102 protein-coding genes, 5 tRNA genes and 1 pseudogene (2 of these 108 cut by a window edge) are annotated in these 115,343 nt (G+C 33.8%); 58 read left to right on the forward strand and 50 right to left on the reverse strand.

Going from position 1 to position 115,343, the window contains the following annotated elements; all coding sequences use genetic code 11:
• Positions 1 to 606: the 5' portion of a signal peptide peptidase SppA gene (gene sppA, locus L0669_RS08900; RefSeq protein WP_173970749.1), read on the reverse strand. 1,152 nt of this gene lie to the left of the window's left edge; only the first 606 of its 1,758 coding nucleotides appear in the window; the start codon lies at positions 604 to 606; the stop codon falls past the left edge of the window.
• Positions 607 to 876: 270 nt separating this feature from the next.
• Here sppA and folK point away from each other — a divergent pair, with 270 nt between their 5' ends.
• Positions 877 to 2,010: a 2-amino-4-hydroxy-6-hydroxymethyldihydropteridine diphosphokinase gene (folK, locus tag L0669_RS08905; protein ID WP_263762862.1), complete on the forward strand. Its 1,134-nt coding sequence runs from the start codon at positions 877 to 879 to the stop codon at positions 2,008 to 2,010.
• Positions 2,011 to 2,182: 172 nt separating this feature from the next.
• On the opposite strand, the gene L0669_RS08910 is transcribed toward folK, so the two are convergent.
• From L0669_RS08910 to L0669_RS08920, 3 genes are all read right to left on the reverse strand, one after another.
• On the reverse strand, positions 2,183 to 4,267 hold the full coding sequence (locus L0669_RS08910; RefSeq protein WP_263762864.1) for a T9SS type B sorting domain-containing protein: 2,085 nt from the start codon (positions 4,265 to 4,267) through the stop codon (positions 2,183 to 2,185).
• 210 nt (positions 4,268 to 4,477) lie between these two features.
• The gene (locus L0669_RS08915; protein ID WP_194618096.1) at positions 4,478 to 5,020 is read right to left on the reverse strand and encodes an RNA methyltransferase; all 543 of its coding nucleotides are present in this window, start codon (positions 5,018 to 5,020) and stop codon (positions 4,478 to 4,480) included.
• A gap of 78 nt (positions 5,021 to 5,098) precedes the next feature.
• Positions 5,099 to 5,533 carry a DUF1573 domain-containing protein gene (locus L0669_RS08920; protein ID WP_263762867.1) on the reverse strand — a complete coding sequence of 145 codons (435 nt, stop codon included), beginning with the start codon at positions 5,531 to 5,533 and terminating at the stop codon, positions 5,099 to 5,101.
• Positions 5,534 to 5,691: 158 nt separating this feature from the next.
• On the opposite strand from L0669_RS08920, the gene mutS reads away from it, so the two are divergent.
• From mutS to L0669_RS08940, 4 genes are all read left to right on the forward strand, one after another.
• The gene (gene mutS, locus L0669_RS08925; protein WP_263762869.1) at positions 5,692 to 8,298 is read left to right on the forward strand and encodes a DNA mismatch repair protein MutS; all 2,607 of its coding nucleotides are present in this window, start codon (positions 5,692 to 5,694) and stop codon (positions 8,296 to 8,298) included.
• Between the two features lie 149 nt (positions 8,299 to 8,447).
• Positions 8,448 to 8,520: transfer RNA gene (locus tag L0669_RS08930), tRNA-Gly, on the forward strand.
• A gap of 14 nt (positions 8,521 to 8,534) precedes the next feature.
• Positions 8,535 to 8,620: transfer RNA gene (locus L0669_RS08935), tRNA-Leu, on the forward strand.
• 361 nt (positions 8,621 to 8,981) lie between these two features.
• On the forward strand, positions 8,982 to 9,356 hold the full coding sequence (locus L0669_RS08940; RefSeq protein WP_173973298.1) for a DUF1508 domain-containing protein: 375 nt from the start codon (positions 8,982 to 8,984) through the stop codon (positions 9,354 to 9,356).
• Positions 9,357 to 9,471: 115 nt separating this feature from the next.
• Here L0669_RS08940 and L0669_RS08945 read toward each other — a convergent pair whose 3' ends face one another.
• Positions 9,472 to 9,684, reverse strand: a complete 213-nt coding sequence (locus tag L0669_RS08945; protein ID WP_055095081.1) for a PG1828 family lipoprotein — start codon at positions 9,682 to 9,684, stop codon at positions 9,472 to 9,474.
• A 348-nt stretch (positions 9,685 to 10,032) separates the two neighbouring features.
• A complete protein-coding gene (locus L0669_RS08950) occupies positions 10,033 to 11,262 on the reverse strand; it encodes a 3-deoxy-D-manno-octulosonic acid transferase (protein WP_263762871.1) in 1,230 nt (409 codons plus the stop codon).
• Between the two features lie 136 nt (positions 11,263 to 11,398).
• On the opposite strand from L0669_RS08950, the gene L0669_RS08955 reads away from it, so the two are divergent.
• The 5 genes from L0669_RS08955 (at position 11,399) to L0669_RS08975 (ending at position 15,246) form a co-directional block, all read left to right on the forward strand.
• Entirely contained in the window at positions 11,399 to 12,532 is a 1,134-nt protein-coding gene (locus tag L0669_RS08955; RefSeq protein WP_263762873.1) for a DegT/DnrJ/EryC1/StrS family aminotransferase, read from the forward strand.
• Positions 12,533 to 12,534: 2 nt separating this feature from the next.
• Complete coding sequence (locus L0669_RS08960; protein WP_263762875.1) at positions 12,535 to 12,975, forward strand: nuclear transport factor 2 family protein; 441 nt, start codon at positions 12,535 to 12,537, stop codon at positions 12,973 to 12,975.
• A gap of 16 nt (positions 12,976 to 12,991) precedes the next feature.
• Positions 12,992 to 14,008: a UDP-glucose 4-epimerase GalE gene (gene galE, locus L0669_RS08965; protein ID WP_173969832.1), complete on the forward strand. Its 1,017-nt coding sequence runs from the start codon at positions 12,992 to 12,994 to the stop codon at positions 14,006 to 14,008.
• Positions 14,009 to 14,086: 78 nt separating this feature from the next.
• Positions 14,087 to 14,992, forward strand: a complete 906-nt coding sequence (locus L0669_RS08970; protein WP_263762879.1) for a DMT family transporter — start codon at positions 14,087 to 14,089, stop codon at positions 14,990 to 14,992.
• 59 nt (positions 14,993 to 15,051) lie between these two features.
• Positions 15,052 to 15,246, forward strand: a complete 195-nt coding sequence (locus L0669_RS08975; protein ID WP_263762882.1) for a hypothetical protein — start codon at positions 15,052 to 15,054, stop codon at positions 15,244 to 15,246.
• A 400-nt stretch (positions 15,247 to 15,646) separates the two neighbouring features.
• Here L0669_RS08975 and fabD read toward each other — a convergent pair whose 3' ends face one another.
• Both fabD and L0669_RS08985 read right to left on the reverse strand, forming a co-directional pair.
• Positions 15,647 to 16,522, reverse strand: a complete 876-nt coding sequence (gene fabD, locus L0669_RS08980; RefSeq protein WP_056190824.1) for an ACP S-malonyltransferase — start codon at positions 16,520 to 16,522, stop codon at positions 15,647 to 15,649.
• 71 nt (positions 16,523 to 16,593) lie between these two features.
• Complete coding sequence (locus L0669_RS08985; protein ID WP_041517577.1) at positions 16,594 to 16,956, reverse strand: DUF983 domain-containing protein; 363 nt, start codon at positions 16,954 to 16,956, stop codon at positions 16,594 to 16,596.
• A gap of 181 nt (positions 16,957 to 17,137) precedes the next feature.
• Between L0669_RS08985 and L0669_RS08990 the strand changes: the two genes are divergently transcribed.
• Positions 17,138 to 18,001, forward strand: a complete 864-nt coding sequence (locus L0669_RS08990) for a helix-turn-helix transcriptional regulator (protein ID WP_263762885.1) — start codon at positions 17,138 to 17,140, stop codon at positions 17,999 to 18,001.
• 258 nt (positions 18,002 to 18,259) lie between these two features.
• Here L0669_RS08990 and L0669_RS08995 read toward each other — a convergent pair whose 3' ends face one another.
• The 5 genes from L0669_RS08995 to L0669_RS09015 all read right to left on the reverse strand — a co-directional run bounded on the left by L0669_RS08995 (position 18,260) and on the right by L0669_RS09015 (position 22,500).
• Positions 18,260 to 18,793 (reverse strand): YceI family protein, encoded by a 534-nt coding sequence (locus tag L0669_RS08995; RefSeq protein ID WP_263762887.1) that lies wholly within the window; start codon positions 18,791 to 18,793, stop codon positions 18,260 to 18,262.
• 270 nt (positions 18,794 to 19,063) lie between these two features.
• Positions 19,064 to 19,294: a (4Fe-4S)-binding protein gene (locus L0669_RS09000; protein ID WP_263762890.1), complete on the reverse strand. Its 231-nt coding sequence runs from the start codon at positions 19,292 to 19,294 to the stop codon at positions 19,064 to 19,066.
• Positions 19,295 to 19,468: 174 nt separating this feature from the next.
• On the reverse strand, positions 19,469 to 20,185 hold the full coding sequence (locus L0669_RS09005; RefSeq protein ID WP_263762893.1) for a pirin family protein: 717 nt from the start codon (positions 20,183 to 20,185) through the stop codon (positions 19,469 to 19,471).
• Positions 20,186 to 20,653: 468 nt separating this feature from the next.
• Positions 20,654 to 21,013 (reverse strand): hypothetical protein, encoded by a 360-nt coding sequence (locus tag L0669_RS09010; RefSeq protein WP_263762896.1) that lies wholly within the window; start codon positions 21,011 to 21,013, stop codon positions 20,654 to 20,656.
• A 5-nt stretch (positions 21,014 to 21,018) separates the two neighbouring features.
• Positions 21,019 to 22,500, reverse strand: a complete 1,482-nt coding sequence (locus tag L0669_RS09015) for a helix-turn-helix domain-containing protein (protein ID WP_083693556.1) — start codon at positions 22,498 to 22,500, stop codon at positions 21,019 to 21,021.
• A 196-nt stretch (positions 22,501 to 22,696) separates the two neighbouring features.
• On the opposite strand from L0669_RS09015, the gene aceB reads away from it, so the two are divergent.
• Together aceB and aceA are read left to right on the forward strand one after the other, a co-directional pair.
• Positions 22,697 to 24,298 carry a malate synthase A gene (aceB, locus tag L0669_RS09020; protein ID WP_263762898.1) on the forward strand — a complete coding sequence of 534 codons (1,602 nt, stop codon included), beginning with the start codon at positions 22,697 to 22,699 and terminating at the stop codon, positions 24,296 to 24,298.
• A gap of 137 nt (positions 24,299 to 24,435) precedes the next feature.
• Positions 24,436 to 25,716 carry an isocitrate lyase gene (aceA, locus tag L0669_RS09025; RefSeq protein ID WP_263762900.1) on the forward strand — a complete coding sequence of 427 codons (1,281 nt, stop codon included), beginning with the start codon at positions 24,436 to 24,438 and terminating at the stop codon, positions 25,714 to 25,716.
• A gap of 205 nt (positions 25,717 to 25,921) precedes the next feature.
• Here aceA and L0669_RS09030 read toward each other — a convergent pair whose 3' ends face one another.
• From L0669_RS09030 to purT, 3 genes are read right to left on the reverse strand one after another with little or no spacing between them, the layout of a single operon-like run.
• Positions 25,922 to 26,497, reverse strand: a complete 576-nt coding sequence (locus L0669_RS09030) for a Crp/Fnr family transcriptional regulator (RefSeq protein ID WP_263762903.1) — start codon at positions 26,495 to 26,497, stop codon at positions 25,922 to 25,924.
• Positions 26,497 to 26,814, reverse strand: coding sequence for a DUF6370 family protein (locus L0669_RS09035; protein WP_173969820.1), 318 nt, complete (start codon positions 26,812 to 26,814; stop codon positions 26,497 to 26,499). Before L0669_RS09035 ends, L0669_RS09030 begins: the two co-directional genes overlap by 1 nt.
• A gap of 2 nt (positions 26,815 to 26,816) precedes the next feature.
• Complete coding sequence (gene purT / locus L0669_RS09040) at positions 26,817 to 27,977, reverse strand: formate-dependent phosphoribosylglycinamide formyltransferase (RefSeq protein ID WP_263762906.1); 1,161 nt, start codon at positions 27,975 to 27,977, stop codon at positions 26,817 to 26,819.
• Positions 27,978 to 28,572: 595 nt separating this feature from the next.
• Between purT and L0669_RS09045 the strand changes: the two genes are divergently transcribed.
• Positions 28,573 to 29,367: a hypothetical protein gene (locus tag L0669_RS09045; protein ID WP_263762908.1), complete on the forward strand. Its 795-nt coding sequence runs from the start codon at positions 28,573 to 28,575 to the stop codon at positions 29,365 to 29,367.
• A 44-nt stretch (positions 29,368 to 29,411) separates the two neighbouring features.
• Here the strand turns inward: L0669_RS09045 and L0669_RS09050 are convergent, their stop codons facing one another.
• The 7 genes from L0669_RS09050 to L0669_RS09080 form a co-directional block, all read right to left on the reverse strand.
• Positions 29,412 to 31,283: a peptidase U32 family protein gene (locus L0669_RS09050; RefSeq protein WP_263762910.1), complete on the reverse strand. Its 1,872-nt coding sequence runs from the start codon at positions 31,281 to 31,283 to the stop codon at positions 29,412 to 29,414.
• Positions 31,284 to 31,541: 258 nt separating this feature from the next.
• Positions 31,542 to 32,564 (reverse strand): RHS repeat domain-containing protein, encoded by a 1,023-nt coding sequence (locus tag L0669_RS09055; protein WP_263762912.1) that lies wholly within the window; start codon positions 32,562 to 32,564, stop codon positions 31,542 to 31,544.
• Between the two features lie 48 nt (positions 32,565 to 32,612).
• Positions 32,613 to 33,158, reverse strand: a complete 546-nt coding sequence (locus L0669_RS09060) for a dihydrofolate reductase family protein (protein ID WP_263762914.1) — start codon at positions 33,156 to 33,158, stop codon at positions 32,613 to 32,615.
• A gap of 123 nt (positions 33,159 to 33,281) precedes the next feature.
• Positions 33,282 to 33,740 carry a ferritin-like domain-containing protein gene (locus L0669_RS09065; RefSeq protein ID WP_173969813.1) on the reverse strand — a complete coding sequence of 153 codons (459 nt, stop codon included), beginning with the start codon at positions 33,738 to 33,740 and terminating at the stop codon, positions 33,282 to 33,284.
• A 115-nt stretch (positions 33,741 to 33,855) separates the two neighbouring features.
• On the reverse strand, positions 33,856 to 34,869 hold the full coding sequence (locus L0669_RS09070) for a hypothetical protein (RefSeq protein WP_263762916.1): 1,014 nt from the start codon (positions 34,867 to 34,869) through the stop codon (positions 33,856 to 33,858).
• Positions 34,870 to 35,025: 156 nt separating this feature from the next.
• Positions 35,026 to 36,216, reverse strand: coding sequence for a pyridoxal phosphate-dependent aminotransferase (locus L0669_RS09075; protein ID WP_194618122.1), 1,191 nt, complete (start codon positions 36,214 to 36,216; stop codon positions 35,026 to 35,028).
• A gap of 67 nt (positions 36,217 to 36,283) precedes the next feature.
• On the reverse strand, positions 36,284 to 37,378 hold the full coding sequence (locus L0669_RS09080) for a fatty acid desaturase family protein (RefSeq protein WP_263762917.1): 1,095 nt from the start codon (positions 37,376 to 37,378) through the stop codon (positions 36,284 to 36,286).
• A gap of 107 nt (positions 37,379 to 37,485) precedes the next feature.
• Here L0669_RS09080 and rsmG point away from each other — a divergent pair, with 107 nt between their 5' ends.
• Together rsmG and L0669_RS09090 are read left to right on the forward strand one after the other, a co-directional pair.
• Positions 37,486 to 38,115, forward strand: a complete 630-nt coding sequence (gene rsmG / locus L0669_RS09085; RefSeq protein ID WP_173969810.1) for a 16S rRNA (guanine(527)-N(7))-methyltransferase RsmG — start codon at positions 37,486 to 37,488, stop codon at positions 38,113 to 38,115.
• Positions 38,116 to 38,278: 163 nt separating this feature from the next.
• A complete protein-coding gene (locus L0669_RS09090; protein ID WP_263762920.1) occupies positions 38,279 to 39,694 on the forward strand; it encodes an alkaline phosphatase in 1,416 nt (471 codons plus the stop codon).
• 81 nt (positions 39,695 to 39,775) lie between these two features.
• Here the strand turns inward: L0669_RS09090 and L0669_RS09095 are convergent, their stop codons facing one another.
• Positions 39,776 to 40,507 (reverse strand): hypothetical protein, encoded by a 732-nt coding sequence (locus L0669_RS09095; RefSeq protein WP_263762923.1) that lies wholly within the window; start codon positions 40,505 to 40,507, stop codon positions 39,776 to 39,778.
• Positions 40,508 to 40,979: 472 nt separating this feature from the next.
• Here L0669_RS09095 and L0669_RS09100 point away from each other — a divergent pair, with 472 nt between their 5' ends.
• From L0669_RS09100 to L0669_RS09110, 3 genes are all read left to right on the forward strand, one after another.
• Complete coding sequence (locus tag L0669_RS09100; protein ID WP_263762926.1) at positions 40,980 to 42,041, forward strand: sensor histidine kinase; 1,062 nt, start codon at positions 40,980 to 40,982, stop codon at positions 42,039 to 42,041.
• Positions 42,038 to 42,757 carry a LytR/AlgR family response regulator transcription factor gene (locus tag L0669_RS09105; RefSeq protein ID WP_263762928.1) on the forward strand — a complete coding sequence of 240 codons (720 nt, stop codon included), beginning with the start codon at positions 42,038 to 42,040 and terminating at the stop codon, positions 42,755 to 42,757. The genes L0669_RS09100 and L0669_RS09105 overlap by 4 nt, the downstream gene beginning before the upstream one ends.
• A 137-nt stretch (positions 42,758 to 42,894) precedes the next feature.
• The gene (locus tag L0669_RS09110; RefSeq protein WP_263762930.1) at positions 42,895 to 44,640 is read left to right on the forward strand and encodes a CocE/NonD family hydrolase; all 1,746 of its coding nucleotides are present in this window, start codon (positions 42,895 to 42,897) and stop codon (positions 44,638 to 44,640) included.
• A gap of 87 nt (positions 44,641 to 44,727) precedes the next feature.
• Here L0669_RS09110 and pruA read toward each other — a convergent pair whose 3' ends face one another.
• The 7 genes and pseudogenes from pruA to map all read right to left on the reverse strand — a co-directional run bounded on the left by pruA (position 44,728) and on the right by map (position 53,558).
• Positions 44,728 to 46,353, reverse strand: a complete 1,626-nt coding sequence (gene pruA, locus L0669_RS09115) for an L-glutamate gamma-semialdehyde dehydrogenase (protein WP_263762933.1) — start codon at positions 46,351 to 46,353, stop codon at positions 44,728 to 44,730.
• Between the two features lie 158 nt (positions 46,354 to 46,511).
• The gene (gene apaG, locus L0669_RS09120; protein ID WP_065452127.1) at positions 46,512 to 46,898 is read right to left on the reverse strand and encodes a Co2+/Mg2+ efflux protein ApaG; all 387 of its coding nucleotides are present in this window, start codon (positions 46,896 to 46,898) and stop codon (positions 46,512 to 46,514) included.
• 79 nt (positions 46,899 to 46,977) lie between these two features.
• On the reverse strand, positions 46,978 to 48,246 hold the full coding sequence (locus tag L0669_RS09125; protein WP_263763925.1) for a type IX secretion system plug protein: 1,269 nt from the start codon (positions 48,244 to 48,246) through the stop codon (positions 46,978 to 46,980).
• An 84-nt stretch (positions 48,247 to 48,330) separates the two neighbouring features.
• Positions 48,331 to 51,234 carry a DEAD/DEAH box helicase gene (locus tag L0669_RS09130; RefSeq protein ID WP_263762935.1) on the reverse strand — a complete coding sequence of 968 codons (2,904 nt, stop codon included), beginning with the start codon at positions 51,232 to 51,234 and terminating at the stop codon, positions 48,331 to 48,333.
• A 214-nt stretch (positions 51,235 to 51,448) separates the two neighbouring features.
• The gene (locus L0669_RS09135) at positions 51,449 to 52,222 is read right to left on the reverse strand and encodes a class I SAM-dependent methyltransferase (protein ID WP_083693569.1); all 774 of its coding nucleotides are present in this window, start codon (positions 52,220 to 52,222) and stop codon (positions 51,449 to 51,451) included.
• Positions 52,223 to 52,303: 81 nt separating this feature from the next.
• Positions 52,304 to 52,677: pseudogene (locus L0669_RS09140) on the reverse strand (GxxExxY protein).
• Positions 52,678 to 52,739: 62 nt separating this feature from the next.
• Positions 52,740 to 53,558: a type I methionyl aminopeptidase gene (gene map, locus L0669_RS09145; protein ID WP_263762937.1), complete on the reverse strand. Its 819-nt coding sequence runs from the start codon at positions 53,556 to 53,558 to the stop codon at positions 52,740 to 52,742.
• 246 nt (positions 53,559 to 53,804) lie between these two features.
• Between map and L0669_RS09150 the strand changes: the two genes are divergently transcribed.
• Positions 53,805 to 55,061, forward strand: a complete 1,257-nt coding sequence (locus L0669_RS09150) for a DUF445 domain-containing protein (protein ID WP_263762939.1) — start codon at positions 53,805 to 53,807, stop codon at positions 55,059 to 55,061.
• Between the two features lie 153 nt (positions 55,062 to 55,214).
• Here the strand turns inward: L0669_RS09150 and gpmI are convergent, their stop codons facing one another.
• Positions 55,215 to 56,732, reverse strand: coding sequence for a 2,3-bisphosphoglycerate-independent phosphoglycerate mutase (gpmI, locus tag L0669_RS09155; RefSeq protein ID WP_263763927.1), 1,518 nt, complete (start codon positions 56,730 to 56,732; stop codon positions 55,215 to 55,217).
• Positions 56,733 to 57,314: 582 nt separating this feature from the next.
• Between gpmI and L0669_RS09160 the strand changes: the two genes are divergently transcribed.
• Complete coding sequence (locus L0669_RS09160; RefSeq protein ID WP_191408355.1) at positions 57,315 to 58,037, forward strand: murein L,D-transpeptidase catalytic domain family protein; 723 nt, start codon at positions 57,315 to 57,317, stop codon at positions 58,035 to 58,037.
• On the opposite strand, the gene L0669_RS09165 is transcribed toward L0669_RS09160, so the two are convergent.
• Positions 58,026 to 59,612, reverse strand: coding sequence for a L,D-transpeptidase family protein (locus L0669_RS09165; RefSeq protein WP_263762941.1), 1,587 nt, complete (start codon positions 59,610 to 59,612; stop codon positions 58,026 to 58,028). The two genes, L0669_RS09160 and L0669_RS09165, sit on opposite strands and share 12 nt — an antisense overlap.
• Positions 59,613 to 60,180: 568 nt before the next feature.
• On the opposite strand from L0669_RS09165, the gene L0669_RS09170 reads away from it, so the two are divergent.
• A tRNA-Gly gene (locus L0669_RS09170) sits at positions 60,181 to 60,253 on the forward strand.
• 106 nt (positions 60,254 to 60,359) lie between these two features.
• A tRNA-Gly gene (locus L0669_RS09175) sits at positions 60,360 to 60,432 on the forward strand.
• A gap of 126 nt (positions 60,433 to 60,558) precedes the next feature.
• On the opposite strand, the gene pepE is transcribed toward L0669_RS09175, so the two are convergent.
• The gene (gene pepE, locus L0669_RS09180) at positions 60,559 to 61,266 is read right to left on the reverse strand and encodes a dipeptidase PepE (protein ID WP_263762944.1); all 708 of its coding nucleotides are present in this window, start codon (positions 61,264 to 61,266) and stop codon (positions 60,559 to 60,561) included.
• Between the two features lie 164 nt (positions 61,267 to 61,430).
• Between pepE and L0669_RS09185 the strand changes: the two genes are divergently transcribed.
• From L0669_RS09185 to L0669_RS09215, 7 genes are all read left to right on the forward strand, one after another.
• Entirely contained in the window at positions 61,431 to 62,198 is a 768-nt protein-coding gene (locus L0669_RS09185; RefSeq protein WP_263762947.1) for a hypothetical protein, read from the forward strand.
• Positions 62,185 to 62,913 (forward strand): carboxypeptidase-like regulatory domain-containing protein, encoded by a 729-nt coding sequence (locus tag L0669_RS09190; RefSeq protein ID WP_263762949.1) that lies wholly within the window; start codon positions 62,185 to 62,187, stop codon positions 62,911 to 62,913. Before L0669_RS09185 ends, L0669_RS09190 begins: the two co-directional genes overlap by 14 nt.
• The gene (bamP, locus tag L0669_RS09195; RefSeq protein ID WP_263762951.1) at positions 62,903 to 63,661 is read left to right on the forward strand and encodes a BamP family beta-barrel-assembly machinery protein; all 759 of its coding nucleotides are present in this window, start codon (positions 62,903 to 62,905) and stop codon (positions 63,659 to 63,661) included. The genes L0669_RS09190 and bamP overlap by 11 nt, the downstream gene beginning before the upstream one ends.
• On the forward strand, positions 63,658 to 64,164 hold the full coding sequence (locus L0669_RS09200; protein WP_263762953.1) for a DUF6702 family protein: 507 nt from the start codon (positions 63,658 to 63,660) through the stop codon (positions 64,162 to 64,164). Before bamP ends, L0669_RS09200 begins: the two co-directional genes overlap by 4 nt.
• Before the next feature lie 66 nt (positions 64,165 to 64,230).
• Positions 64,231 to 66,468: a M1 family metallopeptidase gene (locus L0669_RS09205; RefSeq protein WP_263762955.1), complete on the forward strand. Its 2,238-nt coding sequence runs from the start codon at positions 64,231 to 64,233 to the stop codon at positions 66,466 to 66,468.
• Between the two features lie 104 nt (positions 66,469 to 66,572).
• Positions 66,573 to 66,932, forward strand: a complete 360-nt coding sequence (locus tag L0669_RS09210) for a Sec-independent protein translocase subunit TatA/TatB (protein ID WP_173972109.1) — start codon at positions 66,573 to 66,575, stop codon at positions 66,930 to 66,932.
• Complete coding sequence (locus tag L0669_RS09215; RefSeq protein ID WP_263762958.1) at positions 66,932 to 67,495, forward strand: phosphatase PAP2 family protein; 564 nt, start codon at positions 66,932 to 66,934, stop codon at positions 67,493 to 67,495. The genes L0669_RS09210 and L0669_RS09215 overlap by 1 nt, the downstream gene beginning before the upstream one ends.
• Before the next feature lie 468 nt (positions 67,496 to 67,963).
• On the opposite strand, the gene L0669_RS09220 is transcribed toward L0669_RS09215, so the two are convergent.
• The 6 genes from L0669_RS09220 to L0669_RS09245 all read right to left on the reverse strand — a co-directional run bounded on the left by L0669_RS09220 (position 67,964) and on the right by L0669_RS09245 (position 72,734).
• Positions 67,964 to 68,605 carry an O-methyltransferase gene (locus L0669_RS09220; protein WP_073397045.1) on the reverse strand — a complete coding sequence of 214 codons (642 nt, stop codon included), beginning with the start codon at positions 68,603 to 68,605 and terminating at the stop codon, positions 67,964 to 67,966.
• A 112-nt stretch (positions 68,606 to 68,717) separates the two neighbouring features.
• Complete coding sequence (locus tag L0669_RS09225) at positions 68,718 to 69,116, reverse strand: hypothetical protein (protein ID WP_263762960.1); 399 nt, start codon at positions 69,114 to 69,116, stop codon at positions 68,718 to 68,720.
• A 256-nt stretch (positions 69,117 to 69,372) separates the two neighbouring features.
• Entirely contained in the window at positions 69,373 to 69,924 is a 552-nt protein-coding gene (locus tag L0669_RS09230; RefSeq protein ID WP_173972104.1) for a YceI family protein, read from the reverse strand.
• 10 nt (positions 69,925 to 69,934) lie between these two features.
• A complete protein-coding gene (locus tag L0669_RS09235) occupies positions 69,935 to 71,386 on the reverse strand; it encodes a hypothetical protein (RefSeq protein ID WP_263762962.1) in 1,452 nt (483 codons plus the stop codon).
• Positions 71,387 to 71,394: 8 nt separating this feature from the next.
• Complete coding sequence (locus L0669_RS09240; protein ID WP_173972102.1) at positions 71,395 to 71,961, reverse strand: YceI family protein; 567 nt, start codon at positions 71,959 to 71,961, stop codon at positions 71,395 to 71,397.
• Positions 71,962 to 72,173: 212 nt separating this feature from the next.
• On the reverse strand, positions 72,174 to 72,734 hold the full coding sequence (locus L0669_RS09245) for a YceI family protein (protein WP_263762964.1): 561 nt from the start codon (positions 72,732 to 72,734) through the stop codon (positions 72,174 to 72,176).
• Positions 72,735 to 73,053: 319 nt separating this feature from the next.
• On the opposite strand from L0669_RS09245, the gene rlmN reads away from it, so the two are divergent.
• From rlmN to dnaG, 8 genes are all read left to right on the forward strand, one after another.
• Positions 73,054 to 74,106: a dual-specificity RNA methyltransferase RlmN gene (rlmN, locus tag L0669_RS09250; protein WP_173972100.1), complete on the forward strand. Its 1,053-nt coding sequence runs from the start codon at positions 73,054 to 73,056 to the stop codon at positions 74,104 to 74,106.
• A 420-nt stretch (positions 74,107 to 74,526) separates the two neighbouring features.
• A complete protein-coding gene (locus L0669_RS09255; RefSeq protein ID WP_173972099.1) occupies positions 74,527 to 75,504 on the forward strand; it encodes a polyprenyl synthetase family protein in 978 nt (325 codons plus the stop codon).
• A gap of 60 nt (positions 75,505 to 75,564) precedes the next feature.
• A complete protein-coding gene (locus L0669_RS09260; protein ID WP_263762966.1) occupies positions 75,565 to 76,119 on the forward strand; it encodes a LemA family protein in 555 nt (184 codons plus the stop codon).
• A gap of 12 nt (positions 76,120 to 76,131) precedes the next feature.
• Entirely contained in the window at positions 76,132 to 78,048 is a 1,917-nt protein-coding gene (locus L0669_RS09265) for a DUF2207 domain-containing protein (RefSeq protein WP_263762968.1), read from the forward strand.
• 326 nt (positions 78,049 to 78,374) lie between these two features.
• A complete protein-coding gene (locus L0669_RS09270) occupies positions 78,375 to 78,935 on the forward strand; it encodes an RNA polymerase sigma factor (protein ID WP_263762970.1) in 561 nt (186 codons plus the stop codon).
• The gene (locus tag L0669_RS09275; protein WP_263762971.1) at positions 78,922 to 79,638 is read left to right on the forward strand and encodes a hypothetical protein; all 717 of its coding nucleotides are present in this window, start codon (positions 78,922 to 78,924) and stop codon (positions 79,636 to 79,638) included. Before L0669_RS09270 ends, L0669_RS09275 begins: the two co-directional genes overlap by 14 nt.
• Before the next feature lie 94 nt (positions 79,639 to 79,732).
• Complete coding sequence (locus tag L0669_RS09280) at positions 79,733 to 80,785, forward strand: hypothetical protein (protein WP_263762973.1); 1,053 nt, start codon at positions 79,733 to 79,735, stop codon at positions 80,783 to 80,785.
• A gap of 127 nt (positions 80,786 to 80,912) precedes the next feature.
• Positions 80,913 to 82,976 (forward strand): DNA primase, encoded by a 2,064-nt coding sequence (gene dnaG, locus L0669_RS09285; protein WP_263762976.1) that lies wholly within the window; start codon positions 80,913 to 80,915, stop codon positions 82,974 to 82,976.
• On the opposite strand, the gene L0669_RS09290 is transcribed toward dnaG, so the two are convergent.
• Positions 82,973 to 83,602 carry a response regulator transcription factor gene (locus L0669_RS09290; protein ID WP_026730588.1) on the reverse strand — a complete coding sequence of 210 codons (630 nt, stop codon included), beginning with the start codon at positions 83,600 to 83,602 and terminating at the stop codon, positions 82,973 to 82,975. The two genes, dnaG and L0669_RS09290, sit on opposite strands and share 4 nt — an antisense overlap.
• A gap of 93 nt (positions 83,603 to 83,695) precedes the next feature.
• Positions 83,696 to 84,502, reverse strand: a complete 807-nt coding sequence (gene nadE / locus L0669_RS09295; RefSeq protein ID WP_173972092.1) for an NAD(+) synthase — start codon at positions 84,500 to 84,502, stop codon at positions 83,696 to 83,698.
• A 99-nt stretch (positions 84,503 to 84,601) separates the two neighbouring features.
• Between nadE and gldB the strand changes: the two genes are divergently transcribed.
• Together gldB and gldC are read left to right on the forward strand one after the other, a co-directional pair.
• A complete protein-coding gene (gene gldB, locus L0669_RS09300) occupies positions 84,602 to 85,561 on the forward strand; it encodes a gliding motility lipoprotein GldB (protein ID WP_263762978.1) in 960 nt (319 codons plus the stop codon).
• Positions 85,561 to 85,896, forward strand: a complete 336-nt coding sequence (gene gldC / locus L0669_RS09305) for a gliding motility protein GldC (RefSeq protein WP_026985662.1) — start codon at positions 85,561 to 85,563, stop codon at positions 85,894 to 85,896. The genes gldB and gldC overlap by 1 nt, the downstream gene beginning before the upstream one ends.
• A 99-nt stretch (positions 85,897 to 85,995) precedes the next feature.
• Here the strand turns inward: gldC and L0669_RS09310 are convergent, their stop codons facing one another.
• From L0669_RS09310 to L0669_RS09325, 4 genes are all read right to left on the reverse strand, one after another.
• The gene (locus L0669_RS09310) at positions 85,996 to 86,586 is read right to left on the reverse strand and encodes a hypothetical protein (RefSeq protein ID WP_263762980.1); all 591 of its coding nucleotides are present in this window, start codon (positions 86,584 to 86,586) and stop codon (positions 85,996 to 85,998) included.
• A 194-nt stretch (positions 86,587 to 86,780) separates the two neighbouring features.
• The gene (locus L0669_RS09315; RefSeq protein ID WP_263762982.1) at positions 86,781 to 87,410 is read right to left on the reverse strand and encodes a hypothetical protein; all 630 of its coding nucleotides are present in this window, start codon (positions 87,408 to 87,410) and stop codon (positions 86,781 to 86,783) included.
• Between the two features lie 147 nt (positions 87,411 to 87,557).
• Entirely contained in the window at positions 87,558 to 88,178 is a 621-nt protein-coding gene (gene yihA, locus L0669_RS09320; RefSeq protein WP_173970289.1) for a ribosome biogenesis GTP-binding protein YihA/YsxC, read from the reverse strand.
• A 42-nt stretch (positions 88,179 to 88,220) separates the two neighbouring features.
• Complete coding sequence (locus L0669_RS09325) at positions 88,221 to 88,985, reverse strand: alpha/beta fold hydrolase (RefSeq protein WP_263762984.1); 765 nt, start codon at positions 88,983 to 88,985, stop codon at positions 88,221 to 88,223.
• Positions 88,986 to 89,363: 378 nt separating this feature from the next.
• Here L0669_RS09325 and L0669_RS09330 point away from each other — a divergent pair, with 378 nt between their 5' ends.
• The 18 genes from L0669_RS09330 to L0669_RS09415 all read left to right on the forward strand — a co-directional run bounded on the left by L0669_RS09330 (position 89,364) and on the right by L0669_RS09415 (position 108,311).
• The gene (locus L0669_RS09330; RefSeq protein ID WP_026730580.1) at positions 89,364 to 89,837 is read left to right on the forward strand and encodes a division/cell wall cluster transcriptional repressor MraZ; all 474 of its coding nucleotides are present in this window, start codon (positions 89,364 to 89,366) and stop codon (positions 89,835 to 89,837) included.
• Entirely contained in the window at positions 89,812 to 90,720 is a 909-nt protein-coding gene (rsmH, locus tag L0669_RS09335) for a 16S rRNA (cytosine(1402)-N(4))-methyltransferase RsmH (protein ID WP_199174574.1), read from the forward strand. Before L0669_RS09330 ends, rsmH begins: the two co-directional genes overlap by 26 nt.
• 16 nt (positions 90,721 to 90,736) lie before the next feature.
• Positions 90,737 to 91,084 (forward strand): FtsL-like putative cell division protein, encoded by a 348-nt coding sequence (locus L0669_RS09340; RefSeq protein WP_263762986.1) that lies wholly within the window; start codon positions 90,737 to 90,739, stop codon positions 91,082 to 91,084.
• On the forward strand, positions 91,075 to 93,084 hold the full coding sequence (locus tag L0669_RS09345) for a penicillin-binding protein (protein WP_263762988.1): 2,010 nt from the start codon (positions 91,075 to 91,077) through the stop codon (positions 93,082 to 93,084). The genes L0669_RS09340 and L0669_RS09345 overlap by 10 nt, the downstream gene beginning before the upstream one ends.
• A complete protein-coding gene (locus tag L0669_RS09350; protein WP_263762990.1) occupies positions 93,081 to 94,544 on the forward strand; it encodes a UDP-N-acetylmuramoyl-L-alanyl-D-glutamate--2,6-diaminopimelate ligase in 1,464 nt (487 codons plus the stop codon). The genes L0669_RS09345 and L0669_RS09350 overlap by 4 nt, the downstream gene beginning before the upstream one ends.
• A gap of 81 nt (positions 94,545 to 94,625) precedes the next feature.
• A complete protein-coding gene (gene mraY, locus L0669_RS09355) occupies positions 94,626 to 95,852 on the forward strand; it encodes a phospho-N-acetylmuramoyl-pentapeptide-transferase (RefSeq protein ID WP_173970295.1) in 1,227 nt (408 codons plus the stop codon).
• 52 nt (positions 95,853 to 95,904) lie between these two features.
• The gene (locus tag L0669_RS09360; protein WP_263762992.1) at positions 95,905 to 96,258 is read left to right on the forward strand and encodes a four helix bundle protein; all 354 of its coding nucleotides are present in this window, start codon (positions 95,905 to 95,907) and stop codon (positions 96,256 to 96,258) included.
• A gap of 64 nt (positions 96,259 to 96,322) precedes the next feature.
• Complete coding sequence (murD, locus tag L0669_RS09365) at positions 96,323 to 97,654, forward strand: UDP-N-acetylmuramoyl-L-alanine--D-glutamate ligase (RefSeq protein ID WP_263762994.1); 1,332 nt, start codon at positions 96,323 to 96,325, stop codon at positions 97,652 to 97,654.
• 98 nt (positions 97,655 to 97,752) lie between these two features.
• Positions 97,753 to 98,103 (forward strand): four helix bundle protein, encoded by a 351-nt coding sequence (locus L0669_RS09370; RefSeq protein WP_425250481.1) that lies wholly within the window; start codon positions 97,753 to 97,755, stop codon positions 98,101 to 98,103.
• Positions 98,104 to 98,151: 48 nt separating this feature from the next.
• Positions 98,152 to 99,471, forward strand: a complete 1,320-nt coding sequence (locus L0669_RS09375) for an FtsW/RodA/SpoVE family cell cycle protein (protein WP_173970297.1) — start codon at positions 98,152 to 98,154, stop codon at positions 99,469 to 99,471.
• A 47-nt stretch (positions 99,472 to 99,518) separates the two neighbouring features.
• Positions 99,519 to 100,604: an undecaprenyldiphospho-muramoylpentapeptide beta-N-acetylglucosaminyltransferase gene (gene murG, locus L0669_RS09380; protein ID WP_263762996.1), complete on the forward strand. Its 1,086-nt coding sequence runs from the start codon at positions 99,519 to 99,521 to the stop codon at positions 100,602 to 100,604.
• A gap of 153 nt (positions 100,605 to 100,757) precedes the next feature.
• Entirely contained in the window at positions 100,758 to 102,107 is a 1,350-nt protein-coding gene (gene murC / locus L0669_RS09385) for a UDP-N-acetylmuramate--L-alanine ligase (protein WP_263762997.1), read from the forward strand.
• Positions 102,094 to 102,816, forward strand: coding sequence for a cell division protein FtsQ/DivIB (locus L0669_RS09390; protein WP_173970300.1), 723 nt, complete (start codon positions 102,094 to 102,096; stop codon positions 102,814 to 102,816). The genes murC and L0669_RS09390 overlap by 14 nt, the downstream gene beginning before the upstream one ends.
• A 6-nt stretch (positions 102,817 to 102,822) precedes the next feature.
• Entirely contained in the window at positions 102,823 to 104,244 is a 1,422-nt protein-coding gene (ftsA, locus tag L0669_RS09395) for a cell division protein FtsA (RefSeq protein WP_173970301.1), read from the forward strand.
• 84 nt (positions 104,245 to 104,328) lie between these two features.
• Complete coding sequence (ftsZ, locus tag L0669_RS09400) at positions 104,329 to 106,380, forward strand: cell division protein FtsZ (RefSeq protein ID WP_173970302.1); 2,052 nt, start codon at positions 104,329 to 104,331, stop codon at positions 106,378 to 106,380.
• Between the two features lie 207 nt (positions 106,381 to 106,587).
• Positions 106,588 to 107,037 (forward strand): GatB/YqeY domain-containing protein, encoded by a 450-nt coding sequence (locus L0669_RS09405; RefSeq protein WP_173970303.1) that lies wholly within the window; start codon positions 106,588 to 106,590, stop codon positions 107,035 to 107,037.
• Between the two features lie 78 nt (positions 107,038 to 107,115).
• Positions 107,116 to 107,189: transfer RNA gene (locus tag L0669_RS09410), tRNA-Arg, on the forward strand.
• 180 nt (positions 107,190 to 107,369) lie between these two features.
• Positions 107,370 to 108,311: an AraC family transcriptional regulator gene (locus L0669_RS09415; RefSeq protein ID WP_263762998.1), complete on the forward strand. Its 942-nt coding sequence runs from the start codon at positions 107,370 to 107,372 to the stop codon at positions 108,309 to 108,311.
• Positions 108,312 to 108,623: 312 nt separating this feature from the next.
• Here L0669_RS09415 and L0669_RS09420 read toward each other — a convergent pair whose 3' ends face one another.
• The 4 genes from L0669_RS09420 to L0669_RS09435 form a co-directional block, all read right to left on the reverse strand.
• Positions 108,624 to 108,809: a hypothetical protein gene (locus tag L0669_RS09420; protein ID WP_263762999.1), complete on the reverse strand. Its 186-nt coding sequence runs from the start codon at positions 108,807 to 108,809 to the stop codon at positions 108,624 to 108,626.
• Between the two features lie 303 nt (positions 108,810 to 109,112).
• Positions 109,113 to 109,685 (reverse strand): helix-turn-helix domain-containing protein, encoded by a 573-nt coding sequence (locus L0669_RS09425; protein ID WP_263763000.1) that lies wholly within the window; start codon positions 109,683 to 109,685, stop codon positions 109,113 to 109,115.
• A gap of 301 nt (positions 109,686 to 109,986) precedes the next feature.
• Positions 109,987 to 110,628 carry a porin family protein gene (locus L0669_RS09430; RefSeq protein ID WP_263763001.1) on the reverse strand — a complete coding sequence of 214 codons (642 nt, stop codon included), beginning with the start codon at positions 110,626 to 110,628 and terminating at the stop codon, positions 109,987 to 109,989.
• Between the two features lie 69 nt (positions 110,629 to 110,697).
• Positions 110,698 to 115,343, reverse strand: the 3' portion of a protein-coding gene (locus L0669_RS09435) for a M4 family metallopeptidase (protein WP_263763002.1). The gene runs 1,498 nt beyond the window's last position; the window shows 4,646 of its 6,144 coding nt (coding positions 1,499–6,144); its start codon lies beyond the right edge, outside the window — the gene reads right to left on this strand; the stop codon is at positions 110,698 to 110,700.

Genomic DNA, 115,343 nt, shown 5'->3' on the forward strand with positions numbered 1-115,343 from the left:
GGCATCACTCATTTTATTTTCTAAAAACGGTTCAACAGCGCTTTTATACTTTCCGTGACGAATCACTTCCATATGAATACCTGATTTATCCTGAAAATCTTTAAAAAACATTACTTCAGAAGAAAGTCCTTTAAAATCTAAATCACCTGCCGGATTAATGTAAACCGTATTGGCAACAGAGTTTAGATAATATTCTTTTTGAGAATAAGTATTGGCATAAGCCCACACAAATTTTCCGGATTTTTTAAAACTTTCAAGTGCGTTTCTCAAATCTTTATATTGTGCTAAACCTAAAGAGGATTCATCATTTAGAATCGAAATTCCTTTGATGTTGTCATCTGTTTTTGCAGCTTCGATGGCATTGATAACATCGGTTAAACCAATTCCTTTTTTATCGGAAAAAACGTTTACCCACGGATCTTTATATTTTCCGGCATAATCGTTTTGAATTTGTTTTAAATTTAATTCTATTACAGAATCACTTTTGACAGAAACAGTATCATCTCCTCCAAAAATAGCTCCGATAAGAATTATTCCAAAAAAGAAGAACATAATAAATACAAAAATACCGACAACTGTGGCAATTACATTTCCTAAAAACTTCATAAGTATATTTTTTTTAATAAGTAGCGAAAAAGGTTGGTTTGTTACAAATGTACTCTAAAAACAAATTATTTCAGATATACGATTTGATCAAATATTTGTGCTTTTCACATTTTTAAAATTCTAAATTAAAGATAGGATATTTTGTAAGATATTGGAGCTTTTATCGCAACTTAAAAGAAATAAAAAATAAGAAATAGTTGGTAACTTCTGATTCTTTGAATCAAATAATGTCGGTAATTCTAAAATAGTTTTAGTTAATTTGCATTTATTATGAAGTCACAGCATCAAGTCGTTTTATCTATAGGGAGTAATCAGGGAAACAGGTTAGCAAACATCGAGAGTTGTATCGATTTGATACATCAGGAAGTAGGAACTGTAATCAGGGTTTCAAAACTATACGAAACTCCCGCCTGGGGTTTTGAAAGCGATGCTTTTTATAATTGTGCTTTGGTTTTGCATACCACTTCATCAGCCCAAAAAATACTAAATCAGGTTTTAAAAGTCGAAAAACATTTAGGCAGAATCAGATCGAATCAGGAAGGGTATCAGTCCCGAATTATCGATATTGATTTAATTGCTTTTGATGACGAAATTATTGATTCTGAAAAATTGAAAATTCCGCATCCTTTAATGCAAAACAGAAATTTTGTTTTGTTGCCGGTTCAGGATTTACAACTCGACTGGAAACATCCTGTTTTTCAGAAATCTATTTCGGAGCTAATTGCTCTTTCGCCAGATGACAGCGTTTGTACTGTAGTTCAGGATTTAAAAAATCCGTTGCGTAAAATTGCCTTAGAAACCTATAATTATATTGCTTTTGAAGGAAATATTGGTGCTGGAAAAACGACTTTGGTTCAGAAAATAGCCGAAGATTTTAATGCTAAAACAGTTCTGGAACGTTTTGCAGACAATCCGTTTTTACCTAAATTCTATAAAGATCAAAACAGATATGCTTTTCCGTTAGAAATGTCTTTTCTGGCAGATCGCTATCAGCAATTATCAGATGATCTGGCGCAATTTGATTTGTTTAAAGATTTTATCGTAGCCGATTATCATATTTTTAAATCATTGATTTTTGCTAAAATTACTCTGGCAGAAGATGAATATCGTTTGTATCGCAACTTATTCGATATTATTTATAAAGAAATGCCAAAGCCTGATTTGTACGTTTATTTATATCAGAATTCTGAGCGCTTGCTCCAAAACATCAAAAAAAGAGGCAGAACGTACGAACAAAATATCGAAGCAGAATATTTGGATAAAATCAATAATGGTTATCTCGATTATATAAAATCCCAAACCGATTTGAATGTTCTAATCATAGACGTTTCTGATCGCGACTTTGTAAAAAAACACGAAGACTACCTTTTTATTTTAGATGAAATTCAGAAGAAGCTGAGTTAATGTGTCAATGAGAGAATGTGCCAATTAGATAATTTTTGGAACTGTTAATTATCTCATTATCTAATTGACAAATTAAGTTAATTAGAAAATTAGGGAATGTGCCAATTGGATAATTCTCGCAATATTTTTCAATTATCTCATTATCTAATTGACAAATTATCTAATTAAAAAATTATCTCTTTAATGAAAAATGACCTTTAAAAACAGGATGAGTATCGTCAATTTTTAAGGCGTACCAATAATCAGAAGCGGGTAGAGGCGTTTTATTGAAAGTGCCGTCCCAACTCATCTGCGGACCTTTTAATTGTGCTATAAGTTTTCCGTATCGATCAAAAATAGTTATTTCTGCCTGAGGATAATTTTCCATTCCGTCAACTTCCCAGACATCATTAAAAGAATCATTGTTTGGAGTGAAAAATTCCGGAAAAACGAGAACAACAAAATTTAAGGTATCGCCTCCACAGCCATTTTTGCCCTGAGCAAAAGCGGTTCTTAATCCTGCAGGAACATCATAAAACACATTAGAATCCTGAAAATTTAATCCATCAACTGAATATTCATAATAATCAGCATCGTTGGCAAGATAAATTGTAGCTTTTGTACCGTTTACTGTAACCCGTTTAATTACTGGAATTAAATGTTCATCAACAATAATCGTTTTTCTACTGGTACAATTTTCCGGAGCCGGACTTGTAACGTCAACCGTGTATGTTCCGCTGGCTGAAACGGTGATTATTTGTGCAGTTTCGCCAGTGCTCCATTTATACGTCATTCCGACAATTCCTGCATCAAGATTAACTTTTTGATACTGACATAAGATTGCAGTTTCATCAGTAACAGCGGGAGGAGTATAAATTACAATGTTTACGGGTGTTCGGGTAGTATTAATACAAGTGCCATTTGAGGCTTCTGCATAATAAGTAGTATTGGACGAAACGGTTGGTGTTGTAAAGTTATTTCCGGTGTGAATACTATTTCCGCCTAAGGAAGATGTAAACCAATTGATCGTACCAATATTTGAATTGGCTTCAATCATTACATTTCCTGATCCGCAATTATAAACCGTCGAAGATACTGCAACCGGTGTTGAAGGCGTAATGTTTACCGTTGCCACAACTGATTTTCTGTTCAATTCGCAACCGGCATCAACATAATAAGTGGTAGTAGTGTTGAGTGTTGGCGTTGTGTAGGTATTTCCTGTTGCTAATAAATTTCCTCCCACAGCTGCATCGTACCAACTTATAGTTGAGCCAGCTGTTGGTGTCGCGCTAAAGGTAAAAGTACCTGAATCACACACAGGACTTGGGTTTGCCGCTGGTGTTGCCACCGGAATCGTAATTTTAGTACTGGCAGCAATTTCTAGAGTTGCTTCGCCGGGCATTCCGCCATATTCTACAACATAACCTTTGGGTTGGTAATTGCCGCTTGTATCTCCGGTATCCGATAAATCATTCCAGGATCCTTTTATTCCGACTCCGGGTTGGGTAATATGGGCGTAATCTTCATTTCCCTGATTGTTTGGTTCTCCGTTATTCCAGAAAGCAAAATTTGGGGTTGAACCATTTGCAGCTCCATTCCAGAAAACAGTTCCGGCTTCTGGGCCTGTAACCCATTTCCAGACACCTTCGGTTTCGGCATCGCTTCCGCCAATCCATCCTGTTCCTGATGCTTGTTCGCCAATTAATTTGGCTTCATCTGCAGATAATATCGTTGCGAGATAACCTTGTAATCCATAATAATTACTGGCTTCAGCAGCTGCTTTTGCTGCGGTCCAGGTAATACCTATACTGGGAACAAATAAATAATAATGTTGTGTAGAAGGAAGATAATTGGCATTACCAATGGTAATAGAAAAAGTTTTAGTTCCGGAAGCAGTAGCCGAAGAATTAGAGAATACAACATCTTTTATAGCGGCTTCTAAATCAGGATATGAGATATTGCCACCTGTTGCGCTAAATATTTTTAATTTTCCGGCAACGGCATCCCAACTCGTTGTAACGGATGGATGTGCCGCAGGGTTTGATAGTGCTAATTGATCTGAACCGCCAGAATAACCTGAAGAGATCTGAACATATCCGGCATCAGTTCCTGATTCTAATGGATCATGGGTAATTAAAATGCTGGTAACAACGTTGATAGTGGTTTGTGGGCAGTAAAATTGATCTCCGCTAGCTTTGATTGCCGGAGGAATTATAGCAAGACTTAAATTTGAATTCTTTTTTTTGTTTGATTTAAGAGTATCATTCGATACTTTCATTAAATCCTTATCTAGGAATCTAATTTTCTCAATTGAATAAGATTGTTTAAAGCTTAAAACAAAAAATATTGTGATTATTTTTAAGAAATTGATACTTTTCATTTTATAAAAGTATCAATTTTATAATGATAAAAAAATATATTTAGATTTCTAACATTTAAATCTTAAATCCTCTTGAAAAATAACATTTTACGAAAGTAAATTCTGCTTTTAAATCGTATTTGGCCAGTTTAATTTTTGAAATAAATCCCAAACCACAATTCCGGCGCTTACTGCAATGTTCAAGGAGTGTTTGGTGCCTAGTTGAGGAATTTCTATACAACCATCGCAAATGGCAACCGCTTCCTGAGCAACGCCATAAACCTCGTTACCAAAAACAAGCGCATATTTTTGATTTTTCTCTACTTTAAAATCCTGAAGAAAAACCGAACTTTCGACTTGTTCAATAGCCATTGTTATTACGTTTTCCTTTTTAAGATTTTCAATAACTTCCAATACATTTTCATGATGTTCCCAAGCTACGGTTTCAGTAGCACCAAGAGCTGTTTTGTGAATTTCTTTATTGGGAGGAGTTGCTGTAATACCACACAAGATTATTTTTTCAACCAAAAAAGCATCAGAAGTTCTAAACACAGATCCAATATTGTGTAAACTACGGATGTCGTCTAATACTATTATAAGAGGTGTTTTGTCTGATTTTTTAAAATCTTCAATCGATTTTCTGTCCAGTTCGCTATTTTCGAGTTTTCTCATTTGTGTTGTATTCAGGTCATAAAAAAAGCTTCCAAAGATAAGGAAGCTTTTTCGATTTATTTTATTTTGTTTTTCAGATTAGCTTTTTACTGGATCTGGTAAAACTGTACCTTTAATAGTAAGTACTTTTGTTGGTTGTCCTTCAGCATTAGAAGTTACAGTAACCGTTTTTGTAAAAGCACCAACTCTGTCAGTAGCATATTTTACACCAATAATACCTTTAGCACCTGGAGCGATTGGCTCTTTTGGAGTTGTTGGTACAGTACAACCACAAGATCCTTGTGTATTTGTAATGATTAATGGTTTAGTTCCGTTGTTTACAAAAACAAATTGACGTTGTCCATCAGCATTGTGAGCGATAGTTCCGTAATCAATAGTTTCTGTTTCAAAAGCCATTCCAGCTCCTTCAACCTTAGCAACTTTAGCAGCTTTAGCTGTTGATTTCTTAGCTTGAGCGTTAGAAGCAGTAATTCCAACTACAGCTAACATAGCGAATAAAATTATTTTTTTCATCTTTAGAATCTTTGTTTTAATTATGAACAAATCTATAGAAAAATCTAATATGTTAATATAAAATAATCTTAAAATATTTTAATTTTTGATCCACTTCGATATTCCTTTAAAATATTATAAATTCGCTGTCTTAATTTTTCATTTAAAAACACAATAATTTGGCAGCGAAAGAGAAAGTGGTGAAAGAAACACCCTTAATGAAACAGTACAACGAAATCAAGAGAAAATATCCTGATGCATGTCTGCTTTTTAGAGTGGGTGATTTTTACGAAACCTTTGGAGAAGACGCTATTAGAGCATCTAAAATCCTTGGTATTACCTTGACTAAAAGAGGTGCGGGTTCTGAAACCGAAACAGCTCTGGCTGGTTTTCCGCATCATTCTATTAATACGTATTTGCCAAAATTGGTTAAAGCCGGACTTCGTGTAGCGATTTGTGATCAGCTTGAAGATCCAAAAATGACCAAAACTATTGTAAAACGTGGTGTTACTGAGTTGGTAACTCCCGGAGTTTCTTTAAATGATGAGGTTTTACAATCAAAAACAAATAACTTTTTAGCATCTGTTTATTTTGCTAATAAAAATATCGGAGTTTCTTTTCTGGATGTTTCAACCGGAGAATTTTTAACCGCTCAGGGAAATGCAGAATACATCGATAAATTATTGCAGAATTTTAATCCGAGTGAAATTCTGGTTCCAAAGAATAATAAAGGAGACTTTAAAGCTTCTTTTGGAGAAGATTTCCATACTTTTTACCTGGAAGACTGGATTTATAAAGAAGATTATGCATTAGAAACTTTAACCAAACATTTCCAGACTGTTTCATTGAAAGGTTTCGGAATCGAAGAATTAAAAGAAGGTATTATTGCTTCCGGAGCGATTTTATATTATCTGTCCGAAACACAGCACAATCGTGTGCAGCATATTACCGCGATTCAGCGTATTGCCGAAGATGCTTATGTGTGGATGGATCGTTTTACCATTAGAAACTTAGAATTATATCATAGTTATAACCCAAATGCTGTAACGCTTTTAGATGTAATCGACAGAACGCTTTCGCCAATGGGAGGACGTTTGTTGAAACGCTGGCTGGCTTTACCATTAAAAGATAGTAATAAAATAAAAGGACGTCATGATGTGGTTTCGTATCTGAAAGCAAATTCTGAAGTACTGTATAATATTCAATATCAAATCAAACAAATTTCAGATTTAGAGCGTTTGATCTCTAAAATTGCTGCCGGAAAAGTTTCACCGCGCGAAATTGTTTATTTGAAAGAATCTCTTGATGCTATTATTCCGATCAAAACTTTAGCGCTTGCAAGTCCGCAAGAAGCTGTAAAAGTTATTGGAGATAGTTTGCATGCCTGTGATTTGTTGAGAGAAAAAATAAAAACTACTTTAAATCAGGATGCACCCGTTGCGATTGCAAAAGGAAATGCAATTGCAAAAGGTATTAGTGAAGAACTGGATGATTTGCGTGCGATTTCAACTTCCGGAAAAGAATATTTAGAAGGAATCGAAAAAAGAGAATCAGAAAGAACCGGAATTTCTTCTTTGAAAATATCTTTCAATAATGTTTTTGGTTATTATATCGAAGTGAGAAATACGCATAAAGATAAAGTGCCAACAGAATGGATTCGTAAACAAACTTTGGTAAATGCCGAGCGTTATATTACAGAAGAATTAAAAGAATACGAAACAAAGATTTTAGGAGCTGAAGAGAAAATTCATAAAATAGAAACAGATCTTTTTGAGCAATTAGTGGCCTGGATTGCTACTTATATCAAGCCTGTTCAGATGAATGCTAATTTAGTGGCGCAATTAGATTGTTTATGCTCATTTACACAATTGGCGGTAGAGAATTTATATGTGTGTCCTGAAATTGATGAAACTTTTGAGCTTGAAATTAAAAACGGAAGACACCCGGTTATCGAAAAACAATTGCCGGTTGGAACTCCATATATTGCCAACGATGTTTATTTAGACAGAGAAACGCAGCAAATTATTATGATTACCGGTCCTAACATGTCCGGTAAGTCGGCTATTTTAAGGCAAACCGCTCTGATTGTACTATTGGCTCAAATGGGAAGTTTTGTTCCGGCTGATAGTGTAAGAATGGGAATTGTAGATAAAATCTTTACCAGAGTAGGAGCATCAGATAATATTTCGATGGGAGAATCTACTTTTATGGTCGAGATGAACGAAACGGCTTCTATCTTGAATAATATCTCTGATCGTAGTTTAGTACTTTTAGATGAAATTGGAAGAGGAACAAGTACGTATGACGGAATCTCGATTGCCTGGGCTATTGCGGAGTTTTTGCATGAACATCCTGGGAAACCAAAAACGTTGTTTGCAACGCATTATCATGAATTGAATGAAATGACAGAATCCTTGCCAAGAATTCAGAATTATAATGTGGCGGTAAAAGAATTAAAAGATACCGTTCTTTTTATCAGAAAGCTTGTAAAAGGAGGAAGTGCGCATAGTTTTGGAATTCATGTTGCAAAAATGGCGGGAATGCCTCAAATTGTAATTTTGAAAGCGCAAAAGCTATTAAAGAAATTAGAAAAGAATCATTCAAGTGATGCTTTAAACGGAATAAAAGAAGCTGGTGATGAAATGCAAATGAGTTTCTTTAATCTGGATGATCCTTTGTTGGAAGAAATAAAAGAAGAGATCATGAGTCTTGATATAAATGCAATAACACCGGTTGAAGCCTTAATGAAGCTTAACGAGATTAAAAGAATGTTGGTTAAAAAATAATTTCAGATTTAAAGTTTAGGTTATCAGAAAGTTATAAAATAAGTAGATTTTTTTTTCAAAAAAGGCTTGTGTAATTGAATAAATGTCCTAAATTTGCACTCGCAATACAGAACAATTCAGGTATTGTAGTTCTTACAAGAATTTGAAATGCGAAAATAGCTCAGTTGGTAGAGCGCGACCTTGCCAAGGTCGAGGTCGCGGGTTCGAGCCCCGTTTTTCGCTCAATGTCCTATAATGCTCGGATGGTGAAATTGGTAGACACGCTGGACTTAAAATCCAGTGAACAGCAATGTTCGTGCGGGTTCAAGTCCCGCTCTGAGTACTAAAGCCTCTTCTTTTGAAGAGGCTTTTTTTATTGTGTAAACTCGCACGGCGTAAAATAAATTTACGAAGTAAATTTATTTTAAAGAATCTAAGAATCTAAGAATCTAAGAATCTAAGAATCTAAGAATCTAAGAATCTAAGAATCTAAGAATCTAAGAATCTAAGAATCTAAGAATCTAAGAATCTAAGAATCTAAGAATCTAAGAATCTAAGAATCTAAGAATCTAAGAATCTAAGAATCTAAGAATCTAAGAATCTAAGAATCTAAGAATCTAAGAATCTAAGAATCTAAGAATCTAAGAATCTGCCCCCGCTAGCTATCGGGGCTAAAATCAATAATCTAAAATCTAAAATAATAAATGGGTGCTTTCGTAATTAGTAAAAGGTTTAACGATGAGTATAAATTCGTATTTACTTCGAGGAAGGGTAAAGTGATATTTACGAGTTTGAGTTATGAATTGAAGTTTGAAGGCGAGGAGGATATTGAGAAGTTTAAAGCAAATATAGATCAGGCCAGGTTTTTGAAGTTTAAAGGCTCTGGAGGGAAGTATTTTTTTAAGTTGATGTTGGGTGAGGTTCATTTTGCTACAAGTCGAAAGTACACAACAGAATTGCTTTTGCAGAAAGGAATAAAGGAAATTGTAAATTATGCTGCAAAATCAGAAGTTTTGGACTTCTCGTCGAGTGAATCGATTTTTGAAGATGAAGAAGTTGAAGAGGAGGTTGAGGAATAAAAAAAAGCGTTCGCAATTGCGGACGCTTTTTTTATGGTAATGATTAATTTTAAATTAATCACAAAAAAAAACCATCTCAAGGATGGTTTTAAAATTTTTAGAACTTAGGTTCTAATTATTTTTTTACTTCTTCTACTTTAGCAGCAGCAGAATCAACTTTAGCAGCAGCAGAATCAACAGTTGCAGCAGCAGAATCAACTACAGCAGCAGCAGAATCAACAGCAACAGCAGTAGAATCTACAGACTCAGTAGCTGCAGCATCAGCTTTTTTACAAGAAACAACAGTTAAAACAGCAACAACAGCTAAACTTAAAAATACTTTTTTCATCTTACTTTATTATAAAAGGTTAATTATTAATTCGTGGCAAAGATATAAATTTTTTAATATGTAAAATATTTTTTTATTTTTTTTTTAAAATATTTTCATTGCTCACGATTATCTTAGTTATCAAATAATATGCCACAATGCTAAAATTATGTTATATTGTTGTATTTTTCGAATAAATTATTTTTTGTTGAATATTCAATAAGAGAATTGGCTGTTTCTATTCTCTTCCTTGCAGTTTATTTTGTTTTTGATTCATTATTTGATAAGTTCAAAAAGCGAAAAAGAGCTCATTTAAGCTCTTTTATAAATAATAACGACAGTAAATACTATATTGTTTGAATAAATCGCTTAAGAAACGATATTCATAATGGTATTTGTTGCTCCTGTATTGTCCTGAATATAGGATCTGCAAATGCGGCTTTTTTCTTCAAGAAAATTTTGATCATTAAGCAAACGATCCAGACTTTCTTTTAATTCATTATTGTTAGAAATTACAATACATCCCTCAAGTGCAACTAATTGAACTGCTTCTGCAAAATTAGAGTAATTAGGTCCAATTACAATTGGCATTCCAAATGTAGCAGGTTCTAGAATATTATGAATTCCCGGATTGCCAAAACCTCCTCCTACATAAGCTATCGTTCCGTAGCTGTAGATTTTAGTTAGTAATCCTATTGTATCGATAATAAAGACATTGAATTTTGATAAATCTTGATGCTCTTTTTCTGAAAATAATACAGTCGATTTTGTAATTTGACTTTTTAAACTCGCTATTTGATCTGCTTTGATGTTGTGCGGAGCAATAATAAATTTTACATGATCCGGTGCCTGATTAATATATTCGGCTAATAAAGCTTCATCTTTTGGCCACGAGCTTCCTATTACTATAGTAGGTGCATTATTTTTGAAATTTTCAATATAATCAAGTGTATTGTCTCTTTCTAAAATAGCATTTACGCGATCAAAACGTGTGTCGCCGGAAACAATTACGTTGTGAAAACCAATCGCTTCAATTTTTTGTTTCGAACTTTCATTCTGAACAAAAAAGTAAGTGAATGCTTTTAATGCTTTTCGGTAAAAACCGCCATACCATTTAAAAAACATCTGATTGTCTCTGAAAATCCCGGAAATTAAATAGGTCGGAGTTTTACTTGTTTCTAATTCTTTTAAATAATTCAGCCAGAATTCATATTTAATGAAGAATGCCAATTCAGGATGCGCTAATTTTAAAAAATTCTTCGCATTGCTTTTAGTGTCTAATGGCAAATAAACAGTAACGTCTGCAACTGTATTGTTTTTGCGTACTTCGTAGCCTGAAGGAGAGAAAAAAGTAACGATAATTTTATGGTCAGGGTATTTTTCTTTGATTTTTTCGATTACAGGTAAGCCTTGTTCGTATTCGCCAAGTGAGGCTGAGTGGAACCAAATAGTTTTATCTGAGGATTTTATTTTTTCTTCCAGAATAGAAAAAACATTTTTCCTACCGGCTACAAAAAGTTTAATTTTCGGACTAAAAGGTGCTACAATTTTCAGAAAAAACCCCGCAATAGAAATAACTAAATTATATAGAAAAAGCATCTGTTTATTTTTGTGGCTAAATTACGGTTCTTTCGATTATTTTCATTGGTTTGAAGGTATTAAATAACTATTTTTGTTCTTCCTTTTAGAGATTCTGATTACAAAACGGGTCTTTAATTTTAAAAATATATTGAAAATGAAAAAAATTCAAATGGTTGACTTAAAGAGTCAATACGAAAAAATAAAAACTACCGTTGATGCTTCGATTCAAGAAGTTTTAGATACAAATACTTATATAAATGGACCATTGGTTCATCAATTTCAAAAAAATCTTGAAGACTATTTAGGAGCAAAACACGTAATTCCGTGTGCAAATGGTACTGATGCTTTGCAAATTGCCATGATGGGATTAGATTTAAAACCAGGCGACGAGGTAATTACTGCCGATTTTACTTTTGCTGCAACTGTTGAGGTTATTGCTTTATTGCAATTAACTCCGGTTTTGGTTGATGTTGATATGCTGAATATGAACATTGATATCGACGCAATTAAAAAAGCAATCACGCCAAAAACAAAGGCAATTGTTCCGGTGCATTTATTTGGTCGCGCGGCTAATATGGATGCGATTATGGAAATTGCTGCAGAACATAATTTATATGTAATCGAAGATAATGCACAAGCAATTGGAGCCGATTATATTTCTAAATCAGGTACAAAAAGCAAAGTAGGTGTTATTGGTCACGTTGCTGCAACTTCATTCTTCCCTTCTAAAAACTTAGGTTGTTATGGAGATGGTGGAGCAATTTTTACCAATGACGATAAATTGGCGCACATCATTCGCGGAATCGTAAATCACGGAATGTACGAGCGTTACCACCATGATGTTGTGGGAGTAAATTCTCGTTTAGATAGTATTCAGGCTGGAGTTTTAAATGCAAAATTGCCGCTTTTAGATGAATATAATGCAGCACGTCGTTTAGCGGCTTCGAAATACAATGCAGCTTTCGCAGGAAATGCGCATATTATTACACCAAAGTTTGATGCAAACGAAAATGATCACGTTTTTCATCAATATGTATTGAGAATTATCGATGCAGACAGAAATGCTTTATTGCAGCATTTGCAGGATAAACAAATCCCGTGTGCAATTTATTACCCGATTCCGTTGCATTCTCAAAAAGCATATGTTGATCCTCGTTATAAAGAAGAGCAATTTCCGGTTACAAATCAATTAGTACAAGAAGTTATTGCTTTGCCAATGCATACAGAGCTTGATGATGAGCAAATTAAATTTATTACAGATGCTGTTTTAGAGTTTTTGAATAAATAATTATGAAAAGTTTTCGTCTTTTAATTTTAATGATGCTGGTTCAGTTTTCGGTTTTTGCTCAAAAGTCGAATGCTAAACAAGAAACAGCAGTTAGTAATCAGGTTGAAATTTTGCGTAAAGCAATGATTGATGCTGATGGTGTAAAATTAAAAGCATTGACTTCTGAAAATTTGAGTTACGTTCATTCGAATGGTAATTTTCAAAATCAGGCAGAATTTATAGATGGAATCGTAAGCGGAAAATCGGATTTCGTTACTATAGATTTTCAAAATCAAACCATATCGATTCAAAATGATGTAGCGATAGTGAGACACGTTCTTTCGGCGCACACTAAAGATGATGGAATTGACAGAGATATTAAAATAGGAATAATGCTTGTTTGGGTAAAGCAAAAAAATAACTGGATTTTGATTGCCAGACAAGCATACAAATTAACTACATAATAAAAACAACCACAAAATGAAAGTATTAGTAACAGGAGGATTAGGATTTATTGGTTCTCACACTGTAGTCGAATTGCAAAACGAAGGCTTTGAAGTAGTGATAATTGATAATCTTTCGAACTCTTCAGAAGAGGTTTTAAAAGGAATTACGGCTATTACAGGAAAAACGCCTTTATTCGAAAAATTAGATTTACGAGAAAAAGCGTCAGTTCAGGATTTCTTTAAAAAACATAACGATGTTACCGGAGTAATTCATTTTGCAGCTTCAAAAGCAGTGGGAGAAAGTGTTGAGCAGCCTTTATTGTATTATGAAAACAATATTGCTTCGCTGGTTTATTTGTTACAGGAATTACAGCAAAAACCTGAAGCAAGTTTTATTTTTAGTTCTTCTTGTACGGTTTACGGTCAAGCCGAAAAAATGCCAATTACAGAAGATGCTCCCGTGCAAGCAGCAATGTCTCCTTACGGAAACACAAAGCAAATAGGAGAAGAAATCATTACAGATACAGCCAAAGTAACTAATATTAGCGCAATCTTATTACGTTATTTTAATCCGGTTGGAGCGCATGCAAGTACTGAAATTGGAGAATTACCATTAGGAGTTCCTCAAAATTTAGTGCCTTTTATTACGCAAACAGGAGTAGGATTACGTAATGAATTATCAGTTTTTGGAGATGATTATCCAACGCCTGACGGAACTGCGGTTCGTGATTATATTCATGTTGTAGATTTGGCAAAAGCACACGTAATTGCGTTACAGCGTTTACTGAATAAAAAGAATTTGGCAAAAGTTGAAACTTTCAATTTAGGAACAGGAAAAGGAAGTTCTGTTCTGGAAGTCATTCATAGTTTCGAAAAAGTAAGCGATAAAAAATTACCATACGTAATTAAGCCTCGTCGTGAGGGAGATATTACTGAAGCTTACGCAAATACAGATAAGGCAAATAATGTCTTAGGATGGAAGGCTGAACTAAGTTTAGACGAAGCAATGGCAAGCGCCTGGAAATGGGAACAAAAAGTGAGGAATAAATAATTTTTGAATAAAATTATAAATTTTTTAAATCCCAGATTATAGCAATATAATTTGGGATTTTTTTTAACTGGCATTTTTATGAAACAAAATTTAGATTATAAATTAATTATTGCCCTCTCAGCTGTTGGAATTGTTTGGGGGACAACGTTTTTAGGGATTAAGGTGGCAGTTGAAACGATTCCGCCCTGGTTTGTCACTTCAATACGTCAGGGATTGGCGGGATTGGTCATGATGACGATTTTATTATTCAAAAAAGAATTAAAATGGATTGGCTGGGAAAATCTAAAACGTCAGCTTGTTCCTTCGATTTTAATGATTGTGATTGCCAATGGTTTTACTACGATTGCTGAGCAAAATATACCAAGCGGACTAGCATCGGTTATAAATGCGCTGACTCCTATTCTTATCTTTTTAGGAAGTATTATGTTTGGATTGCAGAAAATGAGTATCAGAGGATTTGTAGGTGTAATAATTGGATTTTCCGGAGTAGTTTTTATTTTTAAAGACGGACTCGGATCATTTTTAGATGCTGACTATAGAACTGGAGTAATGTTTATGGGACTTGCAATTTTAGCTTGGGCAGCAGGAACAATTTATACGAAAACGCACGTTAATAAATCGAACAACATAACACTGAATTTATTTTATCAGTTTACAATGGCGTCTTGTATTCAGCTTGTATTGGCGTCTATTTTTTCGCCAAATCCGGATTTTAATTCGTGGGGTTCAAAGAGTATTTTCGCTGCTTTGTATTTGTCAATTTTTGGTTCGGTGATTGCTTTTTTCTGTTATAATTATGCTTTAAAACATGTTACGGCGGTTCAGGTTTCGATTTTATCGTATATCAATACAATAATCGCTGTTTTTTTAGGCTGGCTGCTTTTAGATGAAGTAATTACAATTGATTTTGTTATAGCGACAGCACTTATTATTCTGGGTGTTTTTATTGTAAATTATAAAAAGAAGGAAAAGAAAGCTTTGTAAAAAGAATCACTTTGATTTAATTTGTTTTGTAAATTTGTAAGATTAAAAATGTAGGAATTATGGATTCGGATAAAGAAAATAAAAAGAATGATAAGGTTGAAGAACCTGCAGTTGAATATGAAATTCAAAAACCTAAATTTAAAGGTATAGATCCTGAAACTTTTGATTTTGATGCAGAATTCGCAAAAGGATTAACGCTAGAGGAAGCAAAAGCAGAATCTAAAAGGAGAATTAGGGAATGGTGGGGAAAATAGAAGTTATTTATACGTCCCCTGTAATTAGTTATCTTAATGATTTGGTTATAATCCTGTATAAAAAATAATACTTTGGTTTTATAGAATCTGCAGATGAATATGTTGATGATATTTACGATGCCATTCCAGAAAGAATTAAAAAATCTCCTCATAAGAAAACTCCAAAACCTCTTCAATATTTAGGCTCCAATTATATTTTTTATAAAACTAATAGTAGAACGACTTGGTATATCTTCTTTGAAAAAAGAGATCAAAATTATCTAATTACCGGAATTACTAATAATCATTGTATTGAATCAAATGAGTTATAAAAGCAAAATCCTCATAAACAATCTGTTCATGAGGATTTTTTATTTATATCGTCAATAACTGAAAACTGCGACTAAAAACTGAATACTAATTAAGCATTAGCAGTAACCGCTTCTTTGTCAATTTTATTAATCAAACCAGCCAATACTTTTCCTGGACCGACTTCCGTAAACAAAGTAGCACCATCAGCGATCATTTGTTGCACAGATTGAGTCCATTTTACAGGAGCAGTCAATTGAATAATTAAGTTCTTTTTGATTTCGTTGGCATCAGAAACCGCATTTGCAGTTACGTTTTGATAAACCGGGCAAATAGGAGTAGAGAATGTAGTTGCTTCAATTGCAGCAGCCAATTCTTCTCTTGCAGGCTCCATCATTGGTGAGTGAAAAGCTCCTCCAACAGGTAAAATCAAAGCACGTTTTGCTCCGGCAGCTTTCATAGCTTCACAAGCTTTTTCAACAGCAGTAGTTTCTCCTGAAATTACCAATTGTCCAGGACAGTTGTAGTTTGCAGCAACCACGATTCCGTCGATAGAAGCACAAACTTCTTCAACGATATTATCCGCTAAGCCTAAAACGGCAGCCATTGTAGATGGAGTAATTTCGCAAGCCTTTTGCATAGCAAGAGCACGTTGAGAAACTAATTTAAGACCATCTTCAAAAGATAAAGTTCCGTTAGCAACCAATGCAGAGAATTCTCCTAAAGAATGTCCTGCAACCATTTCTGGTTTAAAATCTTCGCCTAAAGTTTTGGCTAAAATAACCGAGTGTAAAAATACAGCTGGTTGAGTTACTTTGGTTTCTTTTAGTTCTTCGGCAGTACCTTCGAACATAATATCTGTAATTCTAAAACCTAGAATTTCATTAGCTTTTTCGAATAATTCTTTGGCTAAAGCCGATGATTCATATAAGTCTTTGCCCATTCCTGTAAACTGTGCGCCCTGACCCGGAAATACGTATGCTTTCATTTGTCTAATTTAAGATTGAATTTTTTTGAATTGAAAATTAGTTTCAATTGAAAGGCAAAAATAACACTTTTTTACTTCGTATAATCCTTAAACATATAAATCCACGCTAATCTTGAAAATCTAAGATTAAAAGATGTGAGTAAAGTAATCACAACCGCAATAATGGGAATAATTCTTAAATCGAAATTTTTCTCAAAGAAAAACTGAGCAATACAATAGGTCGCAATTCCCTGAGCAACTGTTAATCCGTAGTTTACGTACATAGCACCAAAGAAATAACCAGGCTCTTTCTGGAACTTGTAATTGCAATGACTGCAGTATTCATTCATTTTTGGTAAACCAAAATTCAGAAAAATATTTTTGTCTTTAAAAACTTTTCCTTTATGACAAATAGGACATTCGTTGCTTAAAATATGAGTTAATGCACTTGACATGATCTTGTTGTTTTTTATTTATACAAAGGTAATTCAGAGTAGTATTAAAGTCTTTTTTATATCTTCGCTACTTATAGCACAATAAGGACATTTTTTTGAAAAAAATTCCAAATTCCAAAATCTGAAATCTCAAATAACAAATCCAAAAATCTAAAATCTGCAATCTAAAATTTAATCGCATATGAAAAGATATCCCGTTTATAGTGTTCAGAATTTCAGTTGCAACGATATTCACCGTGATTTTTATGTAAATACATTCAAAGAACATTTAAAAAGTCACAGTTTTGTCGAAGAACCACACCGACATGATTCCTATTTAATGGTATTTTTCACGAAAGGTTCAGGGCAGCACGAAGTCGATTTTGATCAATTCGCAATAAAAAGAGGAAGTTTGTTCGTTTTACAGCCCGGACAAATGCATCATTGGAGTTTGTCTGAAGATATTGAAGGCTTTGTGATCATCTTTTCGCAGGAATTGTATAATCTCTATTTCGGACAAAAAAATATTAATGAGTATAATTTTTACCATTCGATTCATAACCGGCCTGAAATGGTTTTCGACGAAAAAGAAATCCCAAAAATTCAGCCTTATTTTGATTTGCTAATTCAGGAAAACAATCAGGAAAATCGCTATCAACTCGATAAAATGCTTAATTTACTAGATTGCATTCATATCGAAATTGCCCGCAAATACAATGAGACCTATTCGCATCAAACGCATTCCTATAATATTAAAATCGATAAGTTCGAAATGCTTTTGGAGCAATATTTCAGACAAGAAAAATTGCCTTCTTTTTATGCCGAAAAACTAAATATAACTTTGAAGCATTTAAACAGAATCTGCAACGAAATTCTTCAAAAAACAGCCACCGAAGTCATTACAGATCGTGTCGTTTTAGAAATAAAAAGAATGCTGATCGACAAACAATTAGCCGTAAACGAAGTAGCGTTCAAAGTAGGCTACGAAGATTACTCCTATTTCTCCCGATTCTTCAAAAAACAAACCGGAATGTCACCAACAGAATTCCGAAATACTGTACGATAGTTTTGCCACGAATTACAATAATTTGCACTAATTTTTTTCTCAAATTCTGAAATAGTTTTAGCCACAGATTAAGAGATTTTCACTGATTATTATTCGCGTACTAGAAAAAAAAATCTTTTTTTAATCTTTTAATCTGTGGCAAAAAAAAAATAATAATTCGTGCAAATTATTGTAATTCGTAGCAAACCAAAAAAAAGCCAGCACTTCCTAAAAAAGTGCTGGCTTTTAACCAATCAAATTAAATCTATTCTAAAAGAATTAAGCTTGTTTTACAAATTGTAATTCAATGTTTAAACGAACTTCCTCTCCAACTAAAACACCCCCTGTTTCAAGAGCAGAGTTCCAGTTTAAGCCCCAGTCTTTACGATTGATTTTTCCTTCTATACTTAAACCTACTTTTGTATTTCCCCAAGGATCAGTTAAGATTCCGCTATATTCTACAGGAAATTTAACTTCTTTTGAAATACCTTTGATTGTTAAATCTCCAGTTAATTCATAATCTCCAGCATCAATTTTTTTGAAAGATGAAGCCTTGAAAGTTAATTTCGGATTGTTTTCAACATCAAAAAAATCTGCACTTCTTAAGTGACCGTCTCTGTCTGCATTTGCAGTGTCGATAGAAGCGATATCACCAGAAAATTCGATTGCAGCATTTTCGAAGTTCTCTCCGTCTGAAGTAATTGTTGCGTCGTAAGTTCCAAATTTACCTGAAACATTTGTAAACATCATGTGTTTAACTTTAAAACCAATTTCTGAATGTGTTGGGTCAATTGACCATTTTGTAGTTGCCATAATTTTTATTTTTAAATAATTAATTTCATTTTGATAGGGCAAAGTTACGTCCGTAGTACTCGAAACACACTTAATCTAGATTAAGAAATGAAAAATCTGATATTTTTTTGATTATCAGATTTTACAATTGTATTATAAAGTGAAGTGAAGATTTTTTTTGCCACAGATTAAAAGATTTTCACGGATTATATATTCTGGAAAAGCAGAGAAAAAATCCTTTTTAATCTATGTAATCTGTGGCAAACTAAAGAAACAAATCTGTTGCTTAGTTTAGCTTTTATTGTTGATATAATAAGTCAAAGCTCCCGAAGGACATTTATGAATCGTTTGTATAATTTTTTCAGAAGTCGAAGCCTCAGGTAAAATCCAGGGTTTTTCTTTTGGATGAAAAACATCCGGATTATTTTTTACACAGTTAGCAGAATGTATGCATTTTCCGGATTGCCAAACAATGGTTACTTCTCCGTTTGTATATTCTTTGGTTAAGTTATCTGGATTCATGATCGAAAGTTTTTAAATGGTTAGTTTTGAGTAGAATAAAACCAAATTTTATCTAATAAAAATACGTTTTCTTTTTTAGTTCTGATAAAAATTGGGCAAAAAAGAAACGATAATAAGCTGAATATCAACTTATATATCGTTTCAAGAAAAAAAATATTAATTGTAATCTATGAATTAATAATTCATCGGAATGTCCATCAATAAAAACTCAGCATCTGTATTGGCTTTAATGTTTAAAGTATCAGTTCCTGAAATTCCAACCGCATCACGAGTGTTTAATTCCTGACCGTTGATCGTTACATTTCCTTTTAAGACGAAAGCGTAAACCCCGTTTCCTTCTTTTTTAATTTTATATTCAGTAGACACACCTGAGTCAAAATTACCCATATTAAACCAGGCATCCTGATGAATCCAAACACCTTCATCGTCTGCATTAGGAGACAAAACTTGCGCTAATTTATTATGTCTGTCAGCAACATCTAAAGTAATTTGTTGGTAACGAGGATCTACATTTCTTTTATTCGGGAACAACCAGATTTGTAAAAGCTTAGTTTGCTGATCAGCATTTGGGTTAAATTCACTGTGTTGAACACCAGTTCCTGCACTCATCACCTGAATATCACCATGTTTAATGATCTCAGTATTCCCCATACTATCTTTATGCGCTAAATCTCCTTCAAGCGGAATCGTAATGATTTCCATATTATCATGAGGATGCGTTCCAAAACCCATTCCGCCCGCAATTGTATCATCGTTTAAAACTCGAAGCGCTCCAAACTGAATTCTTTCAGGATTGTACCAGCTCGCAAAACTAAAGCTGTGATAAGCGTTCAACCATCCGTGATTTGCGTTTCCTCTTGTTTCTGCTTTGTGCAATACTATATTTTCCATGATCTTATTTGTTTTGTTATTTTATAGTACAAAGATACCATCAAGGTCAATGAAACGCACTTAACCTAGATTAAGAAAAGATTTTTATGAGATTCTGAGGGGCTAAGATGCTAAGATTCTAAGTTTTTTCAGGAGCAGAGGTTTTGGTTTTTAAAAAACGTTGCGTCCCGCTATCCATTTCAATCTTTTGTGCCGAACACCGGCACAAAAGGATTTCCACTTCTATCGGGGCTAGATTAGAAGTTTCATTTTCAGAAGAAATGCAATTTGCATAAAAGTTCCAGAGGAATGAATTATAATGTAGGGATGGATTTAAATCCATTCTACGAAATCATAATCGACAAAGATTGACGATTATTAGATCGGAGTTTCTAGTGCGATATCTCCTTCGTCGAGATCACAAGATTGTGGTTGATTTCAAAAAGAACAATAAAACTTCGCGACTTTGCGAGATTATTAAAAACTTAATTATTTAATCTTAATCAATATCCCTTTTCCAACAACTTCGTCAAGATAGTTCGAAGCAGAACTTTGCTTATCATGCATGTAAAACGGAATAGTGTCTTTTTTAATTTGGTCTTTTGGGATACTTATAATTAAGTCAGTATTGATGAAATTGTCCAATAGTATTACGTTGCCATACAAAATTTTTCCTTTTGGCAGGTACTTATTATCAAAAGCAAAAACGCTATCATTAAAAGTGATTTTGTCTTTTTGAAAGTAGGAATTGTTGTCTTCGATTAAATAATTATAACGACCAGTAAGCTTTTCCGTTTTCTGGTCTAAATTAATAGAAAGTAATGTTAGTATTAAAGTAAAATATTTCATGGCGCTTAACTATATTGACTTATAAACTGCTGTACAACTGCATCGGTATTCTCATGGCGTTTTTTTCTTTCTAAAACAATTGGCGGTGCAGCTCTTTCGAGACAATCCTGAACGGCACAAGTTTCGCAAGTAACGCCCACAATTCGTTTTACCAAAGGTTTGCCTTCAATAAATTTGAATTTCTTTTTCATTGCCGGAGTAATTAAAATTCCCACAGAAATACTTCGGATGTAATTTTCAGAAAAAGGATCTTTTGTGGCCGAAGAGAAAACCAAATATTCATTTCCGCTATTGGCGTAGCTCGATATTTGAGCATCAAAAAAGTGAGATTTATTTTGTTTGATCGCTTCATCAATTGTTTTAACCGAAACCCATCTTCTGCAATAATGTTCGTTGGTTTCATTCGCGTGCGGTTCCTGCTGATGCGTAATATGTAATTCTTTATTAATTTGATAAACATCAGAGCCAACCCTATGCGATAATCTTAAAAAGAACAAGTTTTTCAGCTGAAAATCTTTCGGTAATAAATTGGTTAAACGTTGGTAAAATGATTCCGGCGAAACTTCAAAGCTTTCTATTAATGCTACAAAAGCTTCCGGTTTCGGATTTTCATTTTCCAGGAAAGAATTGATTTTATCTACAATTAATTTTCTCGGCAATAATAAAGCACCGGCAAAATAAGAAGCGTAAAAATTGTGTAAAACCTGATCGAAATTTTCAAACTTAATCCAACTGAAAGTCAGTAGTCGATCTGAAATGTTTAGGTAATTATAGGCAATTTCTTTGGCTAAAATAAAAGCTTTTTGCGGTGCATCAAGTTCTGTAGAAAGCAATAAAGTTTTGCTTTTAGGAACATAAATCGAACGCAAATCACCCAAAGCTTCCTGATCTGTAAAAACAATTTCTTTTATAGTGTATTCGTATTCTTCTTTTAGAATAGCCTGCAATTCTTCAATGCTAATTTTAGAATCTAGATTAATCTGAAACGACTTCGAAAACGCAATTACTTTTTCTTCAAGATCTTCAAAATAATTACTGTGCGCTTCCTGATAGGAACGCAAAGCAGCCAGAAAGAAACTTTCGCGGCTTAGATTATAATGTTGCGCAATTTCGATAATCGTACTAATAAACGCATTGACTTTTGCCGGAGCATTCGCAATAATGTCAATTAAATCAGCTTCCTGAATTCCAAAAAGCTCCAGCGGAATCTCTTTTAAAATTCCTGACTTTAAAATTTCTCCAATCGGAGCAAGGTTATTATCGAGTTTTAACGATACTAATTGATCATAAGGAATGTCTAAATGCGTACAAAGCAGTAAAATTTTATCTGTTTTTGGATATTTTTTTCCCTTTTCAATCTCATTTAAGTATGATTTTGAAAGATTTGTGAGTTTGGCTAAGCCAAAAAGTGAAAGATTTTTTTGGGTGCGAACTTGCTTGAGTTTTAGCCCAAAGATCAGCTTTATATAGTCTTTTTCGATATCCATAAATCAAATATAATCAATTCAAAAATAATCGCCAAAAAAATATTTTTAATATTTAGCGAACGTTCGCTTGTTTTGTAAAAAACTTTTTTCTAATATTGTGGTGTAGAAATTATTAGATATCAAGTAGTTGTGTTTTTTAAATTTAAAAAAGATATAAGCTATTCGATTCTTACTAATGAAAATAAAATCCACAGCTATGAAAAACCAATTAGAAATTACCGAGACGGCAATGGAATTTTTAGCCGAAAAGAAGCTTTCTTATCCAAAGATCTGGACAGAAGAAGCAATTGTTTTTATCACCGATTTGCATCGAAAATTCGAATCGCAACGAAAACTGTTATTGTTACAACGCGAACAAAAACAAACTGCTTTTGATCAGGGCGTCATGCCGGTTTTTACTCCGGAAACAAAAAGTGTCAGAGAAGGTAATTGGACAGCTGGAGAAATCCCAAAAGATTTACTGGACAGAAGAGTAGAAATCACCGGGCCTGTTGATCGTAAAATGATTATCAATGCTTTAAATTCTGGTGCCAAAACTTTTATGGCCGATTTTGAAGATAGTACTTCGCCAACCTGGCAAAATTTGATGGACGGGCAAATGAATTTAATCGATGCGGTTAACAAAACAATTACCTATACCGATTTGGCGAAACAAAAGTCCTATCATTTAAATGAGAAAACGGCAACGCTAATTGTACGTCCGAGAGGTTTGCATTTGCCTGAAAAACATGTTTTGATAGAAGGAAATGAAGTTTCCGGTTCTTTGGTAGATTTTGGTTTGTATGTTTTTCACAATCATAAACGACTTTTAGAAAACAATTCAGGGCCGTATTTCTATATTCCGAAATTAGAACATTATCTCGAAGCACGTTGGTGGAATACTGTAATTGATTTTACCGAAGATTATCTAAAACTGAAAAGAGGCACAATAAAAGTGACGGTTTTAATCGAGACTATTACTGCTAGTTTTCAGCTGGATGAAATCATTTACGAACTAAAAGAACATATCGTTGGCTTGAATTGCGGACGTTGGGATTATATTTTCTCCTACATCAAAAAGTTTAGAAAAAATCCAAAATTCATTGTTCCCGATCGTGATCAGGTAAATATGACTTCGCCTTTTATGAATGCCTATTCGAATTTGGTAATTCAAAGATGTCATAAAAGAGGTATTCATGCGATTGGCGGAATGGCAGCTCAAATTCCGATTCGAAATAATGAAGAAGCCAATGCTGTTGCTTTTGCAAAAGTAAAAACTGATAAAGAAAGAGAAGTGAAAAATGGTCACGACGGAACCTGGGTAGCACATCCGGATTTGGTTGCCATTGCAAAAGAAATTTTTGATAAAGGAATGCCAACTCCAAATCAGATTCATATAAAAAGAGAACATCGAAAAATTACAGAGGCAGATCTAATTGAACCACCAATTGGAATCATCACTGAAAATGGTGTTCGAAAAAATATAAACGTTGGAGTTTTATATCTGGCTTCATGGCTTAACGGACAAGGCGCCGCAGCATTACATAATTTGATGGAAGATGCGGCAACGGCTGAAATTTCGAGATCGCAATTGTGGCAATGGCTTCAAAACAAAGTGCTTTTAGATAATGGGCGAAAATTAGATTTGTCTTATTATCATGAATTGGCCTTAGACGAATTTAAAAAAATCAAAGACGAATTAGGCGAGGAAAATCACGAAAAACGTCAATTTCCTTTGGCTGAAAAAGTCTTAGAAAGATTGGTTGTAAATCCAGATTTTGTTGATTTCTTAACGATTCCGTGCTACAAATATTTATAAAGAATTAAAAATTGAGAATTAAAAATTAAAAATATTTTTTGCGCATAGTTTTAGTAAATAACACCGCTTTTTAATTTTTAATTCTCAATTTTTAATTGAATGAAATGCTTTTACTAACCACTTTAACTAAACTATTTATGAAAACAACAGAAGACAGAATTCAGGAATTGATTAACGATTGGATTACGAACCCAAGATGGAAAGGTGTTGAACGTCCTTATACCGCTACAGAAGTAGTGACGCTTCAGGGATCGTATCAAATTGAGCATTCTATTGCCAAAATGGGAGCGCAAAAATTATGGAGAAAGTTAAAAAGTCAGGATTATGTTGCTGGTTTGGGCGCGTTGACAGGAAATCAGGCGATTCAGGAAGTCGATGCGGGTTTAGAAGCGATTTATTTGAGTGGATGGCAAGTTGCCGCTGATGCAAATTTGGCGGGAGAAATGTATCCTGACCAATCGCTTTATCCGGTAAACAGTGTGCCTATGGTGGTAAAGAAAATAAATAATGCTTTGTTACGTGCTGATCAGATTCAGACTGTAAATGGAGTTGAAGATAAAAAAGATTACTTAGTTCCGATTGTGGCGGATGCCGAAGCTGGTTTTGGCGGAAACTTAAATGCTTTCGAATTAATGAAATCAATGATTGAAGCGGGGGCTTCAGGAGTTCATTTTGAAGATCAGTTAAGTTCCGCCAAAAAATGCGGACATTTAGGAGGGAAAGTTTTGGTTCCAACGCAAGAAGCAATTAATAAATTGATTGCAGCTCGTTTGGCGTCAGACGTTATGGGAGTTTCAACACTTATTGTGGCAAGAACAGATGCGGATGCGGCTAATTTATTGACCAGTGATGCAGACCCAAGAGATGCTAAATTTATAACTGGCGAAAAAACAAATGAAGGTTTCTTCTATGTAAATAGCGGAATCGATCAGGGAATCGCTAGAGGCTTAAGCTATGCGCCTTACGCAGATTTAATTTGGATGGAAACCAGTAATCCGGATTTGGTTTATGCTAAAAAGTTTGCTGATGCCATGAAAAAAGAATTTCCGGATAAAATGTTGGCATACAATTGTTCACCATCGTTCAACTGGGCGGCAAAATTATCAGTTGCTGAAATGGAAACATTCAGAGAAGATTTGGCTGCGATGGGATATATATTCCAGTTCATTACTTTGGCAGGATTCCATGCTTTGAATACGAGTATGTTCGAATTGTCTAAAGCGTATAAAGAACGCGGAATGGCAGGATATTCTGAATTGCAGGAAAGAGAATTCGCTTTGCAGAATAGCGGATTCAGAGCGGTAAAACATCAGGCGTTCGTAGGAACTTCTTATTTCGATGCCGTTCAGAATACGGTGATGATAGGGAAATCAACTATAACGGCGATGGAACATTCTACGGAGGTTGAGCAATTTTAATTCAAAAGAAAAACCAGTTCATTGAACTGGTTTTTTGTTTTTTGCCACAGATTAAAGGGATTAAAAGGATTTTTTTTGCCACGAATTTCACGAATTGACACAAATTGGTTAGCGCAAAAATTGAATTAAAATTCGTGTGAATTCGTGAAATTCGTGGCAACATTTTTTTAATCCCTTTAATCTGTGAAATCTGTGGCAAAAAAATCTATTTCTTCAAAAGCCTAGCTTTCATTTTGCTGAAAAATTCAGGTGTAACACCAATAAATGAAGCGATTTGTTTTTGAGGAACTTTGTGAACTAAAGTCCCGTATTTTTTACAGAATTTATCGAAACGTTCTTCGGCCGGTAAACTTAAATTGTCCATTAATCGCTGTTGATTGGCAACTAATGAATTCTCTATTAATATCCTGAAAAAGCGTTCTAATTTTGGAATCTCGTGAAATAATTGTTCCTGGTTTTCTTTAGACAAAGAAATTAATTCTGCGTCTTCTAAAACTTCTATAAAAAGCTGTCCTGGTTTTTGTGAAAAATAGCTGTACATATCGCTGATCCACCAGCCTTGACAGGCAAATGACAGAACATGTTCTACGATATTATCGTTGATATTGAAGCTTCTTAAAATTCCGGAATTGACAAAGTAAGAATGTTTACAAACTTCTCCGGCGCTTAGTAAAATGGTTTTAGCTTTATAAGTATGCTTTTCGGTTTTTGATAAAAAAAGAGATTGTTCTTCTGGTGTTAACGAAACGTGTTTGGCAATATTTTCAAGAATTAACTCCATTATTGTTCTTTTATCAAAGTGAATGAAGTGGCTTTAAAACGGTTGTTTACTACTTTTCCGGTTACAGAAGCTTTACGGATTTTATTGCAAAAGCCATCCTCAGCATGAGCGTCGCCATGTTCATCGATTGTGGTTCCGTCAACAAAGTAAGGTTTCCCGTCAATGCGAACGGCTAAATCACAACTTTTGCCTTTCATTCCAAATTGACATTCGCCACAAGCAGTTTCTACGATTTGAGGTTTTTCGGTTGTTTTTTTATCCTGAGCCTGAGTTGCGATTCCAACAAATAGGAAGAATATAAATAATGCTTTTTTCATTTTTAAGAGTTTACGGTTATTAATTTTGAAGTTGCTTTGGCGCGTTCTACGATTTCTTCTATTGGAGTGGCTAATGAATCATGACTTAATACAACTCCCATTCGGCGATAAGGTCTTGAAGTTGGTTTTCCGAAGATTCTGAAATCGGTTTTTGGTAATGCTGCTACTTTTTCGATTCCGGTAAAAGTAGGGTTTGTAGAATTTTCTGATGCTAAAATTACGGCACTTGCTCCGGCTTTTTCAAGAGTAATTTCGAAAATAGGAAGACTTAAAATAGCACGTAAATGCAATTCGAATTCATTAAAATTCTGTGTTCCGGCCAAAGTTACCATTCCGGTATCATGTGGACGCGGAGAAAGTTCTGAGAAATAAACGCCGTCATTGGTTAGGAAAAATTCAACTCCAAAAAGTCCAGCTCCTCCAAGCGCTTCAGTAATTTTTTCGGCCATATCCTGAGCTTCGTACAAATCTTTTTCTGAAACTAAAGCGGGTTGCCAGCTTTCCTGATAATCACCACGTTCTTGTCTATGACCAATTGGTGCGCAAAACAAGGTTGGATTATTATTTTGAGTAATCGTTAAAAGTGTGATTTCCGAATTGAAATCGACAAAAGCTTCTACAATAACTTCGATAACATCGCCACGAGAACCTGCAACAGCATATTGCCATGCTTTCTCGATATCACTTTCGGTTTTTATAGTCGATTGTCCTTTTCCGGATGAAGACATTAAGGGTTTTACCACACACGGAATTCCAACTTCCTGAACGGCTTTTTGTAATTCTTCGGCAGAAGTTGCGTATTGATATTTGGCTGTTTTTAAACCTAATTCTTTTGAGGCTAAATCACGAATGGCTTTACGGTTCATGGTAAAGTTTGCCGCTTTCGCTGAAGGAACAACGGTGATGCCTTGTTTTTCGTAATCGTAAAAACGTTCGGTACGAATGGCTTCTATTTCTGGAACTATAAAATCTGGTTGGTGTTTGGCTACGATTCTGTCTAAAGCTTCGCCGTCGAGCATATTGATAACTTCAAAACCGTGTGCAACTTGCATTGCGGGAGCATTTTCGTAACTATCAACAGCAATTATGGTTTGTCCGATTCGTTGTGCGGCAATGACAAATTCTTTGCCTAATTCGCCTGAACCAAGGAGTAGTATTTTCATTTTGGAGTGTTGTATGGTTTGAGTAGTAAAAGTACAGAAAAAGCTTTTTTTAACCGCAAAGTTCGCAAAGATTTACGCAAAGAGCGATAAGTTTTTGTTTTTAAGATAAAATAAGGTTTGCAAAGGTTTCTCGCAGATTTTGCAGATCGAGCAGATTTATTTTTTCTACGAGATTTTAATTTTTAAATAAAGTAACCGTATAGTTTGTCATTTCGAGGAACGAGAAACCTCCACGATAAACTCTACAAAGATTGGCTTATTGGAACGGAGTTGCTTGCGGAGGTTTGCTTCGCCTGTTCGCTATCGCTCGGGTCTCGTTCCTCGAAATGACAAGATTGTGAGGAATTATAAATATAAAAGTTTTTGTTTTACGTTTTGCGTGAGGGATAGAAGTGGAAAGCCCACAGCCTGACGAAGGAAGTGCGAGGACTTGCAGCGGATAGCCCGACCCGGAGGGACACGCCCAAATTATTTTTAGGTGTAATTATTTGTTAATAATTATAAAATAACTTCGTGATTGGCTGATGTGAAATTCTCTTTTAAGCGATTCTATATTTCTATATTTGCGGGCTTATAAATAAAACCCCAAAAAATCATGAGAGTAAATTTTTTTTTAATAATGAGTGTTTTATGTATTACCTCGTTGTCGCAAGCACAATCAGCAGGAATTACATTTAAATTTGGAATGGGAGAACAAAAGGCTGATGCGATTGTTTTTAAAAAAGACAAACAAAAAATAAGTGGATTGGTGAAGTTTCCGGGTTCTGCGGATAAAAAAGTAAAAATTAAAGTAGGCGAGGAGAATGAAAAATATGCGAGTAAAGATTTAGATTCAATTCAGATTTTTGACGGTAATAAAAAACTGAGCTATACTTTTTTATGGACAAAAACAAAAGTGTATAAAAAGAAGGGTACAGAATTTAAAATTATTAACGAAAGCTGGATCTGTAAAACAATTGAGGGTAAAGCTTCTTTGTTTTTAGGTGGTGAGGAATATGGAATTAAGGAAGTTAAGGTGAAGGATGAAGGGACTAATGAAAAGATAAAGGAGCCGAAAATGGAAGTGGTTAGTAAGGATGTTAATCATTATTTGAAAAGAAGTAATGAGGATTATCCGGTTTTGGTTTCGGTAAGTTCAAATGGTTTTTCTGCCGGATTTAATGTTTTTTTTAAGGAGTATGGTGCTTATTATTTTAGTGACAATGCTGAAATTGTAAAAAAAATTCAGGATAAGGAATACAAATACGATGATATTGAAAAAGTTGTGAATTTGTATAATGTGAAACCGTTGAAAAAAGTGGTACAAAAAGAAGAAGAGAAGGCTGCAAAAGTAAAAACAGCTGCTAAGACGCCGACAAAGACTACAACAAAAACAGCTAAAAAGAAATAAATTAAAAAAAAGCGATACCTTAAAAAAGTATCGCTTTTGTATTTTTAGTGAAAATGATCTTCTTCGATTTCGAATTCGGCATCTTTTTCCCAGATTTCCATTTCGCAGGGTTTGCAATTGAATTTTAGTTTGTATTCAAGTTCCCCTTGTTTTAAAACCAAAGGTTCTTTTACCTTAACGCCTACAATGTCTTTTTGGTGTATTGGGCATTTTTTTAATTCGTATTTAATGCAATATTTGGTGGTCATTACACGAGATTTTCCCGGATCCCATTGTAATTCGAATGCTTTTTCGATTTCGGTAACACCGTGACGTTCGTAGAATTTACGAGCTGTTTTGTTCGAAACGTTGTACATGAAATCTAATTTGGTTTCAGGATACGGATGTGACGTTTTTACTATTTGGTGTTCTTCGCGTTTGTAATTTGCCAAACGAATTTCGGTTAACTGATCGTAAACGGTTCTTCGCATTTCGTTGATTTTTGAAATAGGAAGGAACCAGTTTTGAGAAAACATAACGTTGATTTCATCGGCTTTGTAAGGTGTGAAACCTGTTTTTGCCAATTGCGTTTTGATATTTTCTTCGATTGATTCGCCGGTTTTAGTCTGCTCTTTTGCGTGTTCTAAATTTACGGTGCTTACATTTCCGTCTTCATCGGTTGCGATAAGTTCGAAACCAGTTTCAGTCTCTGTAAGTAATAAAGTAGTGCTTAATTTACGAACGGCGCTATCTTCTCTTTCTACAATTTTGATGAAAGCGGCGTCGTTATTTCTGTAGATGAAAGTTCCGTCTTTTACTTCTTTTAAAACGTTTGGATAAATTTTACCGTTTTCGGCTTTGTTTACGTAGATCCCGTCGGCTTCATTGTTTTCATTGATGAAGCAAAGTCCATCACCGTTGTTTAATAATTCGCCATTTTCGATTTCGTAAGCGTTTCCAACAGTTCGGATTAATTTACCAATATATTGACCTTTTGATTTTGGAGTTTCCCAAGAACCAATGGAACTGTGTCTTTCGTTTACAAAATAATCGGTATAACCACGGTTGAAGGTTCTGTTTAAAGAAGAATCAAAAGTATAAGTACAAGTTCCGGAAGAAGCTTTGATGTATTTTCCGCGTCCTGCGCCTTCTAAATAGCTGTCTAATTTTTGACGTAAATAAGAAACGTTGTTTTTTACATAAACTACATCTTTTAATCGGCCTTCGATTTTAAAAGAAACGATTCCGGCTTCGATAAGATTTGGAATTTGCTCTGAAATATCTAAATCTTTTATCGAAAGTAAGTGGCTGTTTTTGATTAAAGTTTCTCCGTTTCCGTCGATTAAGTTATAAGGTAAACGACAGTTTTGTGCACAAGAACCACGATTGGCGCTACGTTCTCCGTTTGCTACGCTCATATAGCAGTTTCCACTAAAGGATACACATAATGCACCGGTTACGAAAAATTCTAACTCAACATCGGCTTCGTCGTAAATGGTTTTAATTTGATGTAAGTTCAATTCGCGGGCTAAAACCACACGTTTGATTCCGGCATCTTTAAGAAATTTAATTTTATCAGCATCACGGTTATTGGATTGTGTACTTGCGTGAAGTACGATAGGAGGCAAGTCCATTTCCATAATCGCCATATCCTGAATAATCAGGGCATCGACACCAATATCGTATAATTCCCAGATCATTGAACGGCAAGTTTCCAGTTCGTTGTCGTACAAAATGGTGTTCATAACCACAAAAACCTGAGCATTAAATAAGTGCGCATATTGCACTAACGCAGCAACATCTTCGATAGAGTTGTTGGCATTTGAGCGTGCTCCAAATTGTGGCGCACCAATATAAACTGCATCGGCGCCACTATTTATGGCTGCCATTCCTCCAATTAAATCTTTAGCCGGAGCTAATATTTCGATCTTCTTCATTTTTAAGACTTTAACCTTCTGTGGTATTCACGGAAAAAAGTTTGCAAAGTTCTTATAAATATTTCGAGTTTACTAATACTGAAGTGACTTTTTTTGAAATAGTTGGGTAATATGGAATGATGATATTTAAAAATAGAAGTTTTACTTCGTGATGATTATCCTACTGATTAAGTTTTTTGGTCTGATAGCAAATCTCAACCATCTTCCTGATCTTAGAAAAATGGTTGTTTACTAGATTGCTTTTTAGTTTGGATCAGATTAATACTCAAACAAGGTTATAGAAGATGCCGTTCCGTTTATATAATCGGTAGTAGTTATTTTTTTTATAAGATAACCTTCTTTATTATAGATATAGTACTCTTTTATTGGTCTGCTTGCATACCATAGCCAGTCTGTAATATGAGTTGTTGGAGTAGGTGAAAAAGTTATTTTATCACTACCTTGAGTTTGCATATAAGACAGGATAGGGTAGCTTGTTATTTTATACCAAGCTTCATTGGCATAAATTCCCGGTTTAGAAGTGTCAATATTATATACGTCATCGCTAAGGCTATGATGCTCCTGACCTGGTACAATGTGACCTGTTTTATCGAAAGTCTGCATCCAGTAATAGGCTGAAACTTTTACTTTGTTATCACCCAAATCCAGATAAACGAAGTCTATTATAAATCTATAACCTGAAATGTTTGGAAAATTAATATTATCGTAAGCTTCATATCTTTTTGCCTGCGTAATTCTGTCCTGATCGTCGTAAGAATACTGAACAGTTATATCACCATTTGTTTTTAGTTCGGTGATATTACCTCTTGCATCATATAAATATCTGTTTTCTGTAGTGGTGCTTACTTTACCGTTAGAATAGGTAAAAGTATCCATGAAGTCTATATTTGTACTAGCCTGATTACCATTAAAGCCTGCTGCGTATTTTTTAGTAGACTTTAATTGTCTCATTTCATCGTACTCATAATCGGTTCTGCTTCCCCACCAGCGCTTTATTGTGTCTCTAAATGTATTCAATGAGTCTTTAATAGCTGCTTCCTGAGTAAAATTCATTACATCTTTATAATAATAAACTCTCTTTACTAATTTTAAATCATCTTCGAGCTTCTTTCCTGTTAATGATTTGATATTATTGGTAATTGCTGGCTTAAGCTGAACTTTAACGATTGGAGGTTTTGATGGTTCAGGAGCTATTACTTCAGGTGTAGTAGTAGGATTTTCTTCGCTTGAACAACTAATTATGCTAAATGCCATTATGGCGCCTAGTATTATTTTCTTCATTTTGGGTGGTTGTTTTTGGTTGTGCTTATTCCTGATAAAAATAATATTTTATTTGATAGGTTCGTAAATAAGTTGAACAACGCCTGATTTGAAAATATTGGTTTCAAGTAATTTTAATTCTATTCGTTTTTTTAAATCTTCGAATAATGGTTTGCCGTTTCCTAAAGCGATTGGATGCACGGATATTCTATAGGTATCGATAAGATTCAATTGAATAAAAGTTTTAATTAAGCTGGCCCCGCCATATAACCAGATGTCTTTTCCGGATTTTTTCTTAATCTCGTTTACTGTATTTGCGATGTCAGAATTTATGAAAGTGGCATTGTCGTCTTTTTTGTGTTGACTTGAAAAAACGTATTTTTCTTTAGCATGTACTTCTTTCCAAAGCGATTTTTCATCAGTATTTGCATTTTCATCCGGTTGGTAATTTCCCCACATATCATAACTTACTCTGCCGTAAAAAATAGTATCGATACTGGATAAAAAACCATCAAAATCCATATCATCGTCCATAATACACCAATCAGTTTCTCCGTTCGTACCTTCAATAAAACCGTCGAGGGTTACAGCTAAGTCTAAAATTACTTTTTTCATTTTTCGATAAATTTTGTTTTATGTTTTGGAGATAAAAATATAGTATTTCAGATGTATTAAAAACAAAAAACTACTTAGTTTATTAACCAAGTAGTTTTCTTCTCAAAAAAATAGTGCCAAATATTATGACAATTTTTTCGCTTTAATTTTTGCCAAAGTATTTTCGATGGTGTTTAATTGTTTTGAAACAATTGCAATTTGAGAACTATCAAGATGATTGTGCTCAAGGGCCATTTTGTATTTTTCGATAGCTGCTTCTTCTCCTGTGATACAGGCATTGATGATGGCTTCGGTATCGCCACTTGTAAAGGATGATTTGATATCGATCCAGGCGCGGTGTATGGCTCCTAATGGTCCGCCACCTGCAGTATCTGTTGATTTTCCTAGTTTATTGATTTCGTCTTGTATTTCTACAATGAATAAGGCACGTTCGCGGGCATAATCTAGAAAGTCGGTTTTGATTGCCGGGCTGCTTACGTGTTCAGCTGCATTGGTATATCCTAGTTTTCCGTCTTCAAGAATTGAAATTAATCCTTCTAATGTACTAACTGCTTTTTCTGTGGTTTCATCTGTATGTATCATAATAAATGTTTTTTAAATTTTATAATACAAAGTTGGGATTTTATAAAGCGATATGTCTTATAGAATTATGATGGGTGTTTATAAAATTGTGGAATGGGAATTTTGAAAGTCTTATTTATATTTTTACTATAATATCTTTTGAAATACCATATATTTTTGAATAAAAGAAAATATTATTGTCAAACGCAGCATCGTGTTCGATTACATTATAAAATCCATTTTCTTTCATTTTTTGTAATTTCTCTACTGGTAAAAGTTTTTTCAATTCTTCTTTAGTTATTTTTCTATTTAATATAAAAATATTATAAAGGTCTTTGTAGATAAGATAAGAAATGTTTGATCCCAATTTTCTTTCATTTTTATTATTGATGTCAAGTGCCCAATAATTAAAATTTTCAACTTTTTTATTGAATTCATTGGTTTCGTTTAAAACATCAAACACAAAAATTTTGTTATAAATTTCTACTATTTTTATTTCCTTTTTATTTATTGAAAACGTAGTAATTAAATTTGATTTATTTAATTTTTGAATAGTATAGTCTGTTAATATTTTTACATTATATGTGGCAAATCCTGTTGCTTTTTTTGAGGAAGTATTAATGTTATCCTGAAATTTAATAGTATGATAGGTTAAATCTTTGTCTAAAAGCGTACCTCCGTTTTCGCTTGTGGTATGGATGCTGTCAATTACTATTTTCTTTTTATTTTCATTAATTGCATCAAAAGATTTTAATTTTATTTTGACAAAATCGAGATCATTGTTTTTTTGAAAGAAGCTCGGGAAATTTGATTCAAGTACAAGTTGTTGTTTATTAAATTGAGTCACTAAGCTTAATTTTGAATTTTTTGAAAGTGAATCGATACATGAAATTAATTTTTCGTTGGAAAGAGTGCTTTTGAAGAAAACTTCTTTTTCATCAAATTTTTTAAGAATTACTTCTTCTGAAATGTCATTGTAGTTTTCAAACATACCATAAATTGCATCATATATAGCCGAAGAATTTTCTTTATTAATTTTTTCACTTTCGCCTTTGTAAAAAACGGAAAGCATGATGTTTGGATTTTGTTGGGCGTTAATTTCTTTAGAAAATAGTATAAATGTTAGAACCAGAAGTAATCTTTTTTTCATTTTTGTCGGTGGTTTTATTAACTGAAGTTGCAAACATATCACTTTACATTAACTTCTGAATTATAAAGATTATAATTAATTTAATGTGTTATATACAGCAAAAAAAAGCCTCAGGGATTTCCTGAGGCCTTATTCGTATAAATATGAATGTGTTGATTACACAGCCAAAGCTTCTTTGATTCTGCGTAATGCTTCTTTTAAGATATCGTCGCTTGTTGCATAAGAGAAACGAATACAGTTTGGATTTCCGAAAGCATCTCCTGTTACTGTCGCAACGTTAGCTTCGGCCAAAAGGTACATCGAAACGTCGTTTGCATCTTTGATTTCAGTTCCTTTTAATGTTTTTCCGAAGAAAGAAGAAACGTCTGGGAATACGTAAAATGCTCCTTCAGGAACGTTGATTTTTACTCCAGGAATTTCTTTTAATAATCCAACCACTAAATCTCTACGAGTGTGGAACGCCTGAACCATGTGGTTTAATACGCTTGGATCAGCTTCTACAGCAGTAATTGTAGCACGTTGAGCTACTGAGTTTGCTCCTGAAGTTACTTGTCCCTGAATTTTTGTACATGCTTTTGCGATGAATTCCGGAGCTCCGATGTAACCAATTCTGTATCCTGTCATAGCGAATGCTTTTGCTACTCCGTTTACAGTGATGGTTCTTTCTAACATTCCCGGGATTGAACCGATGCTGCAGAATGTTCCTGAGAAATTGATGTGCTCGTAAATTTCGTCAGCAACTACGTATATATTTGGGTATTTTTCTAAAACTTTTGCAAGAGCTGTTAACTCTTCTCTGCTGTAAACAGATCCAGATGGGTTACAAGGAGAAGAGAACCACATCATTTTTGTTTTTGGTGTGATGGCAGCTTCTAATTGTTCTGGTGTAATTTTGAAATCAGTATCTACAGATGTTGGAACTTCAACCGGAACTCCTCCTGAAAGTTTTACGATTTCGAAATAAGAAACCCAGTATGGTGCTGGTAAAATAACCTCGTCACCATCGTTTAACATTACTTGTGCAATGTTGTATAAAGATTGTTTTGCTCCTGTAGAAACTACAATTTGAGTTGGTTTGTAATCTAAATTATTATCTCTTTTGAACTTTTTGCAAATTGCTTCTCTTAATTCTAAATAACCTTCTACCGGAGAATATGTACTGTAATTTTCATCGACTGCTTTTTTTACTGCTTCTTTGATGAAGTCTGGTGTATTAAAGTCAGGTTCTCCTAAACTTAAACTGATAATGTCTTTTCCCTGTGCTTTTAATTCACGTGCTAAAGCAGCCATTGCTAAGGTTTGTGATGTCGCTAAGTTGTTGATTCTGTCTGAAAGAATATGATTCATTATAAAATTTTTGAATGTCCTTAATTTCAACTTTAATTAAGGAAGGTTAATTATTAATAGATTTTTTTTATGCTAGTTCTGGTTTCATTCCAAGATCTTTTAGATGCTTGTAATGTGCAATGACAGCGCCTCTCATGGTTCTAAATTCATGATAAGGTAAGTTGCATTCGATTGCAGTTTGTTTTACTATTTCGGCAATTTTTCCGTAGTGAATATGGCTGATATTCGGGAAAATGTGGTGCTCGATCTGGTGGTTTAATCCTCCGGTAAACCAGTTGATTATTTTGTTTTTTGGAGCAAAATTAGCCGTTGTGTATAATTGGTGAATTGCCCAGGTGTTTTCCATTTCTCCTTCTTCATTTGGTACCGGGTTCGAAGTTTCTTCGACTACGTGCGCCAATTGAAAAACAATACTTAAGATAAGTCCTGCTGTGTAGTGCATTACGAAAAATCCAATCACTACTTTCCACCATGTTACACCCAGAATCATTGGTAAAGCCATCCAGATTATAATGTATATGATTTTTGTAATCACAAGAACGGTCCATAATTTGGTAGGGCTTTGTGGTGCTCCGTATGAAAGTTTTCTTTTTAGGTAGTTTTTCATTTGCTTAAAATCGGTTGTTAAAGCCCAATTGAAAGTCAAAAGTCCGTATAAGAAAAAAGAATAATAGTGTTGAAATTTATGAAAACGGTGCCACTCTGCATTTTGCGTAAAACGAATAATTCTTCCGGCGTCAAGATCTTCGTCATGACCGTGAATATTGGTATACGTATGGTGCAATACATTGTGTTGTACTTGCCAGTTATGAACGTTTCCGGCCAAAACATAAATACTTCCGCCCATAATCTTATTGATCCATGATTTAGAAGAATACGATCCGTGGTTTCCGTCGTGCATCACGTTCATTCCAATTCCGGCCATTCCAACTCCCATCAAAATGTTTAGTAACAATTGAGCCCAAAATGGCATGTCAAGAGTTAGGATTAAAAAGTACGGTGTTAGAAAAACTGCAAAAAGAATAATTGCTTTTAAGTGCAACTTCCAGTTTCCTGTTTTCTGAATATTGTTCTCCTTGAAGTAATTGTTTACTCGTGAGTTAAGTGTTCTGAAGAACTTCAGATTGTCTTGCTTAGCAAATGTAGGCGCAGTGTTATTCATAATTAATTTAAATAGTTTTCAAAGGTAATTATTATAAATTTTCAATTTGCAAAATTGAGTTAAATATTTCAACTGTAAAGTAGTACTTTTGTTAAAAAATTAGAGCAATGGATGAGATATTGAAATATTTTCCTGATTTGACCGACATTCAAATCGAACAATTTCAAAAATTAGACTTTTTATACCACGATTGGAATGAAAAAATCAATGTGATTTCGCGTAAAGATATTGATGCCTTATATACAAAACATGTTTTGCATTCTCTGGGAATTGCAAAAATCATGAAATTTGAACCAGGAACAACTGTTCTTGATGTTGGAACCGGTGGAGGATTTCCAGGGATTCCTTTAGCGATTCTTTTTCCTGAAACGCGTTTTTATCTGATTGATGTTATCGCCAAAAAAATAAAAGTGGTTCAGGGCGTTGTAGATGCATTAGAACTTAAAAATGTAAAAGCAGAACAATTGCGTGCTGAAAATGTAAAAGGCGATTTTGACTTTATTGTAAGTCGTGCCGTTACCAATATGCCGGATTTTGTTTCCTGGATTAAAACTAAAATCAAAAAACAGCACAAACACACGTTGAAAAACGGAATTCTTTATCTAAAAGGAGGCGATTTGACTGAGGAATTAAAGGATTTTCCAAAAGCAACTTTATATGATTTGTCTACGATTTTTGAAGACGAATTTTTCGAAACCAAAAAAGTGGTGCATTTGCCTTTGAAGTTTACCGTTTAATCTTTTTTGAAATAATAAAAACCCGACAGGATGCTTGGATAAGTATACTGTCGGGTTTTTCTTTTTATGTAAGATGTCTTTTGAATCAATTATCATAACACAATGATAATTTTGTGGTTGAGCGTATTTTTTTATCTTTGAAATTACTATAAATAAAGTAATAATGGATAGAAGGAAGTTCTTTAAAAATGGTTCTTTATTAACGATTGGAGCCGCAGTGATGAATCCGTTTCAGGGTTCTGCAAATATTTTAGATTTAGAGTCAGTAAATAAAAATAAGAAAGCAAAAAATCTTATCCTACTTGTTAGTGACGGAATGAGTACAGGAACTCTTAATATGACTGATTTGTTCCTGAACCGAAAAACCGGAAAAGGTTCTAACTGGATTCAGTTATACAAAGACAACAGAGTTTCAAGAGCTCTAATGGATACCGCTTCTGCGAGTTCTATTGTAACAGATTCTTCGGCTGCAAGTTCTTCTTGGGGAGGTGGTTTTAGAGTAAACAACGGTGTGCTTAATGTGAGTCCGCAGGGAGAACCTCATTTACCAATTTGGCAAAAATTCAAGAAATCAGGAAAAATGGCGGGTTGTGTTACAACAGTTCCTATAACTCATGCAACTCCGGCGGGTTTCTGCGTAAATAGTAAAAGCAGAAATGCACAGGATGATATTGCCGAACAATATTTAGATCTTGGTTTTGATGTTATGATGGGCGGAGGTTCAAACTATTTTAGTCCGGAATTAAGAAAAGATAAAAAAGATATGTTTGCTGCTTTTAAAGCAAAAGGATATCAGGTTGTAAAAACACGTTCTGATATGGAAGCGGCTTCTAATGCTCAGCCTATTTTAGGTGTATTTGCAGAAGATGGTCTACCGTATTATGTGGACAGAAATAGCGACCAAAATTTACAAAAAACAATTCCGAGTCTTGCTGAAATGGCGCAAAAAGCTATTGACAGAATGAAAGGTCATAAAAATGGTTTTGTTTTGCAAATTGAAAGCGGGAAAGTCGATTGGGCGGCGCACGGAAACGATATTGCCGGATTAATTAACGATCAGATTGAGTTTGACGAGGCGGTAAAAATTGCCATAGATTTTGCTGAAAAAGATAAAGAAACATTGGTAATTATTACAACAGATCACGGAAATGCGAATCCCGGAATTATTTATGGTAAAGATGCCAATGATAATTTTGATAGCATTCAGAAATACACGCAGACGAATGAATGGATTTTGAACCAAATAAAACCGCAATCTTCAGTTCCACAAGTAAAGGAAATTATCGAAAAGGCAAATGGTCATTCCGTTTCTGATGAAGACGCAAAAACAGTTTTAAGTTATTACGATGGCCTTCATAAAGAGGATGGTTTGTACAATTACAAAAAATTACCTTATAAAGCTTTTGCAGAAATGCAGGGAAAAATAAATTCTGTAGGATGGATTAGTATGGACCATTCTGCTGATTATGTAGAGTTGGCAATGTTTGGTCCTGGAAGTGAACTTTTAAAACCTTTCGTAAAAAATACCGATTTGCATTATCTCATGTTGCAGGCGGCAGAAGTAGAGAATAAGTTTTAGTTTATCAGATAAATAATAAACCCCACAAGTTCAAAAAAATATTGAAGTTTGTGGGGTTTGTGTTTTAAAAGAAAATCCTAATTAAGAAGCTCTTTTTGGGAAACATAAAAACTGATTAGATTTAGTATCTAAATTATGAATCAGTTCATTGATGGCGTTTTCTGATGCCTCAATAGAATTTTCGAATTCAGGATTAAAGAAAAAATCACGACAAATTACAGGTTCATGTGATGAATCATAAAAGGCTTCGTAATTTTGATCTAAATCTTCATTACTGTATTGGCATGGATAATCACGTTTTAAAACCGCTATTGTTCTGTTGAACCATTTGTCAAAAACGCGTTTTCTTGGTGTAATGTGGCGTGCTAATAATACCAGTCCAATAAGTTCGCTCTGAATAGCGTGCGATCCTCTTCTGTACATAGTATCAACCATTGTTACATTCATAAGAGCGATCCATAAAGGTCCGTTTACGTATCCTGAGGCCGAGATATCAAAATCAGCATCAAAAACTAAAGGTTTTGTGTTTTCGATATTACCAATAGAACACCATAGAGCCTCGATTCTTTTGTGGGTATCATTATTCATTTTGGTGTATCCGGTATATCTCCAGTATATCCATTCAAGCAAAGCTGCAGTAAGCCCCATAGAAGCTTTGTGGTTAATTTGCATTAATTCATGTTCAAGTTCATCATTTCCTTCTAAAGGATCTAAAAACTGATCTATCTTTTTTTTGTTCCATTTAAAGTCAATTGGATGTCCAATACTTTTTGCCTGTACAATTATAGGAGGCGTGTTTTGTAAATTTCTCATCGGTACTTTTTTATGCTTTTTTTGAATTTTTTGTAAATTTTGATTGTAAAGTCTCTGCTGAATTTGCTTCATTTTTTCGGCTTTAAATCTGGATGTAAATTTATGTTGAGATATATTTTCAGAGTATTAGAATAAGTTTTTAAAATAACAGAATAGGATTTTTATTCGTCTATCGTGTTGATAATCAATATAATAAGAAAAGTATTACAAATATTGCAAACATAAGATTGTCAGAATATAGGGAAAAGGCTTTTGGTTTTTATTTTTCAATTATAAGTGATTGTTTTTTAATGATTTGGTGTTTTTAAAGACTTAATCAAAAAAAGGAAGGAATAATAATGTTTATGAGGATATTGTGTTAAAAACTAAAAGCAAATAGTCACTCATCCGCTATTATTTTTCGTTCCTGTACTTTTATTTGCTCAATCTCTATTAGAGGAATACCTTTACTACAGCACTAACAAATTTACTTTTGAAAACAACTACAGTAATATCGACATATTGGAAAATTCAACTCATTGGGTGGACTATTGCTTCTTTGTATTGGGGATTATCGGCTTTCCTGAGTGGTAATTTTATCTGGAAAATGGGCGCAACAGATTTAATATTTGATATATTGATTGGTATTGCGTTGACTCATATGTATAGAAATTTTGCTTTAAAGAGGAAATGGAATAAATTGAATCTAAAAGAATTATTGCCTAAAATGGTGTTGAGTGTTTTTGTGCTTTCCTTATTCTATATGTTTTTTATTATCGGAAAGCTTTATCTGGTGCGATTATTAATTTTCAAAAATGAGACCGTTTCGTTTCTCGCGTTTTTTAAATCGGTACAATTACAAGTTTTTATTACAGGAACCCGATTAATGTCAATTTGGGTATTGGCCTACCATCTTTATCATTATTCGAGACTTGAATTAGAAACCGTAAAAGAAAATGCCCGATTATCCATTATCATAAAAGAAGCCCAACTGAATAATCTGAGTGCGCAGCTTAATCCTCATTTCTTTTTTAATTCATTAAACAATATAAAATTTTTGGTAATAGAAAATCCTGCTGCCGCCAGAAGAGCAATTGATTTATTATCTGAACTTTTAAGAAATTCTCTAAATACTAATATTAGTAAATTAATATCGCTTAATGACGAAATTGATCTTGTAAAGGATTATCTCGAATTAGAAAAAATACGATTTGAGGAGCGTTTGCAAATAAAAATTGAAACTAGTTTAGATTTATCCCAGCATTTAATTCTGCCTTTTAGCATTCAGTCACTGGTAGAGAATGCTATCAAACACGGAATTGAAAAAAGAAAAAGCGGAGGATTTATTGCCGTAAAAATTGACATGAAAAATCATTTTATAAAGATTACAGTTCAAAATTCAGGAAAATTAAGCGATGAGGTTAAAGATTCAGGTATTGGCTTACAAAACCTGAAAGAAAGATTGTTGCTGCAGTATAACGGAAATGCTTCTTTTGAAATTATGCAAATGGATGACGAAACAGTTTTAGCTACTATTTTAATTACATCAAAATGAAAAAGATAAAAGTTGTTATAATCGACGATGAGCGTTTAGCAAGAGAAGAGATAAAAAGAGCTTTACAATTCTATGAAGATTTTGTACTTATTGGCGAGGCCGAAAATGCTGATGATGCCAAGATTTTGATCGAAACAGAAATGCCGGATTTGATTTTTCTTGATATTCAGATGCCTGAAAAATCCGGTTTCGATTTGTTAGAATCGTTAGATAATGTACCCGCAGTTTTATTTATTACAGCCTACGATCAATATGCGATTCAAGCTTTTGAAGTAAGTGCTTTAGATTATTTAATGAAACCTATAAGAGAGGAACGTTTTGCAAAAGCAATTCAAAAAATAAGAGATACTATAAATATGAAATCGTCGCTGAATGATTCTTTGGCAAAAGACCGAAAGATTTTTATAAAAGACGGAGAGAAGCGGTTCTTTATTCAATTAGATGAGATCTATTTAATTGAATCTTTAGAAAATTATACGAGATTGTTTTTTCAGGATAAAAAAGCACTTCAGAGGCGTTCTCTTCGCCAGTGGGAAGAAATGCTGGATAAGAGTATCTTCTTCAGGATCAACAGAACCGAAATCATTAACACGCAATACATTCAGGAAGTAAAAACTACAATAGGCGGCAGGTTAGAAGTGAAACTGAAAACCGGCGAACTATTAGAAGTCTCCAATCGTCAATCGGCTCGATTCAGGAACCAGAACGGGATTTAATCCATTAATTCAAATTATTATAATGCAAACAGCTAATGCTATTAGTTGCAGATCAGTATGCCTTTTTCATATTTTAATGAAACAAATTATTATCAATCACAAAGCTTTGAAATAAAGCTTATTAATAAAATTATCCAATGAAAACAATTCTAAATTTTGTGTTTCTTATTCTCATCATATCAAATACATTTTCTCAGCAAACCAGTAAAACAAAATCAGAAGATTTAAAAAGTGCTTATGATATTCAGGACAGCATAATGATCAAAACCCGCGATGGTGCTTTTATATCAGCAATTGTAATACGCAAAAAAGGAAACGCTGATCCAAAACCTGTAATACTTCAGCATACAATTTATGCTTCAGAAGGAGGGAAAGATTTTAAATCGTTGAAAGAAGCGGCAGATAAAGATTATGTTGGTGTAATGACATATTCACGCGGTAAACGATTTAGTCCTAACGAAATATTTCCGTACGAAAATGAAGCCAATGATACCTATGATGTTATCGATTGGATTAGTAAACAAAAATGGTGTAACGGAAGCGTAGGGATGTATGGCGGCAGTTATAATGGGTTGACACAATGGGCGGCCTGCAAAAAAATGCATCCTGCTCTTAAAACCATAGTGTCTTATGTTGCCAACAGGGCAGGAATGGGTTTGCCGATGGAAAACAATGTGTTTATAAATCCTAATTACGAATGGTCGTTTTATGTAGGCAGTAATAAATATCTGGATACCGTGGCGGGAAATGACAGACAGCGATTTAGAAATATGCAGTTTAAATGGTGGGAAACGGGAGTTGCCTACAAAAAAATGGACAGTATAGACGGAACTCCAAACAGGTTATTTCAGCGATGGATCAAACATCCTTCATTTGATGAATATTGGCAGAAAATGTCACCTTACCAAAAAGATTTTACTCAAATAAATATTCCAATATTAGTTTTTGATGGATATTATAATGATTCTCAAAATTCGAGTTTGTATTATTTAAGAGAACTTCAAAAATACAATTCGAAAGCTAATTTTTATTTAATCATTGGTCCGTACAGTCATTTTGGAGCGCAAAAAGGAGGTTATCCCGTCATCAATGGCTATAAAGTTGATGCAGATGCTTTAATTAATACCAGAAAAATAACGTATGAATGGTTGGATTATATTTTGAAAAACGGACCAAAACCGGAAATTTTAAAAGACAGAATTAATTATCAGGTGATGGGAGCTAATGAATGGAGAAGTGCTCCATCAATTGATAAAATGAGTAATAGTTTCCTTAAAATGTATTTGACGAATCATAAATCCGGAAAATTCTATTCTTTGAATGATAAAAAGCCAGCCAAAATTAATTATTTATCACAAGAAGTAGGTTTTGCCGACAGACAAATACAAAACAACGATTACTATCCGGATCCGATCATTAAAAAGGAAATTGATACTACAAACGGATATGTTTTTATAAGTGATCCATTAAAAGAACCGCTTTTAGTAAATGGTTCCTTTTTAGGAGAAATAAAAGCAAGCATCAATAAAAAAGATATGGATGTAGGCATCACATTATATGAAGTAACACCAGAGGGAGAATATTTTCATTTAGCTTATTTTATTGGCCGCGCGAGTTACGCCAAAGATCCTACTACGAGAAATTTGTTGATGCCTAATAAAATAGAAACAATTCCTTTTTCGAACACCCGTGTCGTGAGTAAACAATTAAGAAAAGGCAGTAGATTGCTAATTACTTTAAATGTAAATAAAAATGCATTTTCAGAACTCAATTACGGTACAGGAAAAGTGGTTAGCGACGAAACGATTAAAGATGCTAAAGAACCTTTAAAAGTAAAATGGTACAATGATAGTTTTGTGAAAATTCCTGTTTGGAAGGAATAGAAGTTTTAATAAAAAGTAAAAAGCCACAATTTCATTCTGAAATTGCGGCTTTTTTATAATCTAAAATCTGAACTCTAAAATCAGATATTATCCCAAGAAAGGGTATCTGTAATCTTCTGGAGTTACAAAAGTTTCTTTGATCGTTCTAGGAGAAGCCCAACGCAATAAGTTCAATGCAGAACCTGCTTTATCGTTAGTTCCTGAAGCTCTTGCTCCACCAAAAGGCTGCATTCCTACAACCGCTCCTGTTGGTTTATCGTTGATGTAGAAGTTACCTGCAGCATTTTGCAATTTCGTAGTTGCTACTTCAATAGCATAACGATCCTGGCTAAATACAGCTCCTGTCAAAGCATACTCAGAAGTAGTATCAACTAATTCTAAAGTTTCTTCCCATTTTGCATCTTCGTAAACATATATAGTAATAACTGGTCCGAATAATTCGGTTTCCATTGTAGTATATTTAGGATTTGTTGTTACGATAATTGTTGGCTCAATAAAGTAACCTACAGATTTATCGTAGTTTCCACCTGCAATGATTTCAGCATCAGCATCTTTTTTAGCCTGATCAATAAAACCAGCTAATTTATCAAAAGAACCTTCGTGAATAACCGCTGTAATAAAGTTTCCAAAATCTTCCGGAGAACCCATTTTCATCGATTTTACATCAGCAATTAATTGTTCTTTTACAGCTGGCCATAAACTTTGCGGAACATAAGCTCTTGAAGCTGCAGAACATTTTTGTCCTTGAAATTCAAATGCTCCACGAGTAATTCCTGTAGCAACTTGTTTTACGTTAGCGCTTGGGTGTGCAATGATAAAATCTTTACCACCAGTTTCTCCAACGATTCTTGGGTATGTTTTATAGTGGTGAATGTTGGCACCAATTTTAGCCCAGATATCTTTAAATACATGAGTTGATCCTGTAAAGTGAACTCCAGCGAAATCGCGGCTTGCTAAAACAGTATCAGTAATCATTAAAGCGTCTCCAAAAACAACGTTGATAACGCCATCAGGAACACCAGCTTCTTTGAAAACATCGATAATAATTTTCGCAGAAAAAACCTGGCTATCACTTGGTTTCCAAACCACAACGTTACCCATCATTGCAGCACTTGCAGGAAGATTTGCAGCAATAGCAGTAAAGTTAAAAGGAGTAATGGCGTAAACAAAACCTTCAAGAGGTCTGTATTCTAAACGATTCCATGTAGTAGAATCAGATTTTGGCTGATCTCCGTAAATCTGAGTCATAAATTCTACGTTGTAACGTAAAAAGTCGATCAATTCGCAAGAAGCATCAATTTCTGCCTGGTGAATATTTTTAGATTGACCAATCATTGTAGCAGCGTTAATACGAGCTCTGTATGGTCCTGCAATAAGTTCAGCAGCTTTTAAGAAAATAGCAGCACGTTGTTCCCATGCCATGTTTGCCCATGCTGTTCTTGATTCAAGCGCATTAGCAATTGCTTTTTCGATATGTTGTTTTTCAGCTAAGTGATAAGTTCCTACAATGTGTTTGTGATCGTGAGGAGCTGATATTGTTCTTGTATTTCCAGTTCTGATTTCTTCGCTTCCGATGTATAACGGAACGTCGATTTGAGAATTCCACAATGTTGTGTAAGCCGCCTGAACCGCTGCTTTTTCTGGTGAGTTAGGTGCGTAGCTTTTTACAGGCTCGTTTACCGCTTTTGGTACATGAAAGAATCCTTTTAGCATGTTATTTAAAATTAGATAATTAAACTGTTTAAGGGTTAGATGATTTGATTTGTTACGAATAATCTAACGTTGCACAAAAGTACAAAGGATAAATTAATAATTTGACAAATTTATGATTAAGATAACGATAAAAAAAGCAGCCCTTTTTAAACTAGTTTTTAATTTAAAGCAAATGGAGCACACATTCTAAAAGTAGGAACAATAACTTTGAATGTTTTTGTAGAAGTAAAATTGATCATATTAAAATAACCTTTCATTGCACCATAAGGAGATGACAATAAACAACCTGAGCTATAAGTGTGATTTTCGCCAGGTTTTAAAACAGGTTTTTTACCAATAACGCCTTCTCCGTCTACAACTTCTAAATCATTTAAAGAATCAAATATCTCCCAATGACGAGAAGTTAACTGAACTGAATCTTTGCTGTGATTTTCGATTGTAACTACGTAACTAAAAGCAAAGTGAATCTTGTAGTTCTTGAAGTAAGTACCTTCAAAACTAGTCAAAACAGATATTTTTATGCCTCTTGTTATCTGAGAAACCATACTAAAGTAGTATATATGTGTGGGTTATACGTGCAAAGCTACAAAAAAAAATCTTTCGATCTAAATCCTTAACAATGTTTTAATTTATGATGTTTATTGAGTTGGCGTTTCCTTTTCCTATAACTCTTTGATAACGATCTGAACTTTCTTTATAATAAACCAATATGGTATACTCATTTTCAGTTTGATAAAAGTTTCCGTCGATAGCATTTTCGAAATCAATAACGCCTTTTTTATCGGCAATTGTATATTGAAAATTTGTAAAACCTTGCTTGATCATTACCGCTTTTTCAAAAACACCCTTCTCTGTATTGTACTCCATTTTATATTCTGGAGACAAACTATAATTGTTGAACATTCCTGTAATATAAATATCCTTCGTAGTCGATCTGAAAGTAGGCGCCGAAAGCGTAAAATAAACCCAGGCATAATCTGCTTCAATTTCGTTGTTAGAAGCATTGATGTTTTTTACCACAAAATTCCCGTTTACGTCCTGATATACGGTATAAATCTGATTACCTCTTGCCTGATTCGTATACAAGTAAGAATTATAGATGTCATGATTGGCACCAACTCTTCCTACGTTATTGCTTGCAGCACGAATGTCTTTATTTTCAAAATATAAAAATTCATTTCCGCCCCAAAATTGTGTTTCGGTATTGTATTTATAAACGAGTTGGTTGCCTATGGTATATTGCGGAGGAACGTTTTTAATAGCCGTATTAAAATTGCCATTTTGCAATAATAAAATCTTTACGTTTTGTGTTGGAGTCTGAAAAGTAATGTCGTTTGAAGCGATTGAAAAATCTAAGTTTTGTTTGTAATCAATATTGGTAACATCGCGGCTTCTTTTTACCTGAGCAGAAACAGTCGAATGATTTTCGTATAAAATAAATTTTCTTGAGAAAACCAGTTCTTTGTCTTCGTTAAGAATTCTCAGCATATAATTTCCTGAAATTCGTAATTGAGTCGTAAACTGATTGGGGAACGAAAGTCGGTAATGCGAGTACACCTGAAGCGTATTAAAAGAATTAGAATAATCTGTAATTCTTTGATTGTCGAAACCGGTCACATAATCTGTTTTAGGAATATCTGTTGGTTTCCAGTTGTAATCGCAGTGTATTACTTCAAAATAATAATTGGCTTCATTACCAAACAAGTCATCAAACTGAAAAGTAAAAGTATCACCCAGCTCAAATATAGGAACTACATTATTATCATTTTTAACAAACGAAACAGTTTTTATATTATAAGGAGGATCGATTTCGGTTTGTATTCCCTGAACCTGGGCTGTAGCCGAAGCAAAAACGAAAATCAGAAGAAGATTTCTAAACAAAAATTTTGGCATCATATTACAATTGTAAGATTGTAAATATAAGAATTTTATATAATGTAACAGGATGCCACTTGTATTGGTTTAGAAAACGGTTTGTTAAGAGCTCAAAATGTATTCTAAATTAACTTCTATTTCGTCGTTAATATAACTTTCTTCTAAAAGTGAATCAGATAACAACTTTTTGTTTTCCTGCAATTTGATTATTTTTTCTTCGACCGTATTTTTCGAAATAAACCTGATCACATTTACTTTGTTCAATTGCCCGATTCTGTGTGCCCTTCCAACTCCTTGCTTTTCAGCAAAAGGATTCCACCACGGATCTAAAAATAAAACATACGAAGCTTTGGTAATATTCAAACCAACGCCACCCGCTTTAAGCGAAATAAAAAACAATAAAGGCTCTTCTTTTTCCTGAAATAGTTTTACCTGTTGCTCTCTTTTGCTCGACGGAGTTTCACCGGTAATTTCACAATACGATATTTTGTTTTCCTTACACCAATCCGTATAAAAATTCAAATTAGTAACAAATGAACTAAATATGATTGCTTTTTGTTTCTCTTTTACTAAAGTCTCCAGATAATTAGTAACCGCATTATATTTTCCTGAATCAATTTCAGATTCCTGATCGATCATTTTCGGATGATTACTCAGCTGTCTTAACTTCATCAATGTATTGATAATGCTAATTTTGTCCGGACTTGATCCATCAGTTTTTAGTAAAAAGTTCCTCGCCTTAGATTTTTCTTTTTCATATAATTTTTCCTGTTCAGGATCCATATCGCAATAGTAAATCTGTTCCGTTAATTCTGGCAAATCTTTTAAAACCTGTTCTTTGGTTCGTCGTAAAATATAAGGCTGGATGAGGTTTTTTAGTTCAGATAAACTATTCTCGTCTTGTTTTTTCTCAATCGGAATTTTAAAATTCTGAGCAAAAAAATCATAGCTTCCCAAAATATCCGGATTTATAAATTGCATTTGCGACCATAAATCGTCTAATGAATTTTCGATAGGCGTACCGCTTAAAGCGATTTTATGATGCGTATTTATTTTAGTAATAGCTTTAAAAATCTTAGAGTTTTTATTTTTAATGTATTGACTTTCGTCTAAAATTAAATAGCGGAAATTGTATTTTTCTAAAATTGAAATATCACGATGAACAATGCTGTAACTGGTAAAAATTAAATCAGTTGATTCTAATCTGCTCGCTAATAATTTCCTGTCATTGCCCACATACTGCATTTTAGAAAAGTGCGGCGTAAATTTTGCAGCTTCATTGTACCAGTTAAAAACCAATGACGAAGGTAAAACGATCAGGGCTTTTAAAGGTTGTCTTTCGATAGTCGTTTCGTTTTGAAACAAATCAAAATTCGTTGTTTTAGTCGTAAAACCCAATTGTTCCTGTACGGCAACCAAAACCGCCAGAGTTTGTAATGTTTTACCAAGACCCATATCATCAGCCAAACAAGCACCCAAATTAGAATTAAAATGACCTAAAAGCCATTTTACTCCATCGATTTGATACGGTCTTAATGCTGCTTTTAATAAATCTGAAGATGTATATTCTGCCTTTTGAATGATATCCCCTTTAATTTCCGGAATTGCATCCAGAGCAGCAAAATTACTTTTACGCAATAATAGATTTCCATTCTCTGTTTTGGCCAATTTTGCCAGAGAACCATATTTGCTCAGCCATTCTAGCGGAATCAGAAAATAGTTTCCGTCAGGCAATAAAAAGAGTCTCTCCTTGCTTTTTATATTGGGAATAATCTCGCTGAAATTAATCGTATAAACACCAATCGTAATAATTATTCTAATGTCAAACCAATCTTCTTTCGTTTCTTCTCGCGAAGCCGAAATAGTGTGATTTTCTGTTATGATTTCTTTGCCTTCCAGTTTTAAATTATCGATTGTAAATCCTAAACTTTCCAGTTCTTCTTTACGGTCAATAACAAATTGAATATTGATGTAAGGATCCGGATTTTCGGTATCAGAATTTAATCCGAATAACTCGTTTTTGATTTTTAATAAACCAATTTCAAGTAATCTGTCTGTATATAAAGTTTCGGCAGAACTGCGTTTAAACTGAATGATTTTTGGTTCGTTCGCAATGTTAAAATCAACAAACGAATGTGTTTTTTTAGTTTTGCTACTGTCAAATGAATAACCGTTATAATCAAAATAAAGGTTGAGGTAATAACAGTTTTTAAAGAAATCAAAAACAGGCTGAATCGTGCTTGAAATAATTTGATCACGATGTTCAATTTCAAAACCAGTAGCTTCAATATCTATTTTTTTAGCGATTTCAGGAATGAAATTTTTAAAATAAGTATCAACTAATTTTGAAGGTATTTCGATTGATTTTTTCTTTAAAAAAGGAGAAAGTTTTTTAGAATTAAGATCCTTCAACTGCCCAAGCTTTTTGTCGATAATCAACCAGCTTGGTTCGTCCAGCAGTGTCTCAATATTGCTGTTCATGGGCAAAAATGTAGTTTCGTTTTCTTTTAGCGAAAGCGTATATGTAATTCCTTCAGCATGTTTATTAAACTCAATCTGAGGTTCAAAATACAGCGGATCGATATTGACTCTCGAACGATAAAAATCCTTTTCAACTCCCATATTAATAGATAACGGAAATTGTTTTTGAACAATAAGACTATAAAAGGAACTTAAATTTAGTTGTAAATGCTGACGAATTGCAAACTCAATTTTAGAATCTTTTTGTAAATCAGCAATTGTTTTCGCCGATTTGATTTTTGCGCTAAATTTTTTAAAAATAAAGTCAGGCTTTAAAGATTCGCAAACCGTCAGGATTTTTTTGGTATCAGCATCTAAATTGTCAAATACAATAAAGAAACTTTCAAGAACATCTTTAGTCGCTTTTTTATCTAAATATTTAATGTCGTCGGTATTCTCAACGATATAAGAGGTTGGAATATAATGATTCAGATTTTTTTCAAAACTGATATCAAAACAAAATTGAAATGAATTTGAAAGATCCAAGATATCTAGGTTTGGTTGGGGTGTAATTTGGGAAGTCATTTAAACCATATAAGTGATATAAGTTCATTTAAAAACTGCTCGAATAAAATAATTTAGAATAGAAAAATCGGTTCTATTTTTGTTATTTTTCGATTTTAATTATTTAAAAATAAATAAAAATTACGTTTTTTTAAATGAACTTATATCACTTATATGGTGAAATAAATCTGAGTGCTTAGTTTTCTGGTTTGAAACAAAGCGGAATGATTTCTCCCTTTGCCAAACAATATTTCTCTACCAATTCTGGTGTAATTTTATTAGTATAATCTTCTTCGATTACGATAAAGCCAATGCTTCTTAATTTATCAAAATAATCGCGGCCATAAATACGAACGTGATCGTATTGTCCAAAAATTTTGGCACGTTCTTTTTGATCTGTAATAGTATCATCAGCAAATGTTACCGCTCTGGATAAATCCTGTGGAATCTGAAGAATCGCCATTCCGCCTGGTTTTAATACGCGAAATAATTCCTGCATTGCTTTTGTATCATCCGGAATATGCTCCAAAACGTGATTACATAAAATAACATCGTATTCGTTATCCTTAAAAGGCAAATTACAAATATCTGCTTTTACATCAGCCAAAGGCGAAAACAAATCGGTTGTAGTGTAATCAAGGTTTTTTTGCTTGCGGAATCTTTTATAAAAAGCTTGTTCCGGAGCAAAATGAAGTACTTTTTTTGGTGCAGTAAAAAAATCAGTCTGATCGTTTAAATACAACCAAAGCAAACGATGTCTTTCTAACGAAAGTGTACTTGGCGAAAGCACATTATTACGCTGTTTTCCGTATCCATAAGGCAAAAACGATTTAAAACTTTTTCCGTCAATAGGATCGGTATATTTAGTTCCTTTTAATGAAAATGCCAAAACCGGACGAGCCACATAGCTCAAACGAATTAATAATGGACGGGGTATTGTATTAAGTACGAGTTTAAAAAGTTTTTTCACAGTTTAATAGATTTGAACACGAATTTCACAAATTTACACGGATTAATGTAACGGTGAAATTTCACGAATCTTTGATTTGGGTTACAGTATTATTCTTTTATATTTAAGGCTATCTTCTCCAAAGTTTACTAGTAAACCTAGTTTGTTTTTTGATGCAGCCAGGTAATTTAATGTTTGTTTTATTTCACTACTCGAAAGAGCTACAATGGCTTTTAATTCTAAAATGATTTGATCAAAAACCACGAAATCTGCGAAATAATAGCTTGATAAGATGATATCTTTATAAGCGATATTGTATTTCAATTCTCTCTATATGGTATTTTGTTTTTTTGAAACTCATATTCCAAAGCATCACCATAAACTTTTTCACTATGTCCTTTACCTAAAATTTTATGGACTTCCATACAGATTCCTATAATTTTATAAGACTCTTCTTTTAAATACAATTCGCTCATCATCATCAATCCTCAGTGAAATTTCGACAAATATAATTTCGTGCTAATTCGTGAAATTCGTGTTATAATATTAACGGCACTTTTCTGAATTCATCTTCTTCATTGCTTTCGATTCCAAGAGCTTTATAGATGTACTGAAAAGTCGATAATAATTCTGGTTTTCCATCAATTAAAGCCACGTCGTGTTCGAAATGTGCGCTTGGTTTTCCGTCAGCAGTGGTAATTGTCCAGCCGTCTTTATGTTGCTTGATGTTTTTTGTTCCCATGTTAATCATTGGTTCAATCGCAACAACCATTCCTTCAATAAAAAGTTTACCACGACCACGTTTTCCGTAGTTTGGCATTTCTGGTTCTTCGTGCATTTTTTGACCTAAACCATGACCTACCAATTCACGAACCACTCCGTAACCGTGTCCTTCAGTATATTTCTGAATTGCGTTTCCAACATCTTCAACGCGGTTTCCGGCTTTAAATTCTCTTATTCCTATATAAAGGGATTCTTTGGTCACTTGCAAAAGCTTTTTAACTTCAGGAGCAACTTCTCCAATTTCGAAACTATAAGCGTGATCACCGTGATATCCATTTTTAAAAGCACCACAATCTACCGAGATAACATCACCACTTTGTAATGGAGTATTATTAGGTATTCCGTGTACTACTTGCGAATTTGGACTCATACAAAGTGAATTCGGAAAATCATATAAACCTAAAAAGCTTGGTACAGCACCGTGATCACGGATAAATTCCTCAGCTAATTTGTCTAAATATAATGTGGTAACTCCTTCTTTAATTTCAGAAGCAATCATTCCTAATGTTTTAGATACGATCAAAGCACTTTCGCGCATTAATTCGATTTCTTCACGTGATTTTACTATAATCATAATTTCGGATTTTCAGTTGGCAAAAGTACGACTTTTTATTTAAAATTTTTCGCCACGAATTGACACAAATTGAGACAAATTAGATTGTTTTAGGTAGTGAGATTTCATGAATCAGGATTTAAGTCAAAAGTTGATAAAGAAAAATTTCTGAATTCATGGTGAACCGACAATTAATATCGATTGGTTTTTCCAATTACTATTTGGCAGAAAAAACGTAAATTAGTAAGAGTTAAAATTATTTAAATTATGGAAACGTCTATAGATCAAGAAAATATATCCAAAAAGAAAGCTTTAAATAAAATGAAAGGCAATGCTTTGGCACTTTTAGGTATTGCGGTACTTTTATTTATCATAGCTATTTATTTTAAAATTCCCATGTTGCAGGCTTTTAGTGAGGCGGCAATGGTAGGAGGAATTGCTGATTGGTTTGCTGTTGTGGCATTATTTCGTCATCCGTTAGGAATTCCGATTTGGCATACAGCAATTATTCCGACTAAGAAAAATGAGATTGGAGAAAACCTGGGAAATTTTGTTTCAGAAGAATTTCTGAATCGAGAAAAATTAGAAATTAAATTAGAAGAGTTCAACTTTGCTACGAAAGCTTCAGATTGGTTGTCGCAGGAAGAAAATGCGAATAAAATTGCCAATCTGGTAGCGGTAAATATTATTCCCGGAATTTTAAAAACAATAAAAGACGAAGATATAAAGCGATTTATTCAGTATCAGTTTAAAGAAAAGCTAGAAGGGATTAATTTTGGAGATTGGGTTGCTTTGGCTTTAGAACCTTTGCAAAAAGGAAATGTAAAAGATGAATTGCTAACCAATGTTCTGGATGTTATGAGTACGGAACTAAGCAATAACAAAGATCTGATTCGTAAAAAAGTAAAAGAATCTACGCCATTTTTGAGTTTTGGCTTAGCCGATAAAAAAATCTCAGAAGGTATTTTTAATGGCTTGGCCGAGTTTTTACATGAAGCTAAAAATCCGGAAAGCGCGGTGAGAATTAAAATAGACGAATACGTTTATAATTTTCTGGATAAAGTCAAAAACTCCGAAGAAATGCGAATCAAGATCAATAACATGATTTTGAGTTTTGCGGGTAAAAAAGAAGTTCAGGATTATATAAACGGAATTTGGGATGAAATAAAATTGTCTATTTCGAATGATTTGGATAAAGGGGATCAGTCCTCTATTAAAAATAGTATTTCGGGCTTGATTCAGGGTTTCGGAAACGGTATAAAAGAAGATCCTGTAATGATTGACAAGATCAATAATTTTATCAAAAACGATTTGTTGTCTATTTTATTAAACAATAAAAAAGTAATTGGAGATTTAATTTCGTCAACCGTAAAAAGCTGGGATGGAAAAGAAGTTTCAGAAAAATTAGAATTAGAAATAGGGAAAGATCTTCAATACATTCGAATCAACGGAACTCTTGTTGGAGGTTTAATCGGGATCGTAATCTATTGCGTCGAGTGGACGTATCATTATTTTGTGGTGTGATTAATTAATCTATGTCAGGCTGAGCGAAGTCGAAGCCCACGTTCTAATTGTCGTGCCCTTCGACTTCGCTCAGGGTGACAGCTGGAAAAAAAAAAGAGACAAATTATAAAAAATTGCCTCTTTTTTTTTGTTATCTAATAATGTTAGGTGCTTCTACAACAACGAATGACAAGTCATCGCATTTGGTTGCTGAATTCCCATTAACTCCAAAATAGTAGGAGCAATGTCACCTAAAACACCATTTTGGATATTTTTTAATTCTTTATCAACTAGGATAATCGGCACAGGATTCGTTGTGTGTGCTGTATTAGGGCTTCCGTCAGGATTAATCATAGTTTCGCAATTTCCGTGATCGGCAATTACGATTGTTGTATAATCGTTGGCAAGAGCGGCTTCGATAACTTGTTTTACACAAGCATCAACAGCTTCACAAGCAAGGATTGCAGCACTCATGATTCCTGTATGTCCTACCATGTCTCCGTTTGCGAAGTTTAAGCAAACAAAATCAACTTCTTTTTTGTTCAATTCAGGAACAAGAGCAGCTGTAAGTTCATAAGCGCTCATTTCTGGTTGTAAATCGTAAGTAGCTACTTTTGGAGAATTTCTCAAAATACGCGACTCACCTTCAAAAGGCGTTTCTCTACCACCGGAGAAGAAAAATGTTACGTGCGGATATTTCTCAGTTTCAGCAATACGTATTTGTTTTTTACCGGCTTTTTCAAGAACCTCACCAAGAGTTTCTGTAATATTATCTTTATTGTAAACTACTTTTACGTTTTGGTATGTTTCGTCATAATTTGTAAGCGTTACATAATACAAGTTTAGCTTGTGCATGTTTTGCTCATGGAAATCATGTTGAGAAAGTGCTTCTGTAAGTTCACGTCCCCTATCTGTTCTGAAGTTAAAGAAGATTACCACGTCACCTTCAACAATTGTAGCTAATGGTTTATCTTGTTCATCTACCATTACAATTGGCTCAATGAATTCGTCTGTAACATGGTGAGAATAGCTGTCAAGAATGCTTGCAACTGCATTTTTAGAAGGAGTTCCAATAGCATTTACAACTAAATCATAAGCTAATTTTACACGTTCCCAACGCTTATCACGGTCCATCGCATAATAACGACCAATGATAGAAGCGATTTTTACCGGAGTATCTTTAATATGCTCCTCTAAATCCTGAATATATTTTGCACCAGATTTCGGGTCAACATCACGGCCATCAGTAAAAGCATGCACATATACCTGGTCTAAACCATATTCTTGCGATGCATCAATTAATCCGCGTAGGTGAGAAGTGTGAGAGTGAACTCCACCATCAGACACTAATCCTAAAAAATGTACTTTTTTATTGTTTTCTTTAGCATAAGTAAAAGCATCAACAAGAACTTGTTCTTTGGCAAGTGTCTGGTGTGCTACAGCTAAATTTATTTTGGCTAAATCCTGGTATACAATCCTTCCTGCACCAAGGTTCATGTGACCTACTTCGCTGTTTCCCATTTGTCCCTCAGGTAAACCCACATTTAATCCGTCGGTTCTAAGTTGTGCACTTGGGTAGTTTTGGTAAAGGCTGTTTATAAAAGGAACATTTGCATTGTCTATTGCAGATACTTTAGGATCGGGAGATTTTCCCCAACCGTCTAAAATCATAAGTATTACTTTTTTATTCATCATTTTTAGTTTTTTACAAAGATAAGTCATTTCTAAAATGTGCGCGAAAGCAATTGTACAATTATGTTTAATAAAATGAACTGTATTAAAAAATAATAAATTAATTGAAGAATTCTTTATTTTTTAAAATTAATTCAGACTAAGCTCTTTTTCTGGCTTTATTTTTAACAGCATTTTGTTCGATAAACAGCTTGTTTTTTAAAGAGAGATTCTGTTTTAAGACTTCGTTTTAACAAATGTTGTTTTTTGTTGAAAATAATAGAAAAACGAGAACAAAAGAGGAGGAGAGAAAGTCACTTTTTTCAGGAAACTTTCAAAAGTTACAATAAATCAGATAGTTTGTTGTTTTATTTATTACGGAAGAAGTTTCAAAATTACCATTAAATTTTGTTTTTATTAAGAAAATTGCCATAAATATTAGGATTGTGTACAGAAGAAAAAATCTTACAGGAATAATGTTTTTGTGTTAATAATGTTAAAATTTCGACAAAAAACGCCTGATTTTCAAGCTGATATTTTGAGAGGCTAAAAATATTTATACTTTTGCCTTACCCAGATTTTTTATTAACCTAAAGAAATTCAATGATTTACAAAATTTATCCATTGCTAGTGTTTTTGCTATTATCTTTTGGTAAAGATTCAAATAACACTCCCGAAATTAAAAAGGCCACAGTAAAAAGTATTGCAAAAGTTGAGAAATTTACTGTCGAAGCTAAAATTGAAAGTATCTATCATACCTTAAATTCTAACAATTTTAATTTACCTGAGCTTAGAACTTTTTCTGAGGCTTTAAAAGGATTTTATTTGTTGAAAGAAAAAGGTGTTATACAGAAAGATATTTTAACGGTTATTGACTTTAGTTTGTCATCAAATACAAAACGCCTTTGGGTAATTGATTTGACAACAAATACAATCTTATTTAATTCTTTAGTCGCACACGGACGAAATACCGGAGAAGAATTTGCGTCTAACTTTTCAAATTCAAATTCATCTTATAAAAGCAGTTTAGGTTTTTATGCAACAGGAGAAATTTACCAGGGAAAACATGGAGCTTCTTTGCGTTTAGATGGTTTAGAAAACGGAATTAATAGTAATGCCCGTCAAAGAGGAGTTGTAATGCATGGTGCCGATTATGTTTCTGAATCTTTTATCAGAGATCATAAAAGATTAGGCAGAAGCCAGGGTTGTCCAGCACTTCCAATCGAATTGACGGATGAAATAATTGAACTAATAAAAGACAAATCGTGTTTGTATATCTACCATCCGTCAAGAAGCTTTGCGATGGAAGAGAGACTAATTTCTTAATTTAGCATACAAATCCGAATCGAGATTATAAATATCAGCTCTGAAAATGAGCTGATTTTTTTTGCTCCAAGCCGTCCAGTACCACTGATATAAAGCGTATTTTTTTGTGATTTTGATACTCGTTGTCTTTTTTGAAGCAATTATAGTGTCGATTCTGTCTTTTGACCATTTTTCTGAATCATCTAAAATATGTTCGGCCAATTCTAAAGGGTTTTCCACGCGAACACATCCTGAACTTAGCGAACGATTACTTCTTCCAAAATTATTACGATGATTGGTATCGTGCAAATACACGCTATGATGATTTGGGAAAAGAATTTTCATTAATCCCAAAGCATTATTGTAACCGGGACTTTGTACATAGCGATAATTTCCGGGTTTGTTTTCGTTCCAGTTGTTTGGGTCAACTGCATTTCCGGCAGTATCATATATCGTGATGTTTTTGTTCGCCAGATAATTGCGATTTCGTTTCATTGCCGGAACAACATCCTCCTTTAATATCGTTGGCGGAACCGTCCATGTAGGGTTAAAAACAACTGTTCTTAGCATCGAAGTAATGATAGGCGTTTTTCTTTTGCTTGTTCCTACCACAACATTACGGACCAAAGTCGTATCCTGGTTTTCGACAACATTCAGGCTGTAATCCGGAATGTTTATAATAAAATAGTTTTCGGCTAAATCATTATTGTACCATCTCCATCGTTCTAAGTTGGCGATAATTTGTTGTTTTCTTTTTTCTTTCGAATAATTTAAAGCGCTAATTGTTCCTACGCCAATAACGCCATCAGATGCTAAGCCGTGTCTTTCCTGAAATTTCTTTACAGATTCAAAAGTCTTTTGATCGTAAATTTTAGTCAGACTATCTTTTTTAGGCATGTCCTGCCAATACATTAATCTCTTTTTAATGTTTATTAAAGCTGAATTAGTATCGTTTAAAACGATTTTATCTACAGATTCGATATTCTTTATATTGTCCTCAGGAAAAGTATTAATGATTTCAAGCGACTTTAATAGTTGTTTGTAGATATATGTTTTTGACTGAATATTGTCGACCACGCTATCTAATTTGTTTTTATTAAAAGCTTTAATAAGAACATTGTTTACATCAAAAGTCTTTTCTTCTAAATCCCAGTCATTATATAATTTTTTAGGATCTAGTTTTCCTTTATAAAGATGATTTAAATACTTTTCGAAATTATAAGTAATAAGTATGTCGTACGTTGCAAGATCGGCATCGCTTAAAGAGGTAATCTTATCTTCGAATTTTTTTAATGTAGAAGATTTGTAATCTTCCGGATCTAAGCCCAGTTCTTCAGCTTTTGATAATTGCGATAAAACGTAAGTTCTCTTTTTTAAATTCCCCCAAACGGTTTTGTTTTCTGATGAATTGTAAAATTGCTTAAGAGTTTCACTTTTAAAAGTGCCTATAAGAGCAGTGTCTATTTCGACTTTTCTTTCATCAGTAAGTATAATGGCCGGTGCCGTTTTTTTTACGACGGCAGGAATTATTTTTGGTGTCTCTTTTTTACAACCAATAAAAATGCATATTACTAATAAGAAGTAAAGTTTGTTCATTCTGTGTTTTTTTAAACATTAAATAATGTTTGCTATTATTTTATATCAAACGGTTCGCCTTGGGTTGGCATTCCATTTTATGTAAAATCAAATTGTGGCATTTCCGGAGTTATAACCGGATCAACTTTATTAGTATTGCAGTAGGTTAGGCAATGCTTAATTTTATGTTTTATTCAAATTCCTTTTCAGATGCGCTTTTAAAACGATCATTGTTGGAGCTTGCGCTTCATTTTACCCGGCAAATATAGTACTGATTTTATTGAATAACGAAATAATTCCTATTAAATTTTTATTATCAAATAAATCAAATAATAGTTGGTTTCCCGGTCATCCTCTCAAAAGGCTGTAAACGTTTATGAGGTTCTTTGTTCTTACTAATGAGTTGCCGGACGATATGAGTTGCTTTGGTACTATTTCTTTAATATTATTCTTATTTTTTGAAAAAAAAATGATTCTATAACTTTTTAGTTTTAAATGAATTATAAATTATTGTTGTTTTTTGTTGAATTTTTTTGCGAAAAAGCTTGTTTTGAACTTAAGTTATTTTCTATATTTGCACCACGGTAATGCGAAAGTAGCTCAGTTGGTAGAGCTCCAGCCTTCCAAGCTGGTTGTCGCGAGTTCGAGCCTCGTCTTTCGCTCTAAAAAACCGGAACTTAATTGTTTCGGTTTTTTTATCAAAATTAAATAATTATTGATTTTTATTTTTTTAAACGATTTAATTATTTATATTTGCACCCGGTTAATGCGAAAGTAGCTCAGTTGGTAGAGCTCCAGCCTTCCAAGCTGGTTGTCGCGAGTTCGAGCCTCGTCTTTCGCTCTTCAAAATCCTCAAACAATTTGTTTGGGGATTTTTTGTTTTAAACCATATAAGTTATATAAGTTCATTTAAAAAGTTTTAGACAAAAAGCTTAAATTTTCTTATATAACTTATATGGTGAAAAAATTATTTTAAATCGCTCAAGTCGCTTTCTGTTTCTAATTCTACCGGATTTTCATTTTGTAAAAATAAACGAGCAGATAAATTTCCTTTCAAAGTAATTTTTTCTCCTTTTACTTCAAGCCAGCTTCCTTCTCTTAAACCTAAAACCGGAATAGCATTAAAAGCATGAAACTCTTTAATTCTTGTTTCGCGCGTTTCTCCCATATGTTTCGATTGTGTATCAGGATCTAAATAATGCGGATTTAAGTTAAAAGGAATTAATCCTAAAGTCTGAAAACTTGGTGGGTAAATAATAGGCATGTCATTTGTAGTTTGCATCGATAAACCGCAAATGTTTGATCCTGCACTGGTTCCTAAATAAGGTGTCCCGTTTTTTACCGTTTCAGCAAGAACTTGCATGATATTGTGCTTGTATAATTGTGTAACCAATAAAAAAGTGTTTCCTCCTCCTGTAAAAATCCCTTCAGCATTTTTTACGGCATCGCCGGCATTGTCGAATTCGTGAATTCCCTTAACCGAAATGTTTATTGATGCGAAAGCTGTTGAAACTTTGCTGGTGTACTCGTCATGCGAAATGCCTCCCGGACGCGCAAAAGGTATAAATAAGATACTTTTGCAATCCTTGAAATGCGATTGTAAAGTGGGTAATAAGTACTCTAAATAGCTGCCTTCGTGAAGAGTAGAAGTGCTGGCAATAATAATGCTTTTCATAAAATTTAAACTCAGATTGTTTAGGTTAAAGATATTAAAAAGTCTGTTTTTAGAGGTGGTAAACAAACTTTAATTAACATATTTTTACCATGTCCTTAATACTAAATTTGCAATACATTAAGATATTTTTACAGCTTTAAGAAAATCTCTAAATTTTTGTCATTTTGATTCATAAAGCTATATGTGTTTTGATGTTGGTTGCAGGGCAGGCTGCCTGGTCTCAGGCCGAAGACAGAACTGTTCTAAACGGACGAATAACGGCAAATAGTGCCGATCTGGAAGGCGTTTATGTAATTAATGCGCAAACAGAGGTTATGGCTGCAACCAATGATTTGGGAGCTTTTTCGATTTTGGCAAAACCGGGTGATGAACTTGTTTTTTCATCCATACAATTCAAAGAAAATAGAGTTTTGCTTCAACCTGAAAATTTTTGTGATGTTAACTTTTCAGTTCGGCTGAATGTGATAATGCATCAATTGCAGGAAGTTGTTGTTAAGAATTATAGTGGTATAAATGCTGTTGCTTTAGGGATTATTCCAAGTGGTCAGAAAACGTATACCGAAGCTGAAAGAAAATTACATACCGCAACAGCATTAAATGCTGCTGCAAATGCAGGGGGTATGGCAGGAGGTTCAGTTTCTGCAGATCCTTTATTGAATTTTTTCTCCGGTCGTACCGCAATGCTTAAAAAAGAAGTTGCTGTCGAGAAAAAAGAGTTTTTTATGAAACTTTTAGAACGTATGTTCAGCCTCGATCATTTTATCGACCGATTGAAAATTCCGGCAGAATACGTAAAAGGTTTTGAATATTATGCAGTTGAAAATGATAAATTCACAGTAATTTTGAATTCTAAAAACAGAACGTCAACTGAGTTTTTGTTGGGAGAATTAGCTGTAAAATACAAAGAAATAATTGCACGTGAGAATAAGTAACATTTTACAAATAATCTTTTTTTTATTGATTGTTCAGGTTGGGTTTGGGCAAAACAACACTTCAAAAGAAATTACCGGACAAATATTTGAGCAATCAACGAATGTCGAGGGGGTAAATATTATCAATAATACAACTCAGGTTACTGCTGTTTCAGATGCGGGCGGAATGTTTTCTATTGTAGTAAAGGAAGGTGATGTTTTGGTTTTTTCGTCTGTTAATCTCGATCCTTTTAAACGCCGAATTACAATGGAGGATTTAAAATCAGGCTCTATTGTGGTTAAAATGAACGCCAAAGAGATCGAATTGAAAGAAGTAATTGTAAATGAAAATGCAAATGTCACGGCCGAAAATTTAGGTATAATTCCGTACGGTCAAAAAAAATACACTCCGGCCGAAAGGAAAGTCTATACTGCAACTTCAACTTCTGTGGATAAGTTACTTAACGCAATTTCAGGCCGCACTGCGATGCTTAAAAAAGAGGTGAATGTCGAGAAAAAAGAGGCACTTTTCAGGAAAATCGAATATCTTTTTGAGGAGAATTATTACACAGAAAGATTAAGGATTCCGGTGGCTGACATCAAAGGATTTCAATTATATTGTGTAGATGATGCTGATTTTGCCGTATCTTTGGATACTAAGAACAAAACGATGAGTATGTTTTTAATAACAGATTTAGCAAGGAAATATCTAACAATTCTCGAAAATGAAAAATAAACTAGGAATACTCGTTGTGTGCTTATTTTGCCAGATTGCACTGGGACAAAATAATTCAAGGAAGCCACTACATGGACAAGTTGTGAATGATTCTATAACTCTTGAAAGTGGTTATGTAATGAACTTAAATGCCAATATCAGAACCTTTATTAGTTCAAACGGTTTATTTGATATTATGGCAAAGCCAAAAGATACTTTGTTGATTACAAGTATGGCTTTTCAATCTAAAAAAATTGTTTTAACAGAGAAAAATTGTGCCGACAGACTTTTTCTGGTACAAATGGATTTGGTAAGCAATCAATTAAAAGAGGTTGTAGTTCATAAAGATTTAAAAGTAAAAGCATTTGATAAAAATAGTCAGGCTATAGTAGATACTAAATTTGTTGACGATGAGAAATCGTCTCCTAAAAACAAATTTATCTATGATGGTACAATAGAAAACGGAGTTGATTTTGTGCGAATATTTAAAGACGCAAGAAAATTAATGAAAAAGAAAGATGCTGATGTAGTGCCTGAGGAAGAAGCAAGTGATTTTGCTTTTACGATGTATGCAAAAGCTAATTTTACTCCTGATTTTTATACCGATACATTAAAACTTAAAAAAGAAGAAGTAGATATCTTTTTACTGTTTTGTGCTGTAGATCCTGAATCTAAAAAACACTTGAAACAAGAAGAAAAGTTTGAATTGATGGATTTTTTAATTACTAAAAGTCAGGAATTCAAAAAAGTGGATGTTGCCCGAAAATGAAAAATAGATTAATTTACCCTTTGCTGGGAATATTGTTTTTATCGCTTACAGCGTTTTCATTCCATAAATTTTATATGGGAGTTTTTCAGGTCAATTATGCGGCCGAAAAGAAAATGATTCAGATTACTTCCCGAATTTTTATCGATGATTTGAATAACGGGATGGAAAAGAAATACCATCAAAAAACATTTGTAGGTACTGATAAAGAAACTCAGGCGGATATCGACTTGTTGAAAAAATATCTTGCTGAAAATTTTTCTATAAAAATAAACGGTCAGTCAAAACCTATTACTTTTTTATCAAAAGAAGTAGAATCAAACGACGTTTTAGTTTGTTATTCCAGGATAAAAGACATTGATAAATTTAAAACAATCGAAATAATTAATACTATTTTGGTTGATTGGAATGCTGAACAGCAAAATATTACACATATTTCAGCATTTGGCACTAAAAAGAGTGTTCTTTTTACAGAATCTTCAAGGAAAGAATTGTTAAAGTACTAAATAATAGTTAAAATTATTATTTTAATTGTTATTTTCACACCGTGATAAAATTACCATTAAAAATTTATGAAAAAACTTTCATTATTCTTGATTTTTCCTGCAATCCTATTCTCTCAGGAAAAAACAACAACTCCAAAACAACAAGGAAAGTACGATACTAACAAATTCAGCCAGATGTATGATTTGTTAGCGACGCCTAATATGTTTCGTACAGCATCGGGAGCACCGGGCCCGGCGTATTATCAGCAACAGGCAGATTATAAAATCGATATCGAATTAGACGATAAAAATTCAAAAATAAATGGTTCTGAAGTTATTACGTACTCCAACAATTCGCCGGACAGTTTAGAGTATTTATGGATTCAGTTAGACCAAAATCAGGCAAAGCCAAAAAACCAGACTTCCTTGGCTGAAAGCGAAAAAATTAATCAGGTTTTACCACTTGAAGGTTTTTCAAGTAAATACTTAAAGAAAGATCTCGAACGCGGTTTTAATATCGAATATGTAAAAGATTCGAAAGGAAACCCAATGTCCTATACCATCAACGAAACCATGATGCGTATTAATCTTGTAACACCTCTAAAGCCAGGGGAGAAAATTTCAATGGCTATAAAATGGTGGTACAATGTTAACAACTACAGAAAAGAAGGCGGACGTTCTGGTTATGAATTTTTTGAAAAAGACGGAAATAAATTATACGTAATTGCTCAGTTTTATCCAAGAATGGCTGTTTATAATGATGTCGAAGGATGGCAGAATATGCAGTTTTGGGGAAGCGGAGAATTTGCTTTACCCTTTGGAAACTTTGACGTAAACATTACAGTTCCTGCAGATCACGTAATTGATGCTACAGGTGAATTAACCAACAGAAGCGAAGTTTTTACACCAGAACAGGTAAAACGTTACGAACAAGCTCAAAAATCATTTGATAAACCTGTTGTAATTGTAACGCAGGCAGAAGCTGAAGCGGCTGAAAAAGGATTCTCTGAAAAGAAAAAAACATGGAAATTTAGTGCTAAAAATGTACGTGATTTCGGAATTGCTTCTTCAAGAAAATTTATTTACGATGCAATGGCTGTAAAGATTGGTAACAGAGTAGTTATGGCAGAATCTGTTTATCCAAAAGAAGCAAATCCGCTTTGGGGAGAAACATCAACAATGGTTGTTGCACATACCTTAAAAAGTTATTCATCACATACATTCGATTATCCTTATCCAAAAGCAGTATCAGTTTCTGCAGAAGATCAAGGTATGGAATACCCAATGATTTGTTGGAATTTTGGTCGTCCGGATGAAAATGGATTTACAAGCAAAGAAGTTAAAAACGGAATGATTGGTGTTGTAATTCACGAAGTTGGACACACTTTCTTCCCGATGATTGTAAACTCAGATGAGCGTCAATGGAGCTGGATGGATGAAGGTTTGAATTCATTTTTAGAATATTTAGCAGAGCAGGAATGGGATTCTAATTTCCCGTCAAGACGTGGCCCTGCAAAAAATATCGTTCCTTACATGAGTGGCGATCAAAAGTTTTTAGAGCCAATTATGTCTAACTCAGAAACGATTCATCAATTTGGAAATAATGCTTACGGAAAACCGGCTACAGGACTTAATATTTTAAGAGAAGTAGTAATGGGAAGAGAACTGTTTGATTATGCTTTTAAAACATACGCCAACAGATGGAAATTCAAGCACCCAACCCCTGAGGATTTCTTTAGAACTATGGAAGATGCTTCTGCCGTAGATTTAGACTGGTTTTTTAGAGGATGGTTTTACTCAACAGATTTTGTAGATATTGGTATCAAAGATGTAAAACAATATTATGTTTCAGAAACTCCAACAGCCGATCTTAAAGATGTAAAAGTGAGAAAAGGAAGATTTGGTTTCGAAAAAGGACCATTTGTTTATTTAGTTGCCGGCGACAATGCAGAGGTAAGTAATGCGAACAAAAAAGCCTTAAAAGTAGAAGATGTAAAATCATTGGCTGATTACGTAAGTCAAACCTTTACAGCTCAGGAAAAAGAAGAACTTAAATCGCCTAAATATTTTTATGAAGTAGAGTATAACAAACCAGGCGGAATGATTATGCCAATTCTTGTAGAGATCACTTACGAAGACGGTACAAAAGATAATTATCAATATCCGGCGCAAATCTGGAGAAAAAATAATGATACCGCAAAGAAAGTTTATGCAACTTCAAAAGCGATAAAAAGCATTCAGATAGATCCAAAACTACTAACAGCTGATATTGATGTAACCAACAATTCATGGCCAAAAGTAGAAGTAAAATCTAAATTTGATTAATAACATACCTAAAAGACTCTGAAAAGAGTCTTTTTTTTTTAAGTAAATTTTAAAACTCTCAGCTACAAAATTTAATATCTTTGTGGCACACAAAAATAAAAGATATGTTTGGTATAGGAGGAGGAGAACTAGTTTTTATACTGTTTATAGTATTAATGCTTTTTGGTTCAGATAAAGTGCCGGAAATTGCCCGTACAATGGGTAAAGCCATGGCGCAGCTAAAAAATGCGACCAATGATATTAAAAGTGAAATTCAAAAAGGAGCAGAGGCTAATGGTCTTGATCAGAATGCTTTGAATAGTATCACAGGTAATATCAATGCTCAGATCAACGATGCCAAAGCTAACTTACTAGGAGATTCTACCAATGTAACTTCGAATTTGTTGGGCGATACGGCCACAGAAATAGATAAAGTAAAAGAAGATATCGATTCTATCTCAGGACCCGTAAAACGTCAATTATAATGCTCGAAAGAATAAAAGAATTAGATACCAGTCTTTTGGTATACCTTAACGGTTTAGGTTCAAAAACATACGATGGATTATGGTTGATCATCACCGATCAACGAAATTGGATTCCACTTTTTTTACTAATGTTTTATCTTATTTACAAAAAAATAGGAGGAAAGCAAACCCTGTACGTGTTGTTGTTTATAGCAGTTTTAATTGCTTTTACAGATCAAACCACGAACTTGTTTAAATATACATTTCAGCGCTTGCGCCCTTGCAACAACCCCGATATCAATTCGATTATACGCGTTGTTCAGGTTCGTAAATCCTATAGTTTTTTCTCAGGACATGCGGCTAATACAATGGCAGTAGCGACCTTTTTGTATTTGGTTTTAAAACGTCATTTTAAATATCTTGGATTTTTGTTCTTATGGCCATTAATTTTCGCCTATAGCCGAATTTATTTAGGATTACACTATCCGGGAGATATCCTGACAGGTTATTTCTTTGGAGCACTTTTCGGATTTTTAATTTATTTAGTTTACCGAAAACTAAAACCACAATATTTTCCGGGATAATTTTAAGGAGCTATATCCAGCTGTCCGCTATATCTTTTGTTTTTTAAAGAAAAAAACAAAAGGATGCCGCTTCCATCTGGGCTAGGGCACTCATTTTCAAAAGAAATTTTATTCTATAAAAAGATAAAAGGCTTTAACCAAAACGTAATGTTTTAGTTAAAGCCTTTTTTAATGTGATTACATTTTAACCACAATCTTGTCATCCTGACGAAGGAAGGATCACACTATCCCGAAGCTTCGGGACGCAATCTATATCTCTAATCTTTGTAGAGTTCCGTGTGTGATCCTTCCTTTGTCAGGATGACAAACTATACGTAAATATTCTTATGAAAACGAATCTCCTAGCCCCGATAGAAGAGGAAATCCTTTTGTGGCGGTGTTCGCCACAAAAGATTGGAACGGATAGCGGGATTAGCTCCTGAAAAATATTAGGTTTTTATTATAGAAGTCGAAATGGCAAAATAACAACTAAAGTACTCTACTCACCGTCAAACCATCACGAATAGGCAATAAAACCGTCTCTACTCTAGGATCATTCTTTAATAGTAAGTTATATTCTAAAAGTACTTTTGTGCTCACATCATTAGGGTGAACAGGTTCCAGGATTTTTCCGCTCCATAGAACATTATCAGACAAAATAATTCCGCCTTTGTTCATTTTCGGAACAATCATTTCCCAGTAATTCAGGTAATTTTCCTTATCGGCATCAATAAAAACCAAGTCAAATTTTACGTCAAGAGTCGGGATAATATCAACCGCCTCGCCTAAATGCTGAAAAATTTGTTTTCCCCAAGGCGATGCGTCAAAATATTTACGCTGAAAATCTACCAATTCCTCTTTAATGTCTATGGTATGTAGTTGCCCGTTTTCCTGCATTCCTTCGCACAAACACAAAGCAGCATAACCCGTATAAGTGCCAATTTCAAGAATATTAACCGGACGAATTAGTTTAGACAACATGCTTAAAACACGCCCCTGAAAATGGCCGCTTAGCATTCTTGGTAAAAGTATCTTCTGATAGGTTTCTTTATTCAGTTTTGCTAATAATTCCGGTTCGTTTTCAGAATGTTGTTCGATATAATCTTCTAATTCCTGTGATATAAAATGCATGTTGTAGTCTTCTAAATTTAAAGAGCAAAAATACAAAAATATCGCTTCGCTTTTTTGCATAAAAAAACCACCCGCGAAAACGAGTGGTTCTGATTTTGAGATTGAAAAGAAACTATTTTTTCAAAGCTTCATTTACTTCTTTTGCTGTTTTTACAGTACCGTCTTTTGCAGCTTTTGCAGCATTTTCTACTTTTTCAGCTCCTTTTTTAGTAGCGTCTTTTACATCAGTAGCGGTTTTTTTAGCGGCATTTTCAACATCATTAGCTGCCTTTTTAGTAGCATCTTTTACGTCTTGTGCAGCATTTTGAGAAGCTTCTTTTGCGCTTGCAGCAGCGTTTTCTGCTTTGATAGCTGCGCTATCTTTTGCCTCTTTAATATCAGTTGTTAAAGTGTCAACTTTGTTTCCAAGAGTCAATTCATCATCTGCAGGTTTTGGTTCTTTCTTTTCGCAAGATTGAACAGCGAATGCTAATAAAGCGACAACAGCTAAGCTTAAAATTTGTTTTTTCATAATGAATAATTTTTTTTAGGTTGATAAAATTTAAAGGTTATAAAGCTGAAAAATAAAGATACACATTTTAAAATGACTGAGCTCTTTGTAAGATTATTTTCCTTTTGAGGCTAAGACAATTCTCGTGCCAAATTTTATAAATTAAAAAAAAGAGGATGAAGTTTTTTTGAAATAAAAAAAGGTACCTCGCCACAAGATACCTTTAAAAACAAATTATACATGAAAACAATTTAAAGCGAAATTGTAAATTAGATTGTTAGTTTTTGTATAAACTAAAATTTACCACAATTTCATCTCTAACTTTTATTAATCCCGCCATTTTTACGGGAGGTTCTAATTCTATATCAGAAAAATTTAAATTAAGTGATCCCTGAATTTTATTATCAGAGCTATACAATATAAAATCCTTGTACTTAAGTGTTTTGTTTGTGATCAAAAAAGTAAGATTGCATTTGTAATTTTTACCAAATTGTTTTACATCGGTGATCGTTACAGTACTGTTGGGGAACTTTTTTACTTTAACGGTTCCTTGCAGATCTTTAGTCATGATTTTGTTTCCACAATCAAAATCCGACATATTGATCTCTGTATTAAAATTGTTTTTCTTGTTCGAATTCAAAAAAACAGTATCTTTTTTTGAAAACGTATTCGAACAATTGTATTTGCCGACTGTAGATACTCCAGTGATTTCTATTTTTATTTTATTTATTACCAACGTTGTATCTTCTGTCATAAAAGTGGGTTTAGCACTTCCGAAGAAAGCGAAAATCGCTAAACCCATAATTAAGATTGAAAATCTTGTTTTCATTTTTGTTATATTAGAATGCAATTGTTGCTTCGAATACTAAACCTTCAAATTTACCACCATAAAAGTTGTTTAGATTTCCTGTAGCAGGATCTCCCGTAAATTGTGAGTAATTTTTATATTTTTGATTAACGTAGTTTAGTTTAGCTAAAATGTTTTTAGTCATAAACCAACCAGCACTTGCTTCAAATTTATCTACTGTAACTTTTTGAGCATCAGCATTAGATAATTTTCCAGATACGGTATTGTATTTTCCTCCCAGATAGAATTGTTCTGTTGATCCAAATCTGTAAACAAGCTCTGATGCATATTGATTAGCAGTACGTTTGTCGTCAGTACCAGCTTTATCTCCTCCTGAAGCTAATTCGATTGTTCCGAAGAATTCAAGTCCTTTGTATTTTACAAAAGGGTTAATCATATATGTAGTAGCCCAGTTTTTGAAATTAGGGTTGAACGTTGCCTCTGGAGTAGATGTTTTACTGAAACTAGTAGCAATATCAGTAGTAGTTGTAGAAATAACAGTACCACTAGCATCGGTCTTAGTAATAGTATTTTTGTATGGGTTGTTATTCAATATACCCCAATACCCAAACCCTGATCTATTTGCAGAATATATGTTTGCGTTTCCAAGATTTGCGTTATGGTAATAAGAACCAGTTATTCTTACTCTTAAATCTTTATTAAGCTGTTTGTCATAACCTAATTTAGCTAAGATTGATGGACTATGTGTGGTGTTTGCGTTTGGACCATTAGGATAAAAAACTTCCTCATTACTTTGATTCAAATTACCATTTGTAACACCTAACATACTTACCAGTCCACTTCTGTTGTAGTAAACTTCCATACCCATTTCTGTAGTGAAAGAATACATGATGTTATTTCCAACAAATGCATTTCTAATTGTATTACCATTATCAGAACCTCTAAAGTGAGCATCACCAAAATTGTTCTCCATTTGTCCAATTTTAATGGTAGCATATTTCATTACATCAGCCAGGAAGTCTTTTTTGATGAAGTCTAACTTGTCAATTTGTAAGTATCCACCTTTTACATAAGAATCGTTGTGGTGTCTTGAAGCTAAATAAACATCTAAGTTTACTCGTACTCCGTCAAACAATTGAGCACCAATATACATATCAGCTCCGGGAAGAGTAAAGTTGTTTTCAGTATTCATTAAACGATATCCGCTAATTGTTCTGGTGGTAGTTCCGGCAGCCGTAGTAGTCGTAGTTGTAATGTTAGCAGGCTGGTCGTTGAATGAATTTGTTGCCTGGAAATCCATGTTGAAAGCACCACCAAGGTCAATACTTAGGCCTTTAAATTCTCTAGTGTCTTTTTGTACGTCGAATACATTAATACCGTCTTTTCCTCTAGAGATTTGGTTTTGCATGTTTCCAAAACTAACTTGTGCATTAGCAGCAAATGTGCCTGCTAAAGCTATAAATAGAAAATAAATTTTTTTCATGGCGTTTATTAATTAAAGTTTAAGTTAAATTTTAGTGTTAAATCCTGTCCGGTTTTAATAGTTCCCAGCATTGCAGTTGGAGACTTCATTCCAAAATCAGTAAAAGTGATTTTATTAGATCCCTGAAGATTTAATCCGTTTGCAGTTACGGTTGTTTTTACCGTTGTTTTGATTACTTTACTAACTCCGGCGATAGTATAAGTTCCGGTTAATTCCCAAGTAGTTTCGTTTACTTTTTCGGCAGATTTAAGAACATATTTGATGTTTTTATTTTTGTCTGTTTTCAAAGTTTCATAAGCTACTTTGTCCATACTTTTTTTCTCGCTTTTTATAGTTTCTGCTGCAAGAGTTATTGATAAAGCTTCGATATCTGTTAATTTAGAATTTGCAATAGTAAGAGTTGCAGTTCCGGTTCCTGAAGCTGATTTCATTTCCCAGTCATGCAGAGTAGATGTACCTGAAACTGAAAATGTAGATTTGCTGTCAAGCGTATAACTTTTTTGAGCAGTTGCGAGTGATGTTATTCCTAAAAAGGAAATAACAAAGGCTAGTAATTTTATTTTTGCTGTTTTCATAATGGTTTGTTGTTTAAAATGTTATGATCTTTTTTTAGTTGTTTTCAATTTTGTTTTAATGCTCTTAACTTTTGGTGAGTAGGCTATATGTTAAGAGCATTTTCTGGGGAAAAAAGGGGCAATATTTAGCCTATAGCCTTTACGGCTAGAGAGATAGTTAAGAATGTATTGTAATAGATTTTAGTTTTTTTTTCTTAAAAAACCAGTTGCGCTTAGCTTAGAATAATGTTGAAGATAACGGTTAAGTCTTTTCCTGTTTTTACAACTCCCAGAGCGGCTTTTGGCGGTGTCATTTCAAAATCACCAAAAGTAATTTGATTCGAACCCTGTATGGTAAAAGTTCCGTTATCAGCCGTTACTCTTACCTGAGTATTGTACTCTTTGCTAACACCTGCTATGGTATAAATACCGGTAAGATTCCATGTTGTTTCGTTTATTTTTTCGGCCGATTTTAAAACGTATTCAATAGTTTGGTTCGTTTCTGTGTTTAAGGCTTCGTACGCTACCTTATCCATACTTGTTTTGCTGCTTTTTAAGCTTTCGGCTAATAATGTAATCGTTAAACTATTTAAGCCGGCTAGTTTAGAATCCTTAACGGTTAGATTTGCAGTACCAGTTCCTTCTGTAGATCTCATTACCCAATCATGTACTGTAGAAGTTCCGGCAACCTCAAAAGTTGATCTTGTATTAACTGTATAGTTTTTTTGTGCATTTGCACATAATGATAATGTGGTAAATAGTACTGTTAATAAAATTGGTTTAATTGTTTTCATTTTGATGGTGCATTAGTTAATATTCAAATGAAGGAAGTTTTCTGCTCCTTTAGTTTTATAGACTAATAATTGGTATTATTTCTTGGATCAAATGTATTATGTATACACAGTAAATGGCATGATAAAAATCATTGTTAAAATTTTATTAAAATCTTATTTATAGCTATAACGTTTTCATTTTTTATTTTAAGAAATAAAACCTTACAAGGGTCGCAAAATCCTTAATTATTTAAATTGTAATTTTTTTTAATTGAATCATTTTTTAAGATTGTAGTGCACTTTATACCATTAGAAATGAACAAATACTTAAATTTGCACCATGCAAATTGAGAAAAAAGACATACGAGCCTTATCAAAAGATCAGTTACGCGATTTTTTTGTCGCTAATAATGACAAAGCTTTTCGCGGAAATCAAGTCTATGAATGGTTATGGAGCAAAGGAGCACATAGTTTTGAGGATATGACGAACGTTGCCAAAACAACGCGTTCTATGCTCGAAGATAATTTTGTTATCAATCATATCAAGGTTGATACCATGCAGCGCAGTAGCGACGGAACAGTAAAAAATGCTGTTCGTTTACATGACGGCCTGGTAGTTGAATCTGTTTTGATTCCAACGGAAACCAGAACAACAGCTTGTGTTTCAAGTCAGGTGGGTTGTAGTTTAGATTGTAATTTTTGTGCAACCGCACGTTTAAAAAGAATGCGAAATCTTGAAGCCGGAGAAATCTACGATCAGGTTATTGCAATAGATAAAGAAAGTCGCTTGTATCACAATCATCCGCTTTCGAATATCGTTTTTATGGGAATGGGAGAACCTTTAATGAATTATAATAATGTCATTAAAGCTATTGATATGATTACGTCGCCGGAAGGTTTAGGAATGTCGCCAAAACGTATTATGGTTTCGACTTCAGGAATTCCAAAAATGATCAAGAAAATGGCCGATGATGATGTAAAATTCAAATTGGCGGTTTCTTTGCATTCTGCGATTGATGAAGTTCGTGCGCGAATCATGCCTTTTAGCAAAAACTTCCCGCTGGCAGATTTAAGAGAAGCATTGGAATATTGGTACAGAAAAACAAAAAATAAGATTTCATACGAATATGTAGTATGGAAAGGAATCAACGATGATAAAGCTTCGATTGATGCTTTGGTGAAATTCTGTAAATATGTGCCATGTAAGGTTAATTTAATCGAATACAACCCAATCGATGATGGAGAATTTCAGCAAGCTTCAGAAGAATCTATTCTAGCTTACATAAAAGCTTTAGAGAATATTGGAGTAGTTTGTAAAGTACGTCGCAGCCGAGGAAAAGATATTGATGCTGCTTGCGGACAATTAGCAAACAAAGAGGGATCGGTTGATTAAATAAAACTAATATTCATATAGTCCCTATGGGACAAAAAATAGAGGCTGTGAATTTGTTTGTCTACCAACATTTAATCTCTCCGAGATACATTCCGTTAGGAATTAAATATTGGTAGATAAAAATAAACATACGAAAGCGAATATGTCCCGTAGGGACTACATTATAATGACCACAAACTACGAAAAGCATTAAAAACGAGATTGATTCTTGTTCTTAATGCTTTTTTTGGGCAAAAAGGATTCTTATTTTTAAAAAGAATTTAATACAAAGTTGTTTTCCTGATTTTAGTGACGAAGTTAGATTAGACTCTTAATAGAGAATACTTTGAGTGTGTTTTCTTAATTTTTCTATAAATTGTTGATATACTAACCTAAAATACACAACGTTTTTTTATTAAAAATAGTATATTTGGGAACGAAATGAATATTACTTCTCAAATAAAACAGCCCATCTTTAACGAGATGGAACTTTTCGAAAAAAAGTTCCATGAATCGATGACTTCAAAGGTGGCTTTACTGAACCGTATTACCTATTATATTGTAAACCGAAAAGGAAAACAAATGCGTCCGATGTTTGTTTTTTTAACGGCAAAAATGGTTTCAGGAGGCACTGTAAACGAACGAACGTATCGTGGTGCATCTGTAATTGAGCTTATTCATACTGCAACTTTGGTACATGATGATGTTGTAGATGACAGTAATCGTCGCCGCGGATTTTTCTCCATAAATGCCCTTTGGAAAAATAAAATTGCCGTTTTGGTAGGAGATTATCTTTTATCAAAAGGATTATTGCTTTCTATAGATAATGGCGATTTCGATTTACTAAGAATCATTTCTGTTGCCGTTCGCGAAATGAGCGAAGGAGAACTACTTCAGATAGAAAAAGCCCGAAGATTAGATATTACTGAGGATGTTTACTATGAAATCATCCGAAAAAAAACAGCGACACTTATTGCAGCATGTTGTGCGCTTGGAGCAAAATCGGTAATCGAAGATGATGCCCAGGTTGAGAACATGAGAAAGTTTGGAGAGCTTATCGGAATGGCGTTTCAGATCAAAGACGATTTATTCGATTATAGCGAAGAAGCCATAGGTAAACCAACCGGAATCGATATTAAAGAGCAAAAAATGACATTGCCTTTAATTCATGTTTTGAATACTTGTACTCCGCAGGAAAAAAAATGGCTGATAAACTCTATCAAAAACCATAACAAAGACAAAAAACGCGTTAAAGAAGTAATTGCCTTTGTAAAAAATAATAATGGTTTGGCTTACGCCGAAAATAAAATGGTGCAATTTCAGCAAGAAGCGCTTTCATTACTGGAAAACTTCCAGGATTCAGAGTTCAAAGATGCTCTTATTTTGATGGTAAACTACGTTATTGAGAGAAAAAAATAATCGCACACTCTATTCTTAATATTTTTATTGTTAAATTCGGTTTTAATTTAATAATGAAATATGGTTATTCTACTCATAATACTTTCGCTTGTAGTCCTTTTAGCTATTTATCTTATAGGACTTTACAATGGCTTTGTGTCTAAACGCAATATGCTTGAAGAAGCGTTAAGCGGAATCGATGTTATTCTTAAAAAACGATTTGATTTAATTCCCAATCTGGTTGAAACCGTTAAAGGATATTTAACCCACGAAAAAGAAACCCTTGCCAATATTGTAAGCCTGCGTAATCAAGCACTAAATGCCGGTACTGCAGATGAAAAATTAGCATTCGACAAGAAATTGGGTAATGCAGTAGGAACTATTTTTGCTTTGGCAGAAAATTATCCTGACCTAAAAGCCAATACAAACTTTTTGAGTTTGCAGGAAGAATTGAGCGAAATCGAAACCGAAGTAGAAAGATCAAAACGATATTATAATGCAACAGTAAGAGATTACAATATTGCCGTAGAATCTTTTCCGGGTAATATTGTGGCTAATTCTTTTGGTTTTCCAAAGAGAAACTTCCTTGAAATAGAAGATGAAAAGCAGAGAGAAACACCTAAAGTTCAGTTTTAATTGTATTATAATATGCTGCTAAGAAAAATATTCTTTGTTCTTTTTTCTATTGTTTTCTATCAGGTTCAGGCCCAGGAAAGAATTTTAAATTTTGATGTAAAAATTCAAATAGAAAAATCAGGTAATATAAATGTAACCGAAAACATTACAATAAATGCCGAAGGTCGTGATTTTAGACACGGTCTTTTAAGAGTTCTGCCATTAAGCAGACGAGATAAAGACGGTAATCAAATCGATGTTAAATACACCATACATTCTGTAAAAAAAGATGGCGCCACAGAAAATTATTTTACGAAAGAAGAATCCGGTGACTGGAAAATCTATATAGGAAATAAAGATATCGATCTCGAAAGAGGAATATACGATTATCAAATTACTTATACCGTTCCTTTTCAGATAGGATATTTTGACCAATATGATGAGTTGTATTGGAATGTAACCGGAAACGGATGGAATTTGCCTATCGATAAAGCAACCTGCGAAATCACCCTTCCGTCTGGTTATAAATTCGAAAATTTACATTGTTATACCGGAGTATCAGGATCTAAAGCATCAGATTGTGTAAATTCTTTAAAAACGGATCAAACCGTTGCCAGTTTTGCCACTGTAGAACTTAAAAACTATGAAGGTTTAACGGTTGCTGCATCATTTCCTAAAGGAATTGTTGATCCGCCTACTTTTTTGCAGGAAGCAAGCTCATTTTATAAGCAAATAAAAGTAAACTTGTGGTCTGTTATTTACGGAATAGGAATGTCACTTTTCTTCTTTTTTAGCTGGAAAAAATACGGCAAAGATCCCGTTAAGAAAACGTTGATGCCGGAATTTATTCCGCCTTTTGATTGGTCTCCTGCAATTGTAGGATATGTATACGACAGAAAAATTACGCGTAAAGCCTATATGGCCTCTGTGATAAATGCTTCGGTAAAAGGCGCAATTAGAATTTTGTCTACGGTAGAAAATGGTATGTTTAAAAACAAACATACTTATGAGATCGAGGTTTTAAACAGACAATCGCAAAAATTAAGCACTGAAGAATCTGATATAGTAAGCGGTTTTACCAAAAAGGATAAAATAAAAGTATCCGACTCTAACTATAAGATTTTCGAAAAAGCATATTCTAAATGGCTTAATACTGTAACCAAACAAGTAAAGCTGGAAGAGTTTTATCAAAACAATACCTCAAAAAAATGGATTGGTTTTGCTATTTTTCTAATTGCGGGACTTACTTATGAGTTGCTTTCTAATAATAGCGGATTTATTAGTTATCCTTTTTATACAGGACTAATCATTGCAGTTTCAGGATTAACCTATTGGTTTACAAAAGATAATATAGGTACTGGTATGCTTATTTTAAGAGCTATTCTGGCTTTTTTTATTTTACCAATGGCGTTATTTATATTTTTTGTTTCGATTCCTTATTCAAATACGATACAACTAATTGTTATTGGGGCTGTTTTCCTGATGTATATTATTTATGCAAGAACTTTAGGAAAGTTTACCCCAAAAGGTGCAGACGCATTGCATCGATTAGAAGGATTTAAGCTTTATATGCAAACGGCAGAAAAAGACCGAATGAACATGCTCAATCCTCCTGAACTGACTCCGCAATTGTTCGAGAAATTATTTCCGTATGCGATTGCATTGGGAGTTGAGATAGAATGGGGAAAACAATTTGCAGAAATTTTAGAATTGGCCAAATATGATCCTGCCTGGTATCAGGGACAAGACACGTTTTATATGCAACCGGCAATGTTTCTGTCCAGTTTTGGAAATTCAGTAAACAGTGCAGCGGTTAACCCAAATCCGCCTTCATCATCAGGAGGATCTTCATCTAGTTCCAGCGGAAGCAGTGGAAGCTGGAGTAGCGGAAGTTCTGGTGGCGGAAGCTCCGGAGGCGGAGGCGGAGGCGGTGGAGGCGGCGGTTGGTAGAATTTACAAACCAGCAGCTGTCTTAGAAAATATCTTATTAACGAAACCTTGTATTATTTATAATAGTACAAGGTTTTTTTATTTTTGATTGGGTATGATTTAGATTATCTTGCCTGAGCGGAGAAAAATAATTAGAGAATTAGAAAATTTGTTAATTAGATAATGCTCTGTATTACAGTGCTTTTTTTTGAAATGTTTTGGAATTTGGTCCCGAAGCTTCGGGATTTTTTTGAAATTTTTTCACCCTCATGCAACCATTTTAAAACTTAACTCGTCTATGCTAATAGAAGACTATTGCTAAACCAAAAAAACCGAAAAGCTTATTAATGAAAATTATCCAGTTACATCAAGATGAAACCGAAATTATAAAGTTGGCTGTCGAAAATAATCGACAAGCACAACAGCAAATTTATAGTCGGTTTTCCTCAAAAATGTTAAGCGTTTGCCGACAATATATAAAAGACATTCAATTGGCAGAAGATGTAATGATAACAGCGTTTATGAAAGTGTTTACCAACTTAAATAAATTTGAAAATAAAGGAAGTTTTGAAGGCTGGATTCGCCGAATTATGGTTAACGAATGTATATCATATTTAAGAGTACAGAAAAAAGTAAAATTTGTTGAAGATGAAATGTATGTCGAAGAAAGTTTTAATGCAACTGATAGTCAGTTTTCGATCGATCAGATTCAGTTTTTAATAGATGCTTTGCCGGACGGATATAAAATGATTTTCAATTTATACGCCATAGAAGGATACAAACACAATGAAATTGCAAAGATGTTAGGGATTAGTGAAGGAACATCAAAATCGCAATTATCGCATGCCAGAAAGATGCTGCAAACACAGATTATTATTTTAAAAAAACAAGATAATGGAACCGAATAATTTTGAAAAGGATTTCCGTGAAAAACTAAATCAACGCAAGATTGAACCAAGTGACAAAGCCTGGGATCGATTAGACGCAATGTTAAGTGTTGCCGAAGAAAAAAAGCAGCCTAAAAACAAAAAACGATGGATGTACATCGCTGCAAGTATTGTGGGTTTTTTATTAGTGGGAACATTCTTTTTTAATCAGAAACAAAGTGTTGTTGAAGCGCCAAAAAATAATGTAGTCATCAAAGAAAATCTACAAAAAGATACTGTTGTAAAACCAGATTTAGATATAATAAATTCTGTAAAGACAGAAGTAGCAGTTTCAGAAAAAACATCAAATCAGAATTCAGTAAAAGAAGAAAAAAATCTAAATGTAAAACCAAATAAAACCCTTAAAACTAAATCAAATCAAATAGCGGAGTCTTCAATCATCATCAAAAACAATCAACCAAAACAATCTGTTAATAATCAGTCTTTAGCTGTTGAAACTTCTAAAAAAGAAACAGTAGACCAATTATTAGAATCAGCCGAAAAAACTGTTGTAGCAGAAAATTCGGCAAAACCAAAATCAAAAGTAAAAATCAATGCTAATGATTTACTCAATCAGGTCGACGGCGAATTAGAGCTTTCGTTTAGAGAAAAAATGATTACAAAAGTCAATAAAAATTACCAAACGGTAAAAGTGGCTTTGGCGAATCGAAATCAACAAGAATAATTTTTTAATGGCAATATCAATTAATAATTTACAATTCACAATTAATAATTAAATCATCATCAATCACAATCAATTTAAAAAAAATCAATCAATCATGAAAAATTTGACACTTTATCTCGTTGCCCTTATTTTCTTATTTGTTACTAAGGTGCTGGGACAGGAAACCTTTGAATCAAAAGCAAAGAAAATTGCCAATAAAATAGAAAAGGTTACCAAAGAAGAAAAAGCAGCCTTAAAAGAAGAAGTAGAAGCTGTAAACGTACAATTGTCTGAAGGAAAAATTACTCAGGAGCAAGCAGACAAGCGCAAGAAAGAATTGGCAGAAGCCAGAGCTACCATTATTGAGGAAAAAGTAACATTGGCACAAAATGAACTTAATGATTTGGTGCAACAAAAAGTTGACGGAAAAATCAAAGAGGGAGATTCTATCATGAAGCATAGCCTGGTCATTCGTTGGAATGATGAAATATGGAGAGAGGGTAAAAAAGGAAGGGATTCGATTCGTGGAGAAAAAAGAACAACGTCGCAATTTGTGTTTGCAATGGGTTTGAATAATATGATGGTCGATGGTAAACTTCAGGATTCTAATTACAGTTTCATTGGTTCGCATTTCTACGAATGGGGTTTTACCTATAATAGCAGATTAATGAAAAATGACAATTTATTACATGCCAAATACGGACTTTCGTTAATGTACAATAACATTCGTCCAACAGACAACAGAAGTTTTGTGGTAAATGGAAACCAGACAATTTTAGAAACCAATCCTGTAAATCTTGATGAATCTCGTTTTAGAAATGTTTATATAGTGCTGCCATTGCATTTAGAATTCGATTTTTCGAGACCTCAGGTAAGTAATGGAAAAACATATTTTAGAACCCATAGAAGTTTCCGTTTCGGGATTGGAGGTTACGCAGGAATTAATGTAAAATCGAAACAAATCCTAAAATTTGACCAGGATGATTTAGATTATAAAACAACAATAAAAGGAGATTATAATGTTAATAATTTTATCTACGGGCTAAGTTCTTACATTGGTTACAGAGCATTTAGTTTGTATGCAAAATATGATTTAAATCCGCTTTTTCAGGATAATTTAGTGAAAGAAAATAATATTTCGCTAGGAATAAGAGTTGATTTGAATTAAGAATGCAGTTTAATTAGTTAGTAAATAGGCACCTTGAAAGAGGTGCTTTTTTTATGTTAAATCGCGAAATTTCAAGATTCATTTGTGTACTTTTACAGACTTCAAATTTTTAAAAATATTTTACGTTTTGATTTCACAAGCTACTATTGATTCTGTTTTTGAAACTGCTCGTGTAGAGGAGGTTATTGGTGATTATGTTAACTTAAAACGTGCCGGGAGTAACTATAAAGGGCTAAGTCCGTTCTCGGATGAGCGCTCTCCATCGTTCATGGTGTCGCCTGCAAAAGGGATCTGGAAAGATTTTAGTACAGGAAAAGGAGGGAACTCTGTCAAGTTTTTGATGGAGCATTCGCAATTTACCTATCCGGAAGCCATTCGATATCTTGCCAGAAAATATAATATTGAAATAGAAGAAACCGAACAAACAGATGCTGAAAAAGCAATGACAGATGTTCGTGAAAGTATGTATTTGGTTTCAGAATTTGCAAAAGATTATTTTAGTAAAACACTTTTAAATTCAGAAGAAGGAAAAGCAATTGGACTTTCTTATTTTAAAGAAAGAGGTTTTACCAATGAAACCATCAAAAAGTTTAGTTTGGGATATTCGCCTGAAACCTGGGATGCTTTAACCAAAGAAGCTTTAGGTAAAGGATATAAACTGGAATTTCTGGAAAGTACCGGTTTAACAATACCAAGAGAGGATCGCCCTTTCGACCGTTTTAAAGGCCGTGTAATGTTCCCGATAGAAAGTATGTCCGGACGTGTTTTAGGTTTTGGAGGACGTATTTTAACCAATGATAAAAAAGCGGCGAAGTACCTGAACTCGCCGGAAAGTGATATTTACCATAAAAGTAAAGTGCTTTATGGTATTTTTCAGGCCAAACAATCTATAGCCAAACAAAACAATTGTTATCTGGTTGAAGGTTATACAGATGTTATTCAGTTTAATCAGGCTGGTATCGAGAACGTTGTGGCTTCATCAGGAACCGCTTTAACGCCAGATCAGATTCGTTTGATCAATCGGCTAACAAGAAATATTACCGTTCTTTTTGACGGAGATGCTGCCGGATTGCGCGCGTCTGTTCGAGGAATCGATTTGATTCTTGAAGAAGGAATGAATGTAAGAGTTTGTGCTTTTCCTGACGGAGAAGATCCGGATAGTTTTGCCCGAAAAACTTCGCATGACGATCTTGTTGCTTATTTAGAAGAAAACAGTAAAGATTTTATACAGTTTAAAGCGTCTCTTTTAATGAAAGAGGCTAAAAACGATCCTATAAAAAAAGCCGATTTGATTCGGGATATGGTCGTGAGTATTTCGAAAATACCGGATCGTATTCAGCGTGAAATTTATACTCAGGAATGTGCCAGGATCATGGATATCTCTGAGCAGGTATTAGTGAGTACTTTGGCTCAGCTGATTCAAAAAGATATGGCTGATGTGGCTAAAAAACAAAAACAGGAACAAAAACCTTTTGAAGTTTTTAGAAATCAACCCCCTCCACAAGCAGGATATTCAGGAGGAGATCCCGAAGATCCAAGATTTGGACCGCCGGAAGACTATCCGGGCGAACCGGGATATCCGGTAGGGGAGCCTACAGAAAAAGTAGATATTTTGTATCGTTTAGAACGAAAAGTAATTGAGATTTTATTGCTTTACGGAAATAATACCGAAGAATTTGAAGATGTACATTTAAAGAATAATGACGAAGGTGAAGTGGTAATGGTTTCAGAAATGAGAGCATACAAAGTGTACCAGCGTATTTATTTGAGTTTACAGGAAGATGAGGTAGAACTTTCTAATAGTTTGTTCCGTGATATTTTTACTGACTTAATTGCATTTTATAATCAAAATGAGAAATTCAGTTTAGAGCAATATTTAATGCGTTTACAACCAGATTTTGCTCAGGAAGTTACGGATATTTTAATGGAAGATGAGCGATTGACGCTTCACGATTGGGAAGGGCAGAATATTTTCTCGAAAATGAAACACGAAACCATTGCGCAATATGTGACAGAAACAATTATGTCTATGCGTTGGTTTTTGGTGGGCAAAATCATCGAAGAATTAAAAAGCTCTATAAAACCTGATAATTCAGATAATACAGAGCTTTTGTCTATGGTTGTCGATTACTCGAAATTAGTTAATGCATTCTCGAAAAAACTAGGTCGAGTAATGTCGAGATACCATTAAATAATTTCTAAAGTCTTAGCTTTGTTTACTAAGTCAACTAAATTAGTAACATTCAATTTAGTTAGTAATCTCAATTTGTAAGTACTGATCGTTTTTTCGTTCAGGTTTAAGATTTTAGAGATTTCATTGTTTTTCTTACCATCACTTAAGTAACGTAAAACTTCGATCTCGCGATTTGAAAGTTTTCTGTACAAACGTTCGCTTTTGCTTTGTTTAGCAATAAGAGCCATGTTTTTACGTACAGTTTCGTTGATGATAATTTTTCCTTCGTGTACTTTAATAATAGAAAGACCTAAAGTTTCAAGTTTTTCTGTTTTGTGTACATACCCGGAAACTCCTGCTTTGATTGCATTTGGAGCATACATTTGTTCAGCGAGGTCACTAAAAATTACAATTTTTGTTTTTGGGAAATTTTTCAGGATCGATTTTACTTCGAAGATACTTGAAAGGCCTTCAAGTTCAAGATCGAGAATTAGGATGTCAATCTCCTTCGTTTGAAGGATATCTCTAACCATTGAAAAATTGCCTACGTTGGCAACAATTGAAATTTGATCGTGGTCTTTAAAATAAGACTTAACGCCAAAGTGAGTCACAGGATGATTGTCTGCAAGACATACTTTAATCATAATTTTTACCTTTTTTAGAATTGTTCATGTTTTTGGAACTGTAAAATTAATAAATAAATTCTGTAATTAATTGCAGACAAATGTTAAAATGTTTTATTTTAACGTTTTTGGTATTATACAAACCGGAATTGGATCCATTTTATGCTTGTTGCTGGTGTTTAAACGTTTATAAATTTCAAAGACAGATTTTTCTCTCCCATTGAAGTCAGCTGGCGTTTTTCCTGACTCCGCGGCCAACATTGCCCATTCAAGTTCGTCGTAACTTGCTCCCAATTGATCCTCATCGGTGCGATTATCACCAAACAATCCATCAGTTGGAGCAGCTGTTAAAATTGACTCCGGAATCGTTAAAAATTCTCCAAGAGCATAAACATCCGACTTCATTAAGTCGGCAATCGGACTTAAATCGACTCCGCCATCTCCGTATTTGGTATAAAATCCTACACCAAAATCTTCTACCTTATTTCCTGTCCCTGCTACTAAAAGCCCATGAATTCCCGCTAAATAATATAAAGAGGTCATTCTCAGACGTGCACGAGTATTTGCTAACGATAAATTAACTTTTGTTGAATCTTTTGTTGTAGGCACTGCGCTCTTAAAAGCTTCAAAAGTGTCAGTTAAATCTGTTTTTACATCCAAAACGTTCGGAAAACGCTTCTTTAATTGTTCGATATGTTCTCTTCCTCTTAAAACTTGATTTGGAGCCTGGTGAATTGGCATTTCTACACATAAAACCTGTAAACCCGTCTGAGCACACAGGGTAGAAGTTACGGCAGAGTCAACCCCGCCTGAAATTCCGATTACAAAACCGTTTGCTTTTGCATTGTTAGCATAATTTTTTAACCACTCTACAATGTGGATATTTACTTTTTCTGTTTGAATGGTACTTTTTTTAGCCATAATAGTTCAGGTTTTAAGATACAGGGATGTATATTTGCAGAATTATTTTTAAGTATGCGTTTACTTAAAATCCAGCAACACAAATCTAATTAAAATAAAATGAAAATTTATCGCTTTGTAGTGGTTCTGTGCTTGTTTTTTTTGTCCTGTGAGCAAAAAACTAAAGTAGAAAAAGAGGTCGAAGAAATCCCGGTTGATATTAAAGTAGAACGATTTGATAAAGCGTTTTTTGAAACGAAACCAGAAGATTTAGGAAAGCTGAAAAAACAATATCCTTTCTTTTTTCCGGCAGGTACAGGGGATGATGTTTGGCTTAAAAAAATGCAGGATCCTTTATGGAGAGAAGTCTATACTGAGGTGCAAAAAAAATACGCCAATTTTGAACCTGTTCGTCAGGAATTCAATAAGTTGTTTCAGCATGTAAAATATTATTTCCCAAAAAGTAAAACGCCTAAAGTAATTACTCTTATTGGAGAAATGGATTATACTTCTAAAGCAATTTATGCTGATAGTCTTGTAATTGTTTCTTTAGAATTATATTTAGGAAAAGAACATAAGTTTTATGAGTTCCCAAATTACTTAAAGCAGAATTTCGAAGAAAAACAAATTATGCCGGATGTGGTGTCTAGTTTTGCTTTTAGAAACATTCCTGCTTTTCCTGATAAAAATTTAGTTTCACAAATGATTTTCGAAGGAAAACAATTATATGCAAAAGATTTGCTTTTGCCAGATTATACAGATGCTGAAAAAATAGGCTACTTGCCGGAACAAATAAAATGGTGTCAGGAAAATGAAGCTTATATGTGGCGCTTTTTTGTTGAAAGTGAAATGTTATATAGGGAAGATCCAAAATTAAATACCCGATTTATTGCGCCTGCTCCGTTTTCTAAATTTTATTTAGAAATCGACAATGATTCTCCCGGAAGAATTGGTGCGTGGTTAGGATGGCAAATGGTGCGATCTTACATGAAGAATAACTCGAATGTAACATTGCCGGAATTATTAAAAACGAATGCAAAAGAGATTTTTGAACAATCAAAATATAAACCTAAGAAATAATGTCAGATACAATAAACTCAGAAATTAAATTCAATATAGAATTAGACGAAAACCGTGTGCCGGAAAAATTAACCTGGAGCGCGCAAGATGGCGGCGTTCAGGCGGAAGAAGCAAAAGCAATTATGTTGTCTATTTGGGACAGTAAAGCCAAAGAAACAATGCGTATTGATTTATGGACAAAAGATATGCCGGTAGATGAAATGAAGATTTTCTTTCACCAGACTTTAGTAGCGATGTCAGATACTTTTAAGCGCGCTACAGACGATGAAAAGATGTCGGATACGATGAAAGATTTCTGTGATTATTTTGCAGAAAAACTAGAGCTAACGAAATAAAGAAATTCCAAATTCCAATCATTGGAATCTTAAAATAAAAAATCCCAAATTCCAATTGTACTGTTGGAATTTGGGATTTTTTTTTGATCAAATCAAAACTTACTTAGACATTGTTTTGATTGATTTCTTTTTAATATCATTGATGATTTTATTATAACAACCGACTATAACAGTAGTCGTTGGTTTGTTTGTAAAGCTATTTTCATCTTCAATAGAGCCTCCGGATGTTTGTGAATAAATTATTTCTCCAAGATTTAAATCGTAGACTTCTAAAGTTACTTCTGCAAAAGACATTTGTTTTTTATAATAAAAATGATCTGGAAATTCAAAGCCGGTTAAATCATTTTTTGCGTTTTTGCATTTTATGTTGACATAGTAATCAAAACTGGCTCCTTTTTTTAAGTCTAATATTGTTGACTTGCTAGGATTGAGAGGAACTTGTTTAGGTAATAGTAATGACTTTTCGGTTAATGAATATTTTACTCTTTCGCCAAGATATTCTGAAAAGTCTTTTAAAACCAGCGTGGCCAATTTATCCTTAGCATATGGATTAGCTTCAATTTCACCAACTAGCCATTTACCATTAGAGAAATCTATCCCGTAGGTGTGATTTTTACTGTATACAAAATAATGAGTAGTATTACAGGAAAATAAAAGAAACAAAAACAAAAAGCATATAATTCTTTTCATGAACGAAAATTTAGTTTTTGCGGCAAATATAGCAGATTAATTTTGATAAGAATTAACTGTAATATAAAAATCCCAAATTCCAATTGTACTGTTGGAATTTGGGATTTTGCTTTTGGAATTTTATTTAAGGTTTTCCGTTATCTTGAGTGAAGCCGAAGGTTTGGAATTTGGAATTTAAAAAATTTCGAATTTCTTTACTTAACAGATCTTTTATCTAAATCTTTAAATATTCTTTTTAAAGCACCTTCTACTAATTGATCGGTGTTTTTATAAAGCATAATGTTGTCTATAAGTTTGCCTGATTTTTGGGTGTTTCCGTTAGGCGGATCGGTTACTTTTGAGGTAGATCCAATTACATTTTGAGAATAGATAATCTGCTGTAAATTTAGATCGTAAATTTCGACAATTACAGATCCTTCATTTCTTCCTCTGTCGTAATCATTTTGATAAAGTTCGAGAGACGAAAAATCGCTTTTGTTTTTTCTGGTCGAAATATTAATGAAGAAATCAAAACCGGTTCCGTCTTTTAATTCCTTTATTTTTGTTTTGCCTGGATTTAAATTGATCTTTTGGGTAACCAATAATCCTTTAACATCGTGAATATAAAATAGTCTTTCGCCTAAATGTTTTTTAAAATATTGCAAGGACTTTTCGGTTAGTCTGTCTTTAGAATTGCTCGGGCAATCGAGTTCGTTTAAAAGCCATTTTCCAGAGGTAAAATCAACTCCGGTTCGTTGTCCTGTTGCAAATGTGTAGGATGCTGTAGTACATGATGAAAGACAAATGGAAATGAGAATGAAAAAGAGGAGTGTGGTATTCTTCATAAATTACAAATTGATTCGTTTCAAATGTAATTTAAAAATTCCAATAAAAAAGAAATCCCAAATTCCAATCTAAATTGGTATTTGGGATTTTTTTTATTTAAAAGTTTCTGTCGCCCTGAATAAAGTCAAAGGTTTGGAATTTTAATTTTAAAATTGTGAGTTATTCTTAAAAACTTCCTGATTTACTTCATCAATATAGTTTAGTACATCATCTTTTCCTGTTTGTTCTGTAGCAGAAGTAACAAAGTAATGAGGCATTTCTTCCCAGTTGTTGGCGAACATTTGTTTTTTGTAAGCAGCGATATGTGAATCAATTTTTGTCTTGCTAATTTTATCCGCTTTAGTAAAAATGATGCAAAACGGAATTTCGCTTTCACCCATATATGACATAAATTCGATGTCTATATTTTGAGCTTCATGACGAATATCGATCAAAACAAAAGCGCAAACTAGTTGCTCTCTGGTTTCAAAGTAATCTGTAATAAATTGCTGAAAAACCGATTTTGTCTTTTTTGATACTTTAGCATATCCATAACCAGGTAAATCGACAAGGAACCAATTGTTGTTAATCTTAAAATGATTAATTAATTGAGTTTTTCCCGGTCTTCCTGAAGTTTTAGCTAAATTTTTATGATTGGTAAGCATGTTAATCAACGATGACTTACCTACGTTCGAGCGGCCGATAAAAGCATATTCCGGCAAAAAATCCGCAGGACATTTTGCAACTACAGAATTACTAATAATAAATTCGGCGGTATTAATTTTCATGTTTTTTGTGTTTAAGACCTCCTTAAAGTCGAAAGTTAGATGCTATAAATTCTTTTTAACGAGCCATTCTTCAAGAATTGTATTGAATTCCTGAGGGTGTTCCATCATAGCAGCGTGTCCACATTTGTCTATCCAATACAAAGTTGAATTAGGCAATAGTTTGTCAAATTCTTCAGCGACATTCGGCGGAGTTACAGCGTCATTTTTACCCCAAATAATACAGGTTTCTACTGTCATTTTTGGTAAATCTTTGGCCATATTATGACGAATTGCGCTTTTGGCAATCGTTAAGGTTTTGATCAGTTTGATACGATCATTAACCGTTGCATATACTTCATCGATAAGTTCCGGAGTAGCAATTTTAGGATCGTAAAATACATCTTCAGCCTTCTTTTTGATGTATTCATAATCGCCTCTTTTTGGATAACTATCTCCCATTGCGCTTTCGTAAAGACCAGAGCTTCCGGTGATTACAAGACCTGCAACTTTTTCAGGATATAGTTTTGTGTGATAAAGTGCGATGTGACCTCCTAATGAGTTGCCTAGTAAAATGACCTTATCATAACCTTTAAAAGTGATAAAATCTTTAACGTATTTAGCAAAGCTTTTTACGTTCGTTTTTAAAATACTCTGAGTATATATTGGCAAATCCGGGATAACAACTTTGTATCCTTTCGTTGGGAAATATTCTGCTACAGCATCAAAGTTACTAAGGCCTCCCATTAAGCCATGTAAAATAACGATAGGAGTTCCTTCTCCAGCTTCATAATAGCTGTATTTGCCTTCTTTTTTGTAGTGTTTGTCCATTTAATTTAATGCCAATTTCAATTGGGACAAATATAGGGTTTAATAAATAAAAATGAATTTTTGCTACGGTTTTTTAACTAGATAATTTTAGTAGAATTTGTAAGTAGCTAAAAATCAGATTTAATAGGGCTTTTTGGCGCATTTTCTAAATGTTAAGAAAACTGCATTATAACTAATTTTTTAAGAAATATTATGCATTATTTTTTTGATGTCGAAGTGTTATTGTCTTTTCGTTAATTATAAGTTAAAGTATTGATTGTCCATAAATTAAGGAAGGTGGTAGGAAAGTGGTTAAACTTATTAACAAAGTGGTATATAGTGGTAAATTGTGGTAATATTTTTTATATTTTTGTCCTATAACATATTAATGTATTTTTCTTGAACACAATTGTTGGAACATATGAGTGTAAAGTCGATGCTAAAGGGAGGCTAATGATGCCTGCGCCCTTAAAAAAGCAATTGGCTTCTTCTCTTCAGGACGGGTTCGTTTTGAAGCGCTCAGTTTTTCAGCCGTGTTTAGAATTGTATCCAATGGAAGAATGGAACTTGATGATGCAAAAAATCAACAAGCTGAATCGTTTCGTAAAAAAGAACAATGATTTCATTCGAAGATTTACTGCCGGTGTTAAAATGGTAGAGATTGATGCATTGGGAAGGTTATTGGTCCCGAAGGATTTGGTGGCTTTTTCAAGTATTTCTAAAGATGTGGTTTTTTCATCTGCGGTTAATATTGTGGAGATTTGGGATAAAGATTTATATGAAAAATCAATAAGCGGCGAAGATATGGATTTTGCAGATCTGGCCGAAGAAGTAATGGGAAATATTAATGACGACGACAATGGAATATCATAATCCGGTTTTACTTCACCCTACAGTTGATGGTTTAAATATTAAACCAGATGGCATATATGTAGATGTAACGTTTGGTGGCGGTGGTCATTCAAAAGAAATTTTGAGACGATTGGGTCCAAACGGAAAATTATTTGCTTTTGATCAGGATGAAGATGCACTTGCAAATGCGTTGCCGGATGAACGGTTTACCTTAATTAATGAGAACTTTAGATTTATAAAAAGATTTTTGCGTTTTCACGGTGTTAAAGGAGTAGATGGAATTTTGGCTGATTTGGGTGTTTCATCACATCAGTTTGATGTTCCGGAAAGAGGATTCTCGACAAGATTTGATGCCGAGCTCGATATGCGGATGAGTCAAAAAAATGATTTAAGTGCTTACCGTGTGGTTAACGAATATGAAGAACAGGATTTACGTCGTGTTTTTTTTGATTATGGGGAGTTGAAGAATGCGCCACTTTTATCAAGAACAATTGTAGAGGCAAGAGAACACAGGCCAATTAAAACTACAGATGAACTGAAAGACGTTTTGGCGAAATTTTTACCTGAACGAATTCGTAATAAAGTATTGGCTCAGATTTATCAGGCCATTCGTATTGAAGTAAATCAGGAAATGGATGTTTTAAAAGAATTTATCGAGCAATCTCTTGAAATTCTTAATCCGGGCGGAAGATTCTCTGTAATCTCTTATCATTCTCTTGAAGACAGACTGGTAAAAAGATTTATAAAAAACGGAATGTTTGAAGGAGAACCAGAACGTGATTTTTTTGGAAACTTTTCTGTTCCTTATAAAACAATAGGAAAATTAATTGTTCCGGATGATGCTGAGATCAAAATCAACAACAGAGCAAGAAGTGCAAAATTGAGAATTGCCGAGAAGATATAATATATATAGGTAGAAAATGAAAAGTGGAGTATTTGGCATATTAAAAGCGAGATTTTTATTAAACGATGATGCAGTGAAGAACTGGAGATTCATTGTTTTTATAATTCTGCTTGCTATACTAATGATTGCCAATACACAACGATACGAGCAAAAGGTTTTTGAAATAGCAAAACTAAACAATGAAGTAAAAGAATTGCGATCTGAATTTGTAGACCGTCGTTCTGAATTAATGAAGTTGAAGATGGAATCAACGATATCGGATAAAATGCTTGACAAGCAAATTTTCCCATCGACAGTTCCTCCGGTTAAGATAGAAGTTAAAAAAGAAGAAGAAAAAAGTTTCTTTAAAAGAATATGGCAGTAGACGATAAAAATATATCCTACAGAATTTACCTCGTAGCAGTTTTCATCTTTGTGATGGCAATTGCTATTGTTGTTAAGTTAACCAATATTCAATGGGTTGAAGGAGATTATTATAGAAAACTGGCGAAACAGCGTACCGTTAGAAATTTTGTAATTCCGGCAAATAAAGGAAACATCTATTCTGCTGACGGAAGTTTGTTAGCAACATCAATCCCAAATTATGAGATTCGATTTGATGCTAAAGCGCCAAAAACAGAAACTTTCGAAAAATATGTAAAATCGTTGTCAGATTCATTGTCAACTGTTTTAGATAAACCGGGAAGTTATTTCGAAAAAGAATTAAGAAAAGCGAGAGCCAACAAAAATCGTTACTATTTGATTGCCCGTAATTTGAGTTATACCGAATATGTAAAAATAAAAGGATTTCCATTATTCAATTTAGGTGCTTTCAAAGGTGGAATTATCATCGAACAAGAAACGGTTAGAAAACATCCGATAGGAAAAATTGCAGAAAGAACAATTGGTTATGATCGTATTGATCCTGCAACAGGAGTTGAAGTAGGTAAAGGAATTGAGTGGGCTTTTAAAAGTTATCTGAACGGAAAAGATGGTAAAATTTTAAAGCAAAAAATCGCCAAAGGACAATGGAAACCTATTCGTGATCTTAATGAAGTAGATCCTGTAGATGGTTATGATGTAATTTCTACGATAGATGTTTTTATTCAGGATATTGCGCATCATGCTTTATTAAAGCAGTTAGAAGAATACGAAGCAGATCATGGTTGTGTAGTAGTGATGGAAACAGAAACGGGACATGTAAAAGCGATTTCGAATTTAGGAAGAGCGGAAGATGGGTCGTATTATGAAACTACAAATTATGCTGTAGCAGAATCTCATGAGCCTGGATCGACCTTTAAATTAGTCGATTTAATGGCGATTTTAGATGATAAAGTAGCAGACACAAGTACGGTTTACGATAGTCATAACGGACAAGTAAAATATTATGGGCGCTCTGTTACCGATTCGCATAGAGCTGGTTACGGAAAAGTTACATTAGCACGTGGTTTTGAACTTTCATCCAATACCGTAATGGTTCAGGCAGTTTATGAAGCTTATAAAAATAATCCATCCAAGTTTGTGAATCACATTAAAAGTTATGGATTAGATAAGCCGTTAGGATTGCATTTTAAAGGAGAAGGAAGGCCTTATATACCACAACCTGGAGACAAACATTGGTCTGGAGTTTCACTTCCGTGGATGGCTTTTGGTTACGGAGTTTCGGTAACACCAATGCAAACGCTGGCATTTTATAATTCAGTGGCCAATAATGGTGTAATGGTAAAACCGCAATTTGTATCAGAAATTAAAGAATGGAACAAAACCATTAAAAAGTTTGATGTTGAAGTAATAAACCCAAAGGTTTGTTCGCCGGAAACCATTAAAAAACTGAAAGCAGTATTAGAAAATGTGGTTAAAAAAGGAACAGGATCGAAACTGTATTCAAAAGATTTTTCGATGGCTGGAAAAACGGGAACAGCTCAGGTAAATTACGGAGGAAAAGAAGGAAAGTCGGCATTGTATTACGCCTCTTCTTTTGTGGGGTATTTCCCGGCAGATCATCCTAAATATTCTTGTATTGTGGTTGTTCATAAGCCTAATACATCAAAAAATAATTATTACGGAGCAGATGTTTCAGGGCCAGTTTTTAAACGAATTGCCCAAAAAATATTTACAGATGCGCCTTCGACAAATAAAATTAAACAACTTGATTCTAAAATTGCAAAACAAGAGATCAGTTACGATAAGTACGATGTAGAATCAAGAAAAAAATCAAGTCAGATTCCTGATTTAAAAGGAATGCCGGGAATGGATGCAATTGCTTTACTAGAGAATTTAGGTTTGAAAGTAAAAGTAAATGGAGTAGGAAAAGTAAAAAAACAGTCTTTACAAGCTGGACAAAATATTAGTAAAAACACAACAATAGTATTAGAATTATCGTGAAAATACTGAAAGACATATTATATAAAGTAGCTATTGAGTCTGTAACGGGTTCGACAGAAATCGATATACATAAAATTGATTTTGATTCAAGAAAAATTGAAGAAAAAGATGTTTTTGTAGCGATTCGCGGATCACTTTCTGATGGTCATGATTATATAGAAAAAGCAATTCAATTAGGTGCAGTTGCCGTGATTTGCGATACATTACCGGAAAACGTCGAAAAAGGAATTACTTATATACAAGTAAAAGATACCAATACGGCTTTGGCTTTTATGGCCGCTAATTATTTTGGAAATCCTTCTGAAAAATTAAAATTAGTTGGAGTAACAGGCACAAACGGAAAAACAACAATTGCTTCGTTATTGTTTCAGTTGTTTCAAAAAGCAGGTTTTAAAGTTGGTTTATTATCAACTGTAAAAATCATGGTAGATCAAACGGAATATAAAGCAACGCATACAACGCCGGATTCAATTACAATCAATCATTATTTAAATGAAATGATCGAAGCCGGAGTAACGCATTGTTTTATGGAGGTAAGTTCACACGGAATTCACCAAAAACGTACAGAGGCATTGCATTTTGTTGGAGGGGTTTTTACGAATTTATCTCATGATCATTTAGATTATCATCCAACTTTTGCAGAATACAGAGACGTAAAGAAATCATTTTTTGATTCGTTGCCAAAAACGGCTTTCGCTTTATCAAATATCGATGATAAAAACGGAACTGTGATGTTGCAAAATACAGTAGCCAGAAAATTTACATACGCCTTAAAAACCTATGCTGATTTTAAAGCGACAATATTAGAAAGTCAATTATCAGGACTATTATTAAAAGTAAATGACAATGAAGTTTGGGTAAAACTTATCGGAACTTTTAATGCTTATAACGTTTTGGCAATTTACGGAACCGCTGTAGAATTAGGAATGGATAGTCTTGAAGCCTTAAGATTGCTATCTGATTTAGAAAGTGTTTCAGGACGTTTTCAATACATTGTTTCAGAAGGAAAGATAACAGCTATTGTTGATTACGCGCATACTCCTGACGCTCTAGATAATGTTTTAAAAACAATCGGGGATATCCGTACTAAAAACGAACAGCTAATTACGGTTGTAGGTTGCGGCGGAAACAGAGATAAAACAAAAAGACCAATTATGGCTAAAATTGCTACAGATCTTAGTGATAAAGCAATTTTAACTTCTGATAACCCAAGAAACGAAGATCCTGAAGTGATTTTAGATGAAATGGAAAAAGGAGTTGAAGCTCATAATTATAAAAAAGTACTGAGAATTACCGACAGAAAACAAGCAATAAAAACCGCTTGTCAATTGGCTCAGCCCAATGATATTATTTTAATTGCCGGTAAAGGACATGAAACCTATCAGGAAATAAATGGTGTTCGCCATCATTTTGATGATATGGAAACTGTAAAAGAAATTTTAGAACAACTAAATAAATAATAATCAATTTTTTGAATTCGAAACGCCACATTAAAAAGAGAATTCAGATTTTCAAAAATTGAAATTTAAAACAAAAGATATATGCTATACTATTTATTTGAATACTTGCGAAAAACATTAGACATGCCAGGGGCTGGGGTTTTTCAGTACATCACTTTTAGGTCAGCTTTAGCTTTTATGCTTTCGTTACTATTATCAACGATTTACGGAAAAAGAATTATCAATTTTTTACGTAATCAACAAGTTGGTGAAACAGTTCGTGAGCTTGGCCTTGCAGGTCAGAATGAAAAAGCAGGAACGCCAACAATGGGAGGTCTGATTATTATTTTTGCCACTCTTGTGCCAGTGTTGTTATTTGCTCGTTTGCAAAATATTTACATCGTATTGCTTATTGTAACCACATTGTGGATGGGAACAATTGGTTTTGTAGATGATTATATCAAGATATTCAAAAAAGATAAGCAAGGTCTTAAAGGGATTTTTAAAGTTATTGGTCAGGTAGGTTTAGGACTTATTGTAGGTACAGTACTTTATTTTAATCCTGCCGTTACGGTAAGGACAGATACAGGTTATAGCGGAGGTGTAAAAGCATCTACTTCGATAGTGATGCCTGCGCAAATTGAAGAAAAGTCTACAGCAACAACGATTCCTTTTGTAAAAAACAATGAATTTGATTATGCCGAATTATTGGCATGGACAGGTGAAGGATATGAAAAATGGGCATGGTTAATTTTTATTCCCGTAGTTATTTTTATTATCACAGCAGTTTCTAACGGTGCAAATTTAACAGACGGAATTGATGGTTTAGCCGCAGGAACCTCGGCAATATCGGTGCTCGCGCTCGGGATATTCACCTTTGTATCAGGAAATATTATTTTCTCTAACTATCTGAACATTATGTACATCCCCAATTCGGGTGAGATGACCGTTTTTATCTCCGCCTTTGTGGGAGCGTTAATTGGTTTTCTCTGGTACAATTCCTACCCCGCATCCGTGTTTATGGGAGATACAGGAAGTTTAACTATTGGAGGTATCATTGCGGTTTTAGCAATTGCAGTTCGTAAAGAAATATTGATTGTTTTATTCTGTGGAATTTTCCTTGCAGAAAGTGCTTCAGTAATAATTCAGGTAGCTTATTTTAAATATACAAAAAAACGTTTTGGCGAAGGCCGAAGAATTTTTCTGATGTCGCCGTTACATCACCATTATCAAAAGAAAGGATACCATGAAAGTAAAATTGTAACCCGATTTTGGATTGTTGCAATCATGTTAGCCATATTATCAATCGTTACTTTAAAACTTAGATAATGTTTTAATTATAAATTGATAATTAAAAATTAAAAATTGTGTGTTTGGGGAGATGAAGGGGAATATTATTCAAGAGAAGTCATTTCTCTTTGCAGTTAGAGTAGTCAATTTATATAAATATCTAACTAATACAAAAAAGGAGTTTGTTTTAAGTAAACAACTTTTAAGATGTGGAACTTCGATTGGAGCAAACATTGAAGAGTCGATTGGAGGACGTTCTGGTAAAGAGTTTCTATTTAAGCTTGAAATTTCATATAAAGAAGCTAGAGAAACGATTTATTGGTTGAAATTGTTAAAAGCAACAGATTATATTTCTGTAAATGAATTCGAAAGTATTCATAAAGAGGCAGAAGAAATATGTAAAATATTAGCAAAAATTATAATAACCTTAAAAGGGAAGACATGATGGAATTAAAAGCCTCGTATGTTAAATTTTTAATTTTTAATTCTCAATTTTTAATTTATAAAGTATGAGGTTAATAGTATTAGGTGGAGGAGAAAGTGGTGTAGGTACCGCTATCCTGGGAAAGAAACAAGGTTATGATGTTTTTGTATCTGATTTTGGAAAGATAAAGGAGAGCTATAAAGAAGTTCTTATCATTAATAAAATTGCTTGGGAAGAAGAAAAACATACCGAGGACCTGATTTTAAACGCCGACGTGGTGATGAAAAGTCCGGGAATTCCAGAGAAATCTCCCATAGTACAAAAATTGATCGCTGCCGGAATTAAAGTGATTTCGGAAATCGAGTTTGCTAAGCCTTTTACAGAAGCATTGACTATCGGGATTACAGGTAGTAATGGTAAAACAACAACAACGATGCTCACACATCATTTGTTGAAATCAGCAGGATTAAATGTTGGTTTAGGAGGAAACATCGGAAAAAGTTTTGCCTGGCAGGTTGCCGAAAATAAATACGATGCCTATGTTCTTGAATTAAGTAGTTTTCAGCTCGACGGAATTATAGATTACAGGCCGGATATTGCCATTATTACGAATATTAGTCCGGATCATTTAGACCGATACGAATATAAATATCAAAATTACATTGAGTCGAAGTTTCGAATAACAATGAACCAGACCGAAAGCGATTATCTTATTTACGATGCAGATGATGAAGCAATTTCAGAATGGTTACAGAACAACAAAACAAAAGCAAAATTAATTCCTTTTTCATTGTCTAAAACATTCGATGAAGGGGCTTCTATAAATAACAACAAAATGGAAATAAAGATCAACCAAGAAGAGTTTACAATGGAAACAGAACACATTGCGTTAGAAGGAAAACATAACATGAAAAACGCAATGGCAGCAAGCTCTGTAGCGAAATTGATGCAAATTAGAAATGCAACAATTCGCGAAAGTTTATCTAATTTTCAAGGTGTTGAACACCGTTTAGAAAAAGTTCTAAAAATTCAGAATGTACAATATATCAACGATTCAAAAGCAACCAACGTAAATGCTACTTTCTTCGCTTTAGACAGTATGAATGTTCCAACTGTTTGGATTGTTGGAGGAGTTGATAAAGGAAACGATTACAACGAATTGATGTCGTTGGTTCGCGAAAAAGTAAAAGCAATTATTTGCCTTGGAGTTGATAATCATAAAATCATCAATGCCTTTGGTAATGTAGTTGATATTATGGTAGAAGTAAATAACATGAACGATGCTGTAAAAACAGCACAACGTTTAACTGAAAAAGGTGATGCAGTTTTATTGTCTCCAGCTTGCGCAAGTTTCGATTTATTCGAAAATTACGAAGACAGAGGAAAGCAGTTTAAGCAAGCGGTACATAATTTATAATTTTAGATTTCTGATTTTAGATTTTAGATTGTTTCTAAACTTTGAAATTTTGGATTACTAAATATTTTAAGTTCTTTTTGGTTATGACGACGGATGAAATGAAGGTGAGGACAAAGAGGTTTTCTTTGACCATAATAAATTTAGCAGAAAAATTACCTGCTACATATATTGTAAAAGTAGTAGCGAATCAGGTGGTACGAAGCGGAACATCAGTTGGAGCGAATTATAGGGCAGTTTGCAGAGCAAGAAGTGATAAAGAGTTTATTGCTAAAATGAATATCGTTCTGGAAGAAGCAGATGAAACTTTATTTTGGTTAGAAATTATAAAAGAAAAAAATTGGAGTGATAAATCAGAGTTAGAAATAATTTTGAAAGAAGGAAATGAGTTAACAGCCATTTTTGTGAGTAGTTTAAAAACAGTAAACAACAGAATTAATAATAAAAAATAAAAATCGAAGATTTAGAAATAATCTAAAATCTGAAATCAAAAATCTAAAATGAAAGAGCTAGTTAACAAATTAAAAGGAGATAGAGTAATATGGTCATTCGTGGCTTTATTAGCGCTGTTTTCGTTTATGCCTGTTTTTAGTGCGAGTAGTAATTTAGCATATATAGGTCACGGAACCGGGAACACATTGGGTTATTTAGTAAAACATCTGGCTCACGTTTGTATTGGTTTTATGATTATTTACTGGGTTCACAGAATTCCGTATCACTATTTTAGAGCAATTTCAAAAGTAGCGTTGCCTGTTGTTTGGTTTTTGCTTTTGTATACATTACTAAAAGGAACTGTAATTGCGGGAGCAAATGCAAGTCGTTGGATTCAGGTGCCTTTTATAGGGATTACGTTTCAAACGTCGACTCTGGCGGCTAGTATATTATTTATTTATGTAGCGCGTTATTTGTCGAAAACGAGAGAAGAAAATGAACCTTTTCAAACATCGTTGATACAACTTTGGCTGCCTGTTTTTATAACATTGGCGCTTATATTACCAGCGAACTTTTCGACGACAGCATTGATATTTTCAATGGTAATTATGTTAACGTTCATTGGTCGATATCCGCTTAAATACATTGGATTTATCATAGGTTCGGGAATCGGAATGTTGTTGTTTTTTCTTTTGGTAGCCAAAGCATTTCCGGATTCAAGATTCTTTAGCAGGGTATCAACATGGGAAAGTCGTATTATGAACTTTACCACAGATAAACCGGATGAAGATGATTATCAAATCGAAAAAGCAAAAATTGCAATTGCGTCAGGAAAACTTGGAGGATTAGGACCTGGAAAAAGTGTTCAGAAAAACTTTTTACCACAATCGTCTTCAGATTTTATTTACGCAATTATTGTAGAAGAATATGGTTTAGTGGGCGGAGTGGCAATTTTAGTCTTGTATTTATTATTATTATTCAGGTTTGTAATTGCATCGCATAAAGCCAATACGCTCTTTGGGAAATTAGTCGTCGTCGGGCTCGGTTTTCCGATGATATTTCAGGCGATGATCAATATGGCGGTTGCAGTAGAATTATTACCGGTAACGGGACAAACATTGCCATTGATTAGTAGTGGAGGTAGTTCGATCTGGATGACGTGTTTCTCTCTTGGAATCATTATTAGTGTAACTAAAAAAGAAGAAGAAATCGCCGAAGAGCAAGAAGAAAAGGAAAGAAGAAAAGAAGCGCTTCAACGATTAATTGATAAAGAACTGGCCGAAGAAGATTTGGTTCACAATGAAAAAGAACCGGTTTATGAAGAAGAAGGAATGTATTCGATAGAAGATAATTCCAGAAATCCGATGAATGCAGTTTTAAATAAATAGAAAAATTAAAATAGAAATAGTTTTTAAAGCGAATAACTTTTAAAAATATGACAAATTATAAATTCATATTAAGTGGTGGCGGAACAGGAGGGCATATCTATCCTGCAATTGCTATTGCTAATGAATTAAAAACACAATTCCCTGATGCTGAGTTCCTTTTTGTAGGGGCGCAGGATAAAATGGAAATGCAAAAAGTGCCTCAGGCAGGTTACGAAATAAAAGGACTCTGGATTGCAGGTTTGCAACGAAAATTGACCTTGCAAAATTTAATGTTTCCGTTAAAATTGGCAACAAGTTTGCTAGAGTCAAGACGAATAATAAAACAGTTCAAACCCAATGTGGTAATAGGAACCGGAGGTTTTGCCAGCGGACCTTTATTGCAGGCAGCAGGAGGAGCAGGAATACCAACAGTAATTCAGGAGCAAAATTCATTTCCAGGAATTACCAATAAATTGTTGAGCAAAAAAGCAAATGCAATTTGTGTGGCGTACGGAAATTTAGAACGTTTTTTTCCTAAAGAAAAAATCGTATTAACAGGAAATCCGGTTCGTCAGGATTTAATCGATATCGAAAGCAAACGTGATGAAGCAATTGCTTTTTATGGATTAGATCCCAATAAAAAAACATTACTGGTTCTTGGAGGAAGTTTAGGTGCAAGAAGAGTAAATCAGTTAATTGAAAAAGAATTACATAATATGCTTTCTCAGGATGTTCAGGTAATTTGGCAATGTGGGAAATTATATTTTGAAGAATATAAAAAACACAATCAGCAAAACGTACGAGTAGTTGATTTTATCGAAAGAATGGATTTTGTGTATGCTGCGGCCGATGTGATTATTTCAAGAGCAGGAGCATCATCAGTATCAGAATTATGTATTGTTGGGAAACCTGTAATTTTTATTCCGTCGCCTAATGTAGCCGAAGATCATCAAACTAAAAATGCTCAGGCAATAGTAGATGCAAAAGGGGCTATTTTATTGAAGGAATCAGAATTAGACAGTCAGTTTAGTATTGTTTTTGAAGCTTTATTGAAAGATCAGGGAAAACAAAAACAATTAAGCGATAATATCAAAAAGCTCGCGATGCCAAACGCAACGAAAGTGATTGTAGATCAGATTAAAAAGTTGTTATAATATAACTTTTTCTAAAAATTATAGAACAAAAATAAAAACTTAGAACGTTATTTTTAAGCGTTTTGAGTTATTAAAATAATAAAATTACAAAGGCTTAATTACTAGTTTTTTATATAATAAAGCAACTTGTAAATAGCTCAAAATTAAATAGAAATGAATTTAAATCAGATACAGAACGTTTATTTTATTGGTATTGGAGGCATCGGAATGAGTGCTCTGGCCCGCTATTTTAAAAATATCGGGAAACAGGTTTCTGGTTACGACAAAACGCCGTCAATGCTAACAAGCGAATTGATCGAAAGCGGTATTGATATTCATTTTGAAGATAATATTAATCTGATTCCTGCTGATTATTTTGTAGAGAATACTCTGGTGATTTTTACGCCGGCGGTACCTGCTACACATTCTGAATGGCATTATTTTATCGAAAGAAATTACGAGATTAAAAAACGTGCCGAAGTTTTAGGAATTATTACCAAAGACAGTTTTAGTTTTGCTGTTGCCGGAACACACGGAAAAACAACAACATCAAGTATTCTGGGGCATATTTTATATGAAAGTGGTGCTGATGTTACAGCTTTTGTAGGCGGAATAGTCGAGAATTACAATTCAAATTTAATTGGTAATGGTAAGACTGTAACCGTTGTAGAAGCAGATGAATTCGATCGTTCGTTTTTGCATTTGCACCCAAATATTGCCTGTATCACTTCGATGGATGCAGATCATCTTGATATTTACGGGACAAGTGAAGCTATTGAAGCTTCGTTTGTAGAATTTGCTTCGAAAGTAGAAGATAAAAATAAATTATTTATAACTAAAGAATTGCCTCTTGAAGGAGTGCAATGTGCTATAAATGAAGACGCTGTATATAAGGCTTTTAATGTTCGTATAGAAGACGGAAGCTATGTTTTTGATGTGCAAACGCCATCAGAAATCATGAAAGATTTGCATTTTGGATTGCCAGGAAAACACAATTTAATGAATGGATTGATGGCTATTGCGATGGCAAAAACTTATGGCACCCCGACCGAGGCCATCGCAAAAGCTATTGCTTCGTTTAACGGAATCAGAAGACGTTTTTCGTATCAGATTAAATCAGATAAATTAGTTTATATAGATGATTATGCACATCATCCAACAGAAATAAATGCTGTACATCAAGCGGTTAGAGAGTTGTATCCGGGACGTAAAGTTTTAGCGATTTTTCAGCCACATTTGTTTAGCAGAACCAGAGATTTTGTCGACGGATTTGCCGAAAGTTTATCTCAGTTTGATGAAGTGTTTTTAATGGATATTTACCCGGCACGTGAGTTACCGATGGAAGGGATTACATCGGACTGGTTGTTAGGGAAAATGACAAATTCGAACAAGAAAATTGTTGCAAAAAATGATTTATTAGCGGAGATCAAAGCCAGTGATGCGCCAATAATTGTAACAATAGGAGCTGGTGATATTGGAGAAATGGTTCCATCAATCAAAAAAATGCTAAATGAAAATATTTAATTGGACAAATGTTAGATTAATTCTCATTTTAGGGCTTGTTTTATTTTTATATTCTTTTGCTCAACATCGAAATGGAGATCGAAAATTGAAAAAATCGATGGTTGTTTTTGTAGGAGAAAATACGCTTTTTGTGAAGCCGGAAACGGTTAATAAATTGTTGATAGAAAATAAAAGAGACGCTTCCAGTATCCGAAAAGATGAACTAGATTTGAATAAGATTGAGAAAACCCTTGATACGCAAGAGATGATTGAGAAGTCAAACGTTTTTGTAAGTATTGACGGGGTTCTAAAAGCAGTAGTAAAACAGAAGACACCAATAGCGCGAGTTTATGATGGTGACGCTTCTTTTTATATTGACTATGAGGGTAATAAAATGCCTTTATCAGACAATTTTACTGCTCGGGTTCCACTTGTTTCTGGGGCAATTAATGAAAAAAATAACGAAGATTTAGCTGCTTTATTTCGCACAATTTATGACGATGCGTTTTTGAGAAAAAACATCATTGCAATTCAAATTATGCCGAATGGTAGCTTAAAATTGTTTAATCGAAATTATAATTACTTCATCGATTTTGGCAGAACGATGAATGTTGATAAGAAATTTAATAACTATAAAGCCTTTTTTCAAAAAGCGGTTTTAGATAGTTCGTTATATAAATACAGTAAGATTGACCTTAGGTTTACGGAACAAGTAGTTTGCACAAAATAATAGAAAATGGAAAAAGATAACATTGCAGTAGGTCTAGATATTGGAACGACAAAGATAGTTGCCATGATCGGCAAGAAGAATGAGTATGGAAAGTTGGAAATTTTGGGTATTGGAAAATCCAAAAGTTTAGGAGTAGCGAGAGGAGTTGTAAACAACATTACGCAAACAATCCAGTCCATTCAGCAAGCAATACTTGAGGCGGAAAACAATTCAGGTTATAAAATAAAAGATGTTGTTGTGGGGATCGCAGGACAGCACATCAGAAGTATTCAGCACACAGATTACATCAGCCGTAATAATCCGGAAGAAGTAATTGGCGAAAAAGATATTCAGCTTTTGATTGACCAGGTAAATAAACTGGCGATGTTACCGGGAGAAGAAATTATTCATGTTTTGCCACAAGAATTTAAAATCGACGGACAATCTGAGATTAAAGAGCCTATCGGAATGTACGGAGGAAGACTGGAATCTAGTTTTCACGTAGTAGTAGGGCAGGCATCATCGATCAGAAATGTTGGAAGATGTATTCAGAGTTCAGGAATCGAATTGTCTGGATTGACATTAGAACCATTGGCTTCGGCAGATGCAGTTTTAAGTCAGGAAGAAAAAGAAGCAGGAGTAGCCTTAATTGATATTGGTGGCGGAACAACAGATTTAGCCATTTTTAAAGATGGTATTATTCGTCATACAGCAGTGATTCCTTTTGGAGGAAATGTTATTACAGATGATATCAAAGAAGGTTGTTCGATTATCGAAAAACAAGCAGAGCTTTTAAAAATAAAATTTGGATCAGCCTGGCCGGGAGAAAATAAAGACAACGAAATTGTTTCTATTCCAGGTTTACGAGGCAGAGAACCAAAAGAAATTTCGCTTAAAAACTTATCTAAAATTATTCATGCTCGTGTAGTAGAAATTGTAGAGCAGGTTTTTGCAGAAATTAAAGCTTACGGACACGAAGATCCTCGCAAAAAATTGATTGCAGGAATTGTTCTTACAGGTGGTGGAGCTCAACTAAAACACATCAAACAATTAGTAGAGTACATTACAGGTATGGATACCAGAATTGGATATCCAAACGAACATTTAGCGGGAAATTCTAGTGAAGAAATCTCTAGCCCGTTATTTGCAACCGCAGTTGGTTTAGTAATGAACAGCATCGAAAATAGTACGCAAAGTGCTGTTAGAATGGAGATTGTAAATGAGCAGCCAAAAGTAGTATACAGAAATGTTCCTCCTCAGCAACAACAACCTGTACAGCAGCGATACGAAGTAGAAGAAAACTACGTTGAAAGAGTAGAAACTATTGAAGAATCGAGAGAAGTCAGGACGAACGCATCTAAGGAAGAATCTACTGAAACTAAAATTAGAAGATCATTTTTTGATAGATATGTCGATAAAATTAAAGATTTTTTAGACAACGCAGAATAAAACAATAGAAGAAAAGGATTACTTTATTGGCCCCAAGTCAAGAAGTAAAAAATGTATTAAATAAGAATTTCAAAAACCAAAAAGATGATGAGCAACTCAGAATTTGGAAGTATTTCATTTGATTTACCAAAAAACCAATCAAATGTTATCAAAGTAATAGGTGTAGGTGGAGGTGGTAGTAATGCTATCAACCATATGTTTAAACAAGGTATTAAAGGCGTTGATTTCATCGTTTGTAATACCGATTCACAAGCACTACAGAACAGTTCGGTACCGAACAAAATTCAGTTAGGTATGAACTTAACAGAAGGTCTTGGAGCAGGAGCAAATCCTGATGTAGGACAACAATCTGCTATAGAAAGTATCGCTGATATCGAAAAAATGTTAGACCGTGGTACTAAGATGGTATTTATTACCGCTGGTATGGGTGGTGGTACAGGTACTGGTGCAGCTCCGGTAATTGCACAATTGGCCAAAGAAAGAGAAATCTTAACTGTTGGTATCGTTACTATTCCTTTTCAGTTTGAAGGAAAAGTGCGTCAGGAGCAAGCGCTTTTAGGAATCGAAAAATTGCGTAAGCAGGTCGATTCGTTAATTGTAATTAATAATAATAAGTTAAGAGAAGTATACGGAAACCTTGGTTTCAAAGCAGGATTCTCGAAAGCGGATGAAGTTTTAGCAACAGCCTCAAGAGGTATTGCTGAAGTAATTACGCACCACTATACTCAAAATATCGATTTACGTGATGCTAAAACTGTTTTATCAAACAGCGGAACAGCTATCATGGGATCTTCTGTTGCTGCGGGCGAGAACAGAGCGAAAGATGCTATCGTTTCAGCATTAGACTCTCCGTTGTTGAACGACAACAAAATTACAGGAGCCAAAAACGTATTGTTGCTTATCGTTTCTGGATCAAACGAAATTACTTTGGATGAGATTGGAGAAATCAATGATCACATTCAGGTAGAAGCAGGTCACAATGCTAATATTATCATGGGAGTTGGTGAAGACGAAACTCTTGGTGATGCTATTGCCGTGACTATTATTGCAACAGGTTTTGATGTTGAACAACAAAATGAAATTGTAAATACAGAACCTAAAAAAATCATTCACACGTTAGAAGATGAGCAAAGAAGTGTTCATAATTTATCGAATAAATCAGTTACTTCTTTTGATGTAAATGCAGAGACACCTACTGCAAAATCTGAAGAGAAAATTGTTTTTGATTTAATGGATGATGAAGATACGGAAATGCCATTTACAGCTACACATGTTGCTCCAGTTGAAGTTGCTCCAATTGAAGTTGCACCAGTTGCTGTTACGCCATCGGTAAATCCGGCTAGCAATCCATCAATGAATAAGGAAGAATTAGTAGTGATGTCTGAGTTTATCAAAAACCTTGACGTAACTTTCGAAATTGTTTCGCCTATTACAGATATTGATTTTACTATTACGGCTCCGGAAGCTCAGGCTTTTCAGGATGCAAAACCAATTCAGCAAGTTCAAAGAACTTTTGAGAGAGAAGAACAAACGACTTTTTCATTCGATTTGCCACTTTTCAGATCAGAACCAGAGGTTAAAAAAGAACCGGTTGCAGAGCAGGAAGCTAAAGTTTTATTCGAATTAAGTAATGAAACCCGCAATATAAAAGTAAACGACCCAGTACAATTTGTACCGGTTACGGAACTTTCAGATAAAGGAATCATCAAATATTCTTTAGAAGAATATATGGAGGTTGAGAATGAATTAGTAGCATCAAAACCAGCTGATAAAGTAGTAGAAGATGTAATTCCTGCGGAATTGAACATCACTATGAAACAAAAAACTGATTTTGCAAGTGAAGCTCATTTTACAACTACTTCAGAAGTTTCTCCGATGGAATTGACAATTGAAGAAACTTTACGCTTAAGAGCTGAAGAAAGAAGAAAGAAACTAAAAGAATTTAATTATAAATTCCATAATAATGTTTCAAGAATTGATGAACTTGAAAAAGAGCCTGCTTACAAAAGATTAGGTATCGATTTATCAAATTCACAATCAAATAATAACAATTCGAGAATATCAGTTGGAACAGATAGTAACAACGATTTGCAGTTGCGTTCAAACAATTCATTTTTGCACGACAACGTAGATTAATTTTTACCATCCCAATAAATAAAGATAGCCCGAAAATTGGATTTAATTTTCGGGTTATTTTTTTTATCTTCGCACAGAATTTAAAATTTGACTTCTATACTTAACTTTTAAAGTTAATCTTGTTGTCAGTTTCTGGTGAAGTCCGGAATACACTTTCAAAAAAGTTATATCAATTATAGGTTTTACCTATTTAAATAAAAAAATAAGATGAGTTTACAAACATTAATCATGGACGAGATTAAAACCGCCATGAGAGCAAAAGATACTGTAGCATTAGAGGCATTAAGAGCGATCAAATCTGAAATGTTATTAGCTGCAACTTCATCAGGTTCTAAAGAAGAATTAACAGAAGATGATGAGATTAAATTACTTCAAAGATTAGTTAAAACCCGTAAAGAAAGTGCTCGTATTTTTACAGAGCAAAATCGTCCTGATTTAGCAGAACCGGAATTAGCTCAGGTTGCTGTAATCGAGAAATTCTTACCTGCACAATTAAGCGAAGAAGAAGTAGAAGCTGTAATTGCAAAAATTATCGCTGAAACAGGAGCTTCAGGAATTGCATCTATGGGGAAAGTTATGGGATTAGCTTCTGCACAATTAGGCGGAACTGCTGAAGGAAAAACTATTTCTGCAATTGTAAAAAAATTATTGGTTTAAAATTCCAATATATAAATTCCAAATTCCAAAGCTAAAATTGGAATTTGGAATTTAAAAAATTGAAATTTTAATAATATTGACCACGTAGTTCAACTGGATAGAATATCAGATTTCGGCTCTGAGGGTTGGGGGTTCGAACCCCTCCGTGGTCACTAAAAATTTTAAAGCCTGAGAATTAATATTCTCAGGCTTTTTTTATGCTAAAACTCATCTTGCTTTAAAAGATGCCTTTAAAAATAGAAAAGGTTTATAATACATTCTTAACTTTGTTTTCAATATTCGCTCGTATACCAAATTACATTTAGCAGCGAAGATATTCTAGATGAACAAGCATGACAAAGGAAGAATCGATAAAAGAATATTACTTTAGAATCAATAAGAGTATAGATTATATCAAAGAAAATCTTCAAGAAGAACTTTCCTTAGAAAAATTAGCTGGTCTTTCTAATTTTTCGAAATTTCACTTCCATAGAATTTTTAAGGCAGTAACAGGAACCACAATCAATGAGTTTATAAAAAATGCAAAGATTGAAAGGTCTCTATTTTTCTTAATGAACAATCCTTCAAAAACAATTAGTGAAATAGCCAGTGATTGCGGTTTCTTGAGTATTTCCTCTTTTTCAAGAAGTTTTCGCGAAGTTAAACAGCTTACACCAAGTGAATGGCGAAAGCAATATAAAAATAGCAATATTGGTATAATGGATAGCAATATTGGAAAAATGCAGTTCGAAATTGAAAATTACCTTGCACTCAAATTAAACAATTTAAAAAAGATTGAAATGAGTGAAATTATGAAACTTGATTTTGAAATTAAAAAACTTGAGCCATTTAATGTTATTTACATTAGAAATCTCAACATCCACAATCATGATAGTGAAACATTTGAGGAGATGTTTAAGCAGCTTTTCAGCTGGGCTTCTCCCAGAAATTTGGTGAATTTTCCCGAAACTAAAGCGTTAACCGTTTATAGAAGCAATGCTAATATATCTGGTATGCTCCAGGCAGATGTGTGCTTATCTGTTCCTCAGGAAATAGTGGGAGAAGGGATAATTGGCAATACAATAATAAGCGGTGGATTGTACGCTATTTTTCATAAAGAAGCAACAATGTCTGATTGCTTTAAAACCTGGAATTATATTTATGACGTTTGGTTTGAAGAAAATGGTTATCAGCCAGATAATAGAAATTTCTTTTTAAGTCATTTAAACGATCCTAAATTGCACCCCGAAAATCTTCATATTATTGATATTTACATACCAATAAAATTGTTGTAACAATCGTGAAATTTGTAAACTCCGATAAAAGTAAAAACTAACTAAATTTAAGTTTAATGAAATTATCATTTATTGTCTCATTTTCTTTTACAGGGAATGGTTTGCGATTTAATTTTAAAATGAAATATTTCTAAAAGATTTTTAGGAATGGTATAGCATTTAAGGCCTTTATTAAAGAAAACAGAAATCTGTGATTAACGTTATTTAAAAAATTAAATTTTAATAAAAAGCTAGAATTATTTGACTTCAAGGTCAAAAACAAAAACCTATTTTGTAATGAAATAGGTTTTTTTTTGTCTGTTTTTTATGTGTTTAGATATTCTTTTTTGGTCTTTTTATCAGAAAGTAAAGTGATACTACAAAAACAATAATGTAAAGAATTGCCAGTGCAGGTTTTTCAAATTGCAGGGTTTTAAAGTCGAATTGCTTGAACAATGTTACTCCTAAAATGATTACTACAACTAGTAAAGTAAATGATATTGGTTTTTTATTTTCCATAGTATTGAATGTTTTATAACTATATTATTGATGTTCCTGCTCTGATTATTCTGCTAGTTATCTCGTTACGATAAATTTGGAAAAACTATCTTAATCTGTTTATTTTAGTCTTAAAATAGTTAAAAACCATCTTTTTTAAGATCTATTTGCATAATATGTCTAATTTTTGTTGAGCGAATATAGGAAATAATAAGAAGTTTTTTTGAACAAATTGAATTAAATCTAGAAGAAAAAATTTCGGAAACAGGCTCGCGCAATTCAAATACTTTTAACTTGATTTTAATCTGTTTTTATAAAGTGAGATTATTTCTCAGTTTTAAATAAAATTTTCCCATAAAATAACACGCCAATAAATAACAAGATACAGGAAAAAATCCAGGAGCTGAATCCGATTTTGCATCCGCTAATAAAACCTTGTACGGATATAAGTAAAATAAGATATGCTGCAAATCCAAGTCCGAATTTTAGAACTCGTTCTGTTGCTTTCATTTTTTGTGTAAAATGGATAATGAAAAACGGAATAAAGAAACTTAAAAGTAAAGCACCAACTTTACTATTGATATTGGCTTCATTTGGCAAGGTCATATAGCCAATTGTAGTTACGATAGCTAAATTTAAAAGAATTAAATAAACGGCATCAATTATAAAAGTAGCAATTGTTTTACGCTGGTTGAGTTCGTTTAATTCCTGCAAATCCGCCTTATCAATTTGAAGCACGTCGCAAATCAGGCTTAACGTTTTTCCTCGCGGTTCATTTTTGTTGTTTTCGATTCTTTGAATCGTTCTTAAATTTACCTTCGAAAGTTCTGCCAGTTCTTCCTGGGTAAAGCCTTTTGACTTTCTTATGTCGCTGATTTTTTTTCCTATAGCATTCATAATTTATATCATTTATTTTTCTCCAAAATTATTTTAAAATGTATGATTTGATAACGGTTCTCTTATGACATTTTTACGACATTTGATATAAATGTATCTGTTTCTCATCGAATATGCTGATTTAAACTATTACCAGTATTTCTAAATCTTAGACTGAAAGACAAAAAAAGGAGCAGAAAATTTAATTTCTACTCCTTAAAATTAACTATTAATTCTTTAAAAAGATTTTCAGTACCTTTCTAAAAAGACTTTGTTTTTTAGAGGTTATGCTGAGTTTTTAAAGAACTTTAAGAACACTAATTCAATTAAAAAAATAGCCAACCGTTATCTGAAAAACTCTATTTTTCATGTCATTATTGATGAAATGACCAACATCTCCTTCTTTAAAAACATTCGAATAAGAGAGGTTATATCGTGCATCTGTATAAAATTTATCTTTGAATTGATAACCTAATCCAAAATTTACAGAAGTATCAAGGCCAGTTGCATAATCTTTTAAGTCGAAACTTTCATGATTTTCATAACCTAAAAAATTATCCTGATATTTATTGTTCGCTTTTAAAAGTATACCTATTTGAGGTCCGGCTTGTACGCTCAATCCTTTTAGAACGTAATATTTTAGCATTACAGGAATATTCAGGTAATTTAAGTCGATAGTACTTTTATAATGTGAATTGGTTACGTCGCTATCAGAAAAAGAACTTTTAGTTCCTTGCTGACTGTACAGCAATTCCGGCTGAAGCGAAAAGTTTTTTGCCAAAGGAATTTCGACCATAATTCCGGCCGTAAATCCTGTTTTGTTTGATGAGTTTAGTTCACTTTCATCAAAAGAAAGGCTCGACAAGTTTAAACCGGCTTTTACCCCTAATTTGACTTTTTCAGTTTGAGCCATAACAGTCACACTTAAAAAAAGTGCCCCTATAATTAGCATAGATTTTTTCATACTCGAATATTATTTGTTTAAGAATGGTAACTCCCAAAATGAGAGTTACCTTATTCTGTCTGTAATTTGTTAGTTTTTAATAAGCTTAGCAGTATATTTTTTGCCTTGAGCGCTGCAATCCAAAATATAGATCCCCGGAGTTAATGTGCTTATTTTTATATTGGAAGGAACGCTTGAATAGGTTTTATTCCAAACCGATTTACCATCCATTGCATAAATATTAATTTGTACTTCTCCTTCGACTTTATCTGCCAGGAATATATTGACATTATCTACAACCGGATTAGGGAAAATTCTAAACGAATTTGTTATTTTTCCAAGAAGCATACCTTTTGAATCAAATGGTGCCGAGATATTGTTGCATCCATTACTATTAGTGATTTGAAGACTATAATTTCCTTCCCAAATAGCGATGATCGATTTTTCGGTTGCGTTTGGTATAGGTCTGTCGTTTAAATACCATTGGTAGGAAGCTGCATCAACTGAAGCGGTTAGCTTTTTATCGCCGGTAACTTTAATTTCCGGTACAATATTATTATCCAGAACCGAGATAGTTGTACTTAAAATTTTACCAATTCCGTTTTCATTATAAACTGTTACATAATAAGTTCCGCTTTCTTTGGTAACGTATTCCTGATCTGTTGAGCCGTCGAACCATTCATATGATTTGTACTCTCCCGGATTTAGAACCACTTCAGGACCACAAACGGCTCCGCTTGCTAAGTCAGATTCAAAAGTGTCAAATGTTGCCGTGATTTTTTCTGTAAGCGAACATCCGTTTTTCATGACTACAGTTACAGTATAATCTCCCGCTTTATTTATTTCGATACCATTAGAAACATCGCCCGTACTCCATTTGTATGAAGCTACGCTCAGTTTTTTAGCATTAAAATTAGTTAAAGCGTCAATGTATAAGCTTTTGCCTGCATATCCGTGAATTGTTGGATTATCAAATATTTTAAAATCTGATGCTGTTCCCTGATAGATATAATTCGTGATTTCAGTATTTTGCTGAATTGTATTGTTTTCTAATTTGGCACTAATATTAAAAATATGTGAATCTCCGCTTACATCAAGTTTAGGCTGTTTTTTGAAAGTATATTCGATGCTTCCATCAAGAGGAATTGCAGTTTCAACAGTTTCTGAAATAGTTTCAAGTGTATTGATGTATTCTAAATTTAACTGAATCGCATTTGCTGCAATAGCAAGCTGTCCTTTATTGGTTAATTTTACTTTAAAGTCAGTTCCGCCGCATACATCTTTTGGTGATAAAATTTCCATCGATACATCCAACATAGGGGCGTTGATTACTTTTAAGTCATCGACTACCATATAAGAATAGCCTCTTTCTAAAGAATGTCTAAATCGTAGTATTACAGATTTTCCGGCATATTTATTTAAGTTAGCGGTTCCTTTTTGCCATTCTTTATCTGCATAAGTTCCCGTTTTGGTAGCTCTCCATACTTCATTCCATTCACCTCCGGCAGTTTTAGCATCTACAGCAAAATAATTGTCGGTGTTACTTTCGATGGCATAATAAAATTCTACAGCAGTGGTATTTTCAGGTAATTTATACAGAGGAAGAATTAATTCTCCGTATCTGGAACCATTTTCAAGTGGATGATAAAGCATGGTTGCAGCACTGTCTCCTGTATGATCTTTTACCGGAATAGATAGATATTTATTATCTGGTTTTACAACTGCTTGCCATGGGAAATCTCTATCGCTTTGACCAGAGACAAAACCTTTGGTTCCAAATAATGATCCTTCAGGTACATTAGAGAAAGTTTCAGTATCTAAAATTGGTGCTTTTGCAATTACTTCAAAAGTTCCTTTAATGCTTTCTGCCAGTTCTTTTGGTTGTCCGTCTGCAATTAGTTTTACGCTAATTTCATATTTTCCTGCCGGTAATTGCGGGATGCCATCTATTCTGTAAACTAATCCCTGATATTGCAATATCTCGCCTTTTCTTTCTAAAACAACTGGCTCACCAACGGCTGCACCATTTTGAGTGATTTGATATTCGATAGTCACTTTATCGATATTTCCATAGGATGCATTCTTTGCCGTTACCAAAAATTCGTGTACAGTGGCATCTTCATAAACTATTTGAGCTACGCTTAAATTAGACAGCTTCAAATAATCTGCTGTTTCCTTAATTTTAATATTATCTACTGCGAAACCGCTGGCAAATAATCCATTATCATCATGTTTAAAGGCTACAAGAACACAAGGTTTTCCTGCGTAAGCACTTAAATCTACGTGATACTCTATCCAATTGTTTACGTAAGGTACTTTAAATACCGTATTCCAGGTTTTACCTCCATCTGTACTTACTTGTACATATCCGTCTGAAAGTCTCTTTACATCAGCAAAACCATCAAATGACAAATGTGCTGTTTTATAATTGCTCAAATCAAATACCGGAGAGATCAACATATCGTTTGACGAATCACAATTGCATTGGTCATCGTTACTTGCCATAAATTGTGTATGATCGGTTACGAAAAAATCCGGTGAAGCAAAGTTTTTATAGGTTCCGTGTTTCCATCCGGTTCCGTTTTTATTTTCAGAAGTTCTCCATCCTTTATATTTGGATGCATCTTCAAAATCCATTGTATACGGAAGTGAGGATACTTTTAGATCTTCATTGTTCCAGTTATCATAAGTTAACGTGAATGAATTATCGTCTGGTCTGATATCCTTAGTCACATCATCAGGGAAAATAGAAACCGTAACGGTATTCTCACCAATAGTTTTTAAATTGATATTAGGAATAGAGTAGGTTATAGTATCTCTAAACTTAGCAAATGCTAATGTTACTTTATCTGTTTTTGAAAAAACTTCATTTTTTACACCATCGAGAATTTTTACCGTAACGTTAACCTGTTCAGAAGTGGTTGCAAAATTATTAATGATCTTAGTCGTTATTTTTGCATTACTATTATCAATGGCACATGTACCAGCATCAAGTTTCGCATCTGTAAGAACTAAATCGTAAGGAGCATTATCTACGTGAATATTATCCAGGAAAGCTCCTAAAAAGCCATCTGCATAATCATCTGTAACAACGCGGAAACGAATCGCTCCTTTTTTACCTGCAAGTTCGTTTAAGCGAATTCCGAATGGTTTTTTCTTGAAATCATTATTAATTCCGGTAAACCATGGTCCTGATAATACACCTGCATCATCATAATGTAAAGTTGATGGATAATCGATACCTGTAACTTTTTTCCAGTTTTGATTATCTTCAGAATATTCAACAATTAATCCGTCGTATCCATTTTCAAACAAAGAAATGATATCAAACTCCACATAAGGAAACGCGACATTAGTGAAATCAAATATTGGTGATCTAAGCGTAAAATCAGCATTTAGGGCCATTCTTTCAGAAGTATTCCCCAGTTGTGTCGTAGCCCACAAATATTTTGAGTTGGTATCTCTAAATGAATAAGAAGATGCCTGCCATGTAAATTTTTGATTTGTAGCCAGTGATTCTGAATACCAGCCTCCAGGAGTTCCTTCAAAATTTTGATTGTAAGGAAATTGATTTACAATACCATTGTAAACAGCGCTTATTCCGCTGTTATTAGTAGTTACAGGATCCTGACTATAATTTACAAAAGCCTCATAAGTATGTAATCCAGTTGAAGATAAATCGACTGTAGTACCAAAAGAAATTGTTACTTCTGATTTGCTTTTTAAAGCTGTATCTAGTGTAACGTCTTTCCATACAGTCTGACTTCCTGCAGTTTTATCCTGATATCCTATTTTTAATTGAGCTCCCGCTGGAATATCCTGACAGCCCAAATTAGATATTGTAACTGCTAAAGAATGGCTTGCAGATAATCCCGTACTTGAGTAGGCAGGAAGATTTAATCCTGCCACTTTAAGATCAAAATCTTTTGGCGCCGGCGGATTTACAAAATTATAAGCGAAAGAAACTCCGTCTTTTGCGCCAAATTCTGCAATAGGTTTAAAATCAAATTTAATTTCTACATAGTTTAAAGAAGTTGCACTTATGTTGTAAGGAAGATTGTCCTGAATTTTTATAGTGGTTTCTTCACCTACTGCCAAATCTTTAGCTAAGCTAATAATACCATCGTTAGTATAAACAGTATTCAATCTGCCGCCAAATCCTGGTAAGATCAATCTTAATTTGTAGTTTAGACTTTCATTTGCTTTAATTACAGTAGTTCCTGTATTCTTAATTTTAAAATAAAAAGGTTCATCTCCTTTTAAAGAAGCACAAGTAACAGTTGGTTTTTCAACAGAAACAAGCATTATTTGTTTATCTGCGTAGGCAGTTCCAACACCAATAGCATACCAGGCATTCGTAACTTGTTTGTATTCTTCAGAACCTAATCCGTATAAATCTTCTACAACCATTAAAGTTGCCTGACGAGCATCGCTAAAGTTTGAAGAAGGCGATAAATATTCTGTTAGCGTTATATAGGCAATTTTTTCTGCTTTAGCCAGACCAATTGCTTTAACATCGTAACTGTTATTAAGGTCATTAACGCCCTGACCACCTTTGCTTAAAAGGTAAAACCAATAATTTGTAATTCCGCTATTAATATGTACACCTCCATTGTCGTAAGAAGTCGCTAATGGGTTTACCCAATTTACTCCTCCGTAGGTATCCGGCTGACCCTGCGCTTTTGGGTTAGACATACTTCTCATACTTCCGTGCGTGTACAATTCGTTACCCAGCA

The organism is Flavobacterium bizetiae, from assembly GCF_024271895.1.
Classification (GTDB): Bacteria; Bacteroidota; Bacteroidia; order Flavobacteriales; family Flavobacteriaceae; genus Flavobacterium; species Flavobacterium bizetiae.

Coding starts and splice junctions, on each gene's coding strand:
- folK (WP_263762862.1), top strand. CDS start 877: ATGAAGTCACAGCATCAAGTCGTTTTATCTATAGGGAGTAATCAGGGA.
- L0669_RS08910 (WP_263762864.1), bottom strand. CDS start 4,267: ATGAAAGTATCGAATGATACTCTTAAATCAAACAAAAAAAAGAATTCA.
- L0669_RS08915 (WP_194618096.1), bottom strand. CDS start 5,020: ATGAGAAAACTCGAAAATAGCGAACTGGACAGAAAATCGATTGAAGAT.
- L0669_RS08920 (WP_263762867.1), bottom strand. CDS start 5,533: ATGAAAAAAATAATTTTATTCGCTATGTTAGCTGTAGTTGGAATTACT.
- L0669_RS08940 (WP_173973298.1), top strand. CDS start 8,982: ATGGGTGCTTTCGTAATTAGTAAAAGGTTTAACGATGAGTATAAATTC.
- L0669_RS08945 (WP_055095081.1), bottom strand. CDS start 9,684: ATGAAAAAAGTATTTTTAAGTTTAGCTGTTGTTGCTGTTTTAACTGTT.
- L0669_RS08950 (WP_263762871.1), bottom strand. CDS start 11,262: ATGCTTTTTCTATATAATTTAGTTATTTCTATTGCGGGGTTTTTTCTG.
- L0669_RS08955 (WP_263762873.1), top strand. CDS start 11,399: ATGAAAAAAATTCAAATGGTTGACTTAAAGAGTCAATACGAAAAAATA.
- L0669_RS08960 (WP_263762875.1), top strand. CDS start 12,535: ATGAAAAGTTTTCGTCTTTTAATTTTAATGATGCTGGTTCAGTTTTCG.
- galE (WP_173969832.1), top strand. CDS start 12,992: ATGAAAGTATTAGTAACAGGAGGATTAGGATTTATTGGTTCTCACACT.
- L0669_RS08970 (WP_263762879.1), top strand. CDS start 14,087: ATGAAACAAAATTTAGATTATAAATTAATTATTGCCCTCTCAGCTGTT.
- L0669_RS08975 (WP_263762882.1), top strand. CDS start 15,052: ATGGATTCGGATAAAGAAAATAAAAAGAATGATAAGGTTGAAGAACCT.
- fabD (WP_056190824.1), bottom strand. CDS start 16,522: ATGAAAGCATACGTATTTCCGGGTCAGGGCGCACAGTTTACAGGAATG.
- L0669_RS08985 (WP_041517577.1), bottom strand. CDS start 16,956: ATGTCAAGTGCATTAACTCATATTTTAAGCAACGAATGTCCTATTTGT.
- L0669_RS08990 (WP_263762885.1), top strand. CDS start 17,138: ATGAAAAGATATCCCGTTTATAGTGTTCAGAATTTCAGTTGCAACGAT.
- L0669_RS08995 (WP_263762887.1), bottom strand. CDS start 18,793: ATGGCAACTACAAAATGGTCAATTGACCCAACACATTCAGAAATTGGT.
- L0669_RS09000 (WP_263762890.1), bottom strand. CDS start 19,294: ATGAATCCAGATAACTTAACCAAAGAATATACAAACGGAGAAGTAACC.
- L0669_RS09005 (WP_263762893.1), bottom strand. CDS start 20,185: ATGGAAAATATAGTATTGCACAAAGCAGAAACAAGAGGAAACGCAAAT.
- L0669_RS09010 (WP_263762896.1), bottom strand. CDS start 21,013: ATGAAATATTTTACTTTAATACTAACATTACTTTCTATTAATTTAGAC.
- L0669_RS09015 (WP_083693556.1), bottom strand. CDS start 22,500: ATGGATATCGAAAAAGACTATATAAAGCTGATCTTTGGGCTAAAACTC.
- aceB (WP_263762898.1), top strand. CDS start 22,697: ATGAAAAACCAATTAGAAATTACCGAGACGGCAATGGAATTTTTAGCC.
- aceA (WP_263762900.1), top strand. CDS start 24,436: ATGAAAACAACAGAAGACAGAATTCAGGAATTGATTAACGATTGGATT.
- L0669_RS09030 (WP_263762903.1), bottom strand. CDS start 26,497: ATGGAGTTAATTCTTGAAAATATTGCCAAACACGTTTCGTTAACACCA.
- L0669_RS09035 (WP_173969820.1), bottom strand. CDS start 26,814: ATGAAAAAAGCATTATTTATATTCTTCCTATTTGTTGGAATCGCAACT.
- purT (WP_263762906.1), bottom strand. CDS start 27,977: ATGAAAATACTACTCCTTGGTTCAGGCGAATTAGGCAAAGAATTTGTC.
- L0669_RS09045 (WP_263762908.1), top strand. CDS start 28,573: ATGAGAGTAAATTTTTTTTTAATAATGAGTGTTTTATGTATTACCTCG.
- L0669_RS09050 (WP_263762910.1), bottom strand. CDS start 31,283: ATGAAGAAGATCGAAATATTAGCTCCGGCTAAAGATTTAATTGGAGGA.
- L0669_RS09055 (WP_263762912.1), bottom strand. CDS start 32,564: ATGAAGAAAATAATACTAGGCGCCATAATGGCATTTAGCATAATTAGT.
- L0669_RS09060 (WP_263762914.1), bottom strand. CDS start 33,158: ATGAAAAAAGTAATTTTAGACTTAGCTGTAACCCTCGACGGTTTTATT.
- L0669_RS09065 (WP_173969813.1), bottom strand. CDS start 33,740: ATGATACATACAGATGAAACCACAGAAAAAGCAGTTAGTACATTAGAA.
- L0669_RS09070 (WP_263762916.1), bottom strand. CDS start 34,869: ATGAAAAAAAGATTACTTCTGGTTCTAACATTTATACTATTTTCTAAA.
- L0669_RS09075 (WP_194618122.1), bottom strand. CDS start 36,216: ATGAATCATATTCTTTCAGACAGAATCAACAACTTAGCGACATCACAA.
- L0669_RS09080 (WP_263762917.1), bottom strand. CDS start 37,378: ATGAATAACACTGCGCCTACATTTGCTAAGCAAGACAATCTGAAGTTC.
- rsmG (WP_173969810.1), top strand. CDS start 37,486: ATGGATGAGATATTGAAATATTTTCCTGATTTGACCGACATTCAAATC.
- L0669_RS09090 (WP_263762920.1), top strand. CDS start 38,279: ATGGATAGAAGGAAGTTCTTTAAAAATGGTTCTTTATTAACGATTGGA.
- L0669_RS09095 (WP_263762923.1), bottom strand. CDS start 40,507: ATGAGAAATTTACAAAACACGCCTCCTATAATTGTACAGGCAAAAAGT.
- L0669_RS09105 (WP_263762928.1), top strand. CDS start 42,038: ATGAAAAAGATAAAAGTTGTTATAATCGACGATGAGCGTTTAGCAAGA.
- L0669_RS09110 (WP_263762930.1), top strand. CDS start 42,895: ATGAAAACAATTCTAAATTTTGTGTTTCTTATTCTCATCATATCAAAT.
- pruA (WP_263762933.1), bottom strand. CDS start 46,353: ATGCTAAAAGGATTCTTTCATGTACCAAAAGCGGTAAACGAGCCTGTA.
- apaG (WP_065452127.1), bottom strand. CDS start 46,898: ATGGTTTCTCAGATAACAAGAGGCATAAAAATATCTGTTTTGACTAGT.
- L0669_RS09125 (WP_263763925.1), bottom strand. CDS start 48,246: ATGCCAAAATTTTTGTTTAGAAATCTTCTTCTGATTTTCGTTTTTGCT.
- map (WP_263762937.1), bottom strand. CDS start 53,558: ATGATTATAGTAAAATCACGTGAAGAAATCGAATTAATGCGCGAAAGT.
- L0669_RS09150 (WP_263762939.1), top strand. CDS start 53,805: ATGGAAACGTCTATAGATCAAGAAAATATATCCAAAAAGAAAGCTTTA.
- gpmI (WP_263763927.1), bottom strand. CDS start 56,732: ATGAATAAAAAAGTAATACTTATGATTTTAGACGGTTGGGGAAAATCT.
- L0669_RS09160 (WP_191408355.1), top strand. CDS start 57,315: ATGATTTACAAAATTTATCCATTGCTAGTGTTTTTGCTATTATCTTTT.
- L0669_RS09165 (WP_263762941.1), bottom strand. CDS start 59,612: ATGAACAAACTTTACTTCTTATTAGTAATATGCATTTTTATTGGTTGT.
- pepE (WP_263762944.1), bottom strand. CDS start 61,266: ATGAAAAGCATTATTATTGCCAGCACTTCTACTCTTCACGAAGGCAGC.
- bamP (WP_263762951.1), top strand. CDS start 62,903: ATGAAAAATAAACTAGGAATACTCGTTGTGTGCTTATTTTGCCAGATT.
- L0669_RS09200 (WP_263762953.1), top strand. CDS start 63,658: ATGAAAAATAGATTAATTTACCCTTTGCTGGGAATATTGTTTTTATCG.
- L0669_RS09205 (WP_263762955.1), top strand. CDS start 64,231: ATGAAAAAACTTTCATTATTCTTGATTTTTCCTGCAATCCTATTCTCT.
- L0669_RS09210 (WP_173972109.1), top strand. CDS start 66,573: ATGTTTGGTATAGGAGGAGGAGAACTAGTTTTTATACTGTTTATAGTA.
- L0669_RS09215 (WP_263762958.1), top strand. CDS start 66,932: ATGCTCGAAAGAATAAAAGAATTAGATACCAGTCTTTTGGTATACCTT.
- L0669_RS09220 (WP_073397045.1), bottom strand. CDS start 68,605: ATGCATTTTATATCACAGGAATTAGAAGATTATATCGAACAACATTCT.
- L0669_RS09225 (WP_263762960.1), bottom strand. CDS start 69,116: ATGAAAAAACAAATTTTAAGCTTAGCTGTTGTCGCTTTATTAGCATTC.
- L0669_RS09230 (WP_173972104.1), bottom strand. CDS start 69,924: ATGAAAACAAGATTTTCAATCTTAATTATGGGTTTAGCGATTTTCGCT.
- L0669_RS09235 (WP_263762962.1), bottom strand. CDS start 71,386: ATGAAAAAAATTTATTTTCTATTTATAGCTTTAGCAGGCACATTTGCT.
- L0669_RS09240 (WP_173972102.1), bottom strand. CDS start 71,961: ATGAAAACAGCAAAAATAAAATTACTAGCCTTTGTTATTTCCTTTTTA.
- L0669_RS09245 (WP_263762964.1), bottom strand. CDS start 72,734: ATGAAAACAATTAAACCAATTTTATTAACAGTACTATTTACCACATTA.
- rlmN (WP_173972100.1), top strand. CDS start 73,054: ATGCAAATTGAGAAAAAAGACATACGAGCCTTATCAAAAGATCAGTTA.
- L0669_RS09255 (WP_173972099.1), top strand. CDS start 74,527: ATGAATATTACTTCTCAAATAAAACAGCCCATCTTTAACGAGATGGAA.
- L0669_RS09260 (WP_263762966.1), top strand. CDS start 75,565: ATGGTTATTCTACTCATAATACTTTCGCTTGTAGTCCTTTTAGCTATT.
- L0669_RS09265 (WP_263762968.1), top strand. CDS start 76,132: ATGCTGCTAAGAAAAATATTCTTTGTTCTTTTTTCTATTGTTTTCTAT.
- L0669_RS09270 (WP_263762970.1), top strand. CDS start 78,375: ATGAAAATTATCCAGTTACATCAAGATGAAACCGAAATTATAAAGTTG.
- L0669_RS09275 (WP_263762971.1), top strand. CDS start 78,922: ATGGAACCGAATAATTTTGAAAAGGATTTCCGTGAAAAACTAAATCAA.
- L0669_RS09280 (WP_263762973.1), top strand. CDS start 79,733: ATGAAAAATTTGACACTTTATCTCGTTGCCCTTATTTTCTTATTTGTT.
- L0669_RS09290 (WP_026730588.1), bottom strand. CDS start 83,602: ATGATTAAAGTATGTCTTGCAGACAATCATCCTGTGACTCACTTTGGC.
- nadE (WP_173972092.1), bottom strand. CDS start 84,502: ATGGCTAAAAAAAGTACCATTCAAACAGAAAAAGTAAATATCCACATT.
- gldB (WP_263762978.1), top strand. CDS start 84,602: ATGAAAATTTATCGCTTTGTAGTGGTTCTGTGCTTGTTTTTTTTGTCC.
- gldC (WP_026985662.1), top strand. CDS start 85,561: ATGTCAGATACAATAAACTCAGAAATTAAATTCAATATAGAATTAGAC.
- L0669_RS09310 (WP_263762980.1), bottom strand. CDS start 86,586: ATGAAAAGAATTATATGCTTTTTGTTTTTGTTTCTTTTATTTTCCTGT.
- L0669_RS09315 (WP_263762982.1), bottom strand. CDS start 87,410: ATGAAGAATACCACACTCCTCTTTTTCATTCTCATTTCCATTTGTCTT.
- yihA (WP_173970289.1), bottom strand. CDS start 88,178: ATGAAAATTAATACCGCCGAATTTATTATTAGTAATTCTGTAGTTGCA.
- L0669_RS09325 (WP_263762984.1), bottom strand. CDS start 88,985: ATGGACAAACACTACAAAAAAGAAGGCAAATACAGCTATTATGAAGCT.
- rsmH (WP_199174574.1), top strand. CDS start 89,812: ATGACGACGACAATGGAATATCATAATCCGGTTTTACTTCACCCTACA.
- L0669_RS09340 (WP_263762986.1), top strand. CDS start 90,737: ATGAAAAGTGGAGTATTTGGCATATTAAAAGCGAGATTTTTATTAAAC.
- L0669_RS09345 (WP_263762988.1), top strand. CDS start 91,075: ATGGCAGTAGACGATAAAAATATATCCTACAGAATTTACCTCGTAGCA.
- mraY (WP_173970295.1), top strand. CDS start 94,626: ATGCTATACTATTTATTTGAATACTTGCGAAAAACATTAGACATGCCA.
- L0669_RS09360 (WP_263762992.1), top strand. CDS start 95,905: ATGAAGGGGAATATTATTCAAGAGAAGTCATTTCTCTTTGCAGTTAGA.
- murD (WP_263762994.1), top strand. CDS start 96,323: ATGAGGTTAATAGTATTAGGTGGAGGAGAAAGTGGTGTAGGTACCGCT.
- L0669_RS09370 (WP_425250481.1), top strand. CDS start 97,753: ATGAAGGTGAGGACAAAGAGGTTTTCTTTGACCATAATAAATTTAGCA.
- L0669_RS09375 (WP_173970297.1), top strand. CDS start 98,152: ATGAAAGAGCTAGTTAACAAATTAAAAGGAGATAGAGTAATATGGTCA.
- murG (WP_263762996.1), top strand. CDS start 99,519: ATGACAAATTATAAATTCATATTAAGTGGTGGCGGAACAGGAGGGCAT.
- murC (WP_263762997.1), top strand. CDS start 100,758: ATGAATTTAAATCAGATACAGAACGTTTATTTTATTGGTATTGGAGGC.
- L0669_RS09390 (WP_173970300.1), top strand. CDS start 102,094: ATGAAAATATTTAATTGGACAAATGTTAGATTAATTCTCATTTTAGGG.
- ftsA (WP_173970301.1), top strand. CDS start 102,823: ATGGAAAAAGATAACATTGCAGTAGGTCTAGATATTGGAACGACAAAG.
- ftsZ (WP_173970302.1), top strand. CDS start 104,329: ATGATGAGCAACTCAGAATTTGGAAGTATTTCATTTGATTTACCAAAA.
- L0669_RS09405 (WP_173970303.1), top strand. CDS start 106,588: ATGAGTTTACAAACATTAATCATGGACGAGATTAAAACCGCCATGAGA.
- L0669_RS09415 (WP_263762998.1), top strand. CDS start 107,370: ATGACAAAGGAAGAATCGATAAAAGAATATTACTTTAGAATCAATAAG.
- L0669_RS09420 (WP_263762999.1), bottom strand. CDS start 108,809: ATGGAAAATAAAAAACCAATATCATTTACTTTACTAGTTGTAGTAATC.
- L0669_RS09425 (WP_263763000.1), bottom strand. CDS start 109,685: ATGAATGCTATAGGAAAAAAAATCAGCGACATAAGAAAGTCAAAAGGC.
- L0669_RS09430 (WP_263763001.1), bottom strand. CDS start 110,628: ATGAAAAAATCTATGCTAATTATAGGGGCACTTTTTTTAAGTGTGACT.